Source organism: Arthrobacter sp. BPSS-3 (genome assembly GCF_044628475.1).
In the GTDB taxonomy this organism is placed as follows: domain Bacteria; phylum Actinomycetota; class Actinomycetes; order Actinomycetales; family Micrococcaceae; genus Arthrobacter.
On sequence record NZ_JBIMMV010000003.1, the window covers coordinates 1 to 115,343 of the forward strand.

99 protein-coding genes, 1 tRNA gene, 1 rRNA gene and 2 pseudogenes (1 of these 103 running past the window's edge) are annotated in these 115,343 nt (G+C 69.7%); 72 read left to right on the top strand and 31 right to left on the bottom strand.

Annotated features, from left to right (window positions below; genetic code table 11):
• Positions 1-13 precede the first annotated feature (13 nt).
• Positions 14-130: ribosomal RNA gene (rrf, locus tag ACFVY3_RS05810) — 5S ribosomal RNA — on the top strand.
• Positions 131-579: 449 nt separating this feature from the next.
• On the opposite strand, the gene ACFVY3_RS05815 is transcribed toward rrf, so the two are convergent.
• A complete protein-coding gene (locus ACFVY3_RS05815) occupies positions 580-1,914 on the bottom strand; it encodes a hypothetical protein (RefSeq protein WP_400159068.1) in 1,335 nt (444 codons plus the stop codon).
• Here ACFVY3_RS05815 and ACFVY3_RS05820 point away from each other — a divergent pair.
• The 13 genes from ACFVY3_RS05820 (at position 1,867) to ACFVY3_RS05880 (ending at position 14,157) form a co-directional block, all read left to right on the top strand.
• Complete coding sequence (locus ACFVY3_RS05820; protein WP_290258247.1) at positions 1,867-2,733, top strand: hypothetical protein; 867 nt, start codon at positions 1,867-1,869, stop codon at positions 2,731-2,733. The genes ACFVY3_RS05815 and ACFVY3_RS05820 overlap by 48 nt on opposite strands.
• A 6-nt stretch (positions 2,734-2,739) precedes the next feature.
• A complete protein-coding gene (locus tag ACFVY3_RS05825) occupies positions 2,740-3,732 on the top strand; it encodes an HAD-IIA family hydrolase (RefSeq protein ID WP_400159069.1) in 993 nt (330 codons plus the stop codon).
• Between the two features lie 10 nt (positions 3,733-3,742).
• Entirely contained in the window at positions 3,743-3,994 is a 252-nt protein-coding gene (locus ACFVY3_RS05830; protein ID WP_400159070.1) for a hypothetical protein, read from the top strand.
• Positions 3,991-4,797, top strand: a complete 807-nt coding sequence (locus tag ACFVY3_RS05835) for a TlyA family RNA methyltransferase (RefSeq protein WP_400159071.1) — start codon at positions 3,991-3,993, stop codon at positions 4,795-4,797. Before ACFVY3_RS05830 ends, ACFVY3_RS05835 begins: the two co-directional genes overlap by 4 nt.
• Positions 4,798-4,841: 44 nt before the next feature.
• Positions 4,842-5,840 (top strand): NAD kinase, encoded by a 999-nt coding sequence (locus ACFVY3_RS05840; RefSeq protein ID WP_290258243.1) that lies wholly within the window; start codon positions 4,842-4,844, stop codon positions 5,838-5,840.
• 3 nt (positions 5,841-5,843) lie between these two features.
• Positions 5,844-7,583 carry a DNA repair protein RecN gene (gene recN, locus ACFVY3_RS05845; RefSeq protein WP_400159072.1) on the top strand — a complete coding sequence of 580 codons (1,740 nt, stop codon included), beginning with the start codon at positions 5,844-5,846 and terminating at the stop codon, positions 7,581-7,583.
• 63 nt (positions 7,584-7,646) lie between these two features.
• A complete protein-coding gene (locus tag ACFVY3_RS05850) occupies positions 7,647-9,401 on the top strand; it encodes a CTP synthase (protein ID WP_400159073.1) in 1,755 nt (584 codons plus the stop codon).
• Positions 9,402-9,427: 26 nt separating this feature from the next.
• Positions 9,428-10,093 carry an NUDIX domain-containing protein gene (locus ACFVY3_RS05855; protein WP_400159074.1) on the top strand — a complete coding sequence of 222 codons (666 nt, stop codon included), beginning with the start codon at positions 9,428-9,430 and terminating at the stop codon, positions 10,091-10,093.
• Positions 10,090-11,139: a site-specific tyrosine recombinase XerD gene (gene xerD, locus ACFVY3_RS05860; protein ID WP_400159075.1), complete on the top strand. Its 1,050-nt coding sequence runs from the start codon at positions 10,090-10,092 to the stop codon at positions 11,137-11,139. The genes ACFVY3_RS05855 and xerD overlap by 4 nt, the downstream gene beginning before the upstream one ends.
• 138 nt (positions 11,140-11,277) lie before the next feature.
• Positions 11,278-11,781 carry an RNA polymerase sigma factor gene (locus ACFVY3_RS05865; RefSeq protein WP_400159076.1) on the top strand — a complete coding sequence of 168 codons (504 nt, stop codon included), beginning with the start codon at positions 11,278-11,280 and terminating at the stop codon, positions 11,779-11,781.
• Between the two features lie 2 nt (positions 11,782-11,783).
• On the top strand, positions 11,784-12,563 hold the full coding sequence (locus ACFVY3_RS05870) for a hypothetical protein (RefSeq protein WP_400159077.1): 780 nt from the start codon (positions 11,784-11,786) through the stop codon (positions 12,561-12,563).
• A gap of 33 nt (positions 12,564-12,596) precedes the next feature.
• On the top strand, positions 12,597-13,118 hold the full coding sequence (locus ACFVY3_RS05875; RefSeq protein WP_400159078.1) for an 8-oxo-dGTP diphosphatase: 522 nt from the start codon (positions 12,597-12,599) through the stop codon (positions 13,116-13,118).
• Positions 13,119-13,245: 127 nt separating this feature from the next.
• Positions 13,246-14,157, top strand: a complete 912-nt coding sequence (locus ACFVY3_RS05880) for a hypothetical protein (protein WP_400159079.1) — start codon at positions 13,246-13,248, stop codon at positions 14,155-14,157.
• A 111-nt stretch (positions 14,158-14,268) separates the two neighbouring features.
• On the opposite strand, the gene ACFVY3_RS05885 is transcribed toward ACFVY3_RS05880, so the two are convergent.
• The 4 genes from ACFVY3_RS05885 to ACFVY3_RS05900 are packed head-to-tail and all read right to left on the bottom strand — an operon-like array spanning position 14,269 to position 18,559.
• Positions 14,269-15,408, bottom strand: coding sequence for a bifunctional 2-methylcitrate synthase/citrate synthase (locus ACFVY3_RS05885; RefSeq protein ID WP_400159080.1), 1,140 nt, complete (start codon positions 15,406-15,408; stop codon positions 14,269-14,271).
• Between the two features lie 60 nt (positions 15,409-15,468).
• Entirely contained in the window at positions 15,469-16,371 is a 903-nt protein-coding gene (prpB, locus tag ACFVY3_RS05890) for a methylisocitrate lyase (protein WP_364137912.1), read from the bottom strand.
• A complete protein-coding gene (locus tag ACFVY3_RS05895) occupies positions 16,371-17,891 on the bottom strand; it encodes an MmgE/PrpD family protein (RefSeq protein ID WP_364137910.1) in 1,521 nt (506 codons plus the stop codon). The genes prpB and ACFVY3_RS05895 overlap by 1 nt, the downstream gene beginning before the upstream one ends.
• Before the next feature lie 26 nt (positions 17,892-17,917).
• Positions 17,918-18,559, bottom strand: a complete 642-nt coding sequence (locus ACFVY3_RS05900) for a GntR family transcriptional regulator (RefSeq protein WP_364137908.1) — start codon at positions 18,557-18,559, stop codon at positions 17,918-17,920.
• A gap of 156 nt (positions 18,560-18,715) precedes the next feature.
• Between ACFVY3_RS05900 and ACFVY3_RS05905 the strand changes: the two genes are divergently transcribed.
• Positions 18,716-20,698 (top strand): acetate--CoA ligase, encoded by a 1,983-nt coding sequence (locus ACFVY3_RS05905; protein WP_400159081.1) that lies wholly within the window; start codon positions 18,716-18,718, stop codon positions 20,696-20,698.
• Between the two features lie 40 nt (positions 20,699-20,738).
• Here ACFVY3_RS05905 and ACFVY3_RS05910 read toward each other — a convergent pair whose 3' ends face one another.
• A complete protein-coding gene (locus ACFVY3_RS05910; RefSeq protein WP_364137904.1) occupies positions 20,739-21,458 on the bottom strand; it encodes a response regulator in 720 nt (239 codons plus the stop codon).
• Positions 21,451-23,232 carry an ATP-binding protein gene (locus ACFVY3_RS05915; RefSeq protein ID WP_400159082.1) on the bottom strand — a complete coding sequence of 594 codons (1,782 nt, stop codon included), beginning with the start codon at positions 23,230-23,232 and terminating at the stop codon, positions 21,451-21,453. Before ACFVY3_RS05915 ends, ACFVY3_RS05910 begins: the two co-directional genes overlap by 8 nt.
• A 134-nt stretch (positions 23,233-23,366) precedes the next feature.
• Between ACFVY3_RS05915 and ACFVY3_RS05920 the strand changes: the two genes are divergently transcribed.
• The 10 genes from ACFVY3_RS05920 (at position 23,367) to ACFVY3_RS05965 (ending at position 33,092) form a co-directional block, all read left to right on the top strand.
• Positions 23,367-24,734, top strand: a complete 1,368-nt coding sequence (locus ACFVY3_RS05920) for a cation:dicarboxylate symporter family transporter (protein ID WP_290258227.1) — start codon at positions 23,367-23,369, stop codon at positions 24,732-24,734.
• 263 nt (positions 24,735-24,997) lie between these two features.
• Complete coding sequence (locus ACFVY3_RS05925; protein WP_364137898.1) at positions 24,998-25,897, top strand: AAA family ATPase; 900 nt, start codon at positions 24,998-25,000, stop codon at positions 25,895-25,897.
• A gap of 5 nt (positions 25,898-25,902) precedes the next feature.
• Entirely contained in the window at positions 25,903-26,751 is an 849-nt protein-coding gene (locus ACFVY3_RS05930) for a segregation and condensation protein A (protein WP_400159083.1), read from the top strand.
• Positions 26,748-27,416: an SMC-Scp complex subunit ScpB gene (locus ACFVY3_RS05935; protein ID WP_400159084.1), complete on the top strand. Its 669-nt coding sequence runs from the start codon at positions 26,748-26,750 to the stop codon at positions 27,414-27,416. Before ACFVY3_RS05930 ends, ACFVY3_RS05935 begins: the two co-directional genes overlap by 4 nt.
• Positions 27,417-27,483: 67 nt before the next feature.
• Complete coding sequence (locus ACFVY3_RS05940; protein ID WP_400159085.1) at positions 27,484-28,686, top strand: pseudouridine synthase; 1,203 nt, start codon at positions 27,484-27,486, stop codon at positions 28,684-28,686.
• Between the two features lie 2 nt (positions 28,687-28,688).
• Positions 28,689-29,798, top strand: coding sequence for a prephenate dehydrogenase (locus ACFVY3_RS05945; protein ID WP_400159086.1), 1,110 nt, complete (start codon positions 28,689-28,691; stop codon positions 29,796-29,798).
• Complete coding sequence (cmk, locus tag ACFVY3_RS05950) at positions 29,798-30,529, top strand: (d)CMP kinase (protein WP_400159087.1); 732 nt, start codon at positions 29,798-29,800, stop codon at positions 30,527-30,529. The genes ACFVY3_RS05945 and cmk overlap by 1 nt, the downstream gene beginning before the upstream one ends.
• Before the next feature lie 43 nt (positions 30,530-30,572).
• Positions 30,573-31,307: a lysophospholipid acyltransferase family protein gene (locus ACFVY3_RS05955; RefSeq protein WP_400159282.1), complete on the top strand. Its 735-nt coding sequence runs from the start codon at positions 30,573-30,575 to the stop codon at positions 31,305-31,307.
• A complete protein-coding gene (der, locus tag ACFVY3_RS05960; protein ID WP_290258219.1) occupies positions 31,304-32,854 on the top strand; it encodes a ribosome biogenesis GTPase Der in 1,551 nt (516 codons plus the stop codon). The genes ACFVY3_RS05955 and der overlap by 4 nt, the downstream gene beginning before the upstream one ends.
• Positions 32,855-33,015: 161 nt before the next feature.
• A tRNA-Pro gene (locus tag ACFVY3_RS05965) sits at positions 33,016-33,092 on the top strand.
• Positions 33,093-33,186: 94 nt separating this feature from the next.
• Here ACFVY3_RS05965 and ACFVY3_RS05970 read toward each other — a convergent pair.
• Complete coding sequence (locus ACFVY3_RS05970; RefSeq protein WP_400159088.1) at positions 33,187-34,056, bottom strand: Fpg/Nei family DNA glycosylase; 870 nt, start codon at positions 34,054-34,056, stop codon at positions 33,187-33,189.
• A 205-nt stretch (positions 34,057-34,261) separates the two neighbouring features.
• Between ACFVY3_RS05970 and gcvH the strand changes: the two genes are divergently transcribed.
• From gcvH to ACFVY3_RS05995, 5 genes are all read left to right on the top strand, one after another.
• On the top strand, positions 34,262-34,648 hold the full coding sequence (gene gcvH / locus ACFVY3_RS05975; RefSeq protein WP_290258217.1) for a glycine cleavage system protein GcvH: 387 nt from the start codon (positions 34,262-34,264) through the stop codon (positions 34,646-34,648).
• A 130-nt stretch (positions 34,649-34,778) separates the two neighbouring features.
• On the top strand, positions 34,779-35,252 hold the full coding sequence (locus ACFVY3_RS05980) for an FHA domain-containing protein (protein ID WP_400159089.1): 474 nt from the start codon (positions 34,779-34,781) through the stop codon (positions 35,250-35,252).
• Positions 35,253-35,275: 23 nt separating this feature from the next.
• Positions 35,276-35,992 (top strand): MerR family transcriptional regulator, encoded by a 717-nt coding sequence (locus ACFVY3_RS05985; RefSeq protein WP_290258215.1) that lies wholly within the window; start codon positions 35,276-35,278, stop codon positions 35,990-35,992.
• Positions 35,992-36,495 carry a bifunctional nuclease family protein gene (locus ACFVY3_RS05990; RefSeq protein ID WP_290258214.1) on the top strand — a complete coding sequence of 168 codons (504 nt, stop codon included), beginning with the start codon at positions 35,992-35,994 and terminating at the stop codon, positions 36,493-36,495. The genes ACFVY3_RS05985 and ACFVY3_RS05990 overlap by 1 nt, the downstream gene beginning before the upstream one ends.
• Before the next feature lie 260 nt (positions 36,496-36,755).
• Positions 36,756-37,352, top strand: a complete 597-nt coding sequence (locus tag ACFVY3_RS05995; protein WP_290258212.1) for a MerR family transcriptional regulator — start codon at positions 36,756-36,758, stop codon at positions 37,350-37,352.
• A gap of 83 nt (positions 37,353-37,435) precedes the next feature.
• Here ACFVY3_RS05995 and ACFVY3_RS06000 read toward each other — a convergent pair whose 3' ends face one another.
• Complete coding sequence (locus tag ACFVY3_RS06000) at positions 37,436-38,293, bottom strand: ParA family protein (protein WP_400159090.1); 858 nt, start codon at positions 38,291-38,293, stop codon at positions 37,436-37,438.
• A 386-nt stretch (positions 38,294-38,679) separates the two neighbouring features.
• Here ACFVY3_RS06000 and ACFVY3_RS06005 point away from each other — a divergent pair, with 386 nt between their 5' ends.
• Positions 38,680-42,078, top strand: a complete 3,399-nt coding sequence (locus ACFVY3_RS06005) for a pyruvate carboxylase (protein WP_400159091.1) — start codon at positions 38,680-38,682, stop codon at positions 42,076-42,078.
• 107 nt (positions 42,079-42,185) lie between these two features.
• Here ACFVY3_RS06005 and ACFVY3_RS06010 read toward each other — a convergent pair whose 3' ends face one another.
• Positions 42,186-44,003, bottom strand: coding sequence for an AMP-dependent synthetase/ligase (locus ACFVY3_RS06010; protein ID WP_400159092.1), 1,818 nt, complete (start codon positions 44,001-44,003; stop codon positions 42,186-42,188).
• Between the two features lie 195 nt (positions 44,004-44,198).
• On the opposite strand from ACFVY3_RS06010, the gene ACFVY3_RS06015 reads away from it, so the two are divergent.
• The gene (locus tag ACFVY3_RS06015; protein WP_364137875.1) at positions 44,199-45,287 is read left to right on the top strand and encodes an ROK family glucokinase; all 1,089 of its coding nucleotides are present in this window, start codon (positions 44,199-44,201) and stop codon (positions 45,285-45,287) included.
• 20 nt (positions 45,288-45,307) lie between these two features.
• Here the strand turns inward: ACFVY3_RS06015 and ACFVY3_RS06020 are convergent, their stop codons facing one another.
• The 3 genes from ACFVY3_RS06020 to ACFVY3_RS06030 are packed head-to-tail and all read right to left on the bottom strand — an operon-like array spanning position 45,308 to position 47,522.
• Positions 45,308-45,940, bottom strand: a complete 633-nt coding sequence (locus ACFVY3_RS06020) for a hypothetical protein (protein WP_400159093.1) — start codon at positions 45,938-45,940, stop codon at positions 45,308-45,310.
• Positions 45,937-46,734, bottom strand: a complete 798-nt coding sequence (locus ACFVY3_RS06025; RefSeq protein WP_400159094.1) for an alpha/beta hydrolase — start codon at positions 46,732-46,734, stop codon at positions 45,937-45,939. The genes ACFVY3_RS06020 and ACFVY3_RS06025 overlap by 4 nt, the downstream gene beginning before the upstream one ends.
• Positions 46,731-47,522, bottom strand: coding sequence for an alpha/beta hydrolase (locus tag ACFVY3_RS06030; RefSeq protein ID WP_400159095.1), 792 nt, complete (start codon positions 47,520-47,522; stop codon positions 46,731-46,733). Before ACFVY3_RS06030 ends, ACFVY3_RS06025 begins: the two co-directional genes overlap by 4 nt.
• Before the next feature lie 111 nt (positions 47,523-47,633).
• On the opposite strand from ACFVY3_RS06030, the gene ACFVY3_RS06035 reads away from it, so the two are divergent.
• Together ACFVY3_RS06035 and ACFVY3_RS06040 are read left to right on the top strand one after the other, a co-directional pair.
• Complete coding sequence (locus tag ACFVY3_RS06035; protein ID WP_400159096.1) at positions 47,634-48,374, top strand: lysophospholipid acyltransferase family protein; 741 nt, start codon at positions 47,634-47,636, stop codon at positions 48,372-48,374.
• Positions 48,375-48,488: 114 nt separating this feature from the next.
• Positions 48,489-49,889: a class II 3-deoxy-7-phosphoheptulonate synthase gene (locus ACFVY3_RS06040; protein WP_377973040.1), complete on the top strand. Its 1,401-nt coding sequence runs from the start codon at positions 48,489-48,491 to the stop codon at positions 49,887-49,889.
• A gap of 95 nt (positions 49,890-49,984) precedes the next feature.
• On the opposite strand, the gene ACFVY3_RS06045 is transcribed toward ACFVY3_RS06040, so the two are convergent.
• Positions 49,985-52,201 (bottom strand): PASTA domain-containing protein, encoded by a 2,217-nt coding sequence (locus tag ACFVY3_RS06045; protein ID WP_400159097.1) that lies wholly within the window; start codon positions 52,199-52,201, stop codon positions 49,985-49,987.
• A 98-nt stretch (positions 52,202-52,299) separates the two neighbouring features.
• Positions 52,300-53,709, bottom strand: a complete 1,410-nt coding sequence (locus ACFVY3_RS06050) for a LysM peptidoglycan-binding domain-containing protein (protein ID WP_400159098.1) — start codon at positions 53,707-53,709, stop codon at positions 52,300-52,302.
• A gap of 260 nt (positions 53,710-53,969) precedes the next feature.
• Here ACFVY3_RS06050 and ACFVY3_RS06055 point away from each other — a divergent pair, with 260 nt between their 5' ends.
• On the top strand, positions 53,970-54,323 hold the full coding sequence (locus tag ACFVY3_RS06055) for an Rv2175c family DNA-binding protein (protein ID WP_400159099.1): 354 nt from the start codon (positions 53,970-53,972) through the stop codon (positions 54,321-54,323).
• A gap of 149 nt (positions 54,324-54,472) precedes the next feature.
• On the opposite strand, the gene ACFVY3_RS06060 is transcribed toward ACFVY3_RS06055, so the two are convergent.
• Complete coding sequence (locus ACFVY3_RS06060; RefSeq protein ID WP_400159100.1) at positions 54,473-55,567, bottom strand: polyprenyl synthetase family protein; 1,095 nt, start codon at positions 55,565-55,567, stop codon at positions 54,473-54,475.
• Positions 55,564-56,088, bottom strand: coding sequence for a hypothetical protein (locus ACFVY3_RS06065; RefSeq protein WP_400159101.1), 525 nt, complete (start codon positions 56,086-56,088; stop codon positions 55,564-55,566). Before ACFVY3_RS06065 ends, ACFVY3_RS06060 begins: the two co-directional genes overlap by 4 nt.
• A gap of 134 nt (positions 56,089-56,222) precedes the next feature.
• On the opposite strand from ACFVY3_RS06065, the gene dinB reads away from it, so the two are divergent.
• The 23 genes and pseudogenes from dinB to dnaE all read left to right on the top strand — a co-directional run bounded on the left by dinB (position 56,223) and on the right by dnaE (position 83,753).
• Positions 56,223-57,425: a DNA polymerase IV gene (gene dinB / locus ACFVY3_RS06070; protein ID WP_400159283.1), complete on the top strand. Its 1,203-nt coding sequence runs from the start codon at positions 56,223-56,225 to the stop codon at positions 57,423-57,425.
• Positions 57,426-57,699: 274 nt separating this feature from the next.
• Positions 57,700-58,074: a DUF3040 domain-containing protein gene (locus ACFVY3_RS06075; RefSeq protein ID WP_400159102.1), complete on the top strand. Its 375-nt coding sequence runs from the start codon at positions 57,700-57,702 to the stop codon at positions 58,072-58,074.
• Between the two features lie 332 nt (positions 58,075-58,406).
• A complete protein-coding gene (gene mraZ, locus ACFVY3_RS06080) occupies positions 58,407-58,835 on the top strand; it encodes a division/cell wall cluster transcriptional repressor MraZ (protein ID WP_290258194.1) in 429 nt (142 codons plus the stop codon).
• A 171-nt stretch (positions 58,836-59,006) separates the two neighbouring features.
• The gene (gene rsmH / locus ACFVY3_RS06085; RefSeq protein WP_377973007.1) at positions 59,007-60,008 is read left to right on the top strand and encodes a 16S rRNA (cytosine(1402)-N(4))-methyltransferase RsmH; all 1,002 of its coding nucleotides are present in this window, start codon (positions 59,007-59,009) and stop codon (positions 60,006-60,008) included.
• Positions 60,005-60,718, top strand: coding sequence for a hypothetical protein (locus ACFVY3_RS06090; RefSeq protein ID WP_364137857.1), 714 nt, complete (start codon positions 60,005-60,007; stop codon positions 60,716-60,718). Before rsmH ends, ACFVY3_RS06090 begins: the two co-directional genes overlap by 4 nt.
• Before the next feature lie 55 nt (positions 60,719-60,773).
• Positions 60,774-62,576 carry a peptidoglycan D,D-transpeptidase FtsI family protein gene (locus ACFVY3_RS06095; RefSeq protein WP_400159103.1) on the top strand — a complete coding sequence of 601 codons (1,803 nt, stop codon included), beginning with the start codon at positions 60,774-60,776 and terminating at the stop codon, positions 62,574-62,576.
• Positions 62,577-62,680: 104 nt separating this feature from the next.
• Positions 62,681-64,399, top strand: a complete 1,719-nt coding sequence (locus tag ACFVY3_RS06100) for a UDP-N-acetylmuramoyl-L-alanyl-D-glutamate--2,6-diaminopimelate ligase (protein ID WP_400159104.1) — start codon at positions 62,681-62,683, stop codon at positions 64,397-64,399.
• Between the two features lie 6 nt (positions 64,400-64,405).
• Positions 64,406-65,902, top strand: a complete 1,497-nt coding sequence (gene murF, locus ACFVY3_RS06105) for a UDP-N-acetylmuramoyl-tripeptide--D-alanyl-D-alanine ligase (protein WP_400159105.1) — start codon at positions 64,406-64,408, stop codon at positions 65,900-65,902.
• Positions 65,899-67,008, top strand: a complete 1,110-nt coding sequence (gene mraY, locus ACFVY3_RS06110; RefSeq protein WP_400159106.1) for a phospho-N-acetylmuramoyl-pentapeptide-transferase — start codon at positions 65,899-65,901, stop codon at positions 67,006-67,008. The genes murF and mraY overlap by 4 nt, the downstream gene beginning before the upstream one ends.
• Positions 66,990-68,591 carry a UDP-N-acetylmuramoyl-L-alanine--D-glutamate ligase gene (gene murD, locus ACFVY3_RS06115; RefSeq protein WP_400159107.1) on the top strand — a complete coding sequence of 534 codons (1,602 nt, stop codon included), beginning with the start codon at positions 66,990-66,992 and terminating at the stop codon, positions 68,589-68,591. The genes mraY and murD overlap by 19 nt, the downstream gene beginning before the upstream one ends.
• 2 nt (positions 68,592-68,593) lie before the next feature.
• A pseudogene (gene ftsW / locus ACFVY3_RS06120) lies at positions 68,594-69,838 on the top strand (putative lipid II flippase FtsW); the annotation flags it as partial.
• A 257-nt stretch (positions 69,839-70,095) separates the two neighbouring features.
• Positions 70,096-71,262, top strand: a complete 1,167-nt coding sequence (murG, locus tag ACFVY3_RS06125; protein ID WP_400159108.1) for an undecaprenyldiphospho-muramoylpentapeptide beta-N-acetylglucosaminyltransferase — start codon at positions 70,096-70,098, stop codon at positions 71,260-71,262.
• A gap of 26 nt (positions 71,263-71,288) precedes the next feature.
• Positions 71,289-72,701 (top strand): UDP-N-acetylmuramate--L-alanine ligase, encoded by a 1,413-nt coding sequence (murC, locus tag ACFVY3_RS06130; RefSeq protein ID WP_400159109.1) that lies wholly within the window; start codon positions 71,289-71,291, stop codon positions 72,699-72,701.
• Complete coding sequence (locus ACFVY3_RS06135) at positions 72,694-73,611, top strand: cell division protein FtsQ/DivIB (RefSeq protein ID WP_400159110.1); 918 nt, start codon at positions 72,694-72,696, stop codon at positions 73,609-73,611. Before murC ends, ACFVY3_RS06135 begins: the two co-directional genes overlap by 8 nt.
• Positions 73,612-73,812: 201 nt before the next feature.
• Positions 73,813-75,027, top strand: a complete 1,215-nt coding sequence (gene ftsZ, locus ACFVY3_RS06140) for a cell division protein FtsZ (RefSeq protein WP_364137839.1) — start codon at positions 73,813-73,815, stop codon at positions 75,025-75,027.
• Positions 75,028-75,163: 136 nt separating this feature from the next.
• A complete protein-coding gene (locus ACFVY3_RS06145) occupies positions 75,164-75,883 on the top strand; it encodes a polyphenol oxidase family protein (protein WP_400159111.1) in 720 nt (239 codons plus the stop codon).
• A complete protein-coding gene (locus ACFVY3_RS06150; protein WP_400159112.1) occupies positions 75,880-76,626 on the top strand; it encodes a YggS family pyridoxal phosphate-dependent enzyme in 747 nt (248 codons plus the stop codon). The genes ACFVY3_RS06145 and ACFVY3_RS06150 overlap by 4 nt, the downstream gene beginning before the upstream one ends.
• 57 nt (positions 76,627-76,683) lie before the next feature.
• A complete protein-coding gene (locus ACFVY3_RS06155) occupies positions 76,684-77,214 on the top strand; it encodes a cell division protein SepF (RefSeq protein WP_290258180.1) in 531 nt (176 codons plus the stop codon).
• Between the two features lie 137 nt (positions 77,215-77,351).
• A complete protein-coding gene (locus ACFVY3_RS06160) occupies positions 77,352-77,660 on the top strand; it encodes a YggT family protein (RefSeq protein WP_400159113.1) in 309 nt (102 codons plus the stop codon).
• A 144-nt stretch (positions 77,661-77,804) separates the two neighbouring features.
• Positions 77,805-78,497 (top strand): DivIVA domain-containing protein, encoded by a 693-nt coding sequence (locus ACFVY3_RS06165; RefSeq protein ID WP_290258178.1) that lies wholly within the window; start codon positions 77,805-77,807, stop codon positions 78,495-78,497.
• A gap of 108 nt (positions 78,498-78,605) precedes the next feature.
• Positions 78,606-79,220 (top strand): signal peptidase II, encoded by a 615-nt coding sequence (gene lspA / locus ACFVY3_RS06170; RefSeq protein WP_400159114.1) that lies wholly within the window; start codon positions 78,606-78,608, stop codon positions 79,218-79,220.
• The gene (locus tag ACFVY3_RS06175) at positions 79,213-80,160 is read left to right on the top strand and encodes an RluA family pseudouridine synthase (RefSeq protein ID WP_400159115.1); all 948 of its coding nucleotides are present in this window, start codon (positions 79,213-79,215) and stop codon (positions 80,158-80,160) included. The genes lspA and ACFVY3_RS06175 overlap by 8 nt, the downstream gene beginning before the upstream one ends.
• A 35-nt stretch (positions 80,161-80,195) precedes the next feature.
• A complete protein-coding gene (gene dnaE / locus ACFVY3_RS06180; protein WP_290258173.1) occupies positions 80,196-83,753 on the top strand; it encodes a DNA polymerase III subunit alpha in 3,558 nt (1,185 codons plus the stop codon).
• 4 nt (positions 83,754-83,757) lie between these two features.
• Here the strand turns inward: dnaE and ACFVY3_RS06185 are convergent, their stop codons facing one another.
• Positions 83,758-84,216 carry a flavin reductase family protein gene (locus ACFVY3_RS06185; protein WP_290258259.1) on the bottom strand — a complete coding sequence of 153 codons (459 nt, stop codon included), beginning with the start codon at positions 84,214-84,216 and terminating at the stop codon, positions 83,758-83,760.
• 201 nt (positions 84,217-84,417) lie between these two features.
• Here ACFVY3_RS06185 and ACFVY3_RS06190 point away from each other — a divergent pair, with 201 nt between their 5' ends.
• The 3 genes from ACFVY3_RS06190 to nrdR all read left to right on the top strand — a co-directional run bounded on the left by ACFVY3_RS06190 (position 84,418) and on the right by nrdR (position 87,053).
• Complete coding sequence (locus ACFVY3_RS06190; RefSeq protein WP_400159116.1) at positions 84,418-85,026, top strand: hypothetical protein; 609 nt, start codon at positions 84,418-84,420, stop codon at positions 85,024-85,026.
• Between the two features lie 9 nt (positions 85,027-85,035).
• Complete coding sequence (gene hisD / locus ACFVY3_RS06195; RefSeq protein WP_400159117.1) at positions 85,036-86,445, top strand: histidinol dehydrogenase; 1,410 nt, start codon at positions 85,036-85,038, stop codon at positions 86,443-86,445.
• Between the two features lie 101 nt (positions 86,446-86,546).
• Complete coding sequence (nrdR, locus tag ACFVY3_RS06200; RefSeq protein ID WP_290258170.1) at positions 86,547-87,053, top strand: transcriptional regulator NrdR; 507 nt, start codon at positions 86,547-86,549, stop codon at positions 87,051-87,053.
• Positions 87,054-87,210: 157 nt separating this feature from the next.
• On the opposite strand, the gene ppgK is transcribed toward nrdR, so the two are convergent.
• Positions 87,211-88,014 (bottom strand): polyphosphate--glucose phosphotransferase, encoded by an 804-nt coding sequence (gene ppgK / locus ACFVY3_RS06205; protein WP_290258169.1) that lies wholly within the window; start codon positions 88,012-88,014, stop codon positions 87,211-87,213.
• Positions 88,015-88,098: 84 nt separating this feature from the next.
• On the bottom strand, positions 88,099-88,977 hold the full coding sequence (gene map, locus ACFVY3_RS06210) for a type I methionyl aminopeptidase (protein ID WP_400159118.1): 879 nt from the start codon (positions 88,975-88,977) through the stop codon (positions 88,099-88,101).
• A gap of 71 nt (positions 88,978-89,048) precedes the next feature.
• Between map and ACFVY3_RS06215 the strand changes: the two genes are divergently transcribed.
• Both ACFVY3_RS06215 and ACFVY3_RS06220 read left to right on the top strand, forming a co-directional pair.
• Positions 89,049-89,213: an SPOR domain-containing protein gene (locus ACFVY3_RS06215; protein ID WP_290258167.1), complete on the top strand. Its 165-nt coding sequence runs from the start codon at positions 89,049-89,051 to the stop codon at positions 89,211-89,213.
• A gap of 122 nt (positions 89,214-89,335) precedes the next feature.
• A complete protein-coding gene (locus ACFVY3_RS06220) occupies positions 89,336-89,896 on the top strand; it encodes a YceI family protein (protein ID WP_290258166.1) in 561 nt (186 codons plus the stop codon).
• Between the two features lie 28 nt (positions 89,897-89,924).
• Here the strand turns inward: ACFVY3_RS06220 and panB are convergent, their stop codons facing one another.
• Positions 89,925-90,818, bottom strand: a complete 894-nt coding sequence (gene panB / locus ACFVY3_RS06225) for a 3-methyl-2-oxobutanoate hydroxymethyltransferase (protein WP_400159119.1) — start codon at positions 90,816-90,818, stop codon at positions 89,925-89,927.
• Between the two features lie 263 nt (positions 90,819-91,081).
• Here panB and glnA (ACFVY3_RS06230) point away from each other — a divergent pair, with 263 nt between their 5' ends.
• From glnA (ACFVY3_RS06230) to ACFVY3_RS06255, 6 genes are all read left to right on the top strand, one after another.
• A complete protein-coding gene (glnA, locus tag ACFVY3_RS06230) occupies positions 91,082-92,422 on the top strand; it encodes a type I glutamate--ammonia ligase (protein WP_138769615.1) in 1,341 nt (446 codons plus the stop codon).
• Positions 92,423-92,431: 9 nt separating this feature from the next.
• Positions 92,432-95,440 (top strand): bifunctional [glutamine synthetase] adenylyltransferase/[glutamine synthetase]-adenylyl-L-tyrosine phosphorylase, encoded by a 3,009-nt coding sequence (locus ACFVY3_RS06235; protein ID WP_400159120.1) that lies wholly within the window; start codon positions 92,432-92,434, stop codon positions 95,438-95,440.
• Positions 95,441-95,561: 121 nt separating this feature from the next.
• Complete coding sequence (locus tag ACFVY3_RS06240; protein WP_400159121.1) at positions 95,562-97,091, top strand: amino acid ABC transporter substrate-binding protein/permease; 1,530 nt, start codon at positions 95,562-95,564, stop codon at positions 97,089-97,091.
• Positions 97,088-97,837 (top strand): amino acid ABC transporter ATP-binding protein, encoded by a 750-nt coding sequence (locus ACFVY3_RS06245; RefSeq protein ID WP_400159122.1) that lies wholly within the window; start codon positions 97,088-97,090, stop codon positions 97,835-97,837. The genes ACFVY3_RS06240 and ACFVY3_RS06245 overlap by 4 nt, the downstream gene beginning before the upstream one ends.
• A 4-nt stretch (positions 97,838-97,841) precedes the next feature.
• Positions 97,842-98,372, top strand: a complete 531-nt coding sequence (locus ACFVY3_RS06250; RefSeq protein WP_400159123.1) for a GNAT family N-acetyltransferase — start codon at positions 97,842-97,844, stop codon at positions 98,370-98,372.
• 134 nt (positions 98,373-98,506) lie between these two features.
• Positions 98,507-98,923: a DinB family protein gene (locus tag ACFVY3_RS06255; RefSeq protein ID WP_400159124.1), complete on the top strand. Its 417-nt coding sequence runs from the start codon at positions 98,507-98,509 to the stop codon at positions 98,921-98,923.
• Between the two features lie 103 nt (positions 98,924-99,026).
• Here ACFVY3_RS06255 and glnA (ACFVY3_RS06260) read toward each other — a convergent pair whose 3' ends face one another.
• A complete protein-coding gene (glnA, locus tag ACFVY3_RS06260; RefSeq protein ID WP_290258158.1) occupies positions 99,027-100,451 on the bottom strand; it encodes a type I glutamate--ammonia ligase in 1,425 nt (474 codons plus the stop codon).
• Between the two features lie 297 nt (positions 100,452-100,748).
• Between glnA (ACFVY3_RS06260) and ACFVY3_RS06265 the strand changes: the two genes are divergently transcribed.
• Positions 100,749-101,186 carry an RDD family protein gene (locus ACFVY3_RS06265; protein WP_290258157.1) on the top strand — a complete coding sequence of 146 codons (438 nt, stop codon included), beginning with the start codon at positions 100,749-100,751 and terminating at the stop codon, positions 101,184-101,186.
• Between the two features lie 222 nt (positions 101,187-101,408).
• On the opposite strand, the gene ACFVY3_RS06270 is transcribed toward ACFVY3_RS06265, so the two are convergent.
• The 3 genes from ACFVY3_RS06270 to lipB form a co-directional block, all read right to left on the bottom strand.
• A complete protein-coding gene (locus ACFVY3_RS06270) occupies positions 101,409-102,170 on the bottom strand; it encodes a DUF4191 domain-containing protein (RefSeq protein WP_290258156.1) in 762 nt (253 codons plus the stop codon).
• 89 nt (positions 102,171-102,259) lie between these two features.
• Complete coding sequence (gene lipA, locus ACFVY3_RS06275; RefSeq protein ID WP_290258155.1) at positions 102,260-103,267, bottom strand: lipoyl synthase; 1,008 nt, start codon at positions 103,265-103,267, stop codon at positions 102,260-102,262.
• The gene (lipB, locus tag ACFVY3_RS06280; protein WP_400159125.1) at positions 103,264-103,965 is read right to left on the bottom strand and encodes a lipoyl(octanoyl) transferase LipB; all 702 of its coding nucleotides are present in this window, start codon (positions 103,963-103,965) and stop codon (positions 103,264-103,266) included. The genes lipA and lipB overlap by 4 nt, the downstream gene beginning before the upstream one ends.
• Positions 103,966-104,039: 74 nt before the next feature.
• On the opposite strand from lipB, the gene ACFVY3_RS06285 reads away from it, so the two are divergent.
• Positions 104,040-105,890, top strand: coding sequence for a serine/threonine-protein kinase (locus ACFVY3_RS06285; RefSeq protein ID WP_400159126.1), 1,851 nt, complete (start codon positions 104,040-104,042; stop codon positions 105,888-105,890).
• A gap of 65 nt (positions 105,891-105,955) precedes the next feature.
• Here the strand turns inward: ACFVY3_RS06285 and ACFVY3_RS06290 are convergent, their stop codons facing one another.
• Complete coding sequence (locus ACFVY3_RS06290; protein ID WP_400159127.1) at positions 105,956-106,849, bottom strand: TIGR01777 family oxidoreductase; 894 nt, start codon at positions 106,847-106,849, stop codon at positions 105,956-105,958.
• 74 nt (positions 106,850-106,923) lie between these two features.
• Between ACFVY3_RS06290 and ACFVY3_RS06295 the strand changes: the two genes are divergently transcribed.
• The gene (locus ACFVY3_RS06295; RefSeq protein WP_400159128.1) at positions 106,924-110,541 is read left to right on the top strand and encodes a S41 family peptidase; all 3,618 of its coding nucleotides are present in this window, start codon (positions 106,924-106,926) and stop codon (positions 110,539-110,541) included.
• Between the two features lie 121 nt (positions 110,542-110,662).
• Here ACFVY3_RS06295 and ACFVY3_RS06300 read toward each other — a convergent pair whose 3' ends face one another.
• The 5 genes and pseudogenes from ACFVY3_RS06300 to ACFVY3_RS06320 form a co-directional block, all read right to left on the bottom strand.
• Positions 110,663-111,091 (bottom strand): OsmC family protein, encoded by a 429-nt coding sequence (locus tag ACFVY3_RS06300; protein WP_400159129.1) that lies wholly within the window; start codon positions 111,089-111,091, stop codon positions 110,663-110,665.
• Positions 111,092-111,160: 69 nt separating this feature from the next.
• Positions 111,161-111,418 (bottom strand): annotated as a pseudogene (locus ACFVY3_RS06305) (hypothetical protein); the annotation flags it as partial.
• A gap of 141 nt (positions 111,419-111,559) precedes the next feature.
• Positions 111,560-113,338 (bottom strand): 2-oxoglutarate dehydrogenase, E2 component, dihydrolipoamide succinyltransferase, encoded by a 1,779-nt coding sequence (gene sucB / locus ACFVY3_RS06310; protein ID WP_400159130.1) that lies wholly within the window; start codon positions 113,336-113,338, stop codon positions 111,560-111,562.
• Positions 113,339-113,464: 126 nt separating this feature from the next.
• Positions 113,465-114,850 carry a dihydrolipoyl dehydrogenase gene (gene lpdA, locus ACFVY3_RS06315; protein WP_400159131.1) on the bottom strand — a complete coding sequence of 462 codons (1,386 nt, stop codon included), beginning with the start codon at positions 114,848-114,850 and terminating at the stop codon, positions 113,465-113,467.
• A gap of 265 nt (positions 114,851-115,115) precedes the next feature.
• Positions 115,116-115,343, bottom strand: the 3' portion of a protein-coding gene (locus tag ACFVY3_RS06320) for a leucyl aminopeptidase (protein ID WP_400159132.1). It continues 1,299 nt past the right edge of the window; the window shows 228 of its 1,527 coding nt (coding positions 1,300-1,527); the start codon falls outside the window, past its right edge; its stop codon occupies positions 115,116-115,118.

Here is a 115,343-nt window from a genome sequence, read left to right on the forward strand (position 1 = left end):
CGGGTAACAGGGTTACGGCGGTCATAGCGTGGGGGAAACGCCCGGTCCCATTCCGAACCCGGAAGCTAAGACCCACAGCGCCGATGGTACTGCACCCGGGAGGGTGTGGGAGAGTAGGTCACCGCCGGAACATCATTCAGGTCGAGAGCCTCCAACCACACGGTTGGAGGCTCTCCCACTTTAACCACCCATACAGGGTTCAGACAGAGCGCCGGTTACTCCCACACCCGTACGTAGTCCACCCGCATCGCCCCGGCCTCACCGAGAATCCTGGCCCCCCGCCACCCGGCCGCGCGCCGTCGTGGTTGCTCACGCCGTCGCCCTGGAGGGTCCAGACATTCTGCTCTCTCCGGGCCGGTATCCGCCGTTTCCGCGAGGAGAAGTGATGCGGGGCGCGACCGGCCGGCATCGCCCTGTGAGGCGTGCCACCGCGGGGCCCACGGGGCGCCGGCAGTTAGCCGGGGGAGTGCTCCTCGCCTAGAATTGAATGAGATGTACGGACTTCGAAGCGCTTGATTTCGGGTTGCGTAGGAACGAAACACGAAAAACAGAGCGGCTGCGATTGCGCCAGTGGTCGGCTCACAACAGGAGGAATCCAGCATGGCTGATCACAACGACGGTAACCGCGGCCGCGACGACCGCGGCAACTTTGGCGGGGGCCGTAACGCCGGCGGCGGCGGATTCCGACGGGCCAACAACTCCGGCGGCGACCCCCGCGGCTTCCGCGGCCGGGATGATCGTGACCGCAGGCCGTACGGTGACCGTCCGGCCCGAGACGGTGAGCGTCCGGCCCGCGACGGTGAGCGTCGCAGCTTCGGTGGCGACCGGGATCGTAAGCCGTTCGGCGACCGTGACCGCAAGCCTTTCTCGGGTGGGAACGACCGTAAGCCTTACGGCGATCGTCCGGCTCGTGATGGCGAGCGTCGCAGCTTCGGTGGCGATCGTGACCGTAGGCCGTTTGGTGACCGTCCGGCCCCTGATGGTGAGCGTCGCAGTTTCGGTGGCGACCGGGATCGTAAGCCGTTCGGCGACCGTGACCGCAAGCCTTTCTCGGGTGGGAACGACCGTAAGCCTTACGGCGATCGTCCGGCTCGTGATGGCGAGCGTCGCAGCTTCGGTGGCGATCGTGACCGTAGGCCGTTTGGTGACCGTCCGGCCCCTGATGGTGAGCGTCGCAGTTTCGGTGGCGACCGGGATCGTAAGCCGTTCGGCGACCGTGACCGCAAGCCTTTCTCGGGTGGGAACGACCGTAAGCCTTACGGCGATCGTCCGGCTCGTGATGGCGAGCGTCGCAGCTTCGGTGGCGATCGTGACCGTAAGCCGTTTGGTGACCGTCCCGCTCGTGATGGTGAGCGTCGCAGCTTCGGTGGCGACCGCGACCGGAAGCCGTTCGGCGACCGTGACCGCAAGCCCTTCTCGGGTGGGAACGATCGTAAGCCGTTTGGTGATCGTCCGGCTCGTGATGGTGAGCGCCGTAGCTTTGGTGGCGATCGTGATCGTGATCGTAAGCCGTTTGGTGATCGTCCGGCTCGTGATGGTGAGCGCCGTAGCTTTGGTGGCGACCGGGACCGCAAGCCGTTTTCCGGCGGAGACAACCGCAAGCCCTTCGGCGACCGCGAGGACCGTCCTGCCCGCAGCTTCGATCGTGGCGACTCCGGGCCGCGCCAGTTCGGCCGCGACCGCGCGGAGGACCGTCCGGTCCGCCAGCCCAACGCCGCCGACCTGCGCAGCGCCAACCGCCCCGACCGGGACCGTTCGCCCGAAATCGACGAGGACGTCACGGGCAAGGAACTGGACCGCGCCACGCAGCACCAGATCAAGACCCTCGAGGACAACAGCGCGACCTGGGTGGCCCGCCACTTGGTCATGGCCGGCCGCCTGATCGACGACGAGCCCGAGCTGGCCTTCCAGCACGCCCTCGCCGCCAGCCGCCGCGGCGGCCGTCTCGCCGCCGTCCGCGAAGCCGTGGGCCTCACCGCCTACTCCGCCGGACACTACGGCGAAGCCCTGCGCGAGTTCCGCACCTACCGCCGGATCAGTGGCTCCAACACGCATCTGCCCGTCATGGCCGACTGCGAACGCGGCCTGGGCCGTCCGGACCGTGCCCTCGACATGGCCCGCTCGGAGGAAGCCAAGGACCTGGACGCCCCCGGCAAGGTGGAACTCGCCATCGTGGCCGCCGGCGCCCGGACCGACCTCGGCCAGCTGGATGCCGCCGTGTCCGAGCTGGAGATCCCTCAGCTCGACATCAACCGCGCCTTCTCCTACAGCCCCCGCCTGTTCCGCGCCTACGCGGACGCGCTGACGGCCGTGGGCCGCGAAACCGAGGCCGCCAAGTGGCAGCGCCAGGCCGTTGTGGCCGAGAACGCCCTCGGCCTCGGCGTCGACGAGGAACCGGACATCATCGACCTCGGCTGGGATGAGGAGGAGGAAGCCCGCGAGGAGCAGCGCCGCCGTCGTCTCCTGAAGGAGCAGGCGGACCGCCAGGCTGGCATCACCGCTGACGAGGCCCCGCGGGCCGCCAGCGCCGCCGCGGTCGCCGGCCTGCCGGAGAACACCGAAGGCCGGGCCGACGACGTCGACTCCGGTTCCGACGACGAAGAAGCCGGCTTCTTCGAGTCCGACGACGCCGAATCCGACGAGGATTCGGTGGAAGCCGACGAGCTGGCCGGCCACGAAGACAACACCGGCCACGAGGACCACGCCGGCAACCGGGACCACACGGAGGACTAGGCCCCGATGGACCACGACTGGCTGATCTCGCGCTTCGACGCGCTCCTTTCGGACCTCGACGGGGTCGTCTACGCGGGACCGCACGCCATCCCCGGTGCCGTCGAGGCGCTGGGACGGCTGGCGGGGATCGGCGTCGGGCTGGGCTACGTGACGAACAACGCGTCGCGCAGCCCCGCCGAGGTCGCCGCCCACCTGCGTGAACTGGGCGCGCCCGCCGAGGATGAGCAGGTAGTTAGTTCCTCGCAGGCCGCCGGTGAACTGCTGGCCGCCAAGCTGCCCCCGGGCTCCCGCGTCCTCATCACCGGCGGCCCCGCCCTCGCCCGCGAGATCGAACTCGCGGGCCTGGTACCGGTCCGCAGCCAGGCCGACGAGCCCGTGGCCGTCGTGCAGGGCTTCCACCCGGACCTGGGCTGGAAGGACCTGGCCGAGGCGGCCTATGTGGTCGCCGCCGGCGCCCTCTGGGTGGCCACCAACACGGACCTGTCGATCCCGCAGGCCCGCGGCATCGCGCCCGGCAACGGCACCCTCGTGGCCGCCGTCGCCTCCGCCACCGGCAGCACGCCGCTGGTCGCAGGCAAACCCGAGGCACCGCTCTTCCACACCGCCGCCAAGCGGCTCGCCGCGGAACGGCCCCTGGTGGTCGGTGACCGCCTGGACACCGACATCCTCGGCGGCAACAACGCCGGATTCGCCACCGTGGCGGTCCTGACCGGCGTCGACACCCGCGAGAGCATCCTCGCCGCCCGGACCGCCGAACGCCCCGGCTACTTGATCGAGGACCTCGACGGACTCTTCCAGCACTACCCGGACATCGAGCACGACGGCGGGGCAGGGTTCCGCTGCGGCGCCGCCACCGCCGTCGTGGACGGCACGGTCCTGCGCATCACGGGGGACCCCGCGGACCTCGATGCCTGGCGCGCCGGCTGTGCCGCGTGGTGGGCCGCCACCCCGGAGGCCGCCACCGCCCAGGCGCCGGAGCTGCACTGGACCGGTCACTAGACTGAAAGGCATGATCGAATCGCCCCGCCCCGCCGAGCCCGCACCTGCGGGCGCACCCGGCGTCGGTGACATCCAGCCGGACTGGCCCGAGCGTACGGCGGACGCACCGCTGGCCGCCGACCCCGCCGTCGAGGCGCTGCTCGAACCTCTGGACACGCTCGCGCACCTGCCGGTAGCCGACCACGGCGACGTCTATGGGGCCCTGCACGACGCGCTGGCCGACGCCCTGAATGAGGAAATGACGGGGGAGGCCCGCGCGTGACCCGGCTGGATCAGGCGCTGGTCAGCCGCGGACTCGCCCGCTCCCGCACCCACGCGGCCCGGCTGATCGCCGACGGCAAGGTCAGTTCGGCGGGCACCGTCCTGGCCAAGGCCTCGCAGCAGGTGGATGACGCGACCGGCCTGGACGTCGCCGCCACCCCGGGGGATGACTACGTCAGCCGCGCCGCGCACAAGCTCGCCGGCGCCCTCGACGCCTTCCCCGCCGTCGCCGTCGAGGGGAAGCGCTGCCTCGACGCCGGCGCCTCCACGGGGGGCTTCACCGAGGTGCTGCTGCGCCGGGGCGCGGAGCACGTGGTGGCGGTGGACGTCGGCCACGACCAGCTGGTCCCGAAGATCCGCAACGACCCGCGGGTCTCCGTGCACGAGGGCCTGAACGTCCGGTACATGACCCCGGAAACCATCGGAGGGCCGGCCGCGCTCACCGTGGCGGACCTGTCCTTCATCTCCTTGACCCTGGTGGTGGCGCCGCTGGCTGCCTGCACCGAACCCGGCGGGGATCTGGTCCTGATGGTCAAACCACAATTTGAGATCGGCAAGGACCGACTGGGCCGCACCGGCGTCGTCACCTCCGAACGGGAACGGCGCCTCGCCGTCGAAAAGGTGGCCGCCGCGGCCCTGGACGCCGGACTGGAACTGGCCGGGCTGGCGCAGAGCCCCCTGCCGGGGCAGGACGGAAACGTCGAGTACTTCCTGTGGATAAAACGCGCGATCCGGGCGGACCTGCCTAAGATCGAGGAGCGGGACGCGGCCCTGGCCGCGCTCCTTGGAACCATCTGGACCTAACCAGCAGCCCATGCAGCAATCGAAGCAGTAGAAGGCGGAACCTGATGAGCAGGCGTGTCCTCATCCTTGCCCACACCGGCCGCGAGGACTCCCTCAAGGCCGCCTGGGACGCGTGCGCCATGCTGCACGCCGCAGGCATCGTGCCCGTGATGCAGAAGTCCGAACTCGGCGACATGGTGCGTTTCTACGGCCGGCTGGACCAGCCCGTGGAGGTCCTGCACGACCACGTGAAGCTGCACGACGTCGAACTCGTCATGGTGCTCGGCGGTGATGGGACCATCCTGCGCGCCGCGGAACTGGTGCGCGAGGTGGACGTGCCGATGCTGGGCGTGAACCTCGGGCACGTGGGCTTCCTGGCCGAGAGTGAGCGCGCAGACCTCGCCCAGACCGTGGACTGGATCGCCAGCCGCCAGTACACGGTGGAGGAGCGGATGACGATCGACGTCCAGGTGTGGGTCCGGGGCCAGAAGATTTGGCACACCTGGGCGCTGAACGAGGCGGCGATCGAGAAGGGCAACCGCGAACGGATGCTCGAGGTGGTCACGGAGGTGGACGAACGCCCCCTGACCTCCTTCGGCTGCGACGGCGTCGTCCTCGCCACCCCCACCGGCTCCACCGCCTACGCCTTCTCCGCTGGCGGCCCGGTGGTGTGGCCGGAGGTGGAGGCCCTGGTGATCGTCCCCATCAGCGCCCACGCACTGTTCGCCAAGCCGCTGGTGGTCTCGCCCCGCTCCCGGCTGGCCGTCGAGATCCTCGGCCGGACGGACGCCCAGGGCGTGCTCTGGTGCGACGGACGCCGGTCAGTGGACCTGCCCCCGGGTGCCCGCGTGGAGGTCACCCGATCCGCCACCCCGGTCCGGCTGGCACGCACCCACCAGACCCCGTTCTCCGGCCGCCTGGTCAGGAAGTTCGAGCTCCCCATCCAGGGCTGGCGCGGCCCGGTGCCGCAACCGGACGCCATCCCCACCGGCCCGATGCCCGTGGTGCGGACGCCCCGGCCGATGCCGCTGCCCGACCCCACCGATCCCTCGACTGCGAAGTGACCCATGCTTGAAGAACTGCGAATCCGCGACCTCGGTGTCATCACGGACGCCACCCTCCCGCTCGGCCCCGGCCTGAGCGTGGTGACCGGCGAGACCGGTGCCGGCAAGACCATGGTGGTCACCGCCGTCGGCCTTCTCCTCGGTGCCCGGTCCGACGCCGGGGCCGTTCGCAGCGGCGCCAAGAGCGCCTCCGCCGAGGCGGTTCTCAAACTCGACGCCGGCCACGCCGCCGTCGAACGCGCCCGTGAGGCCGGCGCCGAGGTCGAGGAGTTCGACGGCGGCGCCGAGCTGCTCCTGGCCCGCAGCGTCGGTGCCGACGGGCGCAGCCGCGCCTACCTGGGCGGCCGGACCGCCCCCGTGGGGGTGCTCGCCGAGATCGGTGGGGCCCTGGTGGTGGTCCACGGACAATCCGACCAGATCCGGCTCAAGAGCGCCGTGGCGCAGCGGGAGGCGCTGGATAAGTTCGCGGGGGAGCCGCTCGCCAGGACGCTCGCCGCCTACCAGCAGCTCTACACCCACTGGAAGGGCAGCCAGGCCGAGCTGGACGAGCTGCGCAACGCGGCGCGGGAACGGCTCCGCGAGGCCGAATCGCTGGAGGCCGCCCTGGCCGAGATAGACGCCGTGGAGCCGCAGCCCGGCGAGGACGAGGCCCTCAAGGCCGAGGCGGTCAAGCTCGCCAACGTCGAGGAGCTGCGGATCGCCGCGAGCACCGCGCACCAGGCCCTGATCAGCGAGGACTTCGGCGAGGAAGCCGACGCCACCACGCTGGTGGACGCCGCCAAACGCACCCTGGAACACGTCGCCGAGCACGACGCCGAGCTCGGTTCGGCGGCCGCCCGGCTGGCCGAGGTGGGCTTCCTGCTCAACGACATCGCCGGCGAGCTTGCCAGCTACCAGGCCGGCCTCGACACCGAGGGCCCCGAGCGGCTCGCCCAGATCGAGGACCGCCGCGCCGCGCTGGCCGCACTGGTGCGCAAATACGCGCCGAGCATCGACGAAGTGCTGGTCTGGGCCGACCAGGCGCGGGAACGCTTCACCGAGCTGCAGGACGACTCGACCCGGATCGAAGCCCTGGAGGCCGACGTCGTCCGCTCCGAGGCCGAACTGACCAAGCAGGCCGCGGCAATCAGCAAGGCTCGCAAGAAGGCGGCCAAGGACCTCGCCGCCCGCGTCAGTGCCGAGCTGACCGCCCTGGCCATGGCCGACGCCACGCTGGTGATCAATATCGAAGCCGGGGACGGCCTCGGGCCCTACGGCGCCGACGAGATCGCGTTCCTCCTCCAGCCGCACTCGGGCGCCCCTGCCCGCCCGCTCGGCAAGGGCGCCTCGGGCGGTGAACTCTCCCGGGTGATGCTTGCGATCGAGGTGGTGCTCGCCGCCGTCGACCCGGTCCCCACCTTCGTCTTCGACGAGGTCGACGCCGGCGTGGGCGGCCGTGCCGCCGTCGAGATCGGCCGCCGGCTGGCCATGCTCGCCCGGCACGTCCAGGTCCTGGTGGTCACCCACCTGCCCCAGGTGGCGGCCTTCGCCAACCAGCACATCCGTGTCACCAAGACCTCCGTCCGGGGATCCGACGGCGCCACTGCCACCGGCTTCACCTCCAGCGACGTGCAGCTCCTGGATGAGTCCGAGCGCGTCCGCGAACTCGCCCGCATGCTGGCCGGCCAGGAGGACTCCGAGTCGGCCCGCGCCCACGCCCAGGAACTGCTTGACGACGCGAAGCTCCTGCCGCGGCAGGCGTGATCCCGCGCGCCGCTGGGATGACCATCACAGCGGCGCGATTCGGACCCTCAGAAGACCGATTTGATGATAGGCTCAAATTCCGTGGTGCAGCGATCAAATTCCCGTGTAAATTCCCGGTTCCCGGGCTCGTCCAAGACGACCAAACACATCTTCGTCACCGGCGGTGTGGCGTCCTCGCTCGGAAAGGGTCTGACGGCTTCGAGCCTCGGCCACCTCCTGCGGGCACGCGGCTTGTCTGTAACTATGCAAAAGCTCGATCCCTATCTGAATGTGGATCCGGGCACGATGAACCCCTTCCAGCACGGCGAAGTCTTCGTGACTGACGACGGCGCCGAGACCGACCTCGACGTCGGGCACTACGAGCGCTTCCTCGATGAGAACCTCGAGGGTTCCGCCAACGTCACGACCGGCCAGGTCTACTCCACCGTGATCGCCAAGGAACGCCGCGGCGAGTACCTCGGCGACACCGTCCAGGTCATCCCGCACATCACCGACGAGATCAAGCGCCGCATGCGGCTGCCCGCCGAGGGCAAGAACGCCCCGGACGTCATCATCACCGAGATCGGCGGCACGGTCGGCGACATCGAGTCCCAGCCGTTCCTCGAGTCCGCCCGCCAGGTCCGCCAGGACATCGGCCGGAACAACGTCTTCTTCCTGCACGTCTCCCTGGTCCCGTACATCGGACCTTCCCAGGAACTGAAGACCAAGCCGACCCAGCACTCCGTGGCCGCGCTCCGCTCCATCGGTATCCAGCCCGAGGCGATCGTGATCCGCTCGGACCGCGAGGTTCCCCAGGCGATGCGCGACAAGATCGGCCGGATGTGCGACGTCGACCTCGACGCCGTCATCGGCTGCCCGGACGCCCCGAGCATCTACGACATCCCCAAGACGCTGCACTCCCAGGGCCTGGACTCCTACATCGTCCGCGCGCTGGACCTGCCGTTCAAGGACGTCGACTGGACCAGCTGGGATACCCTGCTTGAGGCCGTCCACAACCCCAAGCACGAGGTTGAGATCGCCCTGGTCGGCAAGTACATCGACCTGCCGGACGCCTACTTGTCCGTGACCGAGGCGCTGCGCGCCGGCGGCTTCGCGAACAACACCAAGGTCAAGATCCGCTGGGTCCCCTCGGACGAGTGCGACACCGAGGCCGGCGCCAAGAAGGCCCTGGCCGGCGTCGACGCCATCTGCGTTCCCGGCGGCTTCGGCATCCGCGGCCTCGAAGGCAAGCTCGGCGCGCTGAAGTTCGCCCGCGAAACCAAGCTTCCGGTCCTGGGCCTGTGCCTGGGCCTGCAGTGCATGGTCATCGAGTACGCCCGCAACGTCGTCGGCCTCGAGGGCGCCTCCTCCTCCGAGTTCGAGCCGGACTCCAAGTACCCGGTCATCGCCACGATGGAAGAGCAGCTGGACATCGTTGACGGCAAGGGCGACCTGGGCGGCACCATGCGCCTGGGCCTGTACGAGGCCAAGCTGGACGAAGGCTCGGTCGTGGCCGAGACCTACGGCACCACCAAGGTCAGCGAACGCCACCGCCACCGCTACGAGGTCAACAACAAGTACCGCGACCAGATTGCGGCGCAGGGCCTGGTCTTCTCCGGTACCTCCCCGGACGGCAAGCTGGTGGAGTACGTGGAGCTTCCGCGCGAGGTGCACCCGTACTACGTCGCTACCCAGGCCCACCCGGAGCTGAGCTCCCGGCCGACCCGCCCGCACCCGCTGTTCGCGGGCCTGGTCCGGGCCGCCCTGGACCACCAGCACGGCAACCACCAGCAGGGTACCGCCAAGCCGGCGGCAAAGGCCGCGGCGCAGGCCAAGTAACACCAACTACATCAAAGGACGGCGCGATGCCCGGAATGTCTGAGACCCATGATGCTGCACGGCAGGTTTCAGATGAGCCGAGCCCGCGCCGTCTTTTGTCGTCCGAGAAGGTCTACGAGGGCCGGATCTGGGACGTGGTCAGCGACAGCTTCCAGCTGAATGACGACGGCGACGCCCTGACCCGGGACTACATCGACCACCCAGGCGCGGTGGCCGTGCTGCCGATGAACGACGACGGCGAGATCCTCCTGATCAAGCAGTACCGGCACCCGGTGGGCATGGCGCTATGGGAGATCCCGGCCGGATTGCTCGACGTCGAGGGCGAGGACTTCGTGGCGGGCGCCGCCCGGGAACTCGCCGAGGAAGCCGACCTCGCGGCCGCGGAATGGAACGTGCTGGCCGACTTCTTCAACTCGCCGGGCTCCTCCAGCGAGGCGATCCGGATCTACCTGGCCCGTGGACTGAGTGACGTGCCCGGCCACGAACTGCACGTCCGCACCGACGAGGAGGCCGAGATCGAGCTGCACTGGCTGCCGCTGGATGCGGCCGTCACAGCGGTACTGGAGGGGCGCCTGCACAACCCGTCCGCCGTCGTCGGCATCCTCGCCGCTGCCGCGGCCAAGGCCGACGGCTTCGACCGGCTCCGGCCCGCGGACGCGCCCTGGCCGGCGCACCCCAGCCAGCGCGGATGACCGGCCTGCTGGCGGCGGAGCCTCCCGCGGCGGCTGCCTCCGCTCCCGACCCGGCGGCACCGGCAGCCGCGGACGCCACCACGGATGCCCCCCGGCCGCCCACCGCCGTCGACCGCGCCATCACCGACTACCTGCAGCACATGGGGGTCGAGCGCGGACTGGCCGCCAACACCCTGTCCGCGTACCGGCGGGACCTGGCCCGTTACGCGCGGCACCTGGCCGCCGCGGGGCGCAACCGCCCCGAGGACATCACCCGGCGAGACGTCACCGCCTTTGTCCATGCCCTCTCCGACGGCTCCGACGGCGGGACCGCGCTGGGCGTCCGGTCCGCCGCCCGCACCGTCGTCGCGGTCCGGGGGCTGCACAAGTTCTGGGCCCTGGAGGGCCTCACCCCGACCGATCCCGCCAGCGACGTCCACCCGCCGATGCCCGGCAAACGGCTGCCCAAGGCCATCACGGTGGACGAGGTGACCCGCATCCTGGAGGCGGCGGGTACGGACACCGCCACCGGCCTGCGCGACCGGGCGTTGCTGGAATTCCTCTACTCCACGGGTGCCCGCATCAGCGAGGCGGTCGGACTGGACGTGGACGACATCGCACTGGCCGGGAGCGCTCCCGACGACGGCGGGGGGCCGGCGATCGTGCGCCTCTTCGGCAAGGGCTCCAAGGAGCGGCTGGTGCCGCTGGGGTCCTACGGTGCCCGCGCGCTCGACGCCTACCTGGTCCGGGGCCGGCCGCTCCTCGCGGCTAAGGGCAAGGGCACACCCGCGCTGTTCCTCAACGCCCGCGGCGGCCGGATCAGCCGCCAAAGCGCCTGGACCATCCTGAAAACGGCTGCCGAGAAGGCCAACATCACCAAGGACGTCTCCCCGCACACGCTGCGGCACTCTTTCGCGACCCACCTGCTGGAGGGCGGCGCCGACGTCCGCGTGGTGCAGGAACTGCTGGGGCACGCCTCGGTCACCACCACGCAGGTCTACACCCTGGTCACCGCCGACACGCTGCGCGAAATCTACGCCGCCGCACACCCGCGCGCCCTGGGCTAGCCTGCCTGGGCTCTCCGGCGCGTTCCCCAGACGTTGCGGCACTGCGCCTGATTTTCGACACGCCCGTGTGTAAGGATCCGGGCGCCCCGGGACACTGATTGGGTAGAACCACGTCATCGATTGTTCGGGGGAAACATCATGTTGGCTGCGAAGGAGCAGGCATTCATTGAGCTGCATGACCAGCACGCCGCCCGTGTCTACGGCTACATCGCCCGCCGCATCAACGACGCCCACCGGGCCGAGGAGCTCGCCGCGGACGTCTTCCGCATCGCCTGGGAGAAACAGTTGCCTGAACCGCCCGGCATCGGCTGGCTCCTGGCAACCGCACGCAACGTCCTCGGCAACGAATACAAGGGCCGCCGACGTCGGCAGGAACTGTTCGAACGACTCGCCGAGGAGGCGCGCACCGAGGACGTCACCACCGCCGGCGACCAGCGCTCCGTCGTAGCAGCCGTGTTGATGAAACTCCGGGACAAGGACCGCGACATCCTCATGCTGACTTACTGGGAGGATCTCAGCGGCGCCGAACTGGCCGCAGCCCTCGGCTGTTCGGTCTCGGCCGCCGGCGTCCGGCTGCACAGGGCCCGGCGTGCCTTCGCGAATGCCGCACCCGCCCACCTCATGACAGAACGGAGAGACTAGCCATGGACCGCATCGAACAGCTCATGAAGGACATCAAGCCGTCGGTCACGGTCCCGGACCGCGGGGTCCTCCGCTCGGAGGTGACGTCCACGGACCCGAACGTGGTCACAATGCCGCGGGCCGCCTCCGCGCACCGCGAGGCCACCCGGCGACGCCGTACCAGGATTGCCGCCGCGGCAGTGGCCGGCCTCGCCGCCGCGGCGGTGGCAGGCGCCGTCGTCGTGGGCGGGAACTTCCCGACGGCGCCCGGACCCGCGCTGCCTGTGCCGGCCGGGCCGAACATCACGATCAGTGAGAGCGCCCCCGCCACGCCGTCGCCGTCGCCTGCTTCACCGACGCCGTCGCCGACGTCTCCGGTGCCGGCTACCCCCAGCCAGACCGCCCCGCCCAGCACCGGGGGGGTGGCCTGCACGCCGGCGAACATCGACCAGCTGCGCAACGACCGACAGCCCACAATCCTGCCGATCCCCGCCGCGGAGAAGCGGTACTACACCGTGCTCGGCTGCGCCGACGGTTGGCTCGCCTACGTGATCTCCGATGAAGGCGGGCAGGCACTCAAGCTCGACGGCGGGAACGCATGGTTCCGGCTCGCCAAACTCCAGAATGGCCGCTTCCTCTGGGATGTCCGCCAACCCTCGGCCACGGTCTACAACTGGGAGTTCCAGGCGCTGAACAACCAGGGGCTGACGGCGCAGCAGGCCATGGACAAGGAGTTTGCCGAGAAGGGGATCCCGGTCACTCTGCGGCCGCAGTTGGTCGGCGAAGGTCCGGCCGGCAAATAGAGCCGCCTGGAGAGCGGCTACTAGGCTGGAACCATGACAGCCGCACCGGTGACCCTCTGCTTCGCCCTCCGGGACACGCCCGACGGGACCGAGGTGCTATTGGGCCTGAAGCGGACCGGGTTCGGGCTGGGAAAAATTGTGGGTATCGGCGGCCACGTCGAACCCGGGGAGACCGACGCCCAGGCTGTCGTCCGCGAGGTTTTCGAGGAAACCGGGCTGATCGTTGCCGAACCCGACCTCAGCCACGCAGGCCTCGTGGAGTTCGTCTTCCCGGCCCGACCCGAGTGGAACATGTCCTGCCGGCTCTTCACCACCCGGCGCTGGGACGGCGAACCCGCCGAGAGCCGCGAGATCACCCCGGAATGGTTCAGCACCACCGAGCTGCCCTTGGAGCGCATGTGGCAGGACGCCGAACACTGGCTGCCGCCGGCGCTCTCCGGCGAGACGATCGACGTCGTCGTCGTCCTGAATGACGACAACGAAACGGTGGCCTCCGTCCGCTACCCCGATGAGCAAGGGAAGGGTACGCAGGGGGCCGCCGGGGCGCAGCGCTAACACGCTTCCCGCCGGGAAACGATGCCGCCCGGCGGGGCGAGACCGGCAGTCATTCGGCGGGCCGGTAGCCTAGGCGTGAAAATGCCGGATCCGCCGGCACCTGATCCGCGCACCCTGGAGGCCCGGCATGAGCGGCAACAACCTTCACCTCCCCGGCGACGACGACGGCGACTATCCCGACTCTGCAGACCGCGGGGACTCTCCGGGCGACGCCCGACGGCGCTGGCCGCTTGCCGCCGCCGTCGTCGTGCTCGCCCTGGCAGCGGTGGGAGGCGGCGTAGCCGTCGCAGCGACCATGGGGTCCAAGGCGCCCGCGGCAGCCTCGTCACCGGCGCCCTCCGAAACCCCGACGACGCGCGCCGCCACGCCGTCGACCAGTGCCGCGGCGGCCCCGTCCCAAACGGCAACACCCACCGCCACGGCCACGACCCCGGCCGCAGCAAACACCCAGCCGCCCACCGACGCCGCCGCCGACTGGCGGACGTTCACCAGCGCCGACCGCCGGATCAGCTTTGAGTACCCCGGAACCTGGACGGCGACCCAGGCCCCGCCCGCCAATACCGGGTCGACGGACGTGGAGGTTGCCGACGAATCCGGCGTGATCGTGGCGTCCCTGCACTCCGGACCGTCGGGCGGCGTCGGCGGAGCCTGCGAGGGGCCGGTGCCCTACACCGTCCTCGACTCGGTCAACGTCGACATCCCCTACCAGCCGACTAAGGGCTCCGTGAGCCCGAGGTTCGCCTTCCGCGCCCTGCAGGAAGCTGACCACGTCACGGCGTCCTACGGGCTCACCAGCTCCCCGGCCGGCCAAAACGGCAGCACCTGCATGTTCTACAACATCGTCAGCGGGCCCTCCGACTCGCCGCTCTTCTCCTTCGCGGACGCCTACCAGGTGAACACCGGAGTCCAGCAGCAGATCCCCGGCCACAAGGGTCCCAAGTCCTTCCCCACGATGGACGACGCCCGGGCCTACATGCAGAGCGCCGAGTACCTCAACGCCAAGCGCATGATCACCTCGCTGAAGGTCACCCAGGGCTAGCCCCGGCGCCCCACCTGAAACCGGAGCAAACACAGCGGCCCGGCCACCCAGAAGGGGTGGCCGGGCCGCTGTCTTTGCTTTACCGCCTGAGGCGGGGAAGCGCGACGGGAGTTACGGCACGTGCCGCTCTTCCACGCCGTTGTACTCGCTCAGCGGGCGGATCAGGGAGTTCGAGTCGAGCTGCTCCATGATGTGCGCCGTCCAGCCGGTGATCCGGCTGGCAACGAACAGGGGAGTGAACGTCGGGGTGTCGAAGCCCATCAGATGGTAGGTCGGCCCTGCGGGGTAGTCGAGGTTCGGCTTGATGGCCTTGGCCTCGTCCATGGCGGTCTCCAGCCCGTTGTAGAGCCCCAGCAGCTCGGGCCGTCCGTAGTGGGCGATCATCTTGTCCAGCGCAGCCTTCATGGTCGGGACGCGGGAGTCACCGTGCTTGTAGACGCGGTGGCCGAAGCCCATGACCTTCTTCTTCTTGGCCAGGGCGTCCTCCATCCAGGCCTTGGCCCGGGCGGCGGCCTCCTCCAGCGACTCTTCGTGGCGGATGCCGATCTCGTCGAAGGTGTGCATGACGGCCTCGTTGGCGCCGCCGTGCAGCGGTCCCTTGAGCGCCCCGATCGCCCCGGTCACGGCCGAGTGCAGGTCGGAGAGCGTCGAGGTGATCACGCGCGCGGTGAAGGTCGAGGCGTTGAAGGAGTGCTCCGCGTACAGGATCATCGAGACGTTGAACGCCTCGACGACTTCCTGGACCGGCTCCTCGCCGAACGCCATCCAGAGGAAGTTGGCAGAGTAGCCCAGGTCATCGCGGGGCTCCACTGGTTCCTGACCGTGCCGCCGGCGCTGGTCATACGCCACCACAGCCGGCATCGCGGCGAACAGATCCACGGCCTTGGCCATGTTGGCCTCCCGGGAGGAGTCCTCCGCCAGCGGGTGCCGGGCGCCCAGCACCGACGCCGCCGTCCGGCAGACATCCATCGGGTGCGCCGTGACGGGAAGGGCGTCGATGACGGTCTTCAGCACCGGGTCCAGTGCACGCCCGGCGCGCTCCTTGGCGGTGAACTCCGCCAGCTGCCCGTCGGTCGGCAGCTCGCCGTTCCAGAGCAGGTAAGCCACCTCCTCGAAACTGCACTTGGCGGCCAGCTCCTGGACGGGGTAGCCGCGATACAGCAGCGAGTTGGTTTCCGGGTTGACCTTGGACACCGCGGTGTAGTCCACCACGACGCCGGCAAGGCCCTTTTTGATCTCGTTGTCAGCCATGCTGAACTCCTTTGTTCCTAACGCCTGTTGTCCGGCCGGGGCCGGCGGTCCGGTGGGGTGTCAGATGCCGGGGATCTGGAAATTGAACACCCCGGTGTCGAAGCGGTTGTAGGCCTCGTAGTCCACGAGGTCGTACAGCCGTGCACGGGTCAGCATGTTGGGAACCTGTGCCTCCTGGGTGCCGTCTGATTTGATCGTCTCCAGAGTACGCTCCGCCGCGCCCATGGCACTACGAAGCAGGGTCACCGGGTAGATGATCATGTTGACGCCGACGCCGGCCAGCTCGTCCACCGTGAACAGTGCGCTCTTGCCGAACTCGGTCATGTTCGCCAGGATCGGCACGTCCACGGCGTCGCGGATGGCCTGGAACTCGGAGAGATCCTTCATCGCCTCGGGGAAGATCGCGTCGGCACCGGCCTCCACCAGGGCCTTGGCGCGCTGCTGGGCAGCCTCCAGGCCGTCGGTGGCGCGGATGTCGGTGCGGGCCATGATCAGGAAGTTCGGGTCCCGGCGGGCGTCGGCCGCGGCGCGGATCCGCTTGGTGGCGGTGTCCAGGTCCACGACGTTCTTGCCGTCAAGGTGCCCGCAGCGCTTCGGGTTGAACTGGTCCTCGATGTGCAGGCCGGCCAGGCCGGCGTTCTCGAGTTCCTGCACGGTCCGGGCGACATTCATCGGCTCACCGAAGCCGGTGTCCGCGTCCACGATCGAGGGCAGGTCCGTCATCCGGGCGATCTGCCCGGCCCGGGTGGCCACCTCGGTGAGCGTGGTCAGCCCGATGTCCGGCAGGCCCAGGTCGTTGGCCAGGACGGCGCCGGAGATGTACACGCCGGCGAAGCCCTTCTCCTCGATCAGCCGCGCCGAGAGCGGGCTGAACGCGCCGGGGAACTGCGCGATGGTGCCGGAGGAGAGCAGCTCGCGGAAACGGATCCGCTTCTGCTCCGGCGTGGTCTTCGAGTACAGCATTAGAAGAGTCCCTTCGGTGCGGCCGCCAGGTCGATCACGCCGTCGGCGGCCTTGATGTTCAGCTGGTCCAGCTCACCGGCGGCGAGCTCGGGCAGGCGGGCGGCTGCGGCGAGGAAGCGCTCGATCTCTTCCTCGGCCACCAAGCCCGCGGCGAGGGTGCGGAACTTGTTCACGTACTGCTCGCGGGCGAACGGCCGGGCGCCGAGCGGGTGGGCGTCGGCGACAGCGATCTGGTCGGTGATGACGGTGCCGTCCTTGAGCGTGATCTCCACAGAGCCGCCGAAGGCCTTCTCGGCGATGTCCAGGCTGTGGTAGCGGCGGGTCCATTCGGGATCCTCCACCGTGGTGACCTTGTGCCAGAGTTCCACCGTGTCCGGCCGGCCGGCGCGCTCGGGGGAGTAGGAGTCGACGTGGTGCCAGGTCCCGTCCTGCAGCGCGACGGTAAAGATGTACGGAATGGAGTGGTCCAGGGTTTCCCGGCTGGCGGTGGGGCTGTACTTCTGCGGGTCGTTCGCGCCGGAGCCGATCACGTAGTGGGTGTGGTGGCTGGTCTTGATCAGGACGGACTCGACGTTGGCCGGGTCCGTGACCTCCGGGTGCTCACCGTGCAGCTTGCGGGCCAGGTCAATCCAGGCCTGCGCCTGGTATTCGGCGGAGTGCTCCTTGGTGTAGGTGTCCAGGATGGCGCGCTTGGCCTCGCCCTCCTCGGGCAGCGGCACCAGGTAATCCGCGGTGGGGCCGTCCAGCATCCAGGCGATCACGCCGTCTTCGCCTTCATAGATCGGCACGGGGGAGGTCTGGCCGCGCATGGCACGGTCGGCGGCCTCGACGGCCATCTTGCCGGCGAACGCCGGGGCGTGTGCCTTCCAGGTGGAGATTTCGCCCTTGCGGGACTGCCGGGTGGCGGTGGTGGTGTGCAGGCCCTGGCCGACGGACTGGAAGATGGTCTCGACGTCGAGGCCCAGCAGGGTGCCGATACCGGCGGCAGCGGAGGGGCCCAGGTGGGCGACGTGGTCGATCTTGTGCTTGTGCAGGCAGATGGCCTTGACCAGGTTGACCTGGATTTCGTAGCCGGTGGCGATGCCGCGGATCAGGTCGCGGCCGCTGGAGCCGACGTGCTGGGCGACGGCCAGGATCGGCGGGATGTTATCGCCCGGGTGGGAGTACTCGGCGGCCAGGAAGGTGTCGTGGTAGTCGAGTTCGCGGACGGCCACCCCGTTGGCCCAGGCGGCCCACTCGGGGGAGACGCGCTCCTCGATGCCGAAGACCTTGGAACCCTTGCCGCCGGTGCTGGGGCCGTGGGTGAGGGCCTGGGCGCGGGCGGCGACGATCGGCGCGCGGTTCAGCGAGGCGATGGCCACGGAGGCGTTGTCGATGATGCGGTTGATCACCATGTCGGTGACCTCGTCGGTGACCTCCACCGGGTCGGCGGCGACCTTGGCGATCTTGTAGGCCAGCTGGTCCTCGCGGGCCAGATTTTCTTCGCTCTTGTAGACGCGGACGTGGTGTTCCTTGACCATGGTGCTCCTTCTGAAGGGGTCCGTACCTAGTGCGGTACGTGGGTTGCTTTGACGTGGGAAAGACTGCGGTGCAGATGAAGCGTGGTCGCGGCCTCGGCCAGCCGGGGGTTGCCGGCGGCGATGGCCTCGGCGATCGCCGCGTGCTCGGCGGCCGCGGCGGTGAGGCGTGCGGCATCGTCCGCGGCCAGCCGGCGCACCCGGACCAGGTGCACGCGCAGGCTGCGCATCGCCTGGGCCAGGTAGGCGTTGGAAATGGCGGCGTCGACGGCGGCATCGAGCCGGCCGACAAGGTCGTAGTAGTCGTGCCGGGCGGGGTCCGCGCCATTGATCAGCTCCGGCGCCCGCAGCAACTCGCGCTGCAACCCGGCGAAGACAGCCTGATCGCCGCGTTCTGCGGCCAGCGCCGCGGCCTTGCCTTCAAGGGTCTCGCGAAGCTCGAAGAGTTCGTCGATGTCCTCCAGCGAGATATCGGTGACGACGACGCCGCGGCCGCCCGCCGTCGTCGTCAAACCCTCCGCGGTGAGCCGGCTCAGCGCCTCCCGCAACGGGGTCCGGGAGACGCCCAGGCGCTCGGACTGCTCCACCTCGGCGAGAACCGTGCCGGGAGCCAGCCGCCACTCGATAATGTCGTCGCGGAGTGCCGCATAGGCCCTGTCGCTGGCGCGCATGATGCTCTCCTTCCTCGCCGAATCCCCACCAGTGTATACACAGACTGCTTCGCATCCAAGCAATTCGGCAGAAAATCACGAGTAGACCCACCTCGTGTATACAAAACCCTTGTGAGCTTCCGAGCATCCGTCTAGCATGGTCTGCATCACAACGTCGTGGAACGGGAGAACGCCATGGGCAACGCCGGCAACCGGGAGACCTCGGAACGCAACTCCGACACCAACAGCTCCGAAGAACGAAACGCCTCCAGCTACGCGAGCAGCTATGCGCGCAGCATGGACCAGCCGGAGGACTTCTGGCTCGACGCGGCCCGCACGGTCGACTGGAGCGTCCCGCCCACCCGAGCCCTGGATTCGAGCCGCGCACCGCTCTACGCCTGGTTCCCCGACGGCGAACTGAACACCTGCTTCAATGCCCTGGACCGGCACGTGGCGGCCGGCCACGGCGACCGGACGGCGCTGGTCTACGACTCCGCCATGCTCGGCCTCCGGAAGAGCTTCACCTACGCCGAACTGACGGACCAGGTGGCGCGGTTCGCGGGCGTCCTCCGCGCCCGGGGCGTGGGCCGCGGCGACCGGGTTGTCATCTACATGCCGATGATCGCCGAGGCGGCCATCGCCATGCTCGCAACGGCCCGGCTGGGCGCCGTCCACTCGGTGGTTTTCGGCGGCTTCGCGCCCAAGGAGCTCGCCGCCCGCATCCGCGACGCCGACCCGGCCGCCGTCGTCACCGCCTCGGGCGGCATCGAGCCGGCCCGCCGGATCGAGTACCTGCCGGCCGTCGCGGAGGCGCTGGAGCTCGCCGGAACCCCGGACACCCCGGTGCTGGTCAAGGCCCGGGACGGCTTCGCCGACACCGTCGCGAACCACGGCGGCTGGCTGGACTGGGACACCGAGCTGGCCGCCGCCGAACCGGCGGCTCCGGTCAACGTCAAGGCCACCGACCCGCTGTACATCCTCTACACCTCCGGCACCACCGGCACCCCCAAGGGCGTGGTGCGGGACAACGGCGGCCACGCCGTCGCCCTGAGCTGGACGCTGGAGAACATCTACGACGTCGGCCCCGGCGACGTCATGTGGACCGCCTCCGACGTCGGCTGGGTGGTGGGCCACTCATACATCGTCTACGGTCCGCTGCTGGCCGGGGCCACCACCGTCATGTACGAGGGAAAGCCGGTGGGCACCCCGGACGCCGGCGCCTTCTGGCGGGTGATCCAGGACCACAAGGTCAACGTCCTCTTCACGGCCCCGACGGCGCTGCGGGCCATCCGCAAGGCCGACCCGGAGGCGGACCTGCTGAAGAACTACGACATCTCCAGCCTGCGGACCCTGTTCGCCGCGGGGGAGCGGTTGGACACGGACACCTTCCATTGGGCCGCCCGGGTTCTGGGGGTGCCGGTGGTGGACCACTGGTGGCAGACCGAGACCGGCTGGGCCATCTGCGCGAACCCGCGCGGCATGGCCGAACTGCCCATCAAGGCCGGGTCCCCGAGCGTTCCGATGCCGGGCTTCCGCCTGCAGGTCCTCGACGGCGCGGGAGAGGAAGTGGAACCGGGAACGGAGGGCAACATCGTCCTGGGCCTGCCGCTGCCGCCGGGCACCCTGGCCACCCTCTGGCGCAACGACGACCGCTACGTCTCCTCCTACCTGCAGGCGTTCGAGGGCTACTACGCCACCGGCGACTCCGGCTACCGGGACGAGGACGGCTACCTCTTCGTGATGGGCCGCACCGACGACATCATCAACGTGGCCGGCCACCGGCTCTCCACCGGGGCGATGGAGCAGGTGATCGGCCAGCATCCCGCCGTCGCCGAATGCGCCGTGATCGGCCTGGCCGACCCGCTCAAGGGGCAGCGGCCCAGTGGCTACGTGGTGCTCAAGTCCGGCGTCGACGTGCCGGGGGAGGTGCTGGCCAAGGAGCTGGTGGCCCTGGTCCGGCGCGACATCGGCGCCGTGGCCGACTTCAAGCACGTCACCGTGGTGGAGGCGCTGCCCAAGACCCGCTCGGGGAAGATCCTCCGCAAGACCATGCGGCAGATCGCCGACGGCGAGGACTACGTGGTGCCCTCCACCATCGAAGACGCGGGCGTAATCGAGCAGCTGCTGGACACCCTGCGGCCCGACGCTGCGCGGTCCTGAACAGCGCGGTCCTGACCAGCGCGGTCCTGAACTGCGGTTCCTAGGATGCCGGCCGGCTCCAGCGGTATTCGTTCTCCGGCCGGCCCGGCGCGCCGTAACGGGCCGTGCGGGCCACCGTCCCGGCGTCGGCCAGGTACTCCAGATAGCGGCGGGCGGTCACCCGCGACATGCCCAGGGCCTCCATCACCTCGCTGGCGGACACGGCCCCGGCCTGGCGCTTCATAAACTCCTGCACCGACTCCAGGGTGGAGGAGGAGAGCCCCTTGGGCAGCGGCAGCTCCGAGGGGGCGCGCAAGCTCGCGAACGCCTGGTCCACGTCGCTCTGCGAGGCCCCGGTCCCTGGTCCGCCGGCAGCGGGGGAGGCCAGCTGTTCGCGGAACTGCCGGTAGCTGCGCAGCTTGTCCGCGAACGTGGCGAAGGTGAAGGGCTTGATCAGGTACTGCACGACGCCGGTGGCCACCGCGCTGCGGACAATGTTCAGTTCACGCACGGCGGTGATGGCGATGATGTCCGCGAAGAGCCCGGCGGTGCGCATCCGGCGGGCGATGTCCAGGCCGTGCAGGTCCGGCAGGTTCATATCCAGAAGGACCAGCTCCACCGGCTGGCCCGCGGCGTTGAGCTCCGTCAGCAGGCGCAGGGCCGACTGCCCGTCCGGGGCGGATCCGGCGAGGGTGAAGCCCTCCAGCCGGCCGATGTACGCGGCGTGCGCGGCGGCCGCGATCGGCTCGTCCTCGACGACGAGCACACGGATCTCATTCATGGTGTCCCTCTGCAATACCGGCCGCCGCGTTCCCCGCGGCCTGCCCCGTCGGCAGGCTGACCAGGAACAGTGCCCCGGCCGGGCTGGTGATTGTCATGGTACCGCCCAGCCGCCGGACCGCCTGCCGGACCAGCGCCAGGCCCAGCCCGCGGCCGAAGGGCCCGGACTCCTTAGTGCTGAAGCCGTGCCGGACGACGTCGTCCACCGCCGCCGGGTCGATCCCGGGCCCGCTGTCCTCCACGGTGATCTCCAGACCTTCGGGCGCGGCGGTGACACTCAGCTCCACGAGCCGCGGCGGGGGCGCGTCCGCGGCGGCGTCGATCGCGTTGTCCAGCAGGTTGCCCAAGATGGTCACCAAGTCCTGCACGGCCAGGCCGGTCACGGCGGTGGAGCCGGCCGTGGTGAGAATCAGTTCCACGCCGCGTTCGTGTGCCTGCGCGGACTTGCCCATCACCAGGGCCGCCAGGACCGGCTCCTCGATGGAGCCCACCAGGTCATCGGTGAGCCGCTGGGACAGCTCCAGGTCCTTGGTGGCGAAGTCCAGCGCCTCGGCGTCCCGGCCCAGCTCCATCAGCGACACGATGGTGTGCAGCCGGTTGGCGTGCTCGTGCGTCTGCGCCCGCAGCGCGTCAGAGAGCGTCCGCATGGTCTCCAGCTCGCTGCCCAGGGACTCGATCTCGGTCCGGTCGCGAATGGTGGCCACCGTCCCGAAGACCGGCCGCCGCGAGGCTCCCCGCTGCCGCCGGGCCCCCCGCGGGCCTGCCAGCGGCCCCGGAGCGGGACCCACTGCGGGCCCCTGATTGACCACCAGCACGCGCTCGCCGGTGAGGTGGATTTCGTCCTGGGCCACCCGCCCGGACCGGAACAGTTCCCGCAGGCTCGGCGCCAGCGGCAGCTCCGCCAGCGTGGGGGCGTCGGCCGGCCGGGCGACGCCGCCCCGGTCCGCGCTGTGGTTTGCGCCGGGGTTTGCGCTGCGGGTGATGCCCAGGGCGGCACCGCCGTCGGCGTCCACCGCCGCGTCCGCGGGCCGCGGCGGCACGCCCAGCAGCGCCGCCGCCTGGTCGTTGTACATCACCACCCGGCCGCGCGGGTCGATCAGGATCACGCCCTCACGCACCGAGTGCAGCACGGACTCGTAGTAGGCAAACAGCTGGGCCAGCTGCTCCGGGCCCCAGCCGCGGGTCACGCGCCGCAGGTACCGGCCCAGCAGCCAGGACGCCACCGAGCCGCCGGCCAGCAGCGCCGCCGCGATCACCAGCAGGGCCGGCAGCCGGCCGGAGAACGCCACGTCCACCGTTCCCACGGTCACGCCCGCCGCCACCAGCGCCTTGACCGTGCCGTTGGCGTCCTTGACCGGGGCGATCGTGCGCACCGAGGGGCCCAGCGTGCCGGCCATGATCTCCGTGAAGACCCGGCCCTGCAACGCCGCATCGATAGACCCGATGTACGGTTTGCCCAGCTCCTCGTCCCGGGGGTGGGTCCAGCGGGTCCGGTCCGGGGCCATGATCGTGATGAAGTCAGCCTGGGCGTCCCGCATCACCTCCATGGCGTACGGCTGCAGCAGCGCCGACGGGTTCGGCGCCGCGGCGGCCTGCAGGACCAGCGGGTTGTCCGCCACCGCGGTGGCGATCCCCGCCATCCGCCGCCCGGCCTCCTGGTACGCATGGTCCCGTGCGTCCACATAGGTGGCGGTTCCGACGACGGCGGTCAGCGCCAGCATGAACAGCAGATGGGCCACGAACAGGCGCCGGGCGATGCTCCAGTGGTGGATCAAAGTGCACCCTCCATGACCAATATGAACGCAACGGTGATGCGCGTCACTCCGTACCCAATGATGGAGGAACACGCAGAAAGGACGGATGCGTCCACGGACAGCATCGACGTCCAGCCTATCCAAGGAGAAATACCATGGCCTCTCAACGAGGAGAGTCAGCGGCAACGGCCGCGGCGCCGGTCAAGCGCAAGGGGCTGGACAAGTCCCACTACCTGTACATTGCGGTCATCGTGGCCGTCGTCCTCGGCGCCGTCGTCGGCCTGATGTTCCCCGAGGTCGGAAAGTCCCTCAAGCCCCTCGGCGACGGGTTCATCAAGCTGATCAAGATGATGATCGCCCCGGTCATCTTCTGCACCATCGTCCTGGGCATCGGTTCCATCGCCAAGGCGGCCACCGTCGGCAAGGTCGGCGGCCTGGCCCTGGGCTACTTCATCGTCATGTCCACCTTCGCCCTGGCCATCGGCCTGGTCGTCGGCAACCTGATCCACCCGGGCACCGGCTTGAAGCTTGCCCCGTACGATCCGAACAAGAAGGCCGCCACGGACAGCACCGTCGACTTCCTGCTCGGCATCATCCCCGGCGACATCCCCGTCCTGCCGACCCTCCTCGCCGCCATCCTGGTCGGCTTCGCGCTGCAGAAGATGGGCACCCAGGGCGCCCCGATCCTCAAGGCCATCGGCCACGGCCAGGCCCTCGTCTTCCGCATCCTGATCATGATCATGTGGCTCGCCCCGGTGGGTGCCTTCGGCGCCATCGCCGCCGTCGTCGGCGCCACCGGCGTCCAGGCCATCATCAGCATGGCCACCCTGATGGTCGCCTTCTACATCACCTGCGCCGTGTTCATCGTCGTGATCCTCGGCGGCATCCTGCAGGTCGTCTCCGGCGTCAACATCTTCCGCCTGATGAAGTACCTGGGCCGCGAATACCTGCTGATCTTCTCCACCTCCTCCTCCGAGGCCGCCCTGCCCCGCCTGATCGCCAAGATGGAACACCTCGGCGTGTCCAAGCCGGTCGTCGGCGTCACCGTCCCCACCGGCTACTCCTTCAACCTGGACGGCACCGCGATCTACCTGACCATGGCCTCCCTCTTCGTCGCCAACGCCATGGGCACCCCGCTGGACCTGGGCGCCCAGGTCTCGCTGCTGATCTTCATGATCATCGCCTCCAAGGGCGCAGCCGGTGTCACCGGCGCCGGCCTGGCCACCCTGGCCGCCGGCCTGCAGGCCCACCGTCCGGAACTGCTCGGCGGCGTCGGCATGATCGTCGGAATCGACCGGTTCATGTCCGAGGCCCGCGCGCTGACCAACTTCACCGGCAACGCCGTCGCCACCATCCTGATCGGCACCTGGGTCAAGGAGATCGACGGCGGCCAGGTGGAGCGCGTCCTCTCCGGCGCCGTCCCGTTCGACGAGCAGACCATGATCGCCGGCCACGTGGCCGGCGAACCGGCCGGCGAAGCGGCCGCAGAGTCCGCCCGCCCGCAGGTGCCGGCCAACGCCTAACCGGCCGCCGCACCCGCAACGCATCACCGCGAAACCGCCCGGACGCCCCGCCGCGTCCGGGCGGTTTCGCGTCCCCGGCCCGGCCTCCCCGCGGCAACCCTCGACCTCTACCAGAAGGTCAAGGCGCGCAAAACGGCGGTTGTCAAGGTCCGTCGAATACCGTGTCGGGGGCTGTAACCTTGGGAGGAATAACGATCGCCGCCGACGAACCGCGGCGGGATCGGGCAGCAAATATCACCGTCATCGAAAGTGTGGATAGATACGTGAGCAGCGAACAGGGGTCAGCCACCCTGGAAGGCACCGGACTCGACCTGGACGACGCCGTCATGGGGCCCACCGGGCGTCCCCTGCGGGAGTTCCCTGAGCCCGCGCCGCTGTCCTCCCACGGCCCGGCCCGCGTCATCGCCATGGTGAACCAGAAGGGTGGCGTCGGCAAGACCACGTCCACCATCAACCTGGCCGCGGCCCTGGCCGAGTACGGCCGCCGCGTCCTGCTGGTGGACTTCGACCCGCAGGGTGCGCTGTCCGCCGGCCTCGGCACCAACCCGCACGAGCTGGACCTGACCGTCTACAACGTCCTGATGGACCGCAAGGTGGACATCCGCGACGCGATCCAGAAGACCGGCGTCGAGAACGTGGACCTGCTCCCGGCCAACATCGACCTCTCCGCCGCCGAGGTGCAGCTGGTCAACGAGGTGGCCCGCGAACAGGTCCTGGACCGGGCACTCAAAAAGGTCGAAGACGACTACGACGTCGTCCTGATCGACTGCCAGCCCTCCCTTGGCCTGCTCACGGTCAACGCCCTCACCGCCGCACACGGCGTCATCATCCCGCTGATCTGCGAGTTCTTCGCCCTCCGCGCCGTGGCGCTGCTGGTCGAGACCATCGACAAGGTCCAGGACCGGCTCAACCCCCGCCTGCAGGTCGACGGCGTCCTCGCCACCATGTACGACGCGCGGACCCTCCACGGCCGCGAGGTCATCGCCCGGCTGGTCGAGGCCTTCGGCGACAAGGTCTTCGAAACCGTCATCAAGCGCTCGATCAAGTTCGCCGACGCCACCGTCGCCGCTGAACCGATCACCAGCTACGCCGGGAACCATGCCGGCGCGGACGCCTACCGCCGCCTGGCCAAGGAACTGATCTCGCGCGGCGGCGCGCCCTAGGCACCGTGACGGCGACGCTCACCGCGCCGGAGGAGCTGTCACCGGCGGCGAAGAAGCACGGCTTCGAGGTCCGGCTGGCCAACTTCACCGGCCCCTTCGACCTGCTCCTGGGCCTGATCTCCAAACACCAGCTGGACATCACCGAGGTGGCGCTGGCCACCGTCACCGACGAGTTCATCAAGTACACCCGGAAGCTCCAGGAGCAAGGGGAGGACTGGGCCCTCGACGAGGCCAGCGAGTTCCTGGTGGTGGCCGCCACCCTGCTGGACCTCAAGGCCGCCCGGCTGCTGCCCGCCGGCGAGGTCGAGGACGCCGAGGACGTGGCGCTGCTCGAGGCCCGGGACCTGCTGTTCGCCCGGCTGCTGCAGTACAAGGCCTTCAAGCACGTCGCCGGCCTGCTCGGCGCCACCCTGGAACAGGAGGCGCAGCGCTACCCCCGCCAGGTGGCCCTCGAGGAACACTTCGCCGCGCTGCTGCCGGACCTGGTTTGGAAACACACCCCGGCCCAGTTCGCCGCCCTCGCCGGCGCCGCACTGACCCCCAAGGCCGCCGCCCCCACCGAGGTGGGCCTGGCGCACCTGCACGGCAGCCCGGTCAGCGTCCGGGAACAGGCCGAGATCCTCGGGCTGCGCCTGCGGCAGGGCCGGCCGCTGACCTTCCGGGCCCTGACCGCCGACGCCGAATCCACCCTGGTGGTGGTGGCCCGCTTCCTGGCCCTGTTGGAGATGTTCCGCGACAAGGCGGTGTCCTTCGACCAGCTGCAGCCCCTCGGCGAACTCTCCGTGCACTGGACGGCCGCCGACCCCGAATGGAACAGCGCGGCCCTGAGCGAGGAATACGAGGACCAGCCATGACCACCGGACCAGAGACGCGCCCCGGACCGGCGGGCACCCCCGCCGTGCAGGCGGACCCGGGAACCCCCGACGTCGCGGATCTTCCCGGCGGCGTCCGCGCCGCGCTGGAGGCCGTGCTGATGGTGATCGACGAACCGGCGACGGCGGCGCAGCTCGCCGCGGGCCTCGGCCAGCCCGTCGACGTCGTCGAGGACCTGCTCGAGGACCTGCGGCGGGAGTATAACGGCTATACTGGAAGTTCCCCGGATGTGGCCACAGCCCCCCGGGGTTTCGAATTGCGGAACATCGCCGGTGGCTGGCGGATCTATTCCCGGACCGAATTCGCCGACGTGGTTGGCGGATTCGTCCTCGAAGGCCAGACGGCCAGGCTGACGCAGGCGGCGCTCGAAACGCTCGCCGTGATCGCCTACCGGCAGCCCGTATCCCGGGCCAGGGTCTCGGCAATTCGAGGCGTCAATGTCGACTCCGTGGTGCGGACGCTCGTGCAGCGCGGACTGATCGAGGACTCGGGACATGATCCCGAATCCGGGGCAGTCCTCTACCGCACCACCTCGTATTTCCTGGAACGGATGGGGATCGGGTCGGTGGCGGAACTGCCCCAGCTCTCCCCGCACCTTCCGGGACTCGAGGGCATCGCGGAGTACTACGACGCCGGACGCATGTAACAGCACCACACACCAGCGGGCAGCCACGCAGCCTGCGCACAGATTTCACCACAACGAAGGACGGGTCATGACACAGGCGGGACGCCAGGGTTCACCACGTAACGGTTCGGGACGGACCGGAGCCGGCAACAAGGCCGGACACAACACACCGCGCAGCCAGGGGGCCGGCGGCGCCGGCCGCGGCCAGCGCGACGCCGGCAAGGGCGGCTTCTCCGGCGGAGCTGACCGCGGCTTCAAGCGGCCCAAGCCGCGCGAGGAAGCCTTCATTGACCCGGACCTGAACCCGGGTCCGGCGGAGCCGGCACAGCGCGGCGGCAAGCCCGCGGCGAAGAAGCCCGGAGCCCGCAAGCCCGGCGCCGGCAAGGCGCCCGGCACCCCCGGCGCCCTGAAGCCCAAGGCCCGCATCGGGGCCGGCGCCGCCAAGGCCGCCGGCTCGAAGGCTTTCGGCAGCGAACGCTTCGGCCAGAACCTGGGTCCGGTCCGCAAGCCCGCCCGCAAGCGCGGCCCGCGCGGCGCCGTGCCGCAGTCCGAGCTGCACGATGCCGACGGTGTCCGCCTGCAGAAGGTCATGGCCTCCGCCGGTGTGGCCTCCCGTCGCGTCTGCGAGGAGATGATCGCCGAGGGCCGGGTCGAGGTGGACGGCCGCGTCGTCACCGAACTCGGCATGCGGGTGGACCCCGCCACCTCCGTGATCCACGTCGACGGCCTGCGCATCCAGCTGGACGAAAACATGGTCTACATGGTCTTCAACAAGCCCAAGGGCGTTGTCTCCACCATGGAAGACCCGGACGGCCGGCCCTGCATCAGCGACTTCGTCCGCAACCACCACGGCGAGCGGCTCTTCCACGTGGGCCGGCTGGACGTCGCCACCGAGGGCCTGCTGCTGCTGACCAACGACGGCGAACTGGCCAACCGGCTGACGCACCCCTCCTACGAGGTGCCCAAGACCTATCTGGTCCAGGTCCGCGGCCCGTTCCCGCAGGGCGTCGGCGCGCAGCTGAAGGCCGGCGTCGAGCTGGAAGACGGCATGGCCTCGGTGGACTCATTCCGGCTGGTCGACTCCACCCCGGGCCACGTGCTGATCGAGGTGGTCCTGCACTCGGGGAAGAACCGGATCGTTCGCCGCCTCTTCGACGCCGTCGGTTTCCCCGTGCTGCGCCTGGTCCGCGTCAAGGTCGGCCCCATCGGCCTGGGCGACCAGCGCCAGGGCAGCATCCGCAACCTCGGCAAGCAGGAAGTCGGCCACCTGCTGGCATCCGTGGGGCTGTAGGCATGTCCGCTTTCCGCACCCACGGCCGCGGGCACCTCAACGGCCCCGTGGTCGTCGTGGGCACCGGGCTGCTGGGCACCAGCATCGGGCTGGGCCTGCGCGGCCGCGGCGTCCCGGTGTACCTGACCGACCCCTCGCCGACCAACCAGGCCGTCGCCGTCGACATCGGCGCCGGCCTGCCGCTGGAGCGGCTCGAGGGGGAGGCCCCGGAGCTCGTCGTCGTGGCGGCCCCGCCGGACGTGACGGCCGACGTCGTCGCCCGCGCCCTGGCGGACTACCCCGACGCCACCGTGGTGGACATCGCCAGCGTCAAGGCGGGCATCCAGGCAGAGCTCCGCGACCGCGGGGCCGACCTGGGCCGCTACGTCGGCACCCACCCGATGGCCGGCCGGGAGAAGTCCGGGCCGGTCGCCGCGCGCGGGGAACTCTTCACCTCCATGCCGTGGGTGCTGTGCCCGACGCCGGAGACCCGGACCGAGGCCCTCACGACGGCGCGTGCGCTGGCGGGCGACCTCGGCGCCGTCGTCGCCGAATTCGATGCCCAGGAGCACGACGACGCGGTGGCGCTGGTCTCGCACCTGCCCCAGGTGATGTCCTCGCTGCTGGCCAGCCGGCTGCAGGGCACGCCCCTGCATGCGCTGTCCCTGGCCGGGAACGGGCTCCGGGACACCACCCGGATCGCCGCGAGCGACCCGACGCTGTGGGTGCAGATCCTTGGCGCCAACGCCGGGCCCATGGTGGGGCTGCTGCACGGTGTCCGGGAGGACCTGAACCGCCTGATCGGCACCCTGGAGAACCCCACCGCGCCCGGCGCACGGCTGGACCTGGCGCAGCTGATCAGCGAGGGCAACGCCGGCCAGGCCCGCATCCCGGGCAAGCACGGCGGGCCGCCGGAGGCCTACTCCTGGCTCACCGTCCTGGTGGACGACACGCCCGGGCAGATCGCCCGGCTGCTCACCGAGATCGGCGAGATCGGTGTCAACCTCGAAGACCTGCGCCTGGACCACTCGTCCGGCCAGAACGTGGGCATGGTGGAGATCTCCGTCCTGCCCAATAAACACGAAATGCTCATCGAAGCCCTCAACGACCGCGGATGGCGGGTACTCCAGTAATGACCCAGGAAACAGCAGCAGTAGCGACGGACGTGGTCCGTCCCGGCAAGAGCCTCGTTGTCGCCATTGACGGGCCCTCCGGGTCGGGCAAGTCCAGTGTCAGCAAGGAGGTGGCCCGCCGGCTCCGGCTGGCCTACCTGGATACCGGCGCAATGTACCGGGCCTTGACCTGGTACTGCCTCGACGCCGGGACCGACCTGGCCGACGGGCAGGCCGTCGAGGACGCCGCCGAGGTCCTGGACCTGGACATCAGCACCAGCGCGGGGGAGGAGTACGTGCGCGTGGGCGGCGTGGACATCACCGACGCCATCCGTGAACCCTCCATCTCCGCCGCGGTCAGCGCCGTTGCCACCAACCTGGGCGCCCGCACCGAACTGATCCGCCGCCAGCGGGCAATGATCGACAAGCACCACCGCCGCATGGTGGTGGAGGGCCGGGACATCACCACCGTCGTCGCGCCCAACGCCGAGGTACGGATGCTGCTGACCGCCAGCGAGGAGGCCCGGCTGCGCCGCCGCGGCCTGCAGCTGGGCGGCACCCAGAACGCCGAGCAGCTCGCCGCCCAGGTGACGGCGCGGGACGCCAAGGACTCCACCGTGGTGAACTTCACCCGGGCCGCCGACGGCGTGGTCACCCTGGACTCCTCTGACCTGGACTTTGAGCAGACCGTCGACGCGGCCCTTGGGATCGTGCACCGGGTCGTCGAGCACGCGCCCTTCACCCGTGACTGAGCGCGTGGCCGCGGGACCCGGACGCCTGTTCCTCACCGGGACCATGGCCTGGAGCCGCCCTGTGGGCTGGGCACTGGACCACCTGGTGTACCGGACCACCGTCACGGGACGGGCCAACGTCCCGCAGGCGGGCCCGGTGATCTTCGCCGGGAACCACATCAGCTACCTCGACGGGCCGGTGATGTTCGGCGCCGCCCCGCGGCCCATGCACATTTTGGTCAAGCAGGAGATGTTCGGCGGCGTCCTGGGCCGGGTGCTCACCGCTGCGGGCCAGCTGCCCGTGGACCGGTCCGGGGACCGGGCGGCGCTGCACCGCGCCAAGGCCATCCTGGACGCCGGATCCTGCGTGGGCATCCTCCCCGAAGGCACCCGGGGGAGCGGCCAGGCGGCAGCGATCAACAACGGGGTGGCCTGGCTGGCGCTGAACTCGGCGGCCACCGTCATCCCGGTCGCCATCCTCGGAACCCGCACCGGCGACGAACACCTCAACACCGTGCCACGCCCGGGCCGCCGGCTGCACGTCAGCTTCGGCCCGGCGTTGACCGCGGACCGCAGGCCGGGGGAGACCGGGCGTGCTTCAATGGACAGGGTGGGAACCGGGATCCGTGCTGCGCTGGCGCTGCACGTCCAGGACACCATCCAGGCCAGCGGACACCGCCTGCCCGACGCGGAAACAGCAAGCGACGGATCAGCAGCACCGCAATCAGAACCACCGCATGAACGCCAGACAGCAGTAGCCGGAGAGCCGGCAGATCACCACCTAAGGAAAGTGCAATGAGCGATACGACTCAAACCTCCGGCAACTTCGGCGCCGGCGAAGACGAATACACGCCCACCGGCACGGACCAGGTGGCGGAGAACCTCGCCGCCCTGGACGACGACGAGGCCGACCTCCGCGCCGCGTCGCTGCGCGCCGGCCTGGAAGACTACGAGCTTGACGAGGACGACGCCGCGCTGCTCAGCGGCGACTTCGAGGACGAGGACTTCGACGGCCCGCTGAAGCTGGACCCGGTCCTGGCCATCATCGGCCGCCCGAACGTGGGCAAGTCCACGCTGGTCAACCGCATCCTGGGCCGCCGCGAGGCCGTGGTCGAGGACACCCCCGGCGTCACCCGCGACCGCGTCATGTACTCGGCGCACTGGAACGGCCGCAACTTCACCCTGGTGGACACCGGCGGCTGGGAGCACGACGCCCGCGGCATCCACGCCCGCGTCGCCGAGCAGGCCGAGATGGCCGTGGAACTGGCCGACGCCGTGCTCTTCGTGGTGGACTCCGCCGTCGGCGCCACCGCCACCGACGAGGGCGTCATGAAGATGCTCCGCAAATCCAAGAAGCCGGTCATCATGGTGGCCAACAAGGTGGACGACTTCGCCCAGGAAGCCGATTCGGCCGCGCTCTGGGGCCTCGGCTTCGGCGAGCCCTACCCGGTATCCGCCCTGCACGGCCGTGGCGTGGCAGACCTGCTGGACCACGTGATGGATGTCCTGCCCGAGTTCTCCACCATCGAGGGCCTGGAACGCAGCGGCGGCCCCCGCCGCATCGCGCTGATCGGCCGCCCGAACGTGGGCAAGTCCTCGCTGCTGAACAAGCTGGCCGGCTCCGAGCGCGTCGTCGTGGACAACACCGCCGGCACCACCCGCGACCCGGTGGATGAATTCATCGAACTCGGCGGCCGCACCTGGCGCTTCGTGGACACCGCCGGCATCCGACGCCGCCAGCACATGGCCCAGGGCGCCGACTTCTACGCCTCCCTCCGCACCCAGAGTGCCCTCGAAAAGGCCGAGGTCGCCGTCGTGCTCCTCGCCGTGGACGAGGTGCTCAGCGAACAGGACGTCCGCATCCTGCAGCTGGCCATCGAATCCGGCCGGGCACTGGTGCTGGCGTTCAACAAGTGGGACCTGCTGGACGACGAACGCCGGATCTACCTTGAGCGCGAGATCGACCGCGACCTGGCCCACGTGGCCTGGGCCCCGCGGGTGAACATCTCCGCCAAGACCGGCTGGCACAAGGACCGCCTGGTTCCCGCCCTGGACACGGCGCTTGAAAGCTGGGACAAGCGCATCCCCACCGGCCGGCTCAACGCCTTCCTCGGCGAACTCGTGGCAGCGCACCCGCACCCGGTCCGCGGCGGCAAGCAGCCCCGCATCCTCTTCGGCACCCAGGCGTCCAGCCGTCCGCCGAAGTTCGTCCTCTTCACCACCGGGTTCCTGGACCCGGGCTACCGCCGCTTCATCACCCGCCGCCTGCGTGAGACCTTCGGCTTCGAGGGCACCCCGATCGAGGTCAACATGCGGGTCCGGGAAAAGCGCAGCAAGAAGCGTTAATTCGGACATACCGGATGGAAAAGTGCCCGTGGCGGCGGCGAAATGTCACGGGCACCCTCCGGGATCGTGTAAGCTTTTCAAGGTGGTTCGGCCGGACTGCTCAGTGAATACGGCAGGGAGAAATCCCTCCGGAGCCACGGAGCGGAGAACGACGGAACCAGCGGGCTGTAGCGCAGCTTGGTAGCGCACTTGACTGGGGGTCAAGGGGTCGCAGGTTCAAATCCTGTCAGCCCGACCAACAGAAAAAACCCCGTCCTTGCCGGAAACGGCAGGGGCGGGGTTTTCTGATTTCCCGGGTAACCCGCCGCGGCGCGGGCTGCTCCGGGGACCGGTTACTTCAAGAAGCGCGAGGTGCGCCGGTCCGCCAGGATCTTCCCCTTCGTCTGGCAGGTCGGGCAGTACTGCAGGGCCGTGTCCGCGAAGGAGACCTCCCGGACGGTGTCCCCGCAGACCGGGCAGGCCTCGCCGGCCCGGCCGTGAACCCGCAGGTGGGTCCGCTTCGTGTCCTTGAGTTCGGCGGGCGGCTTTCCGGCTGCCCCCGCCACGGCCGCGCCGAGCACCTCATGGATCGCCCGGTAGAGGCGTTCGACGGCGTCGCGGTCCAGGGACGCGGCGATCGCGAACGGGGAGATCCGTGCCGCGTGCAGGATCTCGTCGCTGTAGGCGTTGCCGATCCCGGCCATGATGCTTTGGCTGCGCAGCACTCCCTTGACCTGCTGGGAGTGGGCGGCCAGGATCGCCGCGAGCGATTCGACGTCGAAATCCTTGCCCAGCGGGTCCGGCCCCAGCGCTGCGATCCCCGGAACCTCGGCCGGGTCCCGGACCAGGTACACGGCCAGGCTCTTGCGGGTCCCCGCCTCGGTCAGGTCCACGTCCACGGGACCGGCGCCGCCGGTCAGGGACAGCCGGACCGCGATGTGCCCGCCGCCGCGCTTGAGTACGGCCCCGGTGGGTGCCTCCGTCACCCGGACCCAGCCGGCGCGGGCGAGATGGAAAACCAGGAACAGCCCGTCCGCCTCCACCGCCACGAACTTCCCGTACCGCCGGACGCCCGTCACCGTGCGGCCCTCGAGCGCGCTGATCGGGGGATCTGCGGTCTTCAGCACGGCGAAGGAGACCACCTGGATGCCGGCGACCTCGCAGCCGGCCAGACGGGCGGCGAGGAAGTCCGCCAGCGCCGCGACTTCGGGCAGTTCAGGCATGGGCTAACACGTTCCATTCCGGTGCAGGGGCGGCCATGGCCCCATCATGCCAGAGACCTCCCGGGCCGGTGCCGATATGCCTATACTTTCAGCGGCGGCCCGTTCCTCCGGCCGCCGCATCTCCAGCGCTGGACCCAGTGCTTGACCCCAGTGGATTCACCCGAAGTGCTTGACCTGTAGTGCTTGACCCGACGAAAGGCCCGTCATGAGCATCATTCCCGAAGACCTCTCCTACACCGCCGAACACGAGTGGGTCACCGCCCCCAACGCCGACGGCGTCGTCCGGGTGGGCATCACGGATTTTGCCCAGGACGCTCTCGGTGACGTGGTCTACGCCCAGATGCCGGAGGTGGGCACCAAGCTCACCGCCAACGACGTCGTCGGCGAGGTCGAATCGACCAAGAGCGTCAGCGACATCTACGCCCCGGTCAGCGGCGAAGTGGTGGCCCGCAACGAGGCGCTGGACACCGATTCGGCCCTGATTAACTCCGATCCTTACGGCGAGGGCTGGCTGCTGGAAATCAAGCTGGCCGAGGCCGACGCGGTCGAGTCGCTGCTCAGTGCATCGGAGTACGAACAGCAGGTAGGCTAAAGGCAAGGCCGCCCGGCCCTGCCGCTGGAGACAGCTGCCGGACGGCGGACCGACTACCGGATCTGCCAGGCTTTTCCGGACGGCATGCGTTGTTTGCAGGCGGGAACCTGCAACGAATCAGGAGGATTCAATGGTTGGGCACGGACAGAACGACACCGGTGAATACGGCACGGGTGGAGTGAAAGCCTCGGAGACCACCTCGATCCACCTCACCCCGATCCGCGAAGAGCCGACGATCGCCCCGAAGGTTTCGACCGAGGAGCGCACCGCGATCGAATCGCTGCCTGCAGGTTCGGCGCTGCTGATCGCGCACAGCGGTCCCAACAGCGGTGCCCGCTTCCTGCTGGACTCGGACGTCACCACCGCCGGCCGGCACCCCGACGCCGACATCTTCCTCGATGACGTCACGGTGTCCCGCCGCCACGTCGAGTTCCGCCGCACCCCCCGCAGCTTCGAAGTGGTGGACACCGGCAGCCTGAACGGCACCTACGTCAACAACGACCGCGTCGACGCCGTGGAACTCAAGTCCGGCAACGAGGTGCAGATCGGCAAGTTCCGCCTGACCTTCTACCTGAGCCCTGTCCGCACCGCAGGCAACGTCTGATATCGGAGTACTTTCCGGTGGCCATGGCACAAGCCGAACGGCGCGGACCCCAGGTTTTGAACATCGGGGAGGTCCTGGGGCAACTCAGTGACGACTTCCCGTCCATGACCGCGTCGAAAATCAGGTTCCTTGAGGAAAAGGGACTCATCAACCCGCAGCGGACCCCCGCGGGGTACCGGCAGTACTCGGAGAACGACGTCGAGCGGCTCCGTTTCGTGCTGGCGCTCCAGCGCGACCAGTATCTGCCGTTGAAGGTGATCAAGGATTACCTCGACGCGATCGATCGCGGCGAACGCCCGGACAACCTTCCGCCCGGCGTCACCGTCTCGCCGCGGATCGTCTCCGACGAGCTCGCCTCCGAGCTGAACAACCGGGTGCGCCGGCTCAGCGAGGAACAGCTGCGGACCGAATCCGGGGCGAGCGTCCCGCTGTTGGAGTCCCTGCTGAGCTACGGGCTGATCGGCCACGTCAACGGCCAGTTCGACGAGCACGCCCTGCAGGTGGCCAAGGCCTGCGTCCAGCTGGAAAGCCACGGCCTTGAGCCCCGCCACCTGCGCCCCTTCCAGGCCGCCGCGGACCGGGAGTTCGGCCTGGTGGAACGCGCCGTCGCCACCCTCACGTCCCGCAAGGACGCCGCCTCGCACGCTCGCGCCGCCGAGGCGGCCCGGGAAATCAGCGACCTCTGCCTCTCGCTGCACCGGGCTCTGGTCCAGGACCGCATCTCGAGGATGGACATCTGATGATTGAGGTCGAGATCGTAGGCGTTCGGATCGAACTGCCCTCCAACCAGCCGCTCGTGCTGCTCAAGGAGATGCACGGCGAACGGCACGTGCCGATCTGGATCGGCACCCCCGAGGCCAGCGCCATCGCCCTGGCCCAGCAGGGCGTCGTCCCGCCGCGGCCGATGACCCACGACCTGCTGATCGACGTCGTCGAGGCGCTCGGCCACACGATCGTCAGCGTCAACATCGTCGCCGTGGAGGATAACGTCTTCTACGGCCAGCTGCAGTTCGAGGACGGCACCACGGTCAGCTCCCGCGCCTCCGACGCCCTCGCCCTGGCGCTGCGCGCCAAGTGCCGGATCTGGTGCGCCGACGCCGTCATGGATGAGGCCGGCGTGCGGATCACCGAGCATGATGAGGGTGAGGACACGGAGCCGGGTCCCGCCGTCGACGAAGAGGGGGAGATGCGCCGCTTCCGGGAATTCCTGGACGACGTCGAACCCGAGGATTTCGCGGGCTGACCCCGCCGAAGTCTCAAGTTGAGGTCGAAACTTTCGACACGCCCCGGCTATAGCCCCAACGTCTTTGACCTGAGGGGCCGGTCAGCCTAACGTCAGAGATACAAGTTCCCATTGCAGACAACAGGTGCGCACGTCACACTGGACTGAGCAGCCGGACCCGAACGGCGCGGATCACTCCCGCGCCGGGACGGCCCGACGGCGGCAGGAAAGCGCGCTAAGGCTGCAATTCCCCGCGGGAGCTCAGAATGAGGAGGATCCACGTGAGTCCGAAAGGCGACGCAGGCGAGCTCAAGCAGGCCTCGACGGCAGGTGTTGCCGTCCCCGCTACCGGCGCGCAGGGCCTGCTCTTCACCGAGGACCTCCCCGTCCTGGACGAAGATGCCGGCTACCGCGGACCGACCGCCTGCAAGGCCGCCGGTATAACCTACCGCCAGCTGGACTACTGGGCCCGCACCGGACTGGTGGAACCCGCCGTCCGCGGCGCCGCCGGTTCCGGCTCGCAGCGGCTCTACGGCTTCCGCGACATCCTGGTCCTCAAGGTCGTCAAGCGTCTCCTGGACACCGGAGTGTCCCTGCAGCAGATCCGCACCGCCGTCGAACACCTGCGTGAACGCGGTGTGGAGGACCTGGCCCAGATCACCCTGATGAGCGACGGCGCCAGCGTCTACGAATGCACCTCCGCCGACGAGGTCATCGACCTGGTCCAGGGCGGCCAAGGCGTCTTCGGCATCGCCGTCGGCCGGGTCTGGCGCGAGGTGGAGGGCAGCCTCGCGGCCCTTCCCAGCGAGCACGCCGCCGACCAATCCTTTCCCGACGACGAACTGAGCAAGCGCCGGGCTGCCCGCAAGACCGGCTGATTCCTTCCCTTCAGACACAGAAGCGCGGGGCCATCGGGTGGCCCCGCGCTTCTGTCGTTTAATCGGCCCCGGCGGGCTAAACGTCAGCGGCTGCTGCGGGACCGCGCCCGGCCCGCGCCGACGAGTTCGCCGCGGTGGCCCAGCAGGTTCGCCAGCAGTTCGTCGAAGAGGCCGGCGGCGTTCTTGGCCGAGTCGCCCGGCCAGGAGTGCACGGCGTGGGCGGCACCCTGGATCTGCTGCCAGTTGGCCTGTTCCGGGATGTGCGGGGTGAGCAGCAGTTCGCCGAACATCGAGTCCATCTCGGAGAGGCGGAAGGCGTGCTCCGCCGAGCCCGAGCGGACCCGGTTGGCGACGATGCCGGCCGGCATCAGCCCGGGGGCAAACTCCTGGCGGAACAGCTGGATGGCGCGCATGGTGCGCTCGGTGCCGGCCACGGAGAAGAGGCCGGGTTCGGCCACCAGGGCCACCTTGTCGCTGGCGGACCAGGCCATCCGGGTGAGGCCGTTGAGGGACGGCGGGCAGTCGATCAGGACCAGCTCGTACCGGGTGGCGCCGGCCAGGACCGTGGAGAGGCGGCGCAGGTCGCGGCGGCCCAGGTCCGGGCGGTCGTAGATGCCGGTGTAGGCGGAGCCGACGGCGACGTCCAGGACGGATTCTTCGCTGTTGCCGGCGCGGGTTCCGGCGGTGGCGTTGCCGCGCTCCAGCCAGCCGCTCGGGACCACGTTCTCGGCCAGGCGTGCGCGGCGCGGGGACTTCAGCATGCGGCCGATGTCCAGCTGCTCGCCGGCCCGGACGCCCAGGGCGGTGCTGGCGTCGGCGTGCGGGTCGAGGTCGACCACCAGGGTGGGGATGCCGGCGGCGAGGGCGGCCGAGGCCAGTCCGGTGGTGACCGATGTCTTGCCGACTCCGCCTTTGAGGCTGCTGATGCTGACTACGTGCACTTGAAAACCAATACCTAACGCCGGTTGCCGAGACTGGGTCATGCCGGCCCGTGCGTTCCTCCGGGCCGGGGCGGACATGCGCCACCCACCTACCCATCATAGGCGGCGGCGCACAATAAACCCGCCTCATCCACCCCGGCAGAGGCGGAAGTCCGGTCCCTCGGGCCGCGCCGCAGCCCACGGATGAGTCCGTGCCCCGGGCCGTGTCTTCGCTGTTGCCCGGCCGCGGAACAACCCCGTGCCGGAGGGCGGCGGACGCCGTCTGCCGCTTCCCGGGCACATGACGGATAATTCTGTGATGACGGCCACAATGATTTGTGTTGGCCGCCACCGTCTTAGAAACTGTGACCACTTACCGAACCGCCCGCGAAGATGCAGGGAGAAGTATGTTTTCCAAGATTCTGGTGGCTAACCGCGGCGAAATCGCGATCCGCGCCTTCCGTGCCAGCTACGAGCTGGGAGCCAAGACCGTTGCGGTGTTTCCCACCGAGGACCGCAACTCGATCCACCGCCAAAAGGCCGACGAGTCGTACCTGATTGGCGAGGAGGGCCACCCGGTCCGCGCCTACCTCGACGTCGACGAGGTGGTCCGGGTCGCCAAGGAGGCAGGCGCCGACGCCATCTACCCCGGCTACGGCTTCCTCTCGGAAAACCCCAACCTGGCCCGGGCCGCCGCGGACGCCGGAATCACCTTCGTGGGCCCGCCCGCCGAGGTCCTGGAACTGGCCGGCAACAAGGTCGCCGCCCTGGAGGCCGCCCGCAAGGCCGGCGTCCCGGTCCTGAAGTCCAGCAAGCCGTCCAAGGACGTCGACGAACTGATCGCCGCCGCGGATGAGATCGGTTTCCCCGTCTTCGCCAAGGCCGTCGCCGGCGGTGGCGGCCGCGGCATGCGCCGCGTCGACACCCGGGAGGCGCTGCCCGAGGCCCTGCAGGCCGCCATGCGGGAGGCGGACGCCGCATTCGGCGACCCCACCATGTTCCTGGAGCAGGCCGTCCTGCGGCCCCGCCACATCGAGGTGCAGATCCTGGCCGACGCCGAAGGCAACGTCATGCACCTGTTCGAGCGCGACTGCTCCATCCAGCGCCGCCACCAGAAGGTCATCGAGATCGCCCCGGCGCCGAACCTGGACGAGGGCATCCGCCAGGCCCTCTACCGTGACGCCGTGAAGTTCGCCAAGGCCCTGAACTACGTCAACGCCGGCACCGTCGAATTCCTGGTCGACACCGTGGGGGACCGGGCAGGCCAGCACGTCTTCATCGAGATGAACCCGCGCATCCAGGTCGAGCACACCGTGACCGAGGAAGTCACCGACGTCGACCTGGTCCAGGCCCAGCTGCGCATCGCCTCCGGCGAGACGCTCGCGGACCTCGGCCTCTCGCAAGACACCGTCCGGCTGCGCGGCGCCGCCCTGCAGTCCCGCATCACCACCGAGGACCCGGCCAACGGCTTCCGGCCCGACGTCGGAAAGATCACCGGCTACCGCTCCGCCGGCGGCGCCGGCGTCCGGCTCGACGGCGGCACCGTGTACTCCGGGGCCGAGATCAGCCCGCACTTCGACTCCATGCTGGTCAAGCTCACCTGCCGCGGCCGCGACTACCCGACCGCCGTCGCCCGCGCCCGCCGGGCCCTGGCCGAGTTCCGCATCCGCGGCGTCTCCACCAACATCTCCTTCCTCCAGGCCGTCCTGGACGACCCGGACTTCATCGCCGGCGACGTCGCCACGTCCTTCATCGACGAGCGTCCCGAGCTGCTCAAGGCCCGCGTCTCCGCGGACCGCGGCACCAAACTGCTGACCTGGCTGGCCGACGTCACCGTCAACAAGCCCAACGGCGAGCTGACCGTGCACACCGACCCGGCGGACAAGCTGCCCGCGCTGCCCGACGCCGAGGCCCGCCCCGGCTCGCGCCAGCGGCTGCAGGAACTCGGGCCGGAGGGCTTCGCCCGCGCCCTGCGCGAGCAGAACGCCGTCGCCGTCACGGACACCACCTTCCGCGACGCGCACCAGTCGCTGCTGGCCACCCGGGTGCGCACCCGCGACCTCGTCGCCGCCGCCCCCGCCGTGTCCAAGCTGCTGCCCGAGCTGCTCTCGGTCGAGGCCTGGGGCGGGGCGACCTACGACGTCGCCCTCCGCTTCCTCGGCGAGGACCCCTGGGACCGGCTGGCCGCCCTGCGCAAGGCGCTGCCCAACGTCTGCCTGCAGATGCTGCTCCGCGGCCGGAACACGGTGGGCTACACCCCGTACCCGGAGGAGGTGACGGTGGCGTTCGTCAACGAGGCGGCGAAGACGGGCATCGACATCTTCCGCATCTTCGACGCCCTCAACGACGTCAACCAGATGGCCCCGGCCATCCGCGCCGTCCGCGACACCGGGACCGCCGTGGCCGAGGTGGCGCTCTGCTACACCTCGGACATGCTTGATCCCGAGGAGAAGCTCTACACCCTGGACTACTACCTGGAACTGGCGCAGAAGATCGTCGACGCCGGGGCGCACATCCTCGCGATCAAGGACATGGCCGGCCTGCTGCGTCCGGCAGCCGCGGCCAAGCTGGTCACCGCCCTGCGGGAACGCTTCGACCTCCCCGTCCACCTGCACACCCACGACACCGCCGGCGGCCAGCTGGCCACCCTGATGGCGGCCGCGGACGCCGGGGTCGACGCAGTCGACGTCGCCTCCGCCTCCCTGGCCGGCACCACCAGCCAGGTTGCCGCCTCCGCCCTGGTCGCGGCCCTCGCGCACACGCCGCGGGACACCGGCCTGGACCTGGACAGCGTCTGCTCCCTCGAGCCCTACTGGGAGGCCGTCCGCCGCGTCTACGCCCCCTTCGAGTCGGGCCTGCCCGGCCCCACCGGCCGGGTCTACCAGCACGAGATCCCCGGCGGCCAGCTCTCCAACCTGCGCCAGCAGGCCATGGCGCTGGGCCTGGGTGAGCGCTTCGAGGCCATCGAGGACATGTACACCGCGGCCGACCGCATCCTCGGCCGGCTCGTCAAGGTCACGCCCTCCTCGAAGGTGGTCGGCGACCTCGCCCTGCACCTGGTGGGCCTCAACGCCGACCCGGCTGACTTCAACGAGAACCCGCAGAAGTACGACATCCCGGATTCCGTGATCGGCTTCCTCTCCGGCGAACTCGGCGACCCGCCCGGTGGCTGGCCGGAACCGTTCCGCACCAAGGCCTTGCAGGGCCGCAGCGTCAAGGTCCGGGACGTGGAGCTCAGCGCCGAGGACAGCGCCGCGCTCAAGGGCGACTCCAAGACGGTGCAGCAGACCCTCAACCGTCTGCTCTTCGCCGGGCCCACGAAGGACTACCAGAAGAGCGTCGAGACCTACGGCAACCTCTCGGTCCTGGACACCCGCGACTACCTCTTCGGCCTGCAGCGCGGCGCCGAGCACGAGATCGAGCTGGAGAAGGGCGTCCGCCTGATCGCCTCGCTGGAGGCCGTCTCCGAGCCCGACGAGAAGGGCATGCGCACCGTGATGTGCACCCTGAACGGCCAGTCGCGGCCCGTCGTGGTCCGCGACCGGTCCGTGGTCAGCAACGTCAAGGCCGCCGAGCGCGCCGATGCCTCCCAGCCGGGTCAGGTGGCCGCGCCGTTCGCCGGCGCCGTCACCCTGACCGTCAAGGCCGGGGACAAGGTCAACGCCGGCGACACGGTGGCCACCATCGAGGCGATGAAGATGGAAGCCTCCATCACGACGCCGGTGGCAGGCACCGTGGCACGGCTGGCGGTCGGCGCCGTCGAGCAGGTCCAGGGCGGGGACCTGCTGCTGGTGATCGGGGAGTAGGACCCACGCACCAGAAAGGGCTCCTCCGGCTGACGCCGGGGGAGCCCTTTCTGGTTTCTGGTTACCGGTTGCTGGCCACCGGCTGTTGTGGCCGGTGCGCCGGCGGCTCAGGCGTGGGTGGGGCGCTTGGCCGCGTACATCTCCTCGATGACGGCGTCGAAGTCCTTGAGCACCTGGGCGCGCTTGACCTTCATCGACGGGGTCAGGTGGCCCGAGGCCTCGGTGAAGTCCGAGGGGACGATCCGGAAGGACTTGATGGCCTCGGCCTGGGAGACCGACTGGTTGGCCCGGTTGATCAGTTCCTGCACCGCGGCCTGGACCGCCGGGAGCTCCGCGGCCTCGGCCACGCCGGACGCGGACAGGTTGTGGCGCTGCAGCCAGCCCGGCAGGGCCTCCTCGTCCAGGGTCACCAGGGCGCCGATGAACGGGCGGTTGTCACCCACCACCAGGACCTGGGAGACCAGGGCATCGGCGCGGATCTGGTCCTCGAGCAGTGCCGGGACCACGTTCTTGCCGCCGGCGGTGACGATGATTTCCTTCTTCCGGCCGGTGATGGTCAGGAAGCCCTGGTCATCGAGCTGGCCGATGTCGCCGGTCCGGAACCAGCCGTCGATGAACGCTTCATCCGTCAGGTCCGGCCGGTTGAAGTAGCCGCGCATCACGCAGACGCCCTTGGCGAGGATCTCGCCGTCGTCGGCGATCTTCACCGCGTTGCCCGGGATGGGCGCCCCGACGGTGCCGATCTTGATCAGCGAGGGCGTGTTGACGGTGACCGGGGCGGTGGTCTCGGTCAGGCCGTAGCCCTCGAGGATCTGCAGGCCGATGCCCTGGAAGAAGTGGCCCAGCCGGGCGCCCAGCGGGCCGCCGCCGGAGACCGCGTGGGCCACCTGGCCGCCCATGGCGTCGCGGAGTTTGCCGTAGACCAGCTTGTCGAAGAGGGCGTGCTTGGCGCGCAGCACCAGCCCCACCTTCCCGTCCTGCCGGGCCCGGGAGTAGGCAATGGCGGTCTCGGCGGCGCGGTGGAAGATGGCGCCCTTGCCGCCGTCCTCCGCCTTGGTCAGGGCCGAGTTGTAGACCTTCTCGAAGACCCGGGGGACGGCCAGGATGAAGGTGGGCTTGTAGCTCTGCAGGTCCGGCAGCAGGTTCTTGATGTCCGGGGTGTGTGCCACGGTCACGCCGGCCGCCACGGCCAGGACCGAGATGAACCGGGCGAAGACGTGCGCCAGCGGCAGGAACATGATGGTGCGGGCGTCCTCGTTGACGGTCAGGCCCAGGGAGGTGGCCAGCACGTTGTCGGAGAGTTCCACGAAGTTGTCGTGGGTCAGCTCGCAGCCCTTGGGCCGGCCCGTGGTGCCCGAGGTATAGATGATGGTGGCCAGGTCGGCGAGGCCGGCGCGGGAGCGCCGCTGCTCCAGCTCCTCGTCGCTGATCCCGGCGCCGGCGGCGCGGACCTCGTCCAGGGCGTCGCCCTCGAGCTGCCAGACGTGGCGGAGCGCGGTCAGGCCCTCGGAGGTGGCGGCCTGGCGGATGATGTCCTCGTGGTGGGCGGACTCGCCGAACGCCGCGACGGCGCCGGAGTCACCAAGGTTCCAGGCGACCTGGGAGGGGGAGGAGGTCTCGTAGATCGGCACAGACACGGCGCCGGCGAACCAGATCGCGAAGTCGATCAGGGACCATTCGTAGCGGGTGCGGGACATGATGCCCACCCGGTCCCCGGCGCCCACACCGCTGGCCATCAGGCCCTTGGCGAGGGCGGAGGCGTCGGCCAGGAACTCGGTGGCGCGGATGTCCTGCCACTGCCCGGCGGCGTCGAGCCGGGAGAACAGTGCCGGGTTGGACTGCTTCGCCGCCTGGCGCAGCACCAGGTCGGTGATGTTTGTCTCCGGCGGGACGGTGACCAGGGGCGGGACAATAATTTCTCGCACGATAGCTCCTTTGATATCCGTAAACCCCCGAGGGGTACGACTAAGACTAGTACGCGGCCTTGGTACGGGTGTGGCGCACTTCACCTACTGGCCAGTAACTTTACGGCCGGCGGGGGCCCAATGCCACCCGGCGGGCCGCGCAGCGGGCCGCGCCGCCCCGGGACGGGCGGGCGGCGGGCCCTAGAATGAGGAGCGATGCACACTCCACTTCCGGGCCCGCAGCCGGCCCCGTCCCGCCGGAGCCCCATGTGGCGGCACCGGACCACCCGCCGCCCCGGCGCCGAGCCGGCAGGCCGCTTCCGCGAACACCTCCGGCTGGGCCGCAAGGGCCTGGCGATCGGCATCGACATCGGCGGCACCAAGGTGGCGGCGGGCGTGGTCGACGCCGAGGGCAGGATCCTCAAGCAGGCCCGGCGGTCCACCCCCGGCAACGACCCCCGCGCCGTGGAGCAGGTCATCGTGGAGCTGGTCGAGGAACTGGGCCAGGGGCACCGGATCTGGTCCGTGGGCATCGGCGCCGCCGGCTGGATGGACCTCGACGGCGCCACCGTACTCTTCAGCCCCCACCTCGCCTGGCGGAACGAGCCGCTGCGGGAGAACCTGCAGCGGCTGCTGCGCCGGCCCGTGCTGCTGACCAACGACGCCGACGCCGCCGGCTGGGCCGAGTGGCGCTTCGGCGCCGGCCGCGGGGAGGACCGGCTGGTCTGCATCACCCTGGGCACCGGCATCGGCGGGGCGATGGTGATGGACGGCCGGCTGGAACGCGGACGCTTCGGCGTCGCCGGCGAATTCGGCCACCAGATCATCCAGCCCGGCGGCCACCGCTGCGAATGCGGAAACCGGGGTTGCTGGGAACAGTACGCCTCCGGGAATGCCCTGGGCCGCGAGGCGCGTGAACTTGCCGCCGCCAACTCCCCGATGGCGCAGGAACTGCTCAAGGCCGTCGGCGGCCGCGTCGGCGACATCACCGGCGTCACCGTGACCGAACTGGCCAAGGCCGGGGACCCCACCGCCCGTGAACTGCTCGAGGATGTGGGCGAGTGGCTTGGCCTGGGCCTGGCCAACCTGGCCGCCGCCCTGGACCCGGGAACCTTCGTGATCGGCGGCGGGCTCTGCGATGCCGGCGAGCTGCTCGTCGGCCCGGCCCGCACGGCTTTCGCCCGCAACCTCACCGGGCGGGGCTTCCGCCCGGCGGCCCGGATCGAGCTCGCGGCGCTCGGCCCCAACGCGGGCCTGATCGGCGCCGCCGACCTGTCCCGGGTCAGCAGCCGGATGCGGAGCTAGCGGTACCGCTCCGGGCCACGTCAGACCCGGGCGCCGTCGTCGTACTCGTCTTTTTCGTGCGGAAGCTTGGTGATCAGGTAGACCACGGACACCGCGAACGCGGCCACCATGCCGATGATCGCCAGCAGCGGGGCCGAGCGCCAGAACATCACCGAGAGCAGCAGGGCGATCGGACCGCCCACCGCGCCGATCCACGCCAGCATGGTCAGCGGGTCCGTGTCCGAGAGCTTCGGAGGTTCCTCCGGCACGAACTCGCCGTCCCCGTCGTCGTCGGCCTCGTAGTCCCGCGGCCCGCTGCCCGCGGCGCCGCGCGGTGCGGGGGCAGACCCCGGGGCTGATCCGGGTCCCGGCGCGGCCAGGCCCAGCGGGTCGAAGTCGCTAAAGCGCCGCGGCCCGGCAGGATCCCCGGCGGCTCCGGTGCCGGCTCCGCCCTTGCCGGCTCCGTCTCCGTCCGTCTTTTGACCGCCGGTCCCGTCCCCGCCAGTTTTTCCCCCGGCTGTCTCTTCTCCGCCCGTCTTTTCCCCGCCTGCGGCGGGTTCCGGGGTCAGGCCCGAGTCGGTCTGCTCCAGCCGCGCCACGAGGTCCAGCCAGACGGCGTCGTCCTGGTTCGCGCCGGAATCCGGGTCCGGGGACTTGGGATCGGAATGCGTCATCTGCCGTTTCTTCCTTGGCTGCTGCTGGCGCCCGGTTCGTGGGCTGCCACGATCGAGCGGATGAATTCGGCCGTGCCGCTGAAGATCTGCGGCGCGTCGTTGTCCATGGTAGCCACGTGGTAGCTGTTCCTCAGCGGCACCACCTCCAGCGGGGCGTTGACCAGTCCGCGGCGCAGCGCCGTCATGCTGGCCTCCGAGACCACGTGGTCCACCGTGGAGCGGTAGACCCGCACCGGGGCGGTGACGCGGGGGAGCAGCCGCACCGTGTCCTTGAACATCTTGTTCAACTCGTAGGCGGCCGCCACCGGGGTGCGGGCGTAGGCGCCCTCGTCGACGCCCTCCTTGAGGATGTCCCCGGCGATCGCCGGTGTGCTCTTGAGGACGAAGCGCAGGAACCCGGCCAGCGGGGCGCGGGGATCGTCGATCACCAGGCCCGGGTTGACCAGCACGGCGCCCACCACCGGGTGGGTGGCGGCCAGCCGCAACGCCAGCGCCCCGCCCATCGAGAGTCCGGCCACCACCACGTGCTCGCATTCTTCCGCCAGCTCCAGGTAGGCGGCCTCCAGGCCGGCGTGCCATTCCTGCCAGCGCGTCCGGGCCAGCTCCTGCCAGCTGGTGCCGTGGCCCGGCAGCAGCGGCATCCGCACCGCGCAGCCTTCCCGCGCGAGGGACTCCGCCCACGCCCGGACACCGTGCGGGCTGCCGGTGAAGCCGTGGGACACCACCACGCCGACGCTCGGGCCCTCCCCGCTGAAGGGGTGGCTGAACGGCGAGTGGTCGGGCGCTGGCGTCATGGCTGCTCCGGGGTTCCTGAGGGGGCTGGGGTGTGGCCCTGGAAGAAGCGTAGCGAGCGTTCGAAGATTAACGGCGCATCAACATCGAGGGTCGCCACGTGGCCGCTGTCCGGCAGCCGCACGACCTCGGGCGCGGACGGGCCCAGCCGGCGCTCGAGCAGGGCCAGCGAGGAGGCCGGCACCACGGCGTCGGTGTCCGACTTGAACACCAGGGCCGGCGCCGTGACCGCGGGCAGTTCCCGGAGCGTGGTCGAGAAGAGCTTGCGCAACTGGTGTATGGCCTGCAGCGGCGTGAGCGAGTAGTCGCCGTCGTCGGTGGCGGCCGCCGTCGACTCCGCCTCCTGCAGCGGAACGGTGGTGCGCTGCAGGTATTTAAGGACGCCGACGTAGCGGACGCGCCGGTCGTAGAAGCTCAGCCCCGGGTTGACGACGGCGACGCCGGCCACCGGGTTCCGGGCGGCGGTGCGGAGCGCGATGGTTCCGCCCATGGACAGGCCCGCGACGAAGCAGGTACCGGTGGTGGCGGCCAGTTCCCGGTAGGCGTCCTCGAAAGCGCCGTACCAGTCCAGCCAGCTCCGGCGCGCGAGATCCCGCCAGTTCGTGCCGTGTCCGGGAAGCAGGGGAACGCTCACCGCGTAGCCAGCGGCGGCAAGGTGTTCGGCCCACGGCAGCACGCTCAGCGGGCTGCCGGTGAAGCCGTGGCAGATGGCAACGCCGGTGCGCGCGTTCGCGCCGTGGCCGGGGTAGGAGAAAGCGGCAGGCCGGGAGGAGGTACTGCTGTCGCTCATGAGCCCATCGTGTCACTGTTCGGGACAAAACTCACTAGAGTAGGGTGTCATTGAAGTCCTGGCCGGACCCGAAGAAGGGCCGGCCAGACGCCTGCCGGAGAGGTACACCACGTGTTTTATTGGTTCATGAAGACGTTCGTCCTCGGACCGGTCCTCAAGACGCTCTTCCGGCCGTGGGTCAAGGGCCTGGACAACGTTCCCGCCAGCGGCGCCGCGATCCTCGCCTCCAACCACCTCTCCTTCTCCGATTCCATCTTCATGCCCCTGATGGTGCCCCGGCCGGTGGTGTTCCTGGCCAAGTCCGAGTACTTCACCGGCAAGGGCGTCAAGGGCAAGCTCACGGCCGCTTTCTTCCGCCTGACCAACCAGCTGCCGATGGACCGGTCCGGGGGAGCGGCCTCCGCCCAGTCGCTGAACGCCGGCATGGACGTGCTGAAGGACGGCTCGCTGCTGGGCATCTACCCCGAGGGCACGCGCAGCCCCGACGCGCGGCTGTACCGCGGCAAGGTGGGCGTGGCCCGGCTGGCGCTGCAGGCCCGGGTCCCGGTGATCCCGGTGGCGATGATCGGCACGGACAAGGTCCAGCCGATCGGCAAGCGGGTCCCCAACATCCGCCGGATCGGCATGATCTTCGGCGAGCCGATGGATTTCAGCCGCTACTACGGCATGGAGGACGACCGGCTCATCCAGCGCTCCGTGACGGACGAGATCATGTACGAGCTGATGCGGCTCTCCGGGCAGGAGTACGTGGACGAGTACGCCGCCGTCGTCAAGCTCCGGCTCGCCGGCAAGGCCACCGAGGCACCCACGCAGGAGCCCGGCCCGGGCCCGGAGGCGCCGGGAACAGTGTGACGGGAGGGGCCCGGACTTTGACGCCCCGGCGCCGTTGAACGGCTCCCGGCGAACTATCCTAGGAGGGTGACTGAGCTATCCGCACCCTCCACGTCCCCCCTCACCTCCTCCCCGATGCCGGGCGCCCCCGTGGCCCCCGCGTTCGCTGCCGGCGCCTTCGCCGGCATCTCCCAGAGCGGGGCGGCCAACTATCCCGGGCTGGACGACTGGCGGAAGCTCCCGGCCTCCCAGCAGCCCACCTGGTCCGACCCCGCCGTCTTCGAGGCCTCGGTCAAGGAACTCTCCGTGCTGCCGCCGCTGGTGTTCGCCGGCGAGGTGGACATCCTCCGGGAACGGCTCGCCGCCGCGGCCCGGGGCGAGGCGTTCCTGCTCCAGGGCGGTGACTGCGCCGAAACCTTCGAGGCCGCCACCGCGGACAAGATCAGCGCCCGGGTCCGGACCATCCTGCAGATGGCCGTCGTGCTTACCTACGGCGCAGCCATGCCCGTGATCAAGATGGGCCGGATGGCGGGGCAGTTCGCCAAACCGCGGTCCTCCAACGACGAGACCCGCGACGGTGTGACCCTCCCGGCGTACCGCGGCGACATCGTCAACGGCTACGACTTCACCCCCGAGTCCCGCGCCCACGACGCCGGCCGGATGCTGAAGGCGTACCACACCTCGGCGTCGACCCTGAACCTGATCCGGGCTTTCACCCAGGGCGGTTTCGCGGACCTCCGCCTGGTGCACCAGTGGAACAAGGGCTTCACCGAGAACCCGGCGCACGCCCGCTACGAATCGCTCGCCCGCGACATCGACCGGGCCATCAAGTTCATGTCCTCCTGCGGCGCCGACTTCGAGGCGCTCAAGCGCGTGGAGTTCTACGCCAGCCACGAGGCGCTGCTGCTGGACTACGAACGGGCCCTGACCCGCATCGACTCCCGCACCGGCCTGCCGTATGACACCTCCGCGCACTTCCTTTGGATCGGGGAGCGCACCCGCGAGCTGGACCACGCCCACGTGGACTTCCTCTCCCGGGTCCGCAACCCCATCGGCGTGAAGCTCGGCCCCACCACCACGGGTGACGACGCGCTGCGGCTGATCGACAAGCTGGACCCGAACCGCGAACCGGGCCGCCTGACCTTCATCACCCGCATGGGCGCCGGCAACATCCGCGAGAAGCTGCCGCCCATCGTGGAGCGGGTCACCGCGTCCGGCGCGCAGGTCCTGTGGGTCACGGACCCGATGCACGGCAACACCGTCACCTCCCCGAACGGCTACAAGACCCGCAACTTCGACGACGTCATCGACGAGGTGCGCGGCTTCTTCGAGGTCCACCACGGCCTCGGCACCGTGCCGGGCGGCCTGCACGTGGAAATGACCGGCGACGACGTGGCCGAGTGCCTGGGCGGCGCGGACCCGATCGACCAGGACGCCTTCCTGGACCGCTACGAGTCGGTCTGCGACCCGCGCCTGAACCACATGCAATCCCTCGAGATGGCGTTCCTCGTGGCCGGATCCCTCGCCAAGCGCTAGGACCCCGCCCAGCTTTAACACAGGGCCCCCGGCCGCCGCTCGGCGACCGGGGGTCCTTGCGCCTAAGTCCCCTTGGGCGGGCCTGGCCGGGCCGGCTAGACCACGGTCAGGGTGATGGTGGATCCCTCCGGGGCGCTCCGGTTGACCGGGTCCTGGGCCCGGACGGTGCCGAAGAACCCGCCCAGGATGTTCTCCACCTGCACCTTGAAGCCGAGTTTCTCCAGCGCGTCGCGGGCCTCCTTGGCCTGCTTGCCCACGAAGCTGGGCACGTCCACCATCCGCGGCCCCTTGGAGATGGTCAGGGTGACGGAGCCGCCGCGGGTGAGGGTGGCGCCGCCGGCGGGGTCCTGGCTGACGACGGCGCCCTTGGGCACCGAGCGGTCGAAGACGGGTTCGGGTGCGACGACGGGTTGCAGCCCGGCGGCTTGCAGGGCCTTGGCGGCGGCGTCCTGGTCCTTGCCGCGCACATCCGGGACCGGGATGGGCTGCGGTCCCTTGGAGACAGTCAGGCCCACCGGGGTGCCGTGCTTGGCGGGCGTGCCCCCGGCCGGGTCCTGAGCCAGCACGGCACCGGCCGGGGCGGACTCGTCGAACGTTTGGGTGACCGGGCCCAGCGCCATGCCGGCGCCGTTGAGCGCCGTCTTCGCCTCGTCCAGGGACTTGCCGGTCAGCCCGGGCAGCGGGAAGAGCTCCGGGCCCTTGGAGACGGCCAGGGAGACCGGTTCGAACTTGCGGATGACCTTGCCGGCCGGGGGTTCCGAGCCGACCACCAGGCCGGGGGAGACGCTGTCGTCGTAGACGTCCCGGGTGGTCGAGTTGAAACCGGCCGTCCGCAGCAGGGCCTGGGCCTCGGCGACGGTCTTGTTGCCCACCTGCGGCACGGTGCCGGGCGAGCCGGGACCCATCCCGAAAAACCACCCGGCTCCGGCGGCGAGCACCGCCACCAGCACCACCACCACGATCCAGACCAGGCCGCGGCGGCGGGGGTTGCCGGGCCGCAGGGTGCGGCTGGGCGTGGCGGCGGCGCGCTGCCGGGCCTTCTCCTCGTCCCGGTCCAGCTTGCGCTGGGCGCGCTTGCTGGCCGGCGGCGCGGCGGCGTCACCGGCCCAGGCCTCCGCCCCGAAACCGCTGTCGCCGGAGTCGCCGTAGGGCGAGTCGCCGTCGTCGGAGTCGCCGGGGGCGGTCAGCGGGCCGAAGCCGCCGGCGGCGGCTCCCCGGGCCGGCGGACGGGACGTTCCCGGGATCACGGTGGTGGGGTTGCTGCCGCCGCGGCCGATCACCTCGGTGGGCTGCGGAAGGGCGCCGAGGAACTCGGTGTGCGCCCCGCCGTCGCCGGCAGCAGCGCCCGCAGCGGCACCGGCGGCCGTACCAGCGGCACCGGCGGCCGTACCAGCAGCTCCGGCCGCGGCAGCGGGCAGCGCGGGGGAGAGCGGACGGGCGGCGGGCGGTTGCAGGTCGAGTTCGGCGTCGCTGAGGTTGGTCCGGATGTGGCGCAGCTCGGAGAGCAGGGCCTGCCCGTCCACCGGGCGCTTGTCGGGGTCGTTGGCGGTGCACCACTGCACCAGCTCATCGATTTGCCCGGCCAGTCCCGGCACCAGGAGCGAGGGCGCGCCCACACTGGAGTTCACATGCTGGTAGGCCACCTGGATGGGAACCTCGCCGTCGAACGGCTGGCGGCCGGTGAGCATCTCGTAGAGCATGATGCCCAGGGAGTAAATGTCGCTGCGGGCATCAGCCTGCCGGCCCATCACCAGCTCGGGGGAGAGGTACGCCACCGTGCCAATCAGCGCCCCGGTGCTGGTCGACGTCGTAATGGCCCGCGCGAGGCCGAAGTCGCCGATCTTGATCCGGCCGTCGTCAGCGATCAGGACGTTCTCCGGCTTCACGTCCCGGTGGATCAGCCCGGCGGCGTGCGCGGCGGCGAGGCCCTCAACCACGGGGTCAATGTAGGCCAGGGCCAGCCTCGGCGTCAGGGCACCGCGTTCCTTGAGCATGTCCCGGAGCGTGTGGCCCTTGATGTACTCCATAACCAGGTAGGCCAACGGGCCGTCCTCGCCCTGGTCCAGCATGCCCACCACGTGCGGGTGGGAGAGCCGGGCCGCCGCCTTCGCCTCCCGGCCCAGGCGGTCCAGGACATGCGGGTCGCCGGCCATGTGCGGGTGCAGGACCTTGAGCGCCACGTCCCGCTCCAGGCGGCGGTCCGTGGCGAGGTAGACGGTGGACATGCCGCCCCTGGCCAGCTTGGAACGAACCAGGTACCGGTTGTCCACGAGGGTCCCGACGAGAGCATCCGAAGTGTAGTCCTGCACCATTCGATCCTACGTTCTGCACAGAAACGGGCCCGGATTGACATGCAATCCGGGCCCGTATCGTTACGCGACGGAGGGCTCAGCCCCGCGCGAAGCCGGGGTCAGCTGAACTGCTGCTGCAGCCGCTTGATGGAGGCCACGTACGCCTTGGTGTCGTCGTACATGCCGTTCTTGCTCACCGAGTACTGGCCCTGGTAGTAACCGGCGATCGCGGTGTCCAGGTCCTTGCTGGTGCGGACGAGCTGGCGGATGATGGCGACGCCGGCCGTGGCGTTGTCGTACGGGTCCAGCAGGTTCAGCTTGCGGCCCACCAGGTCCGAGGCCCACTGTCCCGAGGACGGGATGACCTGCATGGTGCCAATGGCATTGGCGGGGGAAACCGAGCGCTGGTTGAAGCTGGACTCCTGGAAGGCAAAGGCCATGGCCAGGGACGGGTCGACGCCCATCCGGCGCGCGGTGTCCGCGACGATCTGCTTCATCTGCGCGGTGCTGGGGACCGGCGAGGCGTTCAGGATCGCCTTGTTCGCGTTGGCGGAGCTGACCACGGCCTCCGGGTAGCTGAAGCCGAGGAAGGTGCTCGGGACCAGCGGCGTGACCGTGGCCGGCGGCGTGCTGGAGCTCGGGGTGACCGTGGTGGAGGAACCCGCACCCGGGATGACCAGCTTGTTGCCCGGGTAGATGATGCTGCTCATGGTCAGCCGGTTCGCCGAGAGGATGTCGGCGAGCTTCACGCCGTTCTTAGCCGCGATACCGGAGAGGGTGTCGCCGGACTTCACGGTGTAGGAGCCGGAGGCGGGGGCCGGTGCCGGCGCGGGTGCGGACGGCGCGGGGGCCGCCACCGGGGCGGGGGCCGCCGGTGCCGGGGCGGCGGGGGCGGAGCCGCCACCCACCTTGATCTGCTGGCCCGGGTAGATAATCGAGCGCATGTTCAGCCCGTTCCAGTTCAGGACATCGGAGAGCTGGACGCCGCTGCGGGCGGCGATCGCGCTGAGGGTGTCGCCGGACTTCACGGTGTAGGACTGGCCGCCGGCGGGAGCGGGGGCCGGGGCCGACGGCGCGGCGGGGGGCTGGGGGGAGGCCACGGCGTTGCCGCTGAGCTTGATCTTCTGGCCCGGGTAGATGATCGTGTTCGGCTGCATGTTGTTCAGCTTCAGGACCTGGTAGGTGTCCAGGCCGAATTTGCCGGCGATCGCGCTGACGGTATCGCCGCGGGAAATCGTGTACTCGGTCGGGGCGGGCGCCTGGGCCGGCTGGAATGCCGCCGGGATGGTGGTGGAGACGGCGGCGGCCGGGATAATCGCGGACGGCAGGGCCTGGGCGGTGAGCCCGGCGGCCTGGGCCTTCATGGCGGCGGCCAAGGTGGCCGGGATGGCGCGCGGCCGGGATTCCGCGGCGGCCGGCTGGGCGATCGCCAGCGAAGACAGGACGACGGCGGGCAGGGCCGCCGTCGTGGCCGCGATCAGCGGGAGGCCGGGCCTAGGGGTTGGCTTCGGCGCACGGGACGTCGTCATGGGAAAGATCCTCTTCTCAGCGGCGAACGCTGCAGGTCAGGCCGGTGTTACTGGTGTTACCAGTGTGACTCTAGATACCCCAGTTACAAATGTGATCTATGTGAATCTCTCATGAATTGGGAAATAGCACAAGAACTGTTTGACATTCCGTAAAACCGTTTTGTGGGTGTGTCGTGGACGGGTGCTGCGGAGCGGGGTGAATTACCGTCCGGGACGCGGCTGACTAGGCGCAATACGTCCCGACATGGCACTCTTGACGCGTGAGTAATGTAGAAAGCCTTGTAGGCGAATGGCTGCCCCTGCCCGATGTTGCCGAGCTGCTGAATGTCTCCATCACCAAGGTTCATGCGCTGCTGGACGAGCGTGCGCTGGCGGCGATCCGGGTTGGAGAGCGCCGCATCCGCTCCGTGCCCGCGGCATTTATCCAGGACGGCCACGCGGTGGAAAGCCTCAAGGGCACCATTGTGGTCCTCTCCGACGCCGGTTATTCGGATGAGGAATTGATTACCTGGCTGTTCACCACGGACGAATCCCTGCGCGGCCGTCCGATCGACGCCCTCCGGGAGGGCCGCAAGACCGAGATCCGCCGGCGCGCCCAGACAATGGCCTGGTAGCGGACCGCAGGTTTCCGGATCCACTTTCAGCGTCAACGGCGAAGGCCGTGCCCGGGGCAGTCACTCTGCCCGGGGCACGGCCTTCGCTTTTTTGTTGCCGCTTTTGTTTCCGGTGCGGCTGTCGTCGCTGTTATTGCCGCTAACGCGCGTCAGGCCGCGCGGCTGACGGCTGCCTCGGCGAGCCGGCGCAGGGCCGTCTTCGGCAGCTCGTCCAGTTCCAGCGACTCCAGCGCGTCGAAGGCTGCCTGGCCGAACTCCTCGATCAGCGTCTCGGTAGCCTGCAGGGCCCCGCACTCGACGATGATCCGGCGGATCTCCTCGACGTCGTCGTCCCCCAGGCCGGGACTGCCCAGCCGGGCGTCGATGAACCCGGACTCCTCCGGGGTGGCCATCTCCAGGGCGAAGGCCACCAGAACGGTGCGCTTGCCCTCGCGGAGGTCATCGCCCGCGGGCTTGCCGGTGGTCACCGGGTCGCCGAACACGCCCAGGACGTCGTCGCGCAGCTGGAAGGCCTCGCCGAGCGGCAGGGCGAAGGCCGAGTACCCGCGCAGCAGGGCATCGGTGGCGCCGGCCAGCGCACCGCCCAGTGCCAGCGGATGCTCAGTGGAGTACTTGGCGGACTTGAACCGGATGATGGACTGCGCCCGGCTGACGGCACCGGCCCGGTCGCGGCGCGGCCCGGCGACCTCCTCGAGGATGTCCAGGTACTGGCCCGCCATGACCTCGGCGCGCATCAGGTTGAAGATGAGCCGGGCCCGGCTGCCGGCGGCGGCGCGGTTGCCGATCTCGGTGAAGGATTCCTCGCTGAAGGACAGGCACAGGTCGCCGGTGAGGATGGCCGCGGCGTGGCCGAAGCGTTCGGGATCGAGGGCCCAGCCCTGCTCGCCGTGCAGCTCGCTGAAGCGGCGGTGCACGCTGGGGCCGCCGCGCCGGGTGTCGGAGCGGTCAATGATGTCGTCGTGGATCAGCGCCGCCGCCTGGAACAGCTCCAGCGCCGAGCCCGCGGTGATCACCTCGGTGGCCGCGGCGTCCCCGCCGGCGCCCCGCCAGCCCCAGTAGCACATCAGCGCGCGGAGCCGCTTGCCGCCGGTGACCAGGTTGGAGATGGACCCCATCAGGGGGTCGATGTCCGGCGAGATGGTTGACATGATCGCGGCCCGCCCGGTCAGGAACTCGGTGAGCTTCCCGGCCACGGCGGCGACGTAGGCGGCCTGTTCGTCCCGGAGTTGTTCGGCCAGGCTCACTTGACGGACCCGGGGGCGACGTTGGCGCCGATGGTGAAGGTGGACACCCCGGAGGCCTCGACGACGGCGAGGTTAACGGTCTCGTTGTCGCCCCGGACGAAGTCCTTGGACGCCACGGCGCCGACCTTCTCGCCCGGGACGGCCTTGAACCCCTGGCCCTCCAGCTGCTGGGTGTAATAGGCGACGACGTCGGAGGACGGCGCAGATACCTTGCCCACCAGGGCGACGGTGGCGGGGGAGCCGGTCTTGTCGAAGCTGCTGGATTCCACCTTGGCGTTCGGCATCAGCGGCAGGAGCTGCTGCGGGAAGCCGGCCACCAGGGCACCCACGGTGGCGGAGGTGCCCGGCGTGGCGGACGGGCTCGGGGAGGCGGTGACGGAGGCAGTCGCGGTGGGTGCCGGAGCGGCCGGCGAGGATGCGGCCGGCGTTCCCGCCCCGGAGGTGCAGGCCGTCAGGGCCAGCAGGGCCCCTGCCGCGGCGACTGCGGCCACGGCCCGTGTACGCTCTCCAATTACCTTCACGAAGACATTCCTCCTGGTGTTGATGCCGGATCCAGCCTCCAGTTTAGTCAGGCCCAGCGGCTAGGATTGATCCGGTGGGGCAGGAGAGCGGCAGCAGTGCCGGAACGGGCAGCGGATCATCCGGCGGAACGGCGTTGAGCGCCGAAGCGCTGCGTGAGCTGCGCGGCAGCAGCATCCTGCACGTGGACATGGATGCCTTCTTCGTCTCGGTGGAGCTCCGGACCCGGCCCGAACTCAAGGGCAAGCCGGTGATCGTCGGTTACCCCGGGGAACGGTCCGTCGTCCTCTCCGCCTCCTACGAAGCACGCAAGTTCGGCGTCAAGTCGGCCATGCCGATGGCCCTCGCCGCACGGATGTGCCCGGCCGCGGTCATCATCGAACCCCGCCACAAGCTCTACTACGAAGTGTCCGGGCAGATCATGGCCATCTTCGGCTCGATCACCGACCTGGTGGAACCGCTCAGCGTCGACGAAGCGTTCCTCGACGTCGGCGGCGCCATCCGCCGGCTGGGCCCGCCACGGGAGATCGGCGCCTTGATCCGACGCCGGGTCTCGGCCGAGCTGGGCATCACCGCCTCCGTTGGCATCGCCGCCAGCAAGTTCGTGGCAAAGATTGCCTCCACCCGCTGCAAGCCGGACGGGCTGCTGCTGATCGCCCCGGAGGAGACCGTGCCCTATCTCCACACCCTGCCGGTCAACGCGCTTTGGGGCGTGGGCGCCAAGACGGTCGAGGTCCTGGCCCGAATGGGGATCCGCACCGTGGCCGATGTTGCCGCCACCCCGCTGCCCTCGCTGCGGAAAATCCTCGGCGCCACCGGCGAACACGTCCACCGGCTCTCGTGGGGCATCGACCCGCGGCCGGTCACACCGGTCCGGCTGGAGAAGAGCATCGGCGCCGAGGAGACATTCGCCGTGGACACCACCGACGCGGCCCTGCTGCACCGCGAGCTGCTGCGCCTCTCCCACCGGACCGCGGGACGGCTCCGGAGCGCCGGCATGCATGCGCGGACCGTCGCGCTCAAGCTGCGCTACGCCGACTTCTCCACCATTACCCGCAGCCGGACCGTCAGCACCCCGCTGGACAGCGCCCAGCTGCTCTACGGAGTGGCGGTGCAGTTGCTTGACTCGGTCGGGGACCGCCCCATGGCCGTCCGCCTGATAGGCATCCGGGCCGAACAGCTGGAGGAGGCCGCGCAGGCGCCGCTGCAGTTGAGCCTTGACCGGCGGGACGACAACTGGCGCGCCGCCGAGCAGGCCCTGGATAAGGTGACCCGGAAATTCGGCGCCAGCTCGGTCCTTCCGGCCCGCCTGCTGGACCCGTCCCCGGGTACGGACTGACCACGCGGCGGAGACCCGGGCGGGGCGTTGCCGGAGGACTTTCGGCGTCTTTCAGAACGGGCCCCGACAAACTATCCTTATTTATACGTAGATTTCGAACGGCTGGATGGAACGTTCGGACTGCCGGCTGTGTCAGGGGAAGCGGCCGTGAACGGCCTCGAGGGTGCCAGTCGTCCGATGGCGGACGACGGGAACCGACGGGGAGTTCCGGACGTTGGGCAGGTAGGACAGGGCCGCGTCAGATCCGGACGTTGGCCGATTAAAGGAGGTCGTGATGCCGCTCTCGGAGCACGAACAGAAGTTGCTTGAGCAACTTGAGAAGCAGCTGCACGAGGACGATCCCAAGTTTGCCAGTTCCATGGGATCGGACCCGGTCCGCTCCTGGTCCACCCGGCACCTGGTGATCGGAATCCTCGGCACCCTCGCCGGCGTCCTCCTGCTGTTGCTCGGCGTCTCGCTGCAGAACATCATCGTCGGGGTCCTCGGCTTCGTGGTGATGGGCGGCGGCGTCTACTACGCCACAATGCGCAACGGCGGCGTCAAGGCCAAGACCGGAGGTACACCCCGCAAACCCGGCAAGCCCCGCAGCTCATTCATGAGCAACCTCGAGGAACGTTGGGAAGAACGGCACCGCGGCGGGGACGCCTGACCACAGACCCTGCTCCACTCCGCTCCACCGGCAACGCCTCCACTTCACACCACCGGCACCCGGTTTCCGCGACAAAGGCCCGCTTCGGCGGGCCTTTCGCCTTTTAACCCACCTTTTGGTCCCCACCCGGCCCCTTTTGCCCTCCACCGCGCCCCACTTTGGCTCCTTCCCTTTGTTGGCGCGGGACACCGCCAGAAAAAATGTGTCGAAATTGTGGCCAAAAGGCCGGAATGTCGTTGACGGGGGAGTGAAGTGGAGTAATGTGGAGCGCGTAAGAGGGTAGTGGCAGCACAGGGGACGTTGGACTTCCAAGACCAGACGGGTGGTGGGCCGTGTTTCTCGGCACTCATTCACCACGCCTGGACGAGAAGGGCCGCATCATCCTGCCGGCAAAGTTCCGCGAGGAACTGGCCGGGGGGCTGGTTCTCACAAGGGGCCAGGAACGTTGCATCTACGTCTTCAGTGAGGCGGAATTCGGCCGGGTTCACGAGCAGATGCGGGAGGCTCCACTGTCCTCCAAGCAGGCCCGTGACTATATCCGCGTTTTCCTCTCTGGAGCCTCGGACGAGGTACCTGACAAGCAGGGGCGCGTGACGATTCCGCCGGCGCTCCGGGAGTACGCAGGACTCGGCAGGGAGCTGGCCGTCATCGGCGCCGGCACCCGCGCGGAGATCTGGGACGCCCAGGCCTGGAACGAGTACCTGGCTGAGAAGGAAACCGCCTTCTCGGAAACCGACGACGCCATCCCGGGGATTCTCTAGCCCCCGGCGCCGCAGCCGCACCACCGCTTCTTGATCGAGATCTCCAGCCGCCCATCCCGCACCCACCTGGCTCACTTCCCCGGAGCCAGGCGGACCGCAGGATAGGCGCGGATGGGGATCTGGACCAAGAAGCACCCCTCCAGTACCGCCAACCCAGGAAAGGACGCAGGCATGAGTGACGACTCAAACCAGGCGAAGCCTACGTCCGAACGCCATGTACCGGTCCTCAAGGACCGGTGCATCAATTTGTTGGCCCCGGGATTCGACGCGGCCCGGCGCCGGGGCGAGACGCCCGTCGTCGTGGACGCGACGCTCGGGATGGGCGGCCACTCGGAAGCGATGCTGCAGCGGTTCCCGGACCTGCACCTGATCGGCATCGACCGGGACGAGGAAGCCCTCGCCCTGGCGGGGGAGCGGCTCGCCCCGTTCGCCGACCGCACCGACCTGGTCCACGCGGTCTACGACGAAATCGCCGAGGTGATCGAGGACCTCGGCTTCAGCGAAGTCCACGGCATCCTGATGGACCTGGGCGTCTCCTCCCTGCAGCTGGACGAACGGGACCGGGGCTTCGCCTACTCCTTCGACGCGCCGCTGGACATGCGGATGGACACCAGCCGCGGGATCACCGCGGCCGACGTCGTCAATACCTACAGCGAAGAGGACCTGGTCCGGATCATCCGCAAGTGGGGCGAGGAGAAGTTCGCAGGCCGGATCGCCAACCGGATCGTCGCCGCCCGCGCCGAGCGTCCCTTCACCACCACCGCCCAGCTGGTCGACACCATCCGCGCCGTCGTCCCCGCCGGCGCCGCCAAGTCCGGCGGACACCCGGCCAAGCGGACCTTCCAGGCCCTGCGCATCGAGGTCAACGAGGAACTCGACGTGCTGGAGCGCGCCATCCCGGCCGCCGTGGCCTCGATCGCCCTCGGCGGCCGGGTCGTCGTGATGTCCTACCACTCGCTGGAAGACAAGATCGTCAAGTCCGTCTTCCAGGCCGGCTCGAAGTCCTCCGCGCCACTGGGCTTCCCGGTGGAGCTCGAGGAGCACAAGCCGGAACTGAAAACCCTGACGAAGGGCACCGAGGTGCCCACCGCCGCCGAAATCGCCGAAAATCCACGCGCAGCCTCCGCCAGGCTCCGCGCCGTGGAACGCATCAAAGCCAGGAGAGACGCATGAGCGCTGCCGCCGCCACCACGTACCCCGTGTCCACCGCTGCGACCGCGCGAGCACTGCCGGAGCTCCAGCCGGGGCAGCCGGCCCGGAAGAACCGCACCCCGCTCTCGGTGGTCCGGTCCGTTCCGCGCCGCCGCCGGGCACCGTTCGTCGTCATGTGCTTCGGCCTGCTGGCCCTGGCCCTGATGGCCGTGCTGGTGCTGAACATCTCCGTCTCCTCCGCCCAGTACCAGCTGGTGGAACTGCGGGCGAAGCAGAACACGCTGACCAAGCAGAACCAGGACCTCACCCAGCAGGTGCAGAACTACGACGCCCCGCAGAACCTGGCCGCCAAGGCCACGGAGCTGGGCATGGTGGCCTCCACCGCCAAGGGCCAGATCGACCTGTCCACGCTCTCGGTCACCGGAAAGGCCAAGCCCGCGGCGAAGTCGGACGCGCCCTCGGCCGTGATCGCCGCCCCGGCCATCGCCGGCCAGGTCGCCGTCGTCCCCGCGCCGTCCGCCCAGGATCCGCTCGCCAACCGCAAGCCGGCCGACAGCACCGCCGCCGCGGCTTCCGCCACCGACGCCGCCGCGAAGACCGCGGCCGACGCAGCCGCGGCAGCCAAGCAGGCGGCGGAACAGGCCGCAGCCAAGGCCGCCGCGGCCGCGCCCGCCGTCGAACTGCACGGCGGCTCCATCCCGGCGCCGGCCCAGAAGACCCCCGGCAAGTAGCCCCGGCCGGTAACGGACAGGACCACCCCGCACCGCCGACCAGCAAGGAAGTACCGTGGCGCAGAACACCGGCAAGGCACGCTCATCCCGGACCTCGAGCGCCACCCGGCGGCTGCGGATCGGGCTCTGCCTCATGCTCGCTCTGCTGCTGGTGGTGGGCGCCAAGCTCTTCCTGGTCCAGGGCCTGGACATGGGCGGCATGGCCGAGGCGGCACTGAAAAACCGGCTCACGCCCACGGTGCTTCCGGCCGAGCGCGGCAAGATCCTCGACGCCTCCGGCAACGTCCTGGCCAGCAGCGTCATCCGCTACAACGTGGTGGTGGACCAGACCGTCAACACCACCACCGCCACCTTCCCCCGGCTCGAGACGGTGGACGGCAAGGACACGGTCGTCAAGATCCCGCGGGATCAAGGCATCGAGGAACTCGCCAACGTCCTCGGCATGAAAAAGGACGACGTCAAGAATGCCCTGACCGGCACCCAGCGCTACTACATCGTGGCCAAGGACATCCGGCCCGACGTCGAGGACCGGATCTCCAAGCTGCAGATCCCGGGCCTGGCCTCGGAGGGCACCAGCAAGCGCGTCTACCCCAACGGTTCGGTGGCCGGCGGGATCGTCGGCTTCCTCAAGGACGGCACGACCGGCCAGGCCGGCCTCGAACAGACCCAGGACGACGTGCTGAAGGGCACCCCGGGCAAGCGCGTCTTCGAGATCGGCGCCGACGGCCTGCGCATCCCGGTGGGTGTGGACCAGCTGACCCCCGCCGTCAACGGCAAGGACGTCAAGCTGACCCTGAATTCGGACCTGCAGTACTTCGCCCAGCAGGCCATCCAGAGCCAGAAGGACAAGCTCAGCGCCGAGTGGGGGATCATCGTCATCTCCGACGTGAAGAACGGCAACATCATCGCCATGGCGGACACCAATGCCCCGGACCCCAACGACCCGGGCAAGGTCGATGCCAAGGACCGTGGCGTCCGCGCCGTCACCGCCGCCTATGAGCCCGGCTCGGTGGAGAAGATGATCACCGCCGCATCCGCGATTGAGGAGGGCACCTCCCACCCACTGGACACTTACACCGTCCCGCCGACCTACACCGTGGACGGGCAGACCTTCTCCGACGCGTTCGAGCACGGCACCGAGCAGCGGACCCTCGCCGGGATCGTGGGCTACTCGATGAATACCGGCACCGTGATGGTCGGCCAGAAGCTCAGCAAGGAAAAGCGGCACGACTGGCTGCAGAAGTTCGGCATCGGCGAGGCCCCGGACATCGGTCTGCCCGCCGAAACCCCCGGCATCCTCACCCCAGCGGACCAGTGGGACGGCCGGCAGCAGTACACCGTCCTCTTCGGCCAGGGCGTGGCGCAGTCCACCCTGCAGACCGTGCGGGCCTACCAGAGCATCGCCAACGACGGCGTCATGCTCCAGCCCCGCCTGATCGACAGCTACATCGACCCGGACGGCCACGAGGAAAAGGTCCCCGCCAAGGACAGTCGGCAGGTGGTCAGCAAGGATACCGCCAAGCAGGTCCGGGACATCCTGGAGAGCGCCGTGACCGAGGGCGAGATCAAGGACGCGGCGATCGACGGCTACCGGGTGGGCGCCAAGACCGGTACCTCCGAGTCCCCGTGCGACGACGGCAAGTCCGGCTTCTGCGGCTACACCGCCTCCATGGTGGGGATGGCGCCGATGGACGATCCGCGGTTTATTGTTGAAGTGGTCCTACAGCGGCCCAAGGGCAGCATCTACGGCATCACCAACGGGCCCGTTTTCCGGTCCGTAATGGGCCAGACGCTGCGGACCTACAACGTCCAGCCCTCAACCGGCGCGCCGGTCAGGCTGCCGCAGTACGCCAAGTAGCACACAAGACCACCAGCCAGCAGCACGTTTTTTCGCAGCCGGGCCTGGGTGCGGGGCAATCCTCCGCGCGCAGCGCGCTGCCCGCACCACCGACGGAGAACCCCTTGTCAGAACCCACCGCCCAGGATCAGGCCGCCGAGAACGAGGGCGGGGCCGCTGCCGCGGCGTTCCGCCCGGCCGCCGTCGCCCCCGTGCCCCTGGAAACCCTTGGCGGCTGGATCGGCGTCGTGGTTCCGGGCGCCTCGGCCGCGGTCGACGTCACCGGCATCTCGCTGAACTCCCGCACGGTGCTGCCGGGGGACCTCTACGTCGCACTGCCCGGGGCCTCCCGGCACGGGGCCGACTTCGTTGCCCAGGCCGTGGAGGCCGGCGCCGTCGCGGTGCTGACCGACGACGCCGGGGCGCGGCTGCTGGCGCTCTCCAACGACGTTCCCGTCCCCGTGCTGGTCACCGCCGAGCCGCGGACCCTGGTGGGCCGGCTCTCCGCGCTGATCTACCGCAGCCGCCCCGAGCGGGGCACCGGGCACGGAACAGACAGCACGTCTGAAGGCACAGCAAACCGGGCGCCGGCGCTGTACGGCGTCACCGGCACCAACGGCAAGACCACCACCACGTACTTCACCAACGCCCTGTTGCGCGCCCTGGGGCGGCGCCCCGGTCTGATCGGCACCATCGAGATCCTGGCCGGCGGCGAGCCGATCCCCAGCCTGCTGACCACCCCGGAGTCCACGGACGTGCACGCCCTGCTGGCGCTCATGCGCGAACGAGGCCTCGACGCGGCCTCCATGGAGGTCTCCTCGCACGCCATCGCCTTCCACCGCGTCGACGGGGTGGACTTCGACGTCGCCGGCTTCACCAACCTGACCCAGGACCACCTGGACCTGCACGGGACCATGGAGGAGTACTTCCAGACCAAGGCCCGGCTGTTCACCCCCGAACTGGCCCGCGCCGCCGTGGTCACGGTCGACGACGAGTGGGGCCGCAGGCTCGCCGGCCTCGCCGCCGGGACCGGCCTGCCGGTCACCACGCTGGCCACCGCCGGCACGGAACCCGACACCTCAGGGAATGACGCCGGCCCCGACGCCGACTGGACCGTCACCGGGACCACCCCGCGCGGGCTCGGCACCGACTTCGTGCTCCGGCACCGGAACGGCTCGGTCCTCACCGTCCACACCGGTCTGCCGGGCGGCTTCAACGTCGCTAACGCGGCCCTGGCCACCGTCATGGTCCTGGCCGGCGGCGCCACCGTCGAGGATGTGCAAGCCGCCCTCGACGCAGCGGACCCGTTCACCGTCGCCGTGCCCGGCCGCATGCAGCTGGTCGCCACCGAGCCTGCCGCCGTCGTCGACTTCGCCCACAACCCCGACGCACTCGAACGCGCCCTCGCCGCCGTCCGCTCCCCGGAGCCCGGCTCCAAGGTGATCATCGTCTTCGGCGCCACCGGCCAGCGCGACCAGGGCAAGCGCCCCGCGATGGGTGCGATCGCCGCCCGGCTGGCCGACGTCGTGATCGTCAGCGACGACGACCCGCACGACGAGGACGCCGCCGGCATCCGGGCCGACGTCTTGGCCGGTGCCCACGCCGCCGTCCGCGACGAGGCCCTGGCCAGCACCGTGCTGGAGGTCTTCCCGCGGGACGAGGCCATCCGCAAGGCGGCGGAGCTGGCCGCGCCGCACGACACCATCCTGGTGGCCGGCCGCGGGCACGAAGTCTGGCAGGAGGTCAAGGGCGTCAACGTGGCCCTCGATGACCGCGTGGAACTGCGCACTGCCTTGACAGCCCGGGGATTCACCGTTCTCGACGACCAGCGGATAGAGTCCTAAACCGAGATGATTGCATTTACCGCGGCGGAAATCGCCGACATAACCAACGGCCGGCTGGCCGCCGATCCGGAGCTCACGCCCGGGTCAGTGGTCACCGACTCCCGCGAAGCGACGCCGGGCTCCCTCTACGTGGCCAAGCCCGGTGAGGCCGCCGACGGGCACGACTTCGTCGCCGCCGCCTTCGACCGCGGCGCGGTCCTGGCGCTGGCCGAGCGCGAAGTCTCCGACGCCGCCGGCAAGCCCTTCCCGGCCGTGATCGTCGAGGACGCGGTCCTTGCCATGGGCGCCCTCGCCGCCGAGGCCGTACGCCGGATCCGGCAGCACCGCGCCGCCGCCGGCGAGGACTTCACCGTGGTGGGCATCACCGGCTCCGCCGGCAAGACCACCACCAAGGACCTGCTGGCCGGCATCTTCTCCGGCTCCGGCGAAACCGTCGCGCCCCAGGGCTCCTACAACGGCGAGGTCGGCGTCCCGCTGACCGTCTTCAAGGCCGGCTTCGGCACCCGCTACCTCGTCATCGAAATGGGTGCCACCGGCGTCGGCCACATCACCTACCTCGCCGAAATGGTCCGCCCGGAGATCGGCGTCGTGCTCTGCGTCGGCACCGCCCACGCCGGCGAATTCGGCGGCGTCGAGAACATCGCCCGCGCCAAGGGCGAAATGGTCGAGGGCCTCTCGGCCGACGGCACCGCCGTGCTCAACCTCGACGACCCCCGCGTTGCGGCCATGGCCGCCAGGACCCAGGCAACCGTGCTGGGCTTCTCCGCCGAATCCGGGCAGACCGGCGCGGGCGTCCTCGCCACCAACGTCGAGCTCAACGCCGGCGGCAGCCCCGAATTCGACCTCGTGCTGCCCGACGGCGGCACGCACCACGTCTCCGCCCGCCTGATCGGCGCCCACCACCTGACCAACCTGCTGGCCGCCGCGTCCGCCGCGTTCGCCGCCGGCATCCCCGGCGCGCAGATCGCCGCGTCCCTCAGCAGCCAGACCGCCGCAAGCCGCTGGCGGATGGAACGCACCGAACGGGCCGACGGCGTCACCATCATCAACGACGCCTACAACGCCAACCCCGAGTCGATGCGGGCCGCGCTCCGCACCCTGGCCGACCTCGGCCGCGGCCGGCGCACCTGGGCCGTACTCGGCGCCATGCTGGAACTGGGCGAGGACTCCATCCGCGAGCACACCGCCGTCGGCACCCAGGTGGTCCGGCTCAACATCTCCCGGCTCCTGGTGATCGGCCGGGAAGCCCGTGCCCTCTACGTCTCCGCCGTCAACGAGGGTTCCTGGGGCGACGAGTGCATCTTCGCCGAGGACGTCGAGGAGGCCTTCGGGATCCTCCAGGTCGAGCTCGAACCCGGCGACCTGGTCCTCTTCAAATCCTCCAACAGCATTGGCCTGCGCCACCTGGGGGACCGGATAGCATTAGCTGCACCGGCGCCGGACGCCGCCCCGGGCACCGGCCCGGACGCCACCCCTGCCACCGACGGGAGCACCCTGCCGTGATCGCACTGCTGATGGGCTCCGGACTGGCACTGCTGCTGTCCTTCCTCGGTACCCCGCTCTTCATCCGCTTCCTGGTCCGCAAGGGCTACGGGCAGTTCATCCGCGACGACGGCCCCACCTCGCACCACACCAAGCGCGGCACCCCCACCATGGGCGGCGCCGTCGTGGTGGTGGGCGTGCTGATCGCCTACTTCGCCACGCACCTGGTGATGTGGTGGATGAACCCGGCCTCGCCGGGACCCACCGCCTCGGCCATGCTCCTGCTCTTCCTCATGGTGGGCATGGGCCTGGTGGGCTTCCTGGATGACTTCATCAAGATCTCCGCCCAACGCAGCCTGGGCCTGAACGCCAAGGCCAAGCTCATCCTCCAGGCCGCGGTCGGCATCATCTTCGCCGTCCTCGCCCTGACCTTCCCGGACGAGAACGGAGTCACCCCTGCGTCGTACCAAATCTCCCTTGTCCGCGACATTCCCTGGCTCAACCTCGCCTTCGGCGGCACCGTGGTGGGAGCGATCCTGTTCGTCCTCTGGTCCAACCTGATCGTCACCGCCGCGACCAACGGCGTGAACCTCACCGACGGCCTGGACGGCCTCGCCGCCGGCGCCTCCGTGATGGTCTTCGGCGCCTACACGCTGATCGGGATCTGGCAGAGCAACCAGTCCTGCGGATTGCCCCGGCAGGCCGGCGGCGGCTGCTACACCGTCCGCGACCCGCTGGACCTGGCCCTGCTGGCGGCCATCCTCAGCGCGGCCCTGGTGGGCTTCCTCTGGTGGAACACCTCCCCGGCCAAGATCTTCATGGGCGACACCGGCTCGCTCGCAATCGGCGGCGCCGTGGCCGGCTTCGCCATCCTGTCCCGCACCGAACTGCTGCTGGCCTTCATCGGCGGCCTGTTCGTCCTGATCACCCTCTCGGTCATCATCCAGGTGGGCTACTTCAAGATCACCAAGGGCAAACGGTTCTTCAAGATGGCGCCGCTGCAGCACCACTTCGAACTCAAGGGCTGGGCCGAGGTCACGGTCGTGGTCCGGTTCTGGATCCTCTGCGGACTGTTCGTCGCCGCCGGCCTCGGCATCTTCTACGCGGAATGGGTGGTACTGCTGTGATCGGCACGATTCCCGAACCCCTCGCCAGCTCGCCCCGGCTGGACGGACTCACCAGCTGGGACGCCGACTGGGCCGGCCTGCGCGTGGTGGTGACCGGCATCGGCATCTCCGGCTTCGCCGCCGCAGACACCCTGATCGAACTGGGCGCCCGGGTTGTGGTGGTGGACGCCGCCGAGACCCCCAAGGCCCTGGCCCAGGCGGACACACTCAAGATCGTCGGCGCGGCCGGCGTGCTGCTCGGCGAGGACGCCGTTGGCTCCGTACCTACCGTGGACGGCCAGAAGCCGGACCTGATCGTCACGTCCCCGGGCTGGCGCCCGGACCAGGCCCTGCTCGCCGCCGCCGCGCGGGCGCACATCCCCATCTGGGGCGACGTCGAACTCGCCTGGCGGGTCCGCGTCCGTGAGGGCCGCAAGACCGCCGACTGGATCACCATCACCGGCACCAACGGCAAGACCACCACGGTGGGCCTGACCGAGTCGATGCTGCAGGCCGCCGGCCTCAAGGCGATCGCCGTCGGCAACGTGGGCACCCCCATCCTGGACGCGCTGCGCGACCCGGTGGACTACGACGTCTTCGCCGTCGAACTCTCCAGCTTCCAGCTGCACTGGAGCCACTCCATCTCCCCGGTGGCCAGCGTGTGCCTCAACGTCGCCGAGGACCACGTCGACTGGCACGGCTCCTACGACTCCTACCTCGCGGACAAGGCCAAGGTCTACGAACGGACCCAGAAGGCCTGCGTCTACAACGCCGAGCAGATCGAGACCGAGCGGATGGTCGAGGACGCCGACGTCGTCGAGGGCTGCCGCGCCGTCGCCTTCACCACCCTGACCCCGGCGATCAGCATGGTGGGCGTCGTCGAGGGCCTCCTCGTCGACCGCGCCTTCATCGCCGAACGCAAGCACAGCGCCGCCGAGCTCGCCGCCATGAGCGATCTCGGACCGGTGGCCCCGCGGCACATGGTGGCCAACGCCCTCGCCGCGGCCGCCCTGGTCCGGGCCTACGGGGTGGCGCCCGCCGCCGTCCGGGAGGGCCTGCAGAACTACCTCCCGGGAGACCACCGCATCCAGCCGGTCGCGAAGCAGGGCGGGGTGCTCTGGATCAACGACTCCAAGGCCACCAACCCGCACGCCGCTGCCGCCTCGCTGGCTGCGTTCGAGCACGTCATCTGGATCGCCGGCGGCCTGTCCAAGGGTGTGAATTACGACTCACTGGTGCGCGACAACGCCGCCAGGCTCAAGGCCGTGGTGCTGATCGGGGCCGACTCCTCGGACCTGCTGGCCTCGCTCGAGCGACACGCGCCGGATGTCCCGGTGATCGGCCACGCCAAGGGTGAGACTGAAAAGGAGCAGACTGCCGGACCGGCCGACGCCGACGCAGCCCCCTCGCCGATTTTTGGCGAGACTGTGATGGCCCAGGCCGTAGCGTCCGCCGCACAGCTGGCCGCCCCGGGGGACACTGTGCTCCTGGCCCCGGCAGCTGCGTCCATGGATCAGTTCTCTTCCTATGCTCACCGTGGCGACGCCTTCATCGAAGCTGTCCGCGAGCTCGTGGAAGGGCAGGCTCAGACCACCGAGGAGTAGCAATGGTCAGCACGCCCACCCGTCCCGCCGCGGCACCCTCCGGCGGCACGGCCGCCGCCGGCCGCCTCCGCGGCTGGTACCGGATGTTCTGGTCCGCCCTCGAGGGCAACGGCCGGTCCCGGAACGGCTCCACCTACTACCTGATCCTCGGATCGACGCTGGCGCTCACGGCGATCGGCATCATGATGGTGCTCTCGGCCTCCAGCGTCGAGTCCATCGCCGCGGGGGAGTCGCCCTACTCGGCGGCGCTGAAGCAGGGACTCTTCGCCGCGATCGGCGTCTTCGTCATGTTCGTCCTCTCGCGGGTGAACGTCGTCTGGCTTAAGCGCTTCGCCTGGCCGGCCATCTTCCTGGCCATCCTCCTGCTGGGCCTGGTGCTCCTGATCGGCCGCAGCACGCTGGGCAACCAGAACTGGATCGACGTCGGCCCCTTCACCTTCCAGCCCTCCGAGGCCGCGAAGCTGGCGCTGGCGCTCTGGATGGCCACGGTGCTGAACCGCAAGGCCGCGTTCCTCAGCCAGTGGCGGCACGTGGTTGTTCCCGTGGTATTCCCCGGCGCAGCCGCCATCCTCGGCCTGATCCTGGCCGGCAACGACCTCGGTACCGCCATGATCATCATGATCATCATGGCTGCCGGGCTGTTCTTCGCCGGGGTCCGGCTCTACCTGTTCGGGATCGCCGGCGTGGCGCTGGCGATCGGCACCGCCGTCCTGGCCGTGACCAGCCCCAACCGCATGTGCCGCATCCTCTCCTGGACCGGGCAGACCTGCTCCGACGGCTCGGACCTGAACTACCAGTCCACCAACGGCCTCTACGGACTGGCCTCCGGCGGCTGGTTCGGCGTGGGCCTGGGCCAGAGCCGGCAGAAATACAGCTGGATCCCCGAGGCCCACAACGACTTCATCTTCGCGATCATCGGCGAGGAACTCGGCCTCATCGGCACGATCGTAGTCCTCATCCTCTTCGCCGTCCTCGGCACCGCGATCTATCGCGTGGTGGTGGCCCAGCAGGACCTGTTCCACCGCGTCCTGGCCGGCGCCATCATGGTCTGGCTGCTGGGACAGGCAACGGTCAACATGGCCGTCGTTACCGGCCTGCTGCCCGTGATTGGCCTGCCGCTGCCGTTCATCTCCTATGGCGGCTCGGCGCTCCTCATGTCCCTCAGCGCCGTCGGCGTCGTCCTGTCCCTCGCACGGGCGCAGATGGCGCCGGACATGCAGCCCAAGGGCTTGCTCCGTTTCGGCCCCGCCGGGTTCACCCGCATCCTGCGCCGCAGGGTCGTGGCCCGGCGCGAAGGGGAGACGGCGACGGCGCCCGCCAGGTCCTCCACGGCGAAGCCTGCCGCCTCCAAAGCCACCCGCACGGCGCAGAGCACTAAGCAAGCCAGCACGAAGCAGGCCGGCACGAAGCCCGCCAGCCCAGCCCCGGCGGCACCGGCCCCCCGGCCCGCCGGCACCCGGACCCCCAGCCCCAAGAACCCCGCACGGAAGCGTACCCAGACCTGATGAAGACCCCACCGCCCCTCTCCGTCGTCCTTGCCGGCGGCGGCACCGCCGGCCACATCAGCCCGCTGCTGGCGATCGCCAACGCCGTCAAGGAGGCAAGGCCGGACGCCGCCCTACTGGCCGTCGGCACCCCCGGAGGCATGGAAACCCGGCTTGTGCCCGCCGCCGGGCTGGACCTCGCCACCGTGGACCGCGTGCCCTTCCCGCGCAAGCCGTCCAAGGCGCTCCTGAAGCTGCCGGGCAAGCTTGCCGGCGCCGTCCGGCAGGCCGGCGTCATCCTGGACGACGCCCGGGCCGATGTACTGGTGGGCGTCGGTGGCTACGTCTGCACTCCGGTGTACCTTGCGGCGTGGCGGCGCAGGATCCCCATCGTGGTCCACGAGGCCAACACCCGCGCGGGCCTGGCCAACCGGGTGGGCGCCCGGCTGAGCCGGCACGTCGCCGTCGCCTTCGCGGCCACCAAGCTGCGAGGCGCCCGCCACGTCGGCATGCCCATGCGCCGCGAGATCTCCGGCCTGGACCGGGCCGGCGCGCGCGCCGCCGCCCGCACCGCCCTGGGCCTGGAGCAGGACAAGCCCACCCTGATCGTCACGGGGGGTTCCTCCGGCGCCCAGAGCATCAACCGGGCCATCGCCGCCGCCGCGGACGCCCTCGGCGCCGCCGGGATCCAGACCCTGCACATCACCGGCCGGGACAAGGCCGTCCACGACGCCCAGGGACGCCTCCTCGAGGCACCGGGCTACCGCCAGGTCGAATTCGTCGACGGCATGGAACTCGCCTACGCCGCCGCGGACCTGCTGCTGGCCCGCGCGGGCGCCGCGACCGTCTGCGAGGTGGCCGCCGTCGGGCTCCCCGCGGTGTTCGTGCCGCTGCCCATCGGCAACGGCGAGCAGGCCCTGAACGCTGGAGGGCTGGTCGACGCCGGGGCGGCGCTGCTGGTCGACGACGCCGCCTTCGACGCCGCGTGGATCACCGGCACCATCCTCCCGCTCCTGAGCGACCCGGCGCGGCTGGACCGGATGGCGCACGCCGCGGAGCAGTTCGGCATCCGCGACGCGGACCGGCGGATGGCCGCGCTGGTGCTCGAGGCCGCCGGCGCGGACGCCGGCAATGGCACCGGCACGGGCGCCCCAGACACAGACCCCACGACGCAGGACAAGCAGTGACCGGCACGGCAGGAAGCGGTAAAGCAATGGCACAGGAAACCGGCACCGGCCAGGCGGCCGAACGCACCCAGGAGTCACTGGGGCGGGTCCACTTCATCGGCATCGGCGGCGTCGGCATGTCCGCCGTCGCCCGCATCATGGTGGCCCGCGGCGTGCCCGTCAGCGGCTCCGACGCCAAGGACCTGCCGGTGATGGCCGACCTCGCCGCCGCCGGCGCCCGGATTGCCGTCGGCTACGACGCCGCCAACCTCGGCGACGCCCAGACCGTGGTGGCCGGGTCCGCGATCCGCGCCGACAACCCGGAACTGGCCGCGGCCAGGGCCGCCGGGCTCCCGGTGCTGCACCGCTCCGAGGCGCTGGCCGCCGCCATGGCCCGGGACACCGCCGTCGCGGTCGCCGGCACCCACGGCAAGTCCACCACCACCTCCATGATCACCGTGCTGCTGCAGGGCGCCGGCCTGGACCCCTCCTTCGCCATCGGCGCGAACGTCCCGGCGCTCGGCGTGAACGCCGCCTCCGGGTCGTCGCCGGTGTTCATTGCCGAGGCGGACGAATCCGATGCCTCGTTCCTGAACTACCGCCCGCAGATCGAGGTGGTCACCAACGTCGAACCGGACCACCTGGACCACTACGGCACCGCCGAGGCCGTCTACGAATCCTTTGACCGCTTCACCGCGCTGCTTCCGGGCGACGGCCTGCTGGTCGCCTGCGCCGACGACGACGGCGCCCGCGACCTCGCCCGGCGCACCCGCGAACGCGGCACCACCCGCGTGCTCCTCTACGGCACCTCCCCGGAGTCCGACGTGATCCTGCACGACGGCGGCCGTGGCGCCCTCACGCTGGAGACCGCCTCCGGACGCTACGACGTCGAACTCCAGGTCCCCGGCCGGCACAACGCGCTGAACGCCGCCGCCGCCTTCGCCGTGGCGCTGGAGCTGGGCGTCGCGCCGGAGGCCGCCGCTGCCGCGCTGGGAGGTTTCACCGGCGCGGCCCGCCGCTTCGAGTACAAGGGCGAGGGCTGCGGCGTCCGCGTCTACGACGACTACGCCCACCACCCCACGGAGGTCCGCGCCGCCCTGGCCGCGGCCCGCTCGGTGGCCGGCGATCACCGGGTCCACGTGCTCTTCCAGCCGCACCTGTTCTCCCGGACCCGGGAATTCGCCCGGGAGTTCGCCGAGGCCCTCAACGCCGCGGACACCGCATGGGTCCTGGACATCTACCCGGCCCGCGAAGACCCCATCCCCGGGGTCACCAGCCAGCTGATCGCCGACCACCTGGGCCCCAACGGGCACTTGGTGGGACCCGGCGCCGACGCGGTCCAGGCCGTGCTGGCCGCCGCAGGCCCCGGCGACATCGTCCTCACCGCCGGCGCCGGCGACGTCACCGCGTACGGGCCGCTGCTGGTGGAGGCGCTCACCGCCGGGATCCCCGGTGCCTAGCTCCCGCCGGCCCGGCTACCCGCCCGCGCCGCGCAGTTCGACTCAGCGTAGTTCGACTATGGGCAGCCCAAACCAGGGCAGTTCGGGCCGGGACGGCGCCCCGGCGTCCCGCCCCGGCGTCATCTCGGCGACGAAGTCGGACCAGGGACCGGGCACGTCCGCGAGCCCGGCGCCGGAGCCGGCGCCCGGCAAGGTCCTGGCCTTCCCCGAACCGAAGGCCCGGCGGCGGCGCCGGATCGTCCTCGGCACCATCGCCGTCGTCGCGGTCCTGATCGCGGGGGTCATCGCCGCCGCCGTCTATTCGCCGTGGCTCGCAGTCCGCACGGTGACCGTGCAGGGCACCAGGATGCTCAGCCAGGACCAGATCCAGGCCGCGCTGGCACCGCTGCAGGGCAAGCCCCTGCCCCAGGTCAGCGACCGGGACGTCACCGCGCTGCTGCAGCCTCTGGTGCAGGTCAAGTCCGTGACCAGCCAGGCCCGGCCGCCGTCGACCCTGCAGGTGACCATCGTCGAGCGTGTCCCGGTGGCCCTGCTCAAGCAGGGCGAGGCCTTCCAGCTGGTGGACCCGGACGGGGTTCCGCTCGGAACCGCGCCGGATGCCGCGGCGGTGAAGCTTCCCGTCATCGACGGCGGGGGAGGGGCGCTGCCGCAGGACCTGTTCCACGCCATCACCGGCGTACTCGGCGCGCTGCCGCCGGACATCCTCGCCCGGCTCTCCGACGCCTCCGCCAAGTCCGTGGACGCCGTGGAACTGAAGCTCGTGGACGGGCAGACAATCGTCTGGGGGAACGCGGGGGAGAAGGACCTCAAGGCCCGGGTCCTGGCCGCCCTGCTGAAGGCGCCGGCGGACCCCAAGAACCCGGTCAAGGTCTACGACGTCAGCGTCCCGCGCCACCCCGTCACCCGCTGACGGCCGGCCGGGGAGATTCGCCATTTAGCCGGTATTAGCGCGACACGCTGAGCCGGTCATTGAATGTCCTCGGCCTAGCCAATAGCGTTCCAACTACGAGTTAGTTGACATAACTATAACCCTCAAGTCGAAGGTTAAGGTTAGCCTTCAAGCTGGACTCCATCAGATTTCGCAATAGAACACGAACAAGGGACACGTAACGTGGCAGCTCCGCAGAATTACTTGGCCGTCATCAAGGTCGTCGGCATCGGCGGCGGTGGCGTGAACGCAGTCAACCGCATGATTGAGGTGGGACTTCGCGGCGTCGAATTCATCGCAATCAACACCGACGCGCAGGCGCTGCTGATGTCCGATGCCGACGTCAAGCTCGACGTCGGACGCGAGCTGACCCGTGGTCTCGGAGCCGGCGCGAACCCCGAGGTCGGCCGCCAGGCCGCCGAGGACCACGCCGATGAAATCGAAGAGGTGCTCCGCGGCGCGGACATGGTCTTCGTGACTGCCGGCGAAGGCGGCGGCACCGGCACTGGCGGCGCGCCCGTCGTGGCCCGCATCGCCCGGTCCCTCGGCGCCCTGACCATTGGCGTCGTCACCCGCCCGTTCACCTTTGAGGGCCGGCGCCGCGCCGGTTCCGCCGAGGCCGGCATCGACGCCCTGCGCGACGAGGTCGATACCCTCATCGTCATCCCGAACGACCGGCTGCTCTCGATCAGCGACCGCAACGTCTCGGTGCTGGACGCGTTCCGCTCCGCCGACCAGGTGCTGCTCTCCGGTGTCCAGGGCATCACCGACCTGATCACCACCCCCGGCCTGATCAACCTCGATTTCGCCGACGTCAAGTCCGTCATGCAGGGCGCCGGTTCGGCCCTGATGGGCATCGGCTCGGCCCGCGGCGAGGATCGGGCAGTGAAGGCCGCCGAGCTCGCCATCGCCTCCCCGCTGCTGGAAGCCTCGATCGACGGCGCCCACGGCGTCCTGCTCTCCATCCAGGGCGGCTCCGACCTGGGCCTGTTCGAAATCAACGAGGCGGCCCGCCTGGTGCAGGAGGTCGCGCACCCGGAAGCCAACATCATCTTCGGCGCCGTGATCGACGACGCCCTCGGCGACGAGGCCCGCGTCACCGTCATCGCCGCCGGCTTCGACGACGTCAAGGCCACCTCGCCGTCGATGGACCAGTCCCAGCCGGCCCCCGTGCGCCAGGCCGCACCGGCTCCCGCCCCGGCCCAGGCTCCGGCCTCCGCCCCGGCGCAGCCGATGCACGCCGGCGTCGGCGCTTCGGGCCTGAGCAGCTGGGGCCAGCAGCGTCCCGCCGCCGTACCCGCCGATTCAGGCTTCGACGTGGACCTGCCCTCGGTCGTGGAGCCGGACCTGTCCGGCCGCCACTCCGATGACCTGGACGTCCCCGACTTCCTGAAGTAGGCCACCGGCACCACCCGCAGTACCCAGCATGGCACCGCCCCGGCGGTGCCATGCTTCGTTGCGGGCGGGTACCGTGGTGGGAGCGGAGGACATCCGCTCACGAAAGACAGCAACAACCGGAACAGTGGTGAGATACGTGTTTTCCTGGAGGGCAGAGGTGAGCCCCGGCGTGTGGGTTGCCTTCACGAACGCGGCGGCCGGCAACCTGGCCCTGCACGTCGGCGACGACCCCGCCGAGGTGCGCAGGCGACGGCAGGACCTCGCGGCGGAGGCCGGCGTGGGCCCGGACGGGTTCTCCTTCATGAACCAGGTGCACGGCAACGACGTCGCCGAGATCCCCGCGGACGCCGGCCGGGGTGTCGCCCCCACCGCCGACTCCCTGGTCTCCGCCGGCGCGCCGCTGGCCGTGATGGTGGCGGACTGCGTGCCGGTCGTCCTCGTGGGGGAGCGGGCCGCGGAGGACGGCGCCGGAGCCCCGGCCCCCGTCTTCGGCGTCGCCCACGCCGGCCGTCCGGGCACCGCCGCCGGGGTTGTCCCCGCCGCCGTGGACCGGATGCGCGCCCTCGGTGCCGGGGCTATCCGGGCCTGGATCGGCCCCTCCGTCTGCGGCCGCTGCTACGAGGTGCCCGCGGAGCTTCGCGAGGAGGTGGCCGCCGCCGTCCCCGCCACCTGGACCACCACCGCGCAGGGAACCCCCGGGCTCGACCTCCCCGCCGGGGTGCGGAGCCAGCTCGAGGCCGCCGGCGTCGAGGTCGTGTACAGCGGCGGCTGCACGCTCGAAGACCCTGAGCTCTTTTCCTACCGCCGGGACGCCTCCACCGGGCGCTTCGCCGGCCTGGTCTGGGCGGCGGCATGAGCGGCGCACCGGCCCCGGATCCCGGGGCGGATCCCCGCACCGCGCAGCTCTCCGAAAGGCTCACCGCGGTGCGCAGGCGCATCGCCTCGGCCGCGGAGGCCGCCGGCCGCGGGGCGGACCTGCCGCAGCTGATCGTGGTCACCAAGTTCCACCCCGCCGCCGACGTGGCACGCCTGGCCTCCCTGGGCGTCACCGACGTCGGCGAAAACCGCGACCAGGAGGCCGCGGAGAAGGCGGCCGAACTTTCCGCCCTGGCCCTGCGCTGGCACTTCATCGGCCAGCTCCAGACCAACAAGGCCAAGTCCGTGGTCCGCTACGCCGCCGCCGTGCACTCCGTGGACCGGCCGCAGCTGGCAACCGCCCTCGCCAAGGCCATCGCCGTAGAACAGGACAGCACCGGCCGGGACGACCTCGGCTGCTTCATCCAGGTCAGCTTGGCCGACGACGCCGACGGCAACCGCGGCGGCGCGCTGCCCGCGACTGTGCCGGAGCTCGCCGCCCAACTCGCCGACGCGCCCGGCCTTCGGCTGGCCGGCGTCATGGCCGTCGCACCGCTCGGCGCACCGCCCGAACCCGCGTTCGAAAAACTCGCCGGCATCGCCGCGGCGCTGCGCGCAGACTTTCCGCAGGCCAGCGGCATTTCCGCGGGAATGAGCCAGGACCTGGAGGCCGCGATCCGGCACGGGGCGACACACCTGCGAATTGGCTCCGATATTCTCGGTCCGCGTCCGGCCGTGCGGTAGGTTCAACGTATTGGAAGGTAATGGCGGGGAAATACTGACACGATTAGGAGTGGACCCATGGCTGGCGCTCTGCGCAAGACAATGATCTATCTTGGGCTCGCCGACGGCGATGAACACTACGAGTCTGACCATCACACCCCGCACAAGGATGAGGACGAACCTATGGAGCACGACCGCGAGGAGCGCCGCGCCCCGGCCCCCGTCCGCGAAGCCCCCCGGGAAGAGCCCTATGCCGCCGAAGAGGAATACCGCGCACCCGTGACACCCATCAAGCGAGCGGCCGCCAGCCGCGAAGAGACCTCCGGCCTCCGGCAGATCACCACGATCCACCCGCGGTCCTACAACGACGCGAAGCTGATCGGTGAGAGCTTCCGCGACGGCATCCCGGTGATCATGAACGTCACGGACATGGGGGAGGCGGACGCCAAGCGGCTGGTCGATTTCTCCGCCGGACTGGTCTTCGGCCTCCGGGGCAGCATCGAACGGGTCACCAACAAGGTGTTCCTGCTCTCGCCCTCCTACGTCGAGGTGATCGGCGACGACAAGAAGGCCAGCGAGACCACGGCCTCCTTCTTCAACCAAAGCTAGTCCCTGATTCCGGCGGGGCGGCCAGGCAGGATCACCTGCCCGGCCGCCCCGCCGGAATTTTCGTGTTGAAATAGAAGCCCACCCCCCGGCCAGGACACTGCGGTATCCGGAACGAACATGGAGAACTGAACTAACTCATGGGAATTGTTTTCGGGCTGATCTATATCGCGCTGCTGCTCTTCTTTGTCGCGCTGATCGTGCGCCTGGTTTTCGACTGGGTCCAGATGTTCGCGCGCAGCTGGCGTCCCCGCGGCGCGGCGCTGATCACTGCCCACGCGGTGTACGCCGTGACGGACAGGCCGCTCAAGCTGCTGCGCCGGATCCTCCCGCCGCTCCGGCTCGGCGGAATCTCCCTGGACCTTGCCTTCCTGGTCCTCTTCCTGGCGGTCTCGATTGCCATGGGAGTAGCCAGGTCACTGACCTACGCGACGGCCGTCGCCATCTGACGCGGCCCGCGGACAGCACCATCATCAGATAAAAACTCCGGTCCAACACTGCGGTGTTGAATTAGAGGAACCAGACCATATTTAGGTACCGTAGTTTTGACGGCCGGAAGGCCTCCTGACTAACTAGACCAACGAGGTGACCAGATGGCTTTGACGCCAGAAGACGTTGTCAACAAGCGCTTTCAGCCGACCAAGTTCCGCGAAGGATACGACCAGGACGAGGTTGACGACTTCCTGGACGAAATCGTCGTCGAACTCCGACGCCTGAACCAGGAAAACGACGAGCTCCGCAAGAAGCTCGCCGAGGCCGGTTCCGGCACGGCTGCTGCCCCCGCCGCGGCCGCACCCGTCGTGGAAAAGGTCCCCGCACCCGTCAAGGCCGAGCAGGATGACCGCGCCAAGGCCGAGGCCAAGGCCAAGGCCGAAGCCGACGCAAAGGCCGCCGAAGCCGCGAAGAAGAAGGAAGCCGAGAAGGCTCCCGCCCCCGCCGCTGCGGCCCCCGTCGCCGCCTCCGCCTCCGCGGAATCCGCCGCCGGCCTGCTGGCCATGGCGCAGCAGATGCACGACAAGCACATCGCCGACGGCGAGCAGCAGCGCGACAAGATCATCGCCGAGGCACAGATCGAAGCCAGCAGCCTGGTCAACGACGCGCAGGAGAAGTCCCGCAAGATCCTGGGCGCCCTCGAGCAGCAGCGCTCCGTCCTGGAACGCAAGGTCGAGCAGCTCCGCGGCTTCGAGCGCGACTACCGCTCCCGCCTGAAGGCCTACATCGAGGGCCAGCTGCGAGACCTGGACGCCCGCGGTTCCGTCGCGGCCCCCGAGGTCGAAGCGAACTAGTCGAAGCGGACCACCAGCTTCAGCACGTATTCTGAAAGCCGGTGGCTGAGGACTCCTCGGCCACCGGCTTTTTGCATGTGGCATGACCGGAACCGGAACGAAAGCACTATGACGAACGCACCAACCCCCGCCGTCCCCCGGGACGCACCCGCGCGCAGGCCGCGCCGCGGGCTCCTGCTCTCCCTGTTCGCGGGTTTCGCCGTGTTCGCCTACGTCTTCGACCAGCTCACCAAGCTGTGGGTCACCTCCACCATGATCGAGGGGGAGCGGACCCCGGTCCTGCCCCCGCTGCTGCACTGGTATTACATCCGGAACTCCGGCGCCGCGTTCTCCATCGGCGAGAACGTCACCTGGGTCTTCACTATCATCATGGCCGCCGTCTCCGTGGCCATCCTGCTGCAGCTGCGCAAGCTCGGCTCCGCCTGGTGGGCGCTGGCCCTGGGCCTGCTGCTCGGCGGCGCCCTGGGCAACCTGACCGACCGGCTCTTCCGCGACCCGTCCTTCGGCATGGGCCACGTGGTGGACTTCATCCAGCTCCCCAACTTCGCCATCTTCAACATCGCCGACTCCGCGGTCGTGTCCTCCGTGGTGATCATCTGCCTCCTGACCCTGCGCGGCGTCCCGCTGGACGGCGTCCGGCGGCGCGAGGAAGCCCACGACGGCGACGAGCCCGACGCCGCAAAGCACGACGCCGACAAGCACGACGGCGACGGCCATGTCTGAGCCGGCAGCGGGCGCGGCCCGGCACTACATCGTCCCCGAGGAGCTCGCCGGTGCCCGCATCGACGCGGGGCTGGCCCGCCTCATGGACATCTCCCGGTCCCAGGCCGCGGCGCTGATCGCCGAGGGACACGTCAGCACCGGCGGCAAGCCGGTCGGAAAGTCGCTGAAGCTCAGCGCCGGCGCCGGTCTCGACGTCGTCGTCCCGGACCGCCGGGACCCCCTGGAAGTGGTGGAGGAAGTCGTGGAAGGCCTCACAATCCTGCTCGACGACGATGATTTCGTCGTGATCGACAAGCCCGTCGGCGTCGCCGCGCACCCCTCACCGGGCTGGGTGGGGCCCACGGTCGTCGGCGGCCTCGCCGGCGCCGGATACCGGATCTCCACCTCCGGCGCCACCGAACGCGCCGGGATCGTGCACCGGCTCGACGTCGGCACGTCCGGGGTCATGGTGGTCGCCAAGACCGAGGACGCGTACACCAAGCTCAAGCGGGCCTTCAAGGACCGCACCGTGGACAAGGTCTACCACGCCGTCGTCCAGGGCCTCCCGGACCCGCTCGCCGGCACCATCGACGCACCCATCGGCCGCCACCCGGGCCACGACTGGCGCTTCGCCGTCGTCGAGGACGGCCGCGACTCGGTCACCCACTACGAGGTCCTCGAGGCGTTCGGCAAGGCGTCCCTGGTGGAAGTGCACCTGGAAACCGGGCGCACCCACCAGATCCGCGTGCACTTCTCCGCGCTCCGCCACCCCTGCGCCGGGGACCTGACCTACGGCGCCGACCCGCGGCTGGCCGCCACCCTGGGCCTGACCCGGCAGTGGCTGCACGCCCGGCAGCTCTCCTTCGACCACCCCCGGACGGGGGAGCGGGTCACGGTCACCAGCGACTACCCGCAGGACCTGCAGTACGCGCTCGAGGTCCTCGCCTCCGGCAACGCCTGACGCCCACCGTCCGTGCCCGGCACTAGAATGAACCGGTGACTTCCAGCAACAATTCGTTCGTCCATCTCCACAACCACACCGAATACTCCATGCTGGACGGCGCCGCCCGGCTCGGGGAACTCTTCGATGAGACCGGACGGCTGGGCATGCCGGCGCTGGCCACCACGGACCACGGCTACCTGTTCGGCGCCTTCGACTTCTGGAAGCGCGCCACCGACGCCGGCATCAAGCCGATCATCGGCGTCGAGGCCTACGTGACGCCCGGAACCGCCCGCACGGACAAGACCAGGGTTCGCTGGGGCGAGGAAAACCAGCGCAAGGACGACATCTCCGGCGGCGGCGCGTACACGCACATGACGCTGCTGAGCTACAACAACACCGGCATGCGGAACCTCTTCCGCGCCTCCTCGATCGCGTCCCTGGACTCCGTTTTCGGCAAGTGGCCGCGGCTGGACCGGGAACTGCTGAACACCTACTCCGAGGGGCTCATCGCCACCACCGGCTGCCCCTCCGGCGAGGTGCAGACCCGGCTCCGGCTGGGCCAGTACCGGGAGGCGCTGGAGGCCGCCGCCGAGTTCCGCGACATCTTCGGCGCGGAGAACTACTTCTGCGAGCTGATGGACCACGGCCTGGACATCGAACGACGCGTCACCGGCGACCTGCTGCGCCTGGCCAAGGAACTGAACCTCCCGCTGGTGGCCACGAACGACCTGCACTACACCCACGAGCACGACGCCAAGGCCCACGAGGCGCTGCTGGCCATCCAGTCCGGCTCCACCCTGCTCGAACCCACCTACGACAACGGCGGCTCGCGGTTCGCGTTCTCCGGCAGCGGCTACTACCTGAAGTCTCCGCAGGAGATGCGCGAACTCTTCCGGGACCACCCGGACGCCTGCGACAATACGCTGCTGATCGCCGAGCGCTGCGACGTCTCCTTCAACACCGGCGCCAACTACATGCCCCGCTTCCCCTGCCCCGAGGGCGAGGACGAGACCTCGTGGCTGGTCAAGGAGGTGGACAAGGGCCTGCACTACAGGTACCCGCAGGGAATCCCGGACAAGGTCCGCGCCCAGGCCGACTACGAACTCGACGTCATCACCTCGATGGGCTTCCCCGGCTACTTCCTGGTGGTCGCGGACTTCATCAACTGGGCCAAGAACAACGGCATCCGCGTCGGTCCCGGCCGTGGTTCGGGCGCCGGCTCAATGGTGGCTTACGCCATGCGCATCACCGACCTGGACCCGCTGCACCACGGCCTGATCTTCGAACGGTTCCTCAACCCGGACCGCGTCTCCATGCCCGACTTCGACGTCGACTTCGATGACCGCCGCCGGTCCGAGGTGATCGACTACGTGACGAAGAAGTACGGCGACGAGCGCGTGGCCATGATCGTCACCTACGGCACCATCAAGACCAAGCAGGCGCTCAAGGACTCCTCCCGCGTGCTGGGCTACCCGTTCAGCATGGGCGAGACCCTCACCAAGGCGCTGCCCCCGGCGGTCATGGCCAAGGACATCCCACTGGCGGACATCCAGAACCCCGAGGCCAAGCGCTACGGCGAGGCCGGGGACTTCCGGCAGCTGATCGCCACCGATCCGGAGGCCGCCAAGGTCTTCGAGACCGCCCTCGGCATCGAGGGCCTGAAGCGCCAGTGGGGCGTGCACGCCGCTGGCGTCATCATGTCCTCGGATCCCATCATCGACGTCATCCCGATCATGCGCCGCTTCCAGGACGGCCAGGTCATCACCCAGTTCGACTACCCGACGTCCGAGGGCCTGGGCCTGATCAAGATGGACTTCCTGGGCCTGCGGAACCTGACGATCATTTCCGACGCCCTGGAAAACATCAAAATGAACCGCGGCGTCGACCTTGACCTGGAATCCCTGGCCCTGGACGACGCCGCCTCCTACGAGCTGCTGGCCCGCGGTGACACCCTGGGCGTCTTCCAGCTCGACGGCGGGCCCATGCGGTCGCTGCTGAAGCTGATGAAGCCGGACAACTTCGAAGACATCTCCGCCGTCCTGGCCCTCTACCGGCCGGGCCCGATGGGCGCCAACGCGCACAACGACTACGCGCTGCGCAAAAACGGCATCCAGCCGGTCATCCCCATCCACCCCGAGCTGGAGGAACCGCTCGCCGAGATCCTCGGCGGCACGTACGGCCTGATCGTGTACCAGGAGCAGGTCATGGCCGTGGCGCAGAAGCTCGCCGGCTACAGCCTGGGCCAGGCCGACATCCTCCGCCGCGCCATGGGTAAGAAGAAGAAGTCGGAACTGGATAAGCAGTTCGCCGGCTTCTCCCAGGGCATGCAGGACAACGGCTACTCCATGGACGCCGTGAAGACCCTCTGGGACATCCTGCTCCCCTTCTCCGACTACGCCTTCAACAAGGCCCACTCGGCCGCGTACGGCGTGATCTCCTACTGGACCGCCTACCTGAAGGCCCACTACGCCCAGGAGTACATGGCGGCCCTGCTGACCAGCGTCGGCGACGACAAGGACAAGTCGGCCATCTACCTGAACGAGTGCCGCCGGATGGGCATCACGGTGCTGCCGCCGGACGTCAATGAGTCCGCGTTGAACTTCACCCCGGTGGGCAACGACATCCGCTTCGGCATGGGCGCCATCCGCAACGTCGGCGCCAACGCCGTCGACGCCATGGTGGCCGCCCGCGAACGCGAGGGCGCCTTCACCTCCTTCAAGGACTTCCTGATGAAGGTCCCGGCCGTGGTCTGCAACAAGCGCACCATCGAATCCCTCATCAAGGCCGGCGCCTTCGACTCGCTGGGCCACCACCGGCGCGCCCTCGCCATGGTCCACGAAGAGGCGATCGATTCGGTCATCACGCTCAAGCGCAACGAGGCCATCGGCCAGTTCGACCTGTTCGCCGGGATCGAGGACACCGAATCGGAGTCCTCGCTCAGCATCGACATCCCGGACCTGCCCGAATGGGAGAAGAAGGACAAGCTCTCCTTCGAACGGGACATGCTGGGCCTCTACGTCTCGGACCACCCGCTGCAGGGCCTGGAGGGCGTCCTGACCCAGCACGCGGACCAGTCCATCACCTCGATCATCGCCGAGGACGGCCCGCACGACGGCGCCATCATCACCATCGCGGGCATGATCACCTCGCTGAGCCGGCGGATCGCCAAGGCCAGCGGCAACGCCTACGCCCGCGCCGAGATCGAGGACCTCGGCGGCTCGGTGGAGGTGATGTTCTTCGGCCAGGTCTACGGCCCCATCGCCTCCGTCCTGGCCGAGGACCTGATCGTCGTCGTCAAGGGCCGCCTGCAGCGCCGGGACGACGGGGCCATCGCGGTGAACTGCATGGAACTCTCCGTGCCGGACCTCAGCGAGGGCCTGGACGGGCCGCTGGTGATCACCATGCCCACGCACAAAGCCACCGAGGCCGTCGTGAACGAACTCGGCGAGGTCCTGAAGACCCACCGGGGCAAGTCCGAGGTGCGGCTGCACCTGCACGGCGACTCACGGGTGGAGGTGATGGGCCTGCCGGTGCACCTGCGGGTCAACCCGAGCCCCTCGCTCTACGGCGACCTCAAGGTCCTCCTCGGGCCCACGTGCCTGGACGGGTAAGGACTCAGATCTCGTAGTCCAGCGGCACCGGCTGGGAGTAGGCGCCGCCGTGGTAGAGCAGCGGCACCGAGGCTCCGCCGACCGCGCCGTCGACCACTTCGACGACCACGACGGCGTTGTTCTCGAAAGAGAGCCGCATCTGGATCTTTCCGATCAGCCAGCCGGAGACGTCCTTGAGGACCGGGACCCCGTGCGGTCCCTCCTCCCAGTGGTCGCCCTCGAAGCGGTCCCGGCCGCGGGCGAAACGGTCGGCCAGGGTCTGGTTCTCCAGGCCCAGCATGTGCACGCCGATGTAACTGGAGTTGGCGACGGCGGGCCAGGAACTGGACGTCCGGGCCATGTTGAAGGTGAACCGGGGCGGCTTGGCCGACAGCGACGCCACCGAGGTGGCCGTGAACCCGTAGGGAGCCCCGTTGTAGCTCGCGGTGATGATGGCGACGCCCGCGGCGTGCCGGCGGAACATTTCCTTGAACGTTCCCTCGAAGGGCTCTTCGGCTGACGACACGGTGGTCCATCTCCCTGCTGTGGTGCGGCTGTTGCTGGTGCCAGCGTATTCCCGCAACGCCCGACGGCGGTATTCGGCCGGTCGCGGGGCGCCGCGCGGCGTCATCCTGGCCCGGCCGGCGTGCCGGAGGGCGCGGAATCCTGGGTTAAGGTTTGTTGCATGACACAACCCGCGGTGCACCCGCCCGTCGACCCCCACGGCTCCGGCGCCGCGCCCACCGGCGGCACGACCGGGGATGCCGCCGGCGCCGGCCGGACAGGCTGGGGCGACGGCGCCGACACCGGCACCCCCACGCCCCGGCGCCGGAGGGTGCCGTGGCGCGGACTGCTGGTCATCGCCCTGGCCGGGATCCCGGTCGGACTGCTCTGGTGGGCCCTGGCACCCACCGGCCTGAACCTGATCAGCCGCGACCCGGCGCTGGCCAGCGGCAGCAACCCCTCCACCTGGCTGCCCCGGGACCTGGTCCTGGCCGGGCTCTACCTGGCGGCCGGCTGCGTCGGCGGGATCCTGGCCGCCGGCAGCAAGCCGGCCAGCCTCCCGCCGCTGACCGTCATCGGCGCCGTCGCCGCGGGCGCCGTCGGGGCGCTCCTGGCGTGGGGGACCGGCGTCCTGGCCGGCGCGGTCTTCACCCCGGCCGGGGACACCTCCGCCAGTGCCAGCATCGCCTTCTCGCTGCGGGCCTACGCCGTGCTGCTGGTCTGGCCCGCGGCCACCGCGCTGTCCATCTTCGTCGCCTCCCTGTTCGGCCACCCTGACCAGGAGCCGTAAAATAGGCGGGTGACTTCCTCTGCCGACCGCCCCGCGTCCCTGGTACCCGCCTCCACCGGCCTCGATTTCCGGACCGTGGACGTCCGCGGCCGGCAGCTGAGCCTCGCCGGCCTCCGCGCCGCCGTCCCGCGGGCCCAGCACGGCACCGTGGCCGACGCCGAGGGCAAGGTCCAGGAGATCATCGCCGACGTCCGCGCCCGCGGCCTCGCCGCGCTGAGCGACCTCGCCCGGCGGTTCGACGGCGTCGAGCAGTCCCACCCTCGGGTGCCGGCAGAGGCACTGCAGTCCGCGCTGGACGGCCTGGACCCGGAGGTGCGCGCCGCGCTGGAGGAATCCATCCGCCGCGCCCGGCTCTTCGCCGATGCCCAGCGCCCGGCCAACACCGACGTCGCACTGGGCGACGGCGCGGTGGTCAGCCAGAACTGGGTGCCGGTCTCCCGCGTGGGCCTCTACGTTCCCGGCGGCCTGGCGGTCTACCCCTCGTCGGTGATCATGAACGTGGTCCCGGCGCTGGCCGCGGGCGTGCCCTCGATCGCGCTGGCGTCGCCGCCGCAGAAGGACTTCGGCGGCCTGCCGCACCCCACCATCCTCGCCGCCGCCGCGCTGCTGGGCATCGATGAGGTCTACGGGATCGGCGGGGCGCAGGCCATCGCCGCCTTCGCCTACGGCGTCTCCGCGGACGGCTCCCCGGCGGACGCATCCGACACCGCCCTGCCCGGCATCGACCCGGTGGACGTCGTCACCGGCCCGGGGAACATCTTCGTCGCCACCGCCAAGCGCCTGGTCAAGGGCGCCGTCGGGATCGACTCGGAGGCCGGCACCACCGAGATCGCGATTCTGGCCGACGCCACCGCCCGCCCCGGGCTCGTGGCCGCGGACCTGATCAGCCAGGCCGAGCACGACCCCAAGGCCGCCTCGGTCCTCATCACCGACTCCGAGGATCTCGCCGCGGCCGTGCGCCGGGAGCTCGACACCCAGGCCGCCGCCACCAAGCACAGCGCCCGCGTCCGGGAAGCCCTCTCCGGCCCCCAGTCCGGCGTCGTCCTGGTCGAGGACCTGGAGCAGGGAATCGCCGCCTGCGACGCCTACGCCGCCGAGCACCTGGAAATCATGACCTCGGATGCCGCCGCCGTCGCCGCCCGGATCCGCAACGCCGGCGCCATCTTCGTGGGCGACTACAGCCCGGTCAGCCTGGGCGACTACTGCGCCGGGTCCAACCACGTGCTGCCCACCAGCGGCACCGCGGCCTTCTCCTCGGGCTTGAACGTCACCACCTTCCTGCGCGCCATCCAGGTCATCAACTACGACCGGGCCGCGCTGGAGGTCGTCAGCCGGCACATCGTCAGCCTGTCGGTGGCCGAGGACTTGCCGGCGCATGGCGAGGCCGTGACCGCTCGGTTCGCCAACCACAACATGTAGTAATTACAGGCTTGTTATTCGCCCAGATCTAGTCGTAGACTGAATCCGGAAGCCCCGCCAGCGGTGCTTCCTTCCGGAGTTGCGGCAGGAAAGGAAGAGACGTGTATTGCCCGTTCTGCCGTAATCCTGACTCCCGCGTGGTGGACAGCCGCATCGCCGACGACGGCTCGGCCATCCGCCGCCGCCGCCAGTGCCCCGAGTGCGGCCGCCGCTTCACCACCGTGGAAACCACCAGCCTCACCGTCATCAAGCGGTCCGGCGTGGGCGAGCCGTTCAGCCGGAGCAAGGTCATCAATGGTGTCCGCAAGGCCTGCCAGGGTCGGCCGGTGACCGAGGACGACCTCGCCATGTTGGCACAGGAGGTCGAGGAGACCATCCGCGCCGCTGGCGCCGCCGAGATCGAGGCCCACGAGGTGGGCCTGGCCATCCTGAACCCGCTGCAGCGCCTCGACGAGGTCGCCTACCTGCGGTTCGCCAGCGTCTATCAGGCATTCGAATCCCTCGAGGACTTTGAGTCCGCCATCGCCCTGCTCCGCCACGAGGCGGAGACGAAGGGGTTGGAGGGTCAGGGCCTCGACGGAAAACCGGTCCAGAAGAGCCCGCTCTAGGCACCCACAGACTCCGGTGGTGGCAACGGAGGGGAAGCCGCAGCCACCACCGGCTCCACAGTGAGATCCGAAAAAGAAGAACCGGCCCGCAGTTGGACAACTGCGGGCCGGTTCTTTGTTTCTGGCGCGGGTCTTACTGCCTGAGCAGAGTAGCGGGCTACTTGGCCAGCTTGTGCGTCAGCGCCACCTCAATGGCCGCGCCCACGATGCCGGCGTCGTTCTTCAGCTCGGCGGGAACGATCGGGGTCCGCAGCGACATGTGCGGCAGGTACTCGTCCGCGCGCTTGGAGATGCCGCCGCCGACGATGAACAGCTCGGGGGAGAAGAGGAACTCCACGTGCGAGAAGTAGCGCTGCAGCAGAACGCTGTATTCGGTCCAGCTCAAGCCGTCGCGTTCGCGGGCGACGGCGGAGGCCTTGCTCTCGGCGTCGAAGCCGTCGATCTCCAGGTGGCCGAGCTCGGCGTTGGGGACCAGCTTGCCGTTGAAGATGAACGCGGAGCCGATGCCGGTGCCTAGGGTGATCACCAGGACGGTGCCGTCGACGCCCTTGCCGGCACCGTAGCGGGCCTCGGCGAGGCCGGCGGCGTCGGCGTCGTTGATGACCTCCACCGGGCGCCCCAGCTTGGCGGTGAGCAGCGCGTCGATGTCCAGGTTCAGCCACGCGTGGTCGACGTTGGCGGCGGAGTGGACCACGCCGTGCTGGATGATGCCCGGGAAGGTCACGCCGACGGGGCTGTCGGCCTCCGGGGCGTCGGAGCGCTTGGACAGCTCGGCCACCACCTGGGCGACGACGTCGGCCACCGCCTCCGGCGTCGAGGGCTGCGGGGTCGGAACCCGGAGCCGGTCGCCCACCAGCTTGCCCCTCTTCAAGTCGACGATGCCGCCCTTGATACCGGTGCCGCCGATATCAATGCCGATCAGCGGGGCGTTCTTCTTCGACTTGTCGTCCTTCTTGGCCAATGTGTGTCCGTTCGTGGCTGGGGGCAGGGGCTGGGGACGCGCGCTGCGCGGCTCGTGCTGAAAAGGTGGTGCGGGGACTGCGGGTCAGGGGAGGGTGAGGACGTCGGCGCCGGAGTCGGTCACCAGCAGCGTGTGTTCGAACTGCGCGGTGCGTTTCCGGTCGCGGGTCACCACGGTCCAGTCGTCGGCCCACATGTCCCACTCGATGGTGCCGAGGGTGAGCATGGGTTCGATGGTAAAGACCATACCCGGCTCGATCACGGTGTTGTAGGCGGGCGCGGCGTCATAGTGCGGGATGATCAGGCCGGTGTGGAATGCCTCGCCCACGCCGTGGCCGGTGAAGTCGCGTACCACGCCGTAACCGAAGCGCTTGGCGTAGGAGGCGATGGTCCGGCCGATCACGTTGATCTCCCGTCCCGGGGCCACCGCGCGGATTGCCCGGCGCAGCGACTCCTCGGTGCGTTCCACCAGCAGCCGGGACTCCTCGTCGACGTTGCCCACCAGGAAGGTGTGGTTGGTGTCGCCGTGGACGCCGCCGATGAACGCGGTGATGTCGATGTTCAGGATGTCGCCGTCCTGGACCACGGTGCTGTCCGGGATGCCGTGGCAGATCACCTCGTTCAGCGAGGAACACAGCGACTTCGGGAAGCCCCGGTAGCCCAGCGTGGAGGGGTAGGCCTTGTGGTCGAGGAGGAACTCGTGGCCCACCCGGTCCAGTTCGTCCGTGGTGACGCCCGGTTCGATGTGCTTGCCCACCTCGACGATCGCCTGGGCGGCGATTTTCGAGGCAACGCGGATCTTCTCGATGGTCTCCGCGGACTTCACCTCGGACCCGGTGAATTTCGCCGGCGCGGGCTTCCCCACGTACTCCGGACGCGGAATCGACGCCGGCACGGCACGCTGCGGGCTGATCGTGCCCGGGACAAGGGTGCCAATGGGTGCAGTCGAGGTGAGGGAAGGCATAGATTGATTCTATAAGCAGTGGCCTAAGCCGAAAAAAATGCAGCCGCCCGGCACGTGCAGAAGGAGATCCGATGGCCGAGTATTGGTACAACGTCAACACCCACGAGATCGAGGAGGACGCGATGTCGGACTGGAGCCAGCTCATCGGCCCGTACAAGACCCGCGAGGAAGCCGAACACGCCCTCGAGAAGGTCAAGGCACGCAACGAGGCGTGGGACAAGGGCGACGACGACTAAACAGCCACCCCAGGCGCGCTCCGGCGCCCGTCGGCGGCTCCGGCCAGGGCCGGGACACCGTTCGCATTACCATCCATCCATATCCGGGTGCCGGTACGACCGGTACCGCTAGGAGGTTCATCATGGCCGAACTCTCTCCGGAATACGCGGGACAGTGGCGCTTCGACCCAACCCACACGCGGATCGGGTTCTCCACCCGGCACGCAATGGTCACCAAGGTCCGCGGGGCCTTCAACGACTTCGACGGCGTGATCACCGTCGATCCCGTGAACCCGGAACGCTCCTCGGTGGAACTGACCGTCAAGGTGGCGAGCATCGACACCCGCAACGCGGACCGGGACCAGCACCTGCGCACCAACGACTTCTTCGACGCCCCCACCTACCCGGAAATCACCTTCAAGAGCAGCCGGGTGGACCAGGTGGACGAGGGCCACTTCATCGTCATCGGCGACGTGACCATCCGCGGGGTGACCAAGGAGATCTCCATCCCGCTGGACTTCATCGGCGTCGAGCGGGACCCCATGGGTAACCTCCGGGCCGGCTTCGAGGGATCGCGGCGGATCGATCGGCAGGACTTCGGGCTGAAGTGGAACACCGCCCTGGACTCCGGCGGCGTCCTGGTCTCGGACAAGATCACCCTCGAGTTCGAGGTCTCCGCCATCAAGGTCGAGGACGCCTCCTAAGGCCCAGTCAGCCTAGGGCGCAGCCCGCCTAAAAGGAATGCTCGGGGCCCGGGAACTGCCCGGAACGGACGTCGTCGCCATAGGCGCGGGCGGCGTCCGTCAGGGTGGTCCGGAGGTCCGCGTACTGCTTGACAAATTTGGCCATCTTCCCGCCGCGCAGCCCCGCCATGTCCTGCCAGACCAGCACCTGGCCGGTGGTGGCGTTGCCGGCCCCGATGCCGATGGTGGGGACATCGAGGGCGGCGTCGACGGAGGCCGCCGTCGTGGCCGGGACCATCTCCATCAGCACGCAGAACGCCCCGGCGTCGGCCAGGGCCACCGCATCCTCGATCAGGCGCGAGGCGTCGTCGCCCCGGCCCTGCACCCTGTAGCCGCCCAGGGCGTGCTCGCTCTGCGGCGTGAAGCCGATGTGGGCCATGACCGGGATGCCGGCCTGGACCATGGCGCGCACGGTGTCCGCGTAGAACGCCCCGCCTTCCATCTTGACCGCGTGTGCCAGTCCCTCCTTGAGGAAGCGCACGCCGGTGGCGACGGCCTGCTCGGCGGAGACCTCGTAGCTGCCAAACGGCAGGTCCGCCACCACCAGCGCGCGGCGGGCGGAGCGGGTCACGGCCCGGCACAGCGGGAGCAGCTCGTCGACGGTCACCGGCAGGCTGGTCTCGTTGCCGAAGACGTTGTTGGAGGCCGAATCGCCGACCAGCAGCACCTCGATGCCGGCGTCGTCGAAAATCTCCGCGCTGTACTGGTCGTAGGCGGTGAGCATGGCAAAGCGTTCGCCCTTCTCCTTCGCCTGGCGCAGGTGGTGCGTGCGGATCCGGCCGGCGGGCTTCGCGGCGGGCGGCGCTGCCTGCGCGGGGCCGGTGCCGTAGGGGGCGGGAAGTTCTGCGGACATGCCGGAATCGGGGCTGGTGCTGGGGGCCATGGAATGAGCGTAGTGCGATACCGGGGGTCCTAGCTACCGGAGGGGCCGGCATGACCTGCTTCGGCGGGCAGTCCGGAGCGCCGTCCGGGACGCTCCCGGGTGGCCGGACCGGGGTGTTGTGTTAACGCTGGGTTACGCGCCCGGGCCGGGCCAGCAATCGGCGGTAATGATTAGTAGAGTGAACCGTGAGCAGCTGCGGGCGCCGCCGCCGGCCATGGGCCGGGGCGCGCCGAGGCACGGACGAAGACCCGGAAAGAGGCACTATGGACCGCCAGCAAGAGTTTGTCCTGCGGACGATCGAGGAGCGCGACGTGCGTTTCGTGCGTTTGTGGTTCACCGACGTCGTCGGCTCACTCAAGTCCGTGGCGCTGGCGCCCGCCGAAGTCGAGGGCGCCTTCGAGGAGGGCCTGGGCTTCGACGGCTCCTCGATCGAGGGCCTGGCCCGCGTGTTCGAATCCGACATGCTGGCCCAGCCGGACCCCTCCACCTTCCAGATCCTGCCCTGGCGCGGCGAGACCGAGGCGACCTCGCGGATGTTCTGCGACATCCTCACCCCCGATGGCGAGCCGTCCGCCGCGGACCCGCGCAACGTCCTCAAGCGCAACCTGGCCAAAGCCGCGGACATGGGCTTCACCTGCTACACCCACCCCGAGATCGAGTTCTACCTGCTCAAGTCGCAGCAGCCCGGCCCGGACGGCGCCCCGGTTCCCGTGGACGAGGGCGGTTACTTCGACCACGTCCCCGGCGGCGTGGCCCAGGACTTCCGCCGCACCGCGGTGACCATGCTTGAATCCGTGGGCATCTCGGTGGAGTTCAGCCACCACGAGGCCGGCCCCGGGCAGAACGAGATCGACCTGCGCTACGCCGATGCGCTGCAGACCGCGGACAACATCATGACCTTCCGCACCGTGATCAAGGAGGTCGCGCTGCAGCAGGGCACGTACGCCACCTTCATGCCCAAGCCGTTCACGGCGCACCCGGGCTCCGGCATGCACACCCACTTCTCGCTCTTCGAGGGCGACACCAACGCGTTCTATGAGGCCGGGGCCGAGTTCCAGCTCTCCGAGACCGCACGCCAGTTCATCGCCGGCATCCTCAAGCACGCCCCCGAGTTCACCGCCGTGACCAACCAGTTCGTGAACTCCTACAAGCGGCTCTGGGGTGGGGGAGAGGCGCCCAGCTACCTCAGCTGGGGCCACAACAACCGCTCCGCGCTGGTCCGGGTGCCGCTGTACAAGCCGGGCAAGGGCCAGTCCGCGCGGATCGAATACCGTGGCATCGACTCCGCCGCGAACCCGTACCTGGCCTACGCCGTGCTGCTGGGCGCCGGGCTGAAGGGCATCGAGGAGGGCTACCAGCTGCCGGCCGCGGCCGAGGACGACATCTGGTCGCTGAGCTCGGCCGAGCGCCGCGCCATGGGCCACGACCCGCTGCCGGCCAGCCTGCACGACGCGATCCGGACCATGGAGGACTCGGAGCTGATGCCGCAGATCCTCGGCGAGCAGGTCTTCGAGCACTTCCTGCGCAACAAGCGCGCCGAGTGGCAGGACTACCGGCTCCAGGTCACGCCCTACGAGCTGCAGCGCAACCTGGCGATCCTCTAGGGGCGTGCGGTGAGCCTGGCACGGCGCCTGATCGCCGCGGGGTTTGACGACCTCGACCGCGGCGAACGCTTCCTGGCCGCCCCCGAACTTGAGGGGCTGGACCGGGAGGCGCTGTTCGCCGGGCTCCGGCTCGCCGCCAACCCGGACACCGCACTGCTGTCCTTGGTCCGGCTGATCGAGAAGAACCCGGACCTGCGCCGGCTTGCCGCGGACCCGGAGCGCAGCGAGCCGCTTTACCGGGTGCTCGGCGCGTCCGAGGCGCTGGGGGAGTTCCTGCTCCGGCACCCGGGGCACCTGGCCGCCTTCGACGCTCCCGTCAGCCCCGAACCCGTCCCCGCGGATCCGGCCGCGCTGCGCACCCGGCTGCTGCAGTCCGTCCGCGCCGACCCGAAGGCCGCGCGCCCCGTCGCCGGGCTGACCGGCCAGGACGGCTACGCCGCCCTCCGGACCGCGTACCGCCGCGGCGTCGTGGACCTGGCCATCAAGGACCTCTGCGCGGCGGACCCGCTGGATTACCTGCCCGCCGTCGGCGCCGAACTGGCGGACCTCGCCGCCGCCGCCATCGAGGCGGCCCTCGCCGTCTCCCGGGCCGAGGCGGCGGAGCAGTTCGGGGCGGAGGACGTCGCCGCCGTCGGGCTCGCCGTGATCGGCATGGGCAAGTGCGGCGCCCGCGAACTGAACTACATCTCCGACGTGGACGTTATTTACGTGATCGACGGCGGCCCGCTGGAGGACGCCCGCGCCGCCACGATCGGCACCGCCCTCGCCTCCGGCCTCTCCCGCGCCATCATGTCCACCGGCAAGGAACCCGGCCTCTGGGAGGTCGACGCGAACCTGCGGCCCGAGGGGAAGTCCGGGCCGCTGGTGCGCACCCTGCCCTCGCACGAGAGCTACTACGCGCGCTGGGCCGAGAGCTGGGAGTTCCAGGCGCTGCTGAAGGCCCGGGCCATCGCCGGCGACGCAGACCTCGGCGCCCGCTACGAGGCCGCCGTCGCGCCGCTGATCTGGTCCTCCGCCGGCCGTGAGGGCTTCGTCGAATCCGTGCGGTCCATGCGCCGGCGCGTCACCGAGCACATCCCGTCCGACGAGGAGCAGCGGCAGCTCAAGCTGGGCCGCGGCGGCCTGCGCGACGTGGAATTCACCGTCCAGCTGCTGCAGCTGGTGCACGGGAAGTCCGACGAGTCGCTGCGCTGCCGGGACACCACCGCCGCGATCGCCGCGCTGTCGGCCGGTGGCTACATCGGCCGCACCGACGCCGCGGAATTCGACCGCGACTACCGCTACCTGCGGCTGCTGGAGCACCGGATCCAGCTCTTCCAGCTGCGCCGCACCCACCTCATGCCGGTCAAAGAGGCCTCGCTGCGGTCCCTGGCCAAGGCGGTCCTGGGCTCCCTCTCCGACGACCGTCCGCACCCGGACGCGCTCCTGGACGACTGGCGCAAGACCAAACGCTCGGTCCGGGAACTGCACGACCGGATCTTCTACCGGCCGCTGCTGAACACGGCCGCCGCCCTCAGCACCGAGGAGGCCCGGCTGACCCCGGAGGCCGCGCAGGGCCGGCTCGCGGCGCTGGGCTATCTGGACCCGCCAGGCGCCATGCGGCACATCGAGGCGCTGACCGCGGGGGTGAGCCGCCGCGCCGCGCTGCAGCGCCAGCTGCTGCCGATCCTGCTGGGCTGGCTCGCCGAGGGCGTGGACCCCGACGGCGGCCTGCTGGCCTTCCGCCGCGTCAGCGAGGCCCTGGGCACCACGCACTGGTACCTCGGGCTGCTGCGGGATTCGACGGCGGCCGCCGAGCGTCTCTGCCACGTGCTATCCAACTCCCGGCTGATCGCGGACCTGTTGGAGGTCTCGCCCGAATCGGTGGCCTGGCTCGGCTCGGACAAGGACCTGGTGCCGCTCAGCTACGAGGCGCAGTGGCTGGAAATCACCTCGAAGATGTCCCGCCACTCGGACCCGGAGAGCGCCATGCGGCTGATCCGGCTGATCCGCCGCCGGGAGATCCTCCGAATCGCCATCGCGGACAGCGCCGGGCTCCTGGACCAGGACCAGGTGGGCGCCGCCCTGGCGGACACGGACCGCGCCGCGGTCCTCGGCGCCCTGCGCGTGGCCGAGACCGTCGTCGCGGCGGGCGAACCACTGAAGACCCGGGTGCTGGTGGTGGCCATGGGCCGGCAGGGCGGCCGCGAGATCGGCTACGGCTCGGACGCGGACGTCATGTACGTCCACCGCGGCCTGCCCGGCATCTCCGAGGAGGAGGCGCAGCAGCAGGCGGCCCGGATCGTGGGCAAGCTCTCCAGCCTGCTGACCCAGCCGCTGAAGCCCGCCGTGCTGGCCGAGCGGGTCCTCATGGTCGACGCCGACCTGCGCCCCGAGGGCAAGAACGGGCCCATGGTCCGGTCGCTGGAGTCCTACGCGGAGTATTACCGGCGCTGGTCTCTGGTCTGGGAGGCGCAGGCCCTGCTCCGGGCCCGCCCGATGGCCGGCGACGACGACCTCGCCGCGGACTTCATCGCCCTGATCGACCCAATCCGCTACCCCGAGTCCCTCGCCGAGCAGGACGTCCGGGAGGTCCGCCGGATCAAGGCCCGGGTGGAGTCCGAACGGCTGCCCCGCGGCGCGGATCCCGCCCGGCACCTGAAGCTGGGCCGCGGCGGCCTCAGCGACGTCGAGTGGCTGGCCCAGCTGCTGCAGCTGCGGCACGCCGGGAGGCACCCGGAGCTGCGGACCACCTCCACCGTGCAGGCCCTCGAGGCGGCCGCGGAACTCGAACTGCTGGAGGCCGGGGAAGTGGTGCTGCTGCTGCGCGCCTGGCGGCTGGCCAGCAGGATCCGTTCCGCCAACGTCATCTGGACCGGCCGCGCCTCGGACCTCCTGCCCTCCTCCCGCCGCGACCTTGAGGCCGTGGCGCGCTGGTGCGGCTACGGCCAAGGCAACGCGGCCGCACTTGAGGAGGACTACCTCCGGCTGAGCCGCCGCGCCCGTGCCGTCTTCGAGCGCGTTTTTTACGGCCAGTAGCCGCCCGTGACCCCTGTGCGGCGCCCTCCCGTGCCGCCGGAGGCCAAATGCGGGTAGCCTCGAGGGGTACTTTGCCGGTCCCACGGGCCGTCACCCGCACTTACCTAGGGGTTGTTCTACCTTGCCCAGACTCCAGCAGGCCGGGTCCTCCCGGCCGCGGACGGCCACCCTCCTCGGGGCGTTGCTCGCGTTCGCCGCACTGATCCTCGGGGCCCCCGGCGCGGCCGCGGCGCACGCCCAGGGCGCCTCCGCGGCCGCCCCCGCGGCTACTGTCGCCGCACAGCCGGGAACCGCGCCGTCGAGCGTTGCCGGGAAGACCTACGTCATCGGGACGGACACCACGTTCGCCCCGTTCGAGTTCCGCGACGCCGGCGGCGACCTCACCGGCATCGACATGGACATCATCCGGACGATCGCCAAGAACCAGGGCTTCTCGGTCGAGATCAAGTCCCTCGGCTTCAACGCAGCGCTGCAGGCGCTCTCCTCCAACCAGGTGGACGGCGTGATCGCCGGCATGTCCATCACGGAGCCGCGCAAGCAGATCTACGACTTCTCGGACCCCTACTTCGAATCCGGCGTCCAGATGGCGGTGGCCAAGAACAACACCGACATCAAGGGCTACGAAGACCTCAAGGGCAAGACCGTCACCGCCAAGACCGGCAGCGAGGGCGAGACCTTCGCCAAGTCGATCGCCGGCAAGTACGGCTTCACGGTCAAGTCCCTGGACCAGTCCGCCACCATGTACGAACTGGTCAAGTCCGGCAACGCCGTCGCCGTCTTCGACGACTACCCGGTGCTGGCCTACGGCATCAGCCAGAACAACGGGCTGAAGTCCGTCACCGAGAAGGAAAAGGGCGGCTCCTACGGCTTCGCCGTCAACAAGGGCCGCAACCCGGAACTGCTCAAGGCCTTCAACACCGGCCTCGCCGACCTGAAGTCCAGCGGCGAGTACCAGAAGATCCTCGACAAGTACCTCAAGGACCCCACCCAGGCCACCTCCTCCAGCTTCTGGGACCTGCTCGCGAACAGCTTCCCGGCGCTGATGAAGGGCCTCGGCAACACCGTCCTGGTCACCGCGATCTCCTTCGTCCTGGCCATGCTGATCGGCCTGTTCATGGGCTTCTTCAAGATCTCCACCTCGGTCATCCTGCGCGGCATCGCCACCACGTTCGTCAACATCTTCCGCGGCACCCCGCTGCTGGTCTGGGCGTTCTTCTTCTATTTCGGCATCCCGCAGCTCACCGGACAGCCCATCGACATCTGGGTCGCAGCCGTCCTGACCCTGAGCCTGAACTCCGCGGCGTACATCACCGAGATCGTCCGCGGCTCCATCCAGTCCGTGGACCCCGGCCAGCTGGAAGCCAGCCGCAGCCTGGGCCTGGGCTACGCAAAGTCCATGCAGAAGGTGGTGGTCCCGCAGGCCTTCAAGATCATGACCCCGTCGCTGATCAACCAGCTGATCATCATGCTCAAGGACAGCTCCCTGCTGCTGGCTATCGGCTTCGCCGAACTGCTCTACCAGGGCCAGCAGATCTACGCCGGCAACTTCCGGATCACCGAAACCCTTCTGATCGTGGCGGTGCTCTACTTCGTCGTCATCATGCTCCTGACCAGGCTGGCCAACTTCGCGGATAAGAGGTTCAACAAATGACCACGGCAGCTACCCCCGCCAGCAAGATCTCGGTCCGGGAACTGAAGAAGTCCTTCGGCAGCAATGAGGTCCTCAAGGGCATCAACGCCGAGGTGGCCGAGGGCGAGGTGGTCTGCGTGATCGGCCCTTCCGGCTCCGGCAAGTCCACGTTCCTGCGCTGCCTGAACAAGCTCGAGGACATCACCGCCGGCCACGTCACCGTGGACGGCTTCGACGTCACCGACCCGAAGGTGGACATCAACGAGGTCCGCCGGCACATCGGCATGGTCTTCCAGCACTTCAACCTGTTCCCGCACATGTCCGTGATCGAGAACATCATGCTGGCACCCGTTGAATCGAAGAAGCAGACCAAGGACGAGGCCCGCGCCAGCGGCCTGAAGCTGCTGGAGCGGGTCGGGCTCGCCGAGAAGGCCGACGCCCGTCCGGCGTCGCTGTCCGGCGGCCAGAAGCAGCGTGTGGCGATCGCCCGAGCCCTGGCGATGAATCCGGACATCATGCTCTTCGACGAGGCCACCTCCGCGCTGGACCCGGAAATGGTCGGCGAGGTGCTGCAGGTCATCAAGGACCTCGCCGCGGAGGGCATGACCATGGTCCTGGTCACCCACGAGATGGGCTTCGCCCGCGAGGTGGCGGACCGGGTGCTGTTCATGGCCGACGGCGTCATCTGCGAGCAGGGCGAGCCCGAGGCCCTCTTCGGCAGCCCGCAGCAGCAGCGCACCCGGGACTTCCTCTCCAAGGTGCTCTAGGACCGTGGCACGACTCCCGGCTGCCCCGCACGTGTGGCTGATTCCTTTGAAGGACCTCGACGACGACGCCCGCGCCGTCAAGCTCGGTGAGCTGGCCGGAGTCGAACTCGGCGCCGGCCAGGACCGGTTCGTCGGCGAGCCGCTGCGGATGGCCCTGGTGGGCCTGGCCGAGGAGTCGCGGCACCCGTATGTGCTGGACGTCGACGGGGCCGCGGTGGGCGCCGCGACCCTGCAGTCCGGCGCCGCCCGCTCCGCCGGCTGGGCCGACGACGATTCGGCCTGGCTGCTGCGTGGCTTCGCCATCGACCGGCGTGCCCAGGGCCGCGGCTACGGCACCGCCGCGGCCACGGGGGCGGTCCGGGAGGCCGCCAGGCTCACCGCGGCCCTCGGCGGGTCCCAGCGCGGCGTCGTCCTCTCGGTCAACGAGGCCAACCCGGCCGGGCAGGCGGCCTACCGCAGGGCCGGTTTCGAGGACTGGGGGCAGTATCTAGGCGGGAACGCCGGGCCGCAACGGATCATGTACCGCGCATTCTGACGGCTTCGCCTTAGACTGGCGGCCATGACTGCCAACCCCGTCACCGATCCCCGTCCCGAACCGGGCCCCGCCGCCGATGAGCGCACCACCCTCACCGGCTTCCTCACCTGGCACCGCCAGACCCTCGAGCTCAAGTGCGCAGGCTTGCCCCGGCCGACCTGGCCCGGGCCGCGGTGCCGCCCTCCACCCTGTCCCTCCTGGGCCTGGTGCGGCATCTTGCCTACGTCGAGCATCATTGGTTCCGGGGGATGCTCGCCGGCGAGAGCGTCCCGGCCCCGTTCGAGTCGGACGAGGACCCGGACTACGACTTCAACGGCGTGGAACCCACCGCCGAGGCCGTTGGCGAGGCCTGGGCGGCCTGGCGCGCGGCCGTGGACTTCGCGGACGCCTTCGTCGCCGCCGCGCCGGACCTGGACGTCACCGGCAAGCACCACCGCCGGGGCGACGTCTCGCTCCGCTGGGTGCTGGTGCACATGATCGAGGAGTACGCCCGGCACAACGGCCACGCGGATCTGCTCAGGGAACAGATCGACGGCGCCACCGGCGAATAACCGAGCGTTCACGGGGAAGCCTCAACTTGGAAGCCTTAATAAGGAATGGCCCCCGCCACAAGGCGGGGGCCATTCTGTGTCTTACCTGCGTTTACGTCAGGGACTAGACGCCGTAGTAGAGCTCGAATTCGTACGGGTTCGGGCGCAGCGAGAGCGGACGGATCTCGTTCTCGTACTTGTACTCGATCCAGGTGTCGATGAGGTCCTGCGTGAACACGCCGCCGGCCTGCAGGAACTCGTTGTCCTCGGCCAGGGCCTCCAGGGCCTCCTCAAGGGTGCCCGGTGCCTTGGGGATGTCCTTGGCCTCCTCGGCGGGGAGTTCGTAGAGGTCCTTGTCGATCGGAGCCGGCGGTTCGATCCGGTTGCGGATGCCGTCGATGCCGGCCATCAGCTGTGCGGCGAACGCCAGGTACGGGTTGGAGGAGGGGTCCGGCGCGCGGAACTCGATGCGCTTGGCCTTCGGGTTGGAACCCGTGATCGGGATACGGATACCGGCGGAGCGGTTGCCCTGCGAGTAGACCATGTTGACCGGGGCCTCGAAGCCCTTGACCAGGCGGCGGTAGGAGTTCACCGTCGGGTTGGTGAAGGCCAGGACGGCGGAGGCGTGCTTGAGCAGGCCGCCGATGTACCAGCGGGCGGTGTCGGACAGGCCCGCGTAGCCCTTCTCGTCGTAGAACAGCGGCTCGCCGCCGTTCCACAGCGACTGGTGGCAGTGCATGCCCGAACCGTTGTCACCGAAGACCGGCTTCGGCATGAAGGTGACGGACTTGCCCCAGGCGTCGGCGGTGTTCTTGATGACGTACTTGAACTTCTGCAGGTCATCGGCCGCGTGGGTCAGGGTGGTGAACTTGTAGTTGATCTCGGCCTGGCCGGCGGAGCCAACCTCGTGGTGGCTGCGCTCGACCTCAAGGCCGGCCTCGTCCAGGGCGACGCACATGGCGTCGCGCAGGTCGGCCTGCTTGTCGGTGGGGGAGACCGGGAAGTAACCGCCCTTGACGGGGGTCTTGTAGCCCAGGTTGCCGCCCTCTTCCTCGCGGCCGGTGTTCCAGTGGGCTTCCTCGGAGTCGATCTTGTAGAAGCTGCCCTGCGGGGAGGACTGGTACTGGACGTTGTCGAAGACGAAGAACTCGGCCTCGGGGGCGAAGAACGCGGTGTCGGCGATGCCGGTGGAGGCGAGGTAGGCCTCGGCCTTCTCGGCCACGCCGCGCGGGTCACGGTGGTACGGGTCACCGGTGCGCGGGTTGACGATGGAGAAGTTCAGCGCGAGGGTCTTCTCGATGCGGAAGGTGTCCACGAACGCCGTCGTGACGTCCGGGATGAGCTGCATGTCCGACTCGGCGATGCCCTGGAAGCCGCGGATCGACGAACCGTCGAAGAGCTGGCCGTTGACGAAGAAGTCCGCGTCGACGCTCTTGGCCGGGACGTTGAAGTGCTGCTGCACGCCGGGGAGGTCGGTGAAGCGGATATCGACGAATTTGATGTCTTCGTCCTTGATGAACTTGAGGACTTCGTCCGCAGTCTTGAACATCTATGCTCCTTACGCATATGAAAGGTCGGGCCCAGGGGCCGTACGGGCCAGCGCAGTCCGACGCCGGGGACAGCGCACTGCCGTCCCCGCTCAGGATCCCGCTAACAACTGTTACCACCCTAGGGATTGGGAGTTTCCCCGCGGTGTCAGCTTTGTTTCGCGCAGGTTACAAACCGCGCTGACCCTCTAAAGCTAGCCGGTGTCCACACTGTGGCCTATCCATGTCCGCGATTTGAGCCGTTTGAGTCCACACTGTGAATGCTCCGGAGGCCTGCCGACGCCCGGTAAACTTGGCAGGTGGTAGATCGTAAAGACCTTGGCTCGTGGCTCAGCGGACCGGACACCTCCGGCATCTCCAAGTACCCGGGGGAGCGTCTGGGCCTGCCCGAATCCGGCCCCGGCTCGATGGCCAGGGCCGGCCGCCGGATCATCGCGATCTGCATCGATTGGGGCGTCGCCCTGCTGATCAGCAACTTCGCCTTCGCCGGCAACTCCTGGGCCACCCTCGCCGTATTCGCGGTGGAGCAGGCCCTGCTGGTGGGAACCCTGGGTTACAGCATCGGCCACCGGGTCGTGAACATCCACGTCGTCCGGCTCGGCGGCGGCCCGGCCGGACCGCTTGCCGGTGCGGTCCGCGCGCTCCTGCTCTGCCTGGTGATTCCCGCCGTCATCTTCGACCCGGACCACCGCGGCCTGCACGACAAGGCCGTCAACACCATCCTGATCCGCCGCTAGCCCGGCCGGGCGGCGGTACACCGCTGGCCCGCCGTCGTCGTCCTCGCTGTCGTGCCGTATGCCTCCTACTCGTCCGTTGCGCCCGGGCTCGTCGTTTCCAATCCGCGAGCACGCACCGTACCGGCGGGCCGAACCCACCATCGGCGAGCCATCCCTTAAACGCACAACGCCCCGGTTCCTGGCCAATGGCCTGAAACCGGGGCGTCCGGTGAGCTGCGGTGCTTAGCGGCCGCGTGCTGCTTTGCGGTCGGGGCGCGCCTTGTACGGGTCGATGCCCTTGGGGATCGGCAGGCGGTTGCCGAGGGAGGAGATGCGCTTGGAGACGGTGCTGACCTCGGTCTTGGTGAGCTCGTTCTTCATCTTGCCCATCTTGCGTGCGACCTGGCTGATGGGGGTCTGGCCCTCGCCGCGGCCGCTTTCGATCACGTGGATGGTGACGTTCGGCAGGATGCGGGCCAGGCGCTTGCGTTCGCCGTCGATCAGCGGCTTGACGCGGTGGCTGGGGCCTTCGCTGACCAGCACGACGCCGGGCCGGCCGATGGCGCGGAAGACGGCGTCCTGGGTGCGGGGGTTGACGGCCACGGGCTGGTCTTCGGTGATCCAGCCGCGGCGGAGCGTTCCCAGCGCCGCGCCGGAGGCGCCGGGCTGGTTCTCGATCTGGGCGAAGGCGGCGCGCTCGGCGCGGCGGGACAACACCAGGGTGGCGGCGAGGACACCGAGCACGATGCCGATGATCAGGCCCGTGATCCAGTTCTCCAGCAGGAAACCGACCAGGAGGGCAACCGCAACGGTGCCGAGGAACGCCAGCAGGATCAGCCACGTCACCATCGGGTCGTGGCGCCGGGTCATCTGGAAGACGTCCTTGATCTGCTTCAGCCGGCTCGGCTTCTTGACCTTGGCTTCCTTGGTCTTACGGGAGAAAAGGCCACGCTTCGGCGCTTCGGCTGAAGAGGTGGACGTGCTGGAGTCGGAGGAATTCGCCATAATGCCTTAATTCTACGTGATGCACGGCTCAGGGCCGGACGCCGGATCTCTCCGGCGCCGGCCCTGGCTGGCAGTGCGGTGCGGGTGGTTCAGGAGTGTGCCGCGAGCAGCGAGCTGGCTTCCTGGCGGGTGCTTCCGGAGCTCTCGATGTGCGCGAGTTCGGCCGGGATTTCCCAGCCCTTCTTGCGCATCGCGGTGGCCCAGAGGCGGCCGGCGCGGTAGGAGGAGCGGACCAGCGGGCCGGACATGACGCCGAGGAAGCCGATCTCGTCCGCTTCCTGCTGCAGTTCCACGAACTCCTGCGGTTTGACCCAGCGGTCCACCGGGAGGTGGCGCTCGGACGGGCGCAGGTACTGGGTAATGGTGATCAGGTCGCAGCCGGCGTCGTGCAGGTCGCGAAGGGCCTCGGAGATTTCCTCGCGGGTTTCGCCCATGCCCAGGATCAAATTGGACTTGGTGACCATTCCCAGGTTGCGGCCCTGGGTGATGACGTCGAGGGAGCGCTCGTAGCGGAAGGCCGGGCGGATCCGCTTGAAGATCCGGGGCACGGTCTCGACATTGTGGGCGAAGACCTCGGGCTTGGAGTCGCAGATCGCCGCGATGTGCTCGGGTTTGCCCGAGAAATCCGGGATCAGGAGCTCGACGCCGGTGCCGGGGTTCAGCTCGTGGATCTTGCGGACCGTCTCGGCATAGAGCCAGACACCCTCGTCGGCGAGGTCGTCACGGGCCACACCGGTGACGGTCGCGTAGCGCAGCTGCATGGACTGGACCGAGCGGGCCACCTTGGTGGGTTCGAACATGTCCACGGGGGAGGGCTTGCCGGTGTCGATCTGGCAGAAGTCACAGCGCCGGGTGCACTCGGAGCCGCCGATGAGGAAGGTGGCTTCCTTGTCTTCCCAGCACTCGAAGATGTTGGGGCAGCCGGCCTCTTCACAGACGGTGTGGAGGCCTTCCTTCTTCACGAGGTTCTTGAGCTGGACGAACTCCGGGCCCATCTGGACCTTGGCCTTGATCCATTCCGGCTTGCGTTCCACCGGGGTGGCCGCGTTGCGCTGCTCAATACGCAGCAGCTTGCGTCCTTCTGGTGCCAGGGTCACAGCAGGGCTCCTTCATGGGTAGCGACGAGGGCTTCTTCATTCTTGCGCAGTTCTTCGATGATCCGCGACACGAGGTCTGCCGGGGCGACGTCCCGGCCGGTTTCCTGCGCGATCGTCGTGACGCCGGCGTCGGTGATGCCGCAGGCGATGATCTGGCCGTACGGGGCCAGGTCGTTGTTGCAGTTGATCGCAAAGCCGTGCATGGTGACGCCCTCGTGGACGCGGATGCCGATCGCCGCGATCTTGCGGGCGGGTCCCTTCTCGTCCGCGTCGATCCAGACGCCCGCGCGTCCCTCGATTCGGACGGCATCGATGCCGTAGTCGGCCAGAACGGCGATCATCACGGACTCCAGGCGCTCGACGTAATCGCGGATGCCGGCGGGGTTCTTCAGCTTGATGATCGGGTAGCCCACCAGCTGGCCCGGGCCGTGCCAGGTGAGCTTGCCGCCGCGGTCCACGGGCACCACCGGGGTGCCGTCGAAGGGACGTTCGTGGTCTTCGGTGCGCTTGCCTGCGGTGTACACGGCCGCGTGTTCAAGCAGCAGGACGGTGCTGGGCGCCGTGCCGGCGAGGACCTTCGCGTGGAGTTCGCGCTGGATCTCCCAGCCGCGGGTGTAGTCGATGAAGTCCGGGGCAAGACCCAGCTGTTGGAACTCAAGAGTCATGGAATCCAGCTTAGACCTCGCCTCGTGCCCCAACCGATTCTGTGGTCAAACTCTCACGCCTGTGGATAACTTCTGCGGCGTCGCGGAAAAGCGCGTATCCATGGGCTATGGACGAATCTGCGCGCACTATTCACGGGGAGCCCGGGCGCCCCGACGTCGAGGGTTACCGGGTGGGCCGGATGCTGGGCCGCGGCAGCTCCGCCGTCGTCTGGCTCGCCACGGAGCAGGCCTCCGGCGGGAGCGTGGCGCTCAAGTGTTTCGACCGTGGCCCGTCCGGGGCCGGCGGTGTGACGGAGCCTGGTCCCGAGACGGAGGAGGCCGTCCGCCGGGAGGTGCGCATCCTCTCGGTGGTGGAGCACGCCCACCTGGTGGGGGTGCGGGACGTGGTGCGCTTCCGGGCGGGCGACGACGGCGGGACCGGGCTGGCGCTGGTGCTCGACTACGCGCCGGGCGGCTCGCTCGCGGAGCTGATCGCGGCGCGGGGCAGCCTGGGGGCGGGGGAGACCGTCACCATCCTCACTCCGGTGGCGCAGGCGTTGAGCTACCTGCACGGCAGGGGCTTCACCCACGGGGACGTCTCACCCGGGAACGTGCTCTTCACGGCGCACGGCAAGCCGCTGCTCTCGGACCTGGGCGTCGGGCGGATGATCGCCGACGCCGCCGATGCGCACCCGGCCGGGACCGGCGGCTTTCAAGACCCCACCCCTGTGGATCCCTTCCGTGCCGGGCTGCAGCCGGAGGCCGATGTCTACTCCGTCGCGGCGCTCGGCTGGTATTGCCTCACCGGTACCCCGCCACCGCCGGAGCCGCAGCGTGCCCCGCTGCCGTTGCTGGTGCCGGGCGTTCCGGCCGCCCTGACCGCTGCCCTGGAGTCGGGCCTGCGGCTCGACCGCCGGCTTCGCCCCTCCGCGTCCGACTTCGCGGCGGCCGTGTACCGCTCGGCGGCGGCGGCCCCGGTGGACCTGAGTGTCTCGGCCCACCCCACGGTTCTCCCGGAGCTCCTGACGCGTCGTTCCGGCCCGGCCACGCCCCGGGAACGGCGGGCGGCCCGGCGTTCCGCCGTGGTCCTGGCGCTGCTGCGCGGGACCGCTGCCGCGCGGGTCCGGCTCGGACGACGTGGTCGTGGGGATGGGGCACAGCACAGACCAGGAGGCCGTGATGAACCTGCGCGGCTCGGGACAGGAACCCGTATTGACCCGCCGCGGGTCGGTACCGGTGTCCCCGGGGAGCTGACGCGGCGGGCCCAGGTGCGGCCACGGCCGCGCCCGGCTTTACCCGCGGAGAAGAGCAGAGGGACAACGGGGCGGACCCGGCACCGGGCCGTGAGACGGCGGGGCGCACTTCGCCGGGCGGTCCTCATGGCTCTCGTGGCGGTGGCCGACGCGGCGGGACTGGTGTTCCTGCCGGCGCTGGGCGACCCGGAGGCAACTCTGCGGCAGGCGGTACAGGCGACGGCTCCCGCGGCTGCCACCGCAGACGCAGCACCCGACGGGAACCGGGATGGCATCCCGGCCGACCTGGTCCCCCTGCTCTCCGCCGCCCGGCCCGAGGATGCGGTGCAGGGCCTGGCCCGGCTGCGCGGCCTGGCACTGCGGACCGGAAACCAAGCCCTGCTGGCGCGGGTCACTGAGCCGGGGTCACCCGCCGCGGCGGCCGACGCCGACGTTGCCGCCCGGCTCGCGGCGGACGGGCACGTCCTCGACGGGTTCGAGCAGCGGCTGCTGGAGGTGCGGTCCCGGCCCCTTGGCAGCACGTGGACGGGCGGGGCCGGTGCCGTCCCGGACGATGGCGCGCTGGTTCAGCTGGCGGTAACGGTCGCGACTCCGGCCTATCGGGAGCTGGACCGGGACGGCACGACGGTGGCTGAGGCGGCGGCAGCCGGAGACCAGCGGCTGATCCTGATGCTGGCTGCCGTGGACGGGAAGTGGCGGATCCGGGAGATCCTGCCGGCCGTCTGAGCACGCCCCCGCGCCCGCCCGGAGTCGATGTCCGGTGAGGCCGGTGACGCTATCCCGCGGCCGAGCTACTGCCCGGCTGCCACCCAGGCGGCCGCCTCGCGCACGGTGGGATGCTGCCACTCGAATCCGGCGGCTGCCAGCGCGGCCGGCTCCATCCGCTGGCTCGCCAGCAACAGTTCGTTCGCCAGCCGGCCCAGCGCCAGCCGCAACACCGGCGCCGGTGCCGGCAGCAGGGCGGGACGGTGCAGGGCATCGGCCAGCGACCGGATCAACCCCGACACGTCGGAGGCCTCGGGGGCGCAGAGGTTGACCGGGCCCTCCAACGGGGCGGTCAGCAGGAACTCGAAGGCTCCGGCGACGTCGGGCAGCGTGACCCACGGCCAGTACTGCCGGCCGTTGCCCAGCGGGCCGCCCAGGCCCGCGCGCAGCAGCGGGAGCAGCTTGCCCAGGGCGCCGCCCTTGCGGCTGAGCACCACGCCGGTGCGCGGCGTGACCACCCGCACCCCGGCAGGCGCCTGGTGGGCGGCGGCCTCCCACTCGGTGCAGATGTCGGCGAGGACGCCGTGGCCGGCGGGGGCGTCCTCGCGCAGGACGGCTGATCCGGCGTCGCCGTAGAAACCGGAAGCTGACTGGCTCAGGAAGACCGGCGGCGGAGTGGCGGAGCGCCGCATCGCGGCCACCAGCGTGGAGGTGGGTTCCAGGCGGGAAGACTTCAGTTCGGCGACCCGCCGGCTGGTCCAGGGACGGTCGCCGATGCCGGCGCCGGAGAGATTGATGACGGCGTCCACGCCGCGGAGTGCGGAGTCCTCCAGCCGGCCGCTGGAGGGGTCCCACTCGATTTCCGCGGCCGTCGCGGCGGGCCGCCGGACCAGGCTGACGACGTCGTGGCCGCTGGTGCGCAGCCGGGTGGTGAGGGCAGTTCCGATCAGCCCGGAGGCGCCGGCGACAAGGATTCTCATGGTTCATCTCACCATGCCCGGCGCGGCAGGGAAACCTCCCCGGGGTGCGGCGCGCCGTTGACTATGATCGAACGATGACCTCTTCGAGTTACCTCCGTTTCCCGCACCTGCACGGCGATCTGGTCACCTTCGTGGCCGAGGACGACGTCTGGGTGGCCCCGCTCGAGGGCGGCCGCGCTTGGCGTGTTTCCTCGCTGCAGTTGCCGGCCCGCAACCCGCGGTTCAGCCCCGACGGCCGGCGCCTGGTGTGGACCGTGGTGCAGGGAACGGCGCCCGAGGTGGTGACGGCCGACGTCGACGGCGGCGGCTACCGCCAGCTGAGCTACTTCGGCCATAGCTCCACCCGGGTCAAGGGCTTCACGCCCGAGGGCAACGTCGTCGTCACCAGCGCCTTCCGCCAGGGCGACAGCCGCCTTACCCACGCCTACAGCCTGCCCCTGGAGGGCGGCTCCGCCGAGGAACTCCCGTACGGTCCGGTCGAGTCTCTGGCCTACGGCACCGTCGTTGGCGACGAGCGTCCCCTCGTGCTCGCCAGCGTGCTGTCCCGCGAACCGGCCTGGTGGAAGCGCTACCGCGGCGGCACAGCCGGCAAGCTCTGGATCGACGCCGACGGCAACGGCGAATTTGAACGCCTGGTCCCGGACCTCGACGGCAACCTCACCGACCCGCTCTGGGTCGGCGGCCGCATCGCGTTCCTCTCCGACCACGAGGGCTACGGCAACCTCTACTCGGTGCTCCCGGACGGTTCGGACCTGCGCCGCCACACCGACCACGAGGACTTCTACGTCCGGCACGCCGCCACCGACGGCGAGCGGGTCATCTTCGAGTCCGCCGGCGAGCTCTGGCTCCTCAGCAGCCTCGACGCGGACGCCGTCAAACTGAACATCACCCTCGGCTCCGCCGCGCAGGGCCGCCGCTCCACGCCGCTGAAGGTCGCCCGCCACCTCGGCGAGGTCATCCCGGACCGCACCGGCGACTCCAGCGCCGTCGAGTCCCACGGCACGCTGCACTGGCTGCGGCACAAGGATGGTCCCTCCCGCATCCTCGAGGCCACGCCGGGGGTCCGGGCGCGGCTGCCCCGCCCCTTCGGCGAGGGAAAGATCGCGTACATCGCGGACCACGACGGCGTAGAGGCGCTCTACCTGCGCCCGATCGCCGCGCCGCTGTCTGGAGGCAGAGCAGGAAGCCGCGCGGTCGGCCATAGAGGGGCGGCAGCGCCCACGGCACCGGCCGCCGTACCCGCCACCCCGAACCACTCCGACGAGGACGCTTCCCCGGCGCTGCCCCGCCCCGTCTCGGCCGCCGCGCTCACCCGTGCCGGGTCCGACGCCGCGGGCCGCGACGCTGCAGAACAGGTCCAGGCGGCAGCGCCGCAGGCCGACGACGCCAACGCCGCCACCGCGGACGCGGCCGGCGGCACCGCCGGGGCCGAAACCGCCGCCGAGGCCCGGACGGGTTCGTCCGCCGGCTCCACCCGCATCGATTTCCCCCGCCCCAGCCGCCCCAGCGCCCTGGAAGCAAGCCCGGACGGCAACTGGCTGGCCGTGGGAACCTCCTTCGGCGACATCTACCTCGCGGATACCCGCACCGGCGAGCTGACCCTGCTCACCAGCATCGGAGAAGGCACCATCGAGGGCTTCACCTGGTCCCCGGACTCCGCCTGGCTGGGCTGGGCCGAACCGGTCACCTCCTTCGGCGCCCGCACCCGGCTGCGCCTCGCGCCGGTGCCGGGCTCCGCCGAAAAGAACGGTGCAGGAAAAGACAGCGCCCAGGCGATCATCGATGTCACCGACGGCCGTTTCCGGGACGACTCCCCGGTCTTCACCCCCGACGGCAAGTACCTGGCCTTCCTCTCCAACCGCAGCTTCGACCCGGTCTACGACGGGCACTCCTTCGACCTGTCCTTCCCGAGCCCGATCAAGCCGTACCTGGTGGCCCTCGCCGCGGAGACGCCGTCGCCGTTCGGCCCCAGCGTCGCCCTGGCCGAGGCCGTGGCCGCGGAGGCCTCCGGCACGACGGGCGGCACGGCCGCCAAGCCGACCGACGCCGACAGTGCGGACACCGTCCCCGCGGTCACCGTCGACCCGGAGGGCCTGGCGCACCGCGTCATCAGCGTTCCCGTGCCGCAGGGCAACTACTCCCACCTCAGCGCCGCCGCCGGAGCGCTGCTCTGGCTGGACCACGAACTGGCCGGCGTGACCGGCGACGGCCGCGCCAGCCTCGAAGACAAGAACGCGGCCCCCAGCCTGGTCCGCTTCGACCTGGCCAAGCGCCGCTGCACCACCATCGTCGAGGCCCTCGACAGCTACCGGCTCACCGGCGACGGCGAGAAGGTGGTCCTGATCCAGGACAAGCAGGTCCGCGTCAGCCCGGCCCGTACCAAGGCCGACGAGGAATCCGGCCAGCTGGTCAAGGTGGACCTGAACCGGATCCGGGTGCGCCTGGACCCGGTCAGCGTCTGGGGCCAGGCCTTCGACGAGTCCTGGCGGCTGCAGCGCGACTTCTTCTGGACCGAGGACATGGCCGGCCAGGACTGGAACTCCGTCCACGCCCGGTACCGCCCGATCGTGGACCGCCTCGGCTCCCACGACGACCTCGTGGACCTGCTCTGGGAGATGAACGGCGAGCTCGGCACCTCCCACGCCTACGTCCGGCCCGCACTGGTCACGGAGAACGGCAGCAACGGACAGGGCCGGCTCGGCGCCGACTTCGCCGCCACCGCCGAGGGCTGGGAGATCACCCGGATCCTCGCCGGGGAGTCCTCCGACCCGCTGGCCACCTCGCCGCTGACCCGGCCCGGCGTCGACGCCCGCCCGGGTGACGTCCTGCTGGCCATCGACGGGATCGAACTCAGCCCTGAACTCTCGCCCTCGATGCAGCTGGCCGGCGCCGCCGGACGCGCCGTCGAACTGACGCTGCGCAACGGCCCCCGCCACGGCGAACGCGCCGGGGAGCAGCGCCGCGTCGCCGTCGTCCCGGTCAAGGACGAGGAGCGGCTGCGCTACCAGGAATGGGTGGCCGGCAACCGGCGCACGGTCCGCGAGGCCTCGCAGGGGACCTTCGGCTACCTGCACATCCCGGACATGATGGCCAACGGCTGGGCGCAGCTGCACCGCGACCTGGATACCGAGACCGCCCTGGACGGCCTGATCGTGGACGTCCGGCGCAACCGCGGCGGCCACACCTCCCAGCTCGTGGCCGAGCTGATCGGCCGCAAGGTCACCGGCTGGAGCATGCCCCGCGGCGAACGCCCCCGGACCTACCCGCACCACGCCCCGCGCGGGCCGGTGATCATCCTCGCCGACGAGTTCGCCGGGTCCGACGGCGACATCATCACCCAGGTCTCCAAGCTCCGCGGCATCGGCCCGGTCATCGGCACCCGGACCTGGGGCGGCGTCGTCGGCATCGACAACCGGTTCTCGCTGGCCGACGGCACCGGCGTCACCCAGCCGCGCTACGCCAACTGGTTCGCCGGGGGAGTCGGCTGGGGCGTCGAGAACTACGGCGTGGACCCGGACATCGAGGTGACCTTCCCGCCGCACGCGTACGCCGCCGGCAGCGACCCGCAGCTCGAATACGGCATCGGTGCGCTCAAGGAAATGATCCAGGAACTGCCCACGGACCGGCCGCCGCTGCGCGAGGGCTACCGTAACGTCCGCCCGGCCCCGCTGCCGCCCCGCCGGCAGGGCTAGCGCAGGCAGGCTAACGCGGGCTGCCCCGGGCCTCAGAGGCGGCCGGCAGCCCGCGCGCACGGCAAAGGCCCCCGCCCACCGGGAAACCGGAGGGCGGGGGCCTTTATGTCGGCGCTTCAGGCTAGGCGGCCAGGGTGGCGTCCAGGGTGATGGTGATCCCGGACAGCGCGGCGGAGACGGGGCAGCCGGTCTTGGCTTCCTCGGCGATGCGCTGGAAGTCCTCCTCGGACAGGCCCGGGACCTTGGCGTTCAGGGTCAGGTGGCTGCCGGTGATGCCGGTGCCCGGCTCGAACGTGACATCGGCCTTGGTGTTGACCTCGTCCGGGGTGTGGCCGGCCTGCGCGAGGGCGTGGCTGAAGGCCATCGAGAAGCAGGCGGAGTGCGCGGCGGCGATCAGTTCCTCGGGGCTGGTCTTGCCTTCGGCGGACTCGGCGCGGGCCTTCCAGGTGACATCGAAGGTGCCGAGCCCGGAGCTGTCCAGGCTGGTGTTCCCTGCCCCGGTCATCAGGTCGCCGTTCCATACAGTGTGTGCGGTGCGTGTCGTTGCCATATCCACTCCTCAGCGTCGTTGATCCAGGAGTCCGGCGTCCGGACCCTGCCGCTCTCCATCCTAGGGTTAACGACGGCGGCCGATGAAGGCCAGGACCGCGACCACGAGCGCCACGACGAACTTGATGCCCAGCTTGGCGTAGTTGACGTCCATGTCCAGGGCCGGGATCAGGCCCATCATGGCGATGCCCGTGATCAGCTGAAGCACGGCGCCGTCGAACTGGCGCGGGTGGACCGTGGGCTTCTTCATCTGGCCGATCCAGATGCCGACGATCATGGTGGCGCCGATGATGTGGAGGAAGACCAGGATGTCGAACAAAATTTTCATGGCTTCAGTCTAACCAGAGAATTCTACGGTCCGTAGTAAGACGGCGACGGCGGCGCGGTCCGCCGGTGGGTTTCCCGCCGTGGTCCGCACCGCCGTCGCCGTTGGTGCCTCAAAGCCCCCGGGACCGGGGACCGCCTGCCGCTAGAGGCCCAGGTCGGCCTCGAAGGCGCCTTCCTCGAGGCGTGCCTTCAGCGTCTGCAGGAAGCGTCCCGCATCTGCGCCGTCCACCAGGCGGTGGTCGTAGGTCAGCGAGAGGTACATCATCGAGCGGATCGCGATCGAGTCGTCGCCGTTCTCGTCCGAGACCACCACGGCGCGCTTGACGATCGCGCCGGTGCCCAGGATAGCGACCTGAGGCTGGTTGATGATCGGGGTGTCGAAGAGGGCGCCCACGGAACCGATGTTGGTGATGCTGAAGGTTCCACCGGAGAGCTCATCCGGGCCGATCTTGCCGTTGCGGGTGCGGTCGGCGACGTCGGCGATCTTGCCGGAGAGGCCGGCGAGGTTCAGGTTGCCGGCATCGGAGATGACCGGAACCAGCAGGCCCTTGTCGGTGTCCACCGCGATCGCCAGGTGCTCGGCGTTGTGGTAGGTGATCTCCTGCTTGTCCTCGTCGTAGGAGGCGTTCAGCTTCGGGTGCTGCTTCAGGGCCTCGGCGACGGCCTTGGCGATGAAGGGCAGGAAGGTCAGCTTGGAGCCGTTCTGCGCCTGGAACGAGTTCTTGGCGCGGGCACGCAGCTTGGCGACCTTGGTCATGTCGACCTCGTGCACCTGGGTCAGCTGGGTGGAGACGTCCAGGGATTCGCGCATGCGGCGGGCGATGACCTGGCGGATGCGCGGAGCCTTCTGGACGGTGCCACGCAGCGAGGAAGCCTCGGCGGTGGGGGCCGCGGACGGGGTCTTTGCGGCAGTCGGGGCGGCGGCGGCCGGCGCGGCCTTCGCCTCGGCGGCGGCCAGGACGTCCTGCTTGCGGATACGTCCGCCGACGCCGGTGCCGGTCAGCAAGGAGATCTCGACGCCGTGCTGGTTGGCCAGCTTGCGGACCAGGGGAGTGACGTAGCCGGACTCGCTCGAGGAGGCGGCGGGCGACTCCTGCTTGGCGGGGGCGGCGGGAGCCGGGGCGGCGGCCGGGGCGGCAGCCTTCGGGGCCTCCTGCTTCGGAGCTTCCTGCTTCGGTGCCTCGGGAGCGGGAGCCGGGGCGGCGGCGGGAGCCGGAGCTTCCTGCTTCGGTGCCTCCTGCTTCGGTGCCTCCTGCTTCGGTGCCTCGGGAGCCGGAGCGGCGGCAGGGGCAGCGGCGCCGGAGCCGATGACGGCCAGGACGGAGCCGACCTCGGCGGTCTCGTCCTCGGCGACGCGGATTTCCTGCAGGGTGCCGGCAACGGGGGAGGGGATCTCGGTGTCGACCTTGTCGGTGGAAACCTCGAGCAGCGGCTCGTCGACCTCGACCGAGTCGCCGACGCTCTTGAGCCAGCGGGTGACGGTGCCTTCCGTGACGCTCTCGCCCAGGGCCGGGAGGGTGACCTCGTGGCCTTCGCCGGCGGGGGCGGCAGCCGGGGCCTCGGCAGCGGCCGGGGTCTCGTCTTCAGGGGCCGGAGCCTCGGTACCGGACGGGGTCTCGGCGGGGGCTTCCTCGGCAGGGGCGGCTTCCGCGGGAGCGGCCGGGGCGGCGTCAGCGGAGCCGGAACCGTCGCCGATGCGCACCAGCGGGGCGCCGACCTCGGCGGTCTCGTCTTCGGCCACGAGGATTTCCTCGATCACGCCGGCGATCGGAGAGGGGATCTCGGTGTCTACTTTGTCGGTGGAGACTTCGAGCAGGGGCTCGTCCACCTCTACCCGGTCACCTACCTGCTTGAGCCAGCGGGTGACGGTTCCTTCGGTGACGCTCTCACCGAGGGCGGGCAAGTTAACGGATTCAGACATGTCGTCCCCGTTCTCCTTATTGATCTTTAGTGCGGATGATTGCTGCCTGGTTCGAGCTTAGTGCACCCGGTTTTTCGGGCCGGGTGCACTAAGCGCGGTGGTCTTGCGGTGCTGCGGTGGGGGCTGTTAGCCGTGCAGCGGCTTGCCGGCGAGGGCCAGGTGGGCCTCGCCCAGGGCCTCGTTCTGGGTCGGGTGGGCGTGCACCAGCTGGGCCACGTCCTCCGGGTAGGCTTCCCAGTTCACGATCAGCTGCGCCTCGCCGATCTGCTCGCCCATGCGGGAGCCGATCATGTGGACGCCGACGACGGGGCCGTCCTTCTGGCGGACCAGCTTGACCAGGCCGGAGGTGCCCAGGATGGAGCTCTTGCCGTTGCCGGCCAGGTTGTATTCCTGGGTCTCGATCTGGTCATCGCCGAACTTGGCCTTGGCAGCCTTCTCGGTGTAGCCGACGGTCGCGATCTCCGGCTCGGAGTAGGTGACCTTGGGGATGTTGACGTCTTCGACGACGACCGGCTTGAGGCCGGCGATTTCCTCGGCGACGAAGATGCCCTGCTGGTAACCGCGGTGGGCCAGCTGGACGCCGGGGACGATGTCGCCGACGGCGTAGATGTTGCCGACACCGGTGTGCAGGCGCTCGTTGGTGATGACGAAGCCGCGGTCGATGGTCAGGCCGGCCTCTTCGTAGCCGAGGTTGGCGGTGACCGGGCCGCGGCCGACGGCCACGAGCATGAGGTCGGCTTCAAAAGTCTTGCCGTCCACCAGGGTGACCTTGACGCCGTCGTTGTTCTGCTCGACGCCCTGGAAGAAGGTGCCGGTGGAGAACTTGATGCCGCGCTTCTTGAAGGCGCGCTCGAAGTTCTTGACGATCGTGGCGTCCTCGTTCGGGACGAGGGAGGGCAGGCCCTCGATGATGGTGACGTCGACGCCGAAGGACTTCCAGACCGAGGCGAACTCGACGCCGATGACGCCGCCGCCGAGGATGATGGCGCTCTTCGGGATGAAGTCCATGGTCAGCGCCTCGTCCGAGGTGATGACCTTGCCGCCGATCTCGAGGCCCGGCAGGGTGCGGGAGTAGGAGCCGGTGGCCAGGACGATGTTCTTGCCCCTGTACGCGGTGCCGTTGACCACGACGGTGTCGGTGCCCTGGAGCTTGCCTTCGCCCTCGATGACCGTGATGGCCTTCTTGGACTTGATCAGGCCCTGGAGGCCCTTGTACTTGCCGGCGATGATGCCGTCCTTGTACGAGTTGACCGTGGAGATGTCGATGCTGTCCAGGCTCACGTTGACGCCGTACTTGGCGGAGTCACGGGCGTGGTCGGCCAGTTCGGCGGAGTGCAGCAGGGCCTTGGTGGGGATGCAGCCGTTGTGCAGGCAGGTGCCGCCGAGCTTGCCCTTTTCGATGAGGCCGACGGTGAGGCCGAGCTGGACGGCGCGGAGGGCGGTGGCGTAGCCGCCGCTGCCGCCGCCGAGTACCAGGATGTCGAATTCTTGCGCAGTTGCCTGATCGGCCACTAAAACGCTCCCTCGCGTGAACGATGACGCGAGAGTACGCATCATCTGGTCTTGGAATCTGTCTGCCGTGATTATGCCAGCAGGCGGCTTCCCTTTCGTGTGGAATTGCTTCCATGAAGCTGAATGCTTTGAAACTACGGTTCACCTTAGCGAACCACTAATCCATGCTCCACCTTGCCGTGGCGTTTGTGGAGCGCTTGTGTCCAGTCTCACGCGGGCCTGTGGCCGGGGTATCAGCCCCGTCCACAGGCCCGCGGAAGAGGGCTTACTTGGCGGCGAGGACGTCCTCGACGTAGGCCACCAGGGTGCGGACGGTGCAGCCGGTGCCCTGCTTGTGGTTGTAGCCGTAGGGGCTGCCGTTGTTGAAGGACGGGCCGGCGATGTCGATGTGGGCCCAGGGGATCTGTTCCCCGTCCTTGCCCTTGCCGACGAATTCCTTCAGGAACACGGCGGCGGTCATCATGCCGCCGTGGCGTTCGCCGATGTTGGCGAT

Excerpts from the sequence above, each read along its gene's own strand:
- ACFVY3_RS05820 (WP_290258247.1), top strand. The coding sequence starts at position 1,867 with ATGGCCGGCCGCCTGATCGACGACGAGCCCGAGCTGGCCTTCCAGCAC.
- ACFVY3_RS05825 (WP_400159069.1), top strand. The coding sequence starts at position 2,740 with ATGGACCACGACTGGCTGATCTCGCGCTTCGACGCGCTCCTTTCGGAC.
- ACFVY3_RS05830 (WP_400159070.1), top strand. The coding sequence starts at position 3,743 with ATGATCGAATCGCCCCGCCCCGCCGAGCCCGCACCTGCGGGCGCACCC.
- ACFVY3_RS05840 (WP_290258243.1), top strand. The coding sequence starts at position 4,842 with ATGAGCAGGCGTGTCCTCATCCTTGCCCACACCGGCCGCGAGGACTCC.
- recN (WP_400159072.1), top strand. The coding sequence starts at position 5,844 with ATGCTTGAAGAACTGCGAATCCGCGACCTCGGTGTCATCACGGACGCC.
- ACFVY3_RS05850 (WP_400159073.1), top strand. The coding sequence starts at position 7,647 with ATGATAGGCTCAAATTCCGTGGTGCAGCGATCAAATTCCCGTGTAAAT.
- ACFVY3_RS05855 (WP_400159074.1), top strand. The coding sequence starts at position 9,428 with ATGCCCGGAATGTCTGAGACCCATGATGCTGCACGGCAGGTTTCAGAT.
- xerD (WP_400159075.1), top strand. The coding sequence starts at position 10,090 with ATGACCGGCCTGCTGGCGGCGGAGCCTCCCGCGGCGGCTGCCTCCGCT.
- ACFVY3_RS05865 (WP_400159076.1), top strand. The coding sequence starts at position 11,278 with ATGTTGGCTGCGAAGGAGCAGGCATTCATTGAGCTGCATGACCAGCAC.
- ACFVY3_RS05870 (WP_400159077.1), top strand. The coding sequence starts at position 11,784 with ATGGACCGCATCGAACAGCTCATGAAGGACATCAAGCCGTCGGTCACG.
- ACFVY3_RS05875 (WP_400159078.1), top strand. The coding sequence starts at position 12,597 with ATGACAGCCGCACCGGTGACCCTCTGCTTCGCCCTCCGGGACACGCCC.
- ACFVY3_RS05880 (WP_400159079.1), top strand. The coding sequence starts at position 13,246 with ATGAGCGGCAACAACCTTCACCTCCCCGGCGACGACGACGGCGACTAT.
- ACFVY3_RS05885 (WP_400159080.1), bottom strand. The coding sequence starts at position 15,408 with ATGGCTGACAACGAGATCAAAAAGGGCCTTGCCGGCGTCGTGGTGGAC.
- prpB (WP_364137912.1), bottom strand. The coding sequence starts at position 16,371 with ATGCTGTACTCGAAGACCACGCCGGAGCAGAAGCGGATCCGTTTCCGC.
- ACFVY3_RS05895 (WP_364137910.1), bottom strand. The coding sequence starts at position 17,891 with ATGGTCAAGGAACACCACGTCCGCGTCTACAAGAGCGAAGAAAATCTG.
- ACFVY3_RS05900 (WP_364137908.1), bottom strand. The coding sequence starts at position 18,559 with ATGCGCGCCAGCGACAGGGCCTATGCGGCACTCCGCGACGACATTATC.
- ACFVY3_RS05910 (WP_364137904.1), bottom strand. The coding sequence starts at position 21,458 with ATGAATGAGATCCGTGTGCTCGTCGTCGAGGACGAGCCGATCGCGGCC.
- ACFVY3_RS05920 (WP_290258227.1), top strand. The coding sequence starts at position 23,367 with ATGGCCTCTCAACGAGGAGAGTCAGCGGCAACGGCCGCGGCGCCGGTC.
- ACFVY3_RS05935 (WP_400159084.1), top strand. The coding sequence starts at position 26,748 with ATGACCACCGGACCAGAGACGCGCCCCGGACCGGCGGGCACCCCCGCC.
- ACFVY3_RS05940 (WP_400159085.1), top strand. The coding sequence starts at position 27,484 with ATGACACAGGCGGGACGCCAGGGTTCACCACGTAACGGTTCGGGACGG.
- ACFVY3_RS05945 (WP_400159086.1), top strand. The coding sequence starts at position 28,689 with ATGTCCGCTTTCCGCACCCACGGCCGCGGGCACCTCAACGGCCCCGTG.
- cmk (WP_400159087.1), top strand. The coding sequence starts at position 29,798 with ATGACCCAGGAAACAGCAGCAGTAGCGACGGACGTGGTCCGTCCCGGC.
- ACFVY3_RS05955 (WP_400159282.1), top strand. The coding sequence starts at position 30,573 with ATGGCCTGGAGCCGCCCTGTGGGCTGGGCACTGGACCACCTGGTGTAC.
- der (WP_290258219.1), top strand. The coding sequence starts at position 31,304 with ATGAGCGATACGACTCAAACCTCCGGCAACTTCGGCGCCGGCGAAGAC.
- ACFVY3_RS05970 (WP_400159088.1), bottom strand. The coding sequence starts at position 34,056 with ATGCCTGAACTGCCCGAAGTCGCGGCGCTGGCGGACTTCCTCGCCGCC.
- gcvH (WP_290258217.1), top strand. The coding sequence starts at position 34,262 with ATGAGCATCATTCCCGAAGACCTCTCCTACACCGCCGAACACGAGTGG.
- ACFVY3_RS05980 (WP_400159089.1), top strand. The coding sequence starts at position 34,779 with ATGGTTGGGCACGGACAGAACGACACCGGTGAATACGGCACGGGTGGA.
- ACFVY3_RS05985 (WP_290258215.1), top strand. The coding sequence starts at position 35,276 with ATGGCACAAGCCGAACGGCGCGGACCCCAGGTTTTGAACATCGGGGAG.
- ACFVY3_RS05990 (WP_290258214.1), top strand. The coding sequence starts at position 35,992 with ATGATTGAGGTCGAGATCGTAGGCGTTCGGATCGAACTGCCCTCCAAC.
- ACFVY3_RS06005 (WP_400159091.1), top strand. The coding sequence starts at position 38,680 with ATGTTTTCCAAGATTCTGGTGGCTAACCGCGGCGAAATCGCGATCCGC.
- ACFVY3_RS06015 (WP_364137875.1), top strand. The coding sequence starts at position 44,199 with ATGCACACTCCACTTCCGGGCCCGCAGCCGGCCCCGTCCCGCCGGAGC.
- ACFVY3_RS06020 (WP_400159093.1), bottom strand. The coding sequence starts at position 45,940 with ATGACGCATTCCGATCCCAAGTCCCCGGACCCGGATTCCGGCGCGAAC.
- ACFVY3_RS06025 (WP_400159094.1), bottom strand. The coding sequence starts at position 46,734 with ATGACGCCAGCGCCCGACCACTCGCCGTTCAGCCACCCCTTCAGCGGG.
- ACFVY3_RS06030 (WP_400159095.1), bottom strand. The coding sequence starts at position 47,522 with ATGAGCGACAGCAGTACCTCCTCCCGGCCTGCCGCTTTCTCCTACCCC.
- ACFVY3_RS06040 (WP_377973040.1), top strand. The coding sequence starts at position 48,489 with ATGCCGGGCGCCCCCGTGGCCCCCGCGTTCGCTGCCGGCGCCTTCGCC.
- ACFVY3_RS06045 (WP_400159097.1), bottom strand. The coding sequence starts at position 52,201 with ATGGTGCAGGACTACACTTCGGATGCTCTCGTCGGGACCCTCGTGGAC.
- ACFVY3_RS06050 (WP_400159098.1), bottom strand. The coding sequence starts at position 53,709 with ATGACGACGTCCCGTGCGCCGAAGCCAACCCCTAGGCCCGGCCTCCCG.
- ACFVY3_RS06075 (WP_400159102.1), top strand. The coding sequence starts at position 57,700 with ATGCCGCTCTCGGAGCACGAACAGAAGTTGCTTGAGCAACTTGAGAAG.
- rsmH (WP_377973007.1), top strand. The coding sequence starts at position 59,007 with ATGAGTGACGACTCAAACCAGGCGAAGCCTACGTCCGAACGCCATGTA.
- ACFVY3_RS06090 (WP_364137857.1), top strand. The coding sequence starts at position 60,005 with ATGAGCGCTGCCGCCGCCACCACGTACCCCGTGTCCACCGCTGCGACC.
- murF (WP_400159105.1), top strand. The coding sequence starts at position 64,406 with ATGATTGCATTTACCGCGGCGGAAATCGCCGACATAACCAACGGCCGG.
- murD (WP_400159107.1), top strand. The coding sequence starts at position 66,990 with ATGGGTGGTACTGCTGTGATCGGCACGATTCCCGAACCCCTCGCCAGC.
- murG (WP_400159108.1), top strand. The coding sequence starts at position 70,096 with ATGAAGACCCCACCGCCCCTCTCCGTCGTCCTTGCCGGCGGCGGCACC.
- murC (WP_400159109.1), top strand. The coding sequence starts at position 71,289 with ATGGCACAGGAAACCGGCACCGGCCAGGCGGCCGAACGCACCCAGGAG.
- ACFVY3_RS06150 (WP_400159112.1), top strand. The coding sequence starts at position 75,880 with ATGAGCGGCGCACCGGCCCCGGATCCCGGGGCGGATCCCCGCACCGCG.
- ACFVY3_RS06155 (WP_290258180.1), top strand. The coding sequence starts at position 76,684 with ATGGCTGGCGCTCTGCGCAAGACAATGATCTATCTTGGGCTCGCCGAC.
- ACFVY3_RS06160 (WP_400159113.1), top strand. The coding sequence starts at position 77,352 with ATGGGAATTGTTTTCGGGCTGATCTATATCGCGCTGCTGCTCTTCTTT.
- ACFVY3_RS06165 (WP_290258178.1), top strand. The coding sequence starts at position 77,805 with ATGGCTTTGACGCCAGAAGACGTTGTCAACAAGCGCTTTCAGCCGACC.
- lspA (WP_400159114.1), top strand. The coding sequence starts at position 78,606 with ATGACGAACGCACCAACCCCCGCCGTCCCCCGGGACGCACCCGCGCGC.
- ACFVY3_RS06175 (WP_400159115.1), top strand. The coding sequence starts at position 79,213 with ATGTCTGAGCCGGCAGCGGGCGCGGCCCGGCACTACATCGTCCCCGAG.
- ACFVY3_RS06185 (WP_290258259.1), bottom strand. The coding sequence starts at position 84,216 with ATGTTCCGCCGGCACGCCGCGGGCGTCGCCATCATCACCGCGAGCTAC.
- ACFVY3_RS06190 (WP_400159116.1), top strand. The coding sequence starts at position 84,418 with ATGACACAACCCGCGGTGCACCCGCCCGTCGACCCCCACGGCTCCGGC.
- map (WP_400159118.1), bottom strand. The coding sequence starts at position 88,977 with ATGCCTTCCCTCACCTCGACTGCACCCATTGGCACCCTTGTCCCGGGC.
- ACFVY3_RS06215 (WP_290258167.1), top strand. The coding sequence starts at position 89,049 with ATGGCCGAGTATTGGTACAACGTCAACACCCACGAGATCGAGGAGGAC.
- ACFVY3_RS06220 (WP_290258166.1), top strand. The coding sequence starts at position 89,336 with ATGGCCGAACTCTCTCCGGAATACGCGGGACAGTGGCGCTTCGACCCA.
- panB (WP_400159119.1), bottom strand. The coding sequence starts at position 90,818 with ATGGCCCCCAGCACCAGCCCCGATTCCGGCATGTCCGCAGAACTTCCC.
- glnA (WP_138769615.1), top strand. The coding sequence starts at position 91,082 with ATGGACCGCCAGCAAGAGTTTGTCCTGCGGACGATCGAGGAGCGCGAC.
- ACFVY3_RS06245 (WP_400159122.1), top strand. The coding sequence starts at position 97,088 with ATGACCACGGCAGCTACCCCCGCCAGCAAGATCTCGGTCCGGGAACTG.
- glnA (WP_290258158.1), bottom strand. The coding sequence starts at position 100,451 with ATGTTCAAGACTGCGGACGAAGTCCTCAAGTTCATCAAGGACGAAGAC.
- ACFVY3_RS06270 (WP_290258156.1), bottom strand. The coding sequence starts at position 102,170 with ATGGCGAATTCCTCCGACTCCAGCACGTCCACCTCTTCAGCCGAAGCG.
- ACFVY3_RS06285 (WP_400159126.1), top strand. The coding sequence starts at position 104,040 with ATGGACGAATCTGCGCGCACTATTCACGGGGAGCCCGGGCGCCCCGAC.
- ACFVY3_RS06290 (WP_400159127.1), bottom strand. The coding sequence starts at position 106,849 with ATGAGAATCCTTGTCGCCGGCGCCTCCGGGCTGATCGGAACTGCCCTC.
- ACFVY3_RS06295 (WP_400159128.1), top strand. The coding sequence starts at position 106,924 with ATGACCTCTTCGAGTTACCTCCGTTTCCCGCACCTGCACGGCGATCTG.
- ACFVY3_RS06300 (WP_400159129.1), bottom strand. The coding sequence starts at position 111,091 with ATGGCAACGACACGCACCGCACACACTGTATGGAACGGCGACCTGATG.
- sucB (WP_400159130.1), bottom strand. The coding sequence starts at position 113,338 with ATGTCTGAATCCGTTAACTTGCCCGCCCTCGGTGAGAGCGTCACCGAA.